This window comes from Actinacidiphila rubida, assembly GCF_900110255.1.
In the GTDB taxonomy this organism is placed as follows: Bacteria; Actinomycetota; Actinomycetes; order Streptomycetales; family Streptomycetaceae; genus Actinacidiphila; species Actinacidiphila rubida.
Window position 1 is genome coordinate 234,643 of the sequence record NZ_FODD01000003.1, and the last position, 114,461, is coordinate 349,103.

Sequence of the window (114,461 nt, forward strand, 5' to 3'; positions counted from 1 at the left end):
CGCCCCCGACCCCACGGACAAAGGGCACGCATATCAGGGGCGCGGGGAACTGCGCGAGCAACCCACCACCGGCCGGTGGACGGCAACGCACCGCACGGGGCAGGACGAGCCCCGAAGGGGCGCGGGGAACGGCGCGAACAGCCACGACGGCGCGGCACACGGCCAGACAAGCCCCGGGGGCACCCCGTCGGCCGAGAACACCCACCGGCCGGTGGACGGCCGACGGACCCCCGGCACAACCCGTCAGCTACGGCGTGGGCCTCACCGTGACGGAGGGCTCGTGGGTGACGGGGAAGTTGACGGACGCGGCGATGAAACAGAGGCGTTGCGCCTCATGATGGAGGGCGCGCGCCTCGTCCGTCATGGACGCCGACGCCACCTCGACCCGCGGCCGCAGCACCGCGCTGGTGAAGTGGCCCGCGCCGCCGCCCGTCTCGTCCATCGTGCCGATCGCGTGGTCGGTGTAGGCCGTCACCACGACGCCGGCCATCGCGCACACGTGGAGGTAGGACAGCATGTGGCACTGGGAGAGCGCCGCGAGGAGCAGCTGCTCGGGGTTCCAGCGGTCCGCGTCGCCGCGGAAGTGCGGGTCCGCGGAGCCGGCGATCGGCGGCGGGCCCGCGGCCGTCACGTCGTGGGTCCTGCGGTAGGAGCGGTAGGAGTCGGTGCCGGTACCGAGGTTGCCGGTCCAGACGACCTCGGTCTCGTACGTGTGCTGCCTCGCCGACGGCATGTCAGTCGCTTCCTTCCCCGAGGGTGTCCAGGACGTGTGCGCGGGCCACGGCCGCGGCGTCCGCCGCCCGGCCCTCGCGGATCGCGGCCAGCAGCTCGCGGTGCTGGCCGTTGACGTGTGCCGGGCGGCCCGGCGGGTCCAGGGACGCGCGGGTGGAGACCACGATCTGGTCCCACAGCCGGTCCAGGGCGGCCGACGCCACCGGGTTGGCGGCGAGTGCGGCCAACCGCGTGTGGAACCGCCGGCTGTGCCCGGCGGCCGCCGCGAACTCCCCGGCCAGCGTGGCCGTCCCGGCCTGCTCCGCGTCGTCGACGAGCGCGGCCAGGTCGGCGGGCGCGATCCGGCCCTGGGCCTGGCGGCGGGCGGCCAGCTCCGCGGTGAGCGCCTCCAGCGCGGCCCGCACCTGGTAGGCGTGGCGCAGCGCCTCGACGTCGAGCGCGACGACCTGGACCCCGCGGCCCGCGGACCGCACCAGCCCGTCGGAGACCAGCGCGCGGAACGCCTCCCGGACCGGGGTACGGCTCATCGCCAGCGACTGGGCGACCTCGGTCTCGGTCAGCCGCTCGCCGGGGGCGTAGGCGCCCGCGACGATCAGGTCCCGCAGCTGTGCGCGGGCGGACTCGGTCTGCTGCACCCGGCCAGCGTACGGCAGCGTATGCATTGCATGCAATGCATACGCTGCCGTGGTCAGGCTCTCAGGGCGTGGCCGCCCGCTCCAGCCGCACCGCGCACACCTTGAACTCCGGCATCCGCGAGACCGGGTCCAGCGCCGGGTTGGTCAGCGTGTTCGCCCGGCCCTCGCCCGGCCAGTGGAACGGCATGAACACCGTGTCCTGCCGGATCGCGGCCGACAGCCGGGCCGGCGCCACCACCCGCCCGCGCCGGCTGGTCACCGCCAGCGGCTCGCCCTCCGCCACGCCCAGCCGGGCCGCCAGCCGCGGGTGGAGCTGCACGAAGGGGCCGGGCTCGGCCGCGTTCAGCTCGCGCACCCGCCGGGTCTGGGCGCCCGACTGGTACTGGGCCAGCACCCGGCCCGTCGTCAGGTAGTAGGGGTACTCCGCCGACGGCTCCTCCGCGGACGGCCGGTGCTGGACGGGCGTGAACCTGGCCCGCCCGTCGGGTGTCGCGTACCGATCGAGGAACAGCCGGGGCGTGCCGGGCGAACCCGGCTCGGGGCACGGCCAGAACACCCCGTCCTCCGCGGCGATCCGCGCGTAGCTGATGCCCGCGTAGTCCGCGGGCCCGCCCGCCGACGCCCGCCGCAGCTCGGCGAAGACCTCCTCGGGGTCGGCGGGGAAGCCCTCGGGCCGCCCGAGCCGCCGGGCGAGACCGGCCAGCACCTCCAGGTCCGAGCGGACGCCGGGCGGCGGGTCGACGGCCCTGCGGCGCAGGATCACCCGGCCCTCCAGGTTGGTGGTCGTGCCCGTCTCCTCCGCCCACTGGGTGACCGGCAGCACGACGTCGGCCAGCGCCGCGGTCTCCGACAGCACCACGTCGCACACCGCCAGGAAGTCCAACGCCTCGATGCGCTCGGCCACATGGGCTGCCCGCGGCGCCGACACCACCGGGTTGGAGCCCATCAGCAGCAGGGCCCGCACGTCCCGGCCGAGGGCGTCCAGCAGCTCGTAGGCGCTGCGGCCGGGGCCCGGCAGGTCGTCGGGGTCGACGCCCCACACCGCGGCGACGTGGGCCCGCGCCGCCGGATCGTCCAGCTTGCGGTAGCCGGGCAACTGGTCGGCCTTCTGGCCGTGTTCGCGGCCGCCCTGGCCGTTGCCCTGCCCGGTCAGGCAGCCGTACCCGGACAGCAGCCGCCCGGAACGCCCCGTCGCCAGGCACAGGTTGATCCACGCGCTGACCGTGTCGGTGCCCTTCGCCTGCTGCTCGGGGCCGCGGGCCGTCAGCACCATCGACTCCGGCGCGTCGCAGAACATCGCGACCGCCTCACGCAGTTGGGGCACGGGGACACCGGTGATCCGCTCCACCAGCTCCGGCCAGTGCGCCATCACGCCGGGCAGCGTCCGCTCCCAGCCGGTGGTGCGCGCGGCGACGAACCCCTCGTCCACCCGGCCCTCGGCCACCACCAGGTGCAGCAGGCCCAGCGCCAGTGCCAGATCCGTGCCGGGGCGCGGCTGGAGGTGCAGGTCCGCCTGCTCCGCGGTCCGTGTCCTGCGCGGGTCCACGACGATCAACCGGCCGCCGTTCTCCCGGAGTTCGGTCAGGTACCGCAAGGCCGGGGGCATGGTGTCCGCGAGGTTGGATCCGACCAGCACCACGCAGCCGGTGCGGGCCACGTCCGCGAGCGGGAACGGCAGACCGCGGTCCAGCCCGAACGCCCGCTGGTGCGCGGCCGCGGCGGACGACATGCAGAACCTGCCGTTGTAGTCGATCTGCGAGGTCCGCAGCACCACGCGGGCGAACTTGCCCAGCGCGTACGCCTTCTCGTTCGTCAGCCCGCCGCCGCCGAACACGCCCACCGCGTCCGCGCCGTGGGCCGCGGCGGTCCGCCGCAGGCCGTCCGCGACGCGGTCCAGCGCCTCCGGCCAGTCCGCCGGACGCAGCGCGCCGTCCGCGCCCCGCACCAGGGGTGTGGTCAACCGGGCGGCGGGCGCGAGCAGTTCGGCCGCCGTGCGGCCCTTGCCGCACAGTGCGCCCTTGTTCACCGGGAACGCCGGCCGCTCCAGCACCTCCGCCGGCACGCCGCCGCCACCGCTCGCCCGCACTCGCATCCCGCACTGCAGGGCGCAGTACGGGCAGTGCGTGTCGACGGGCTCGGCGGTGCGGCCGGTCCCGCCGTCGGCGGCGGGCCGGGAGGTCTCCTCGGCCGGGGCGGGCCCGGCGGGCGGGCCGGCGGCAGCGGGTGCGGTCATGCGCCCAGCCTGCGGGCGGGGTGTTTCGCGCCGCCCACCCACCGGTTACGCGGCAGGCACGCGCCCCTCAGGGACCGCGGCCCGGCACTGTGAGGGCTCAGCGCGGTGCGGCGGGTGCCGCCGCCAGGGCCCGTGCCACTCCGGGCTCGTGGGGCCCGAGGAAGCGCGGGTCGGGCTTCACCGTGAGGTCCAGCGCCGCCTTGCCCGCGGCGAGCACCTCCCGCGCGCCGCCGGCCAGCCACGTCAGGTCGTGCTTCTCGTCCACGCCCACGCCGTACGCGTCGATGCCCGCGGCCCCGCACAGCGCGAGCGCCCTGCGGATGTGGAACCCCTGGCTGACCAGCACCGCGCGGTCCACGCCGAAGATCCGGTGGGCCCGGCTGCACGAGTCCCAGGTGTCGAACCCGGCGTCGTCCACCACGATCCGCTCCCGGGGGACGCCGTGCGCCGTCAGGTAGGTGCGCATGGCGCCGGGCTCGTCGTACGACGTCCGGCTGTTGTCGCCGGTGACCAGCAGGACGCGGACCTTGCCCGCCGCGTACAGCCGGGCCGCCGCGTCCAGGCGGTGCGCCAGGTAGGGCGACGGCACGCCCTGCCACAGTCCCGCGCCGAACACCACGGCCACGGGTTCCGCCGGGACGTCCGCCTCCGTGCGCACCCGGGCGTCACCGGCCAGGCGCACCCAGGTGGCCGGCAGCAGCGCCAGCACCGCGACGGCCACGGCCAGTCGCAGGGCGCGGCGCCGCCCCCGCCGCGTCTTCGGCAGGCGAAGCCAGGCGCGCAGGCGTGCGCGCAACCGGGCCACCGCGGCACGTGGGGGCCACCCGGGACGTCGCACGGCGGTCTGCCTCTCCTGTCGCGTTTCCTGCTGCGGTGGTGCTCCTGCTCCCGTTCCCGCTCCTGCTCCGCGGAACGCGGGGTCACGGTGACCGACGCACACGGACCGGCCGCGGTTGCGCGCGGCGGCACGGGTCCCGCGCCGCCCCCTCCGCGGCGCGGGACCCGCGCGGTGGATCACAGTAGGGGGGACGTCCGACAGACCCGACTTCCTGACGCGGAGGCCCAAGTGACCGAGCGCCGCCTGCCGTTCTTCGTCTACGGCACGCTGCGTGCCGGGCAGCGCAACCACGGCCTGCTACGGGGCAGGACCGGGGCGTGGACGCCCGCCACGCTGCCGGGGGCGCTGCTGTTCCAGGGGCCCGGCTACCCGATCGCGGTCCTGGACCCCGCGGGGACCGGCGCCGTCCACGGCGACCTGGTGGACGTCGCCGCCGGGCCGTACGCCGAGGTCCTGGCGGACCTGGACATGCTGGAGTCCTACCGGCCGGGCGACCCCGCCGGCCTGTACCTGCGGGTGGCCCGCGCGGTGCGCACCGCCCGCGGCACCCGCGAGGCCTGGGTGTACGTCGCGCCGCCGGAACGCGCCGCCGGCCTGCTGGCCCGCGCCCGGCCCCTCCCCACGGGCACGTGGCCCGCCGGCCCGGCCTCCTGACACCTCACGGCCCGCGCGTCGCCGGACACCGGCCGCCGGGGAGCGGTCAGCGGGAGGCGGTGAGGCGGGCGTGCAGGGCCGTCGCCGCCGCGTCCGTCAGCGACGCGATCTGGTCGACGACCGCCCTGCGCCGCTCCGCGTCGTTGCGCGCGGCCTCGAACACGGCCCGGAACTGCGGGTCCAGGCCGTCGGGGGCCCGCTCCACCAGCACCTCCGCCAGCTCGGCGATGACGATCCGCTGCTCGGCCCGCCGCCGCGCCTGCGCGGCCCGCTGCATCACGTACCGGTCGGCGACGGCCTTGAGGACCGCGCACTCCAGCCGCTGCTCGCGCGGCACGACCAGCTCCGCCGCGTACCGGGTGAGCCGCGCGCCGCCGTACCGCTCGCGGGTGGCGCCCTCCGCGGCCAGGCAGAACCGGCCGATGAGCTGCGAGGCGGCGTCCTTGAGCCGCGCCTGGTCCAGCGCCGAGCCGTCGTAGCGGCCCGGCCACCACGGCTGGGCGACCAGCCGGTCCAGCGCCTCGGCCAGCTCGGCGGGGTCGGCGCCGGGCGTGTAGCGCTCCGCGGCGCAGGCGAACACCTCGGCGCGCTCCGGCGCGGAGGTGAGCGCCCGCGGGTCGATGTGCCCGGCCTGCAGGCCGTCCTCGACGTCGTGCACGGAGTACGCGACGTCGTCGGACCAGTCCATGACCTGCGCCTCGAAGCAGCGGCGCCCGGGCGGGGCGCCGCTGCGCATCCAGCGGAAGACCGGCAGGTCGTCCTGGTACACCCCGAACTTCGGGCTCCCCGGGTCGTCCGGGTTCGCGCCGCGCGGCCAGGGGTACTTGGTGGCCGCGTCCAGCGCGGCCCGGGTCAGGTTGAGCCCCACGCTCACCTGCGGGGAGGCGAAGCGCTTGGGCTCGATCCGGGTGAGCAGCCGCAGGCTCTGCGCGTTGCCCTCGAAACCGCCGCAGTCGGCCGCGAACTCCGCGAGCACCATCTCGCCGTTGTGGCCGAACGGCGGGTGCCCGAGGTCGTGCGCGAGGCACGCGGTCTCCACCAGGTCGGCATCGCAGCCGAGGGCGGCGCCCAGCTCCCGCCCCACCTGCGCGCACTCCAGGGAGTGGGTCAGCCGGGTGCGGGGGCTGGTGTCGGTCACGGAGGTGCCCGCCACACCCGGGTCGACGACCTGCGTCTTGCCGGCGAGCCTGCGCAGCGCGGCGGAGTGCAGCACCCGGGCACGGTCCCGCTGGTAGGCGGTGCGGCCGGGGCGCTTGTCCGGCTCGGGGACGTACCGCTCCAGGTCGGCGCCGGTGTAGTCGCCGTATCCGCCGTACGGCGCCGGGTACGGTTCCACCGCCGGATGGGGGTCCACCGGTTCCACGGCCTGGTTCGGGTCCATGACCACGACGGTAACCGGCGGTGCCGACGGCCGGGTGACGCGAACGGGTACGTGTCAGTTCCGCGCGGCGGCCGCGGGCCGGCGCGGCGGGGTCGTGCCGAGGGCGGCGGCCGCCCGGTCGTAGCGGTGCAGCACCAGCCGGGCCACCGCGTCCTGCACGCCCAGCGGCGCCGCGGCGATCCAGGGCGCGGCGGCCGCGGTCTGCGTCGCGAAGCGGCCGGGAGCGGCGAAGCACGCGGCGACGGCGACGCGCCGCAGGCCCCGGGCGGCGAGCGCGGCCAGCGCCTCGGGCACGGTCGGCGCCGCGGCGGACGCGAAGGCCGGGACGACGGGGACGCCGCCGAGGCGGCGGGAGAGCAGGGCGGCCGTGCGGGCGGTGTCGGCGGCGGAGTCGGGGTCGCGGGACCCGGCCGCCGCCAGCACCACGGCGTCGCCCGGCCGCCGCGCGTCCCACCCGGCCTCCTCCAGACGCCGGTGCAGGGCCTCGGCGAGCAGCGGGTGCGGGCCGAGCGGGTCGGCGACGAGGCCGCGCACGTGCGGGGCCGCGGCCAGCGCGGCGGGCAGGTCGTGCTTGACGTGGTGCCCGCGGCTGAGCAGCAGCGGCACGAGGACCGCGGGTCCCGTCAGGCCGGCGAGGGTGCCGGCGAGGAGCGGCTCGTTCAGTTCGACGTGCCCGAGCCGCACGTCCAGCCCGGGCCGGTGGGCCCTGACCCGCTCCAGCAGGGCCTGCGCGGTGCGGAGGGCACGGGGGTCGCGGCTGCCGTGCGCGACGGCGACGAGCGCCGGCGCCGGCCCGGGGGGTTCGCCGGGTGCCGCGGGGCCCGCGGGTGCCGCGAGTCCCCGGGGCGCCGCGGGGCCTCCGGGTCCCGCCGGGGGCGGGGCGGACGCGGCGAGCCGCGTGAGGCCCCGGGTCAGGTGCAGCGAGACGTGGACCATCAGGTCGGTGGGGCTCGCGTATCCCCCCGCGAACGGGAGGGCCGCCGTGGGTTCGGCCATACGGCCATCCTCCGGGGGCGGTGTTGCCGCTCCGTTGCCCTGCGGTAAGCGCGTATTTCCTGCCCTTCACCCCGTGCGGCGCCCCCGGGTGAACCCGCGCCTGCCCGGTGCGGGCCGCCCGGTGCGGCCGTGCGGTGCGGGCCGCCCGGAGCGGCGCGGCGGTGTGGCGGGGCGCGCGGTTGCCGGTGCCGCCGCGGGAGGTGGCGTAGCCTCGCGCCGCAGGGGAGGGCGGCGCGGACAGGCGAAAACGGCGCGGCGCTCTTCCGGTGGCGAGCCCCTTGCGGGACGCTCAAGTACCGAACGACCCGCTGGGGAGGCACACTGTGGTGGACGCGCACCAGACCTTCGTGATCGTCGGAGCAGGGCTGGCCGGGGCGAAAGCCGCGGAAACGCTCCGCTCCGAGGGTTTCACCGGCCGGGTGATACTGATCGGCGACGAGCGCGACCACCCGTACGAACGGCCACCGCTGTCGAAGGGCTTCCTGATCGGGAGCGCCGAGCGCGACTCCGTGTTCGTGCAGCAGAACGGGTGGTACGCCGAGCACGACGTCGAGCTGCACCTGGGCCAGCCGGTCGTGCACCTCGACCGCGTCGCCCGTACGGTCCGCCTGGGCGACGGCACCACGTTGCAGTACGACAAGCTGCTGCTGGCCACCGGCTCCGAGCCGCGCCGGCTGGACATCCCCGGCACCGACCTGGTCGGCGTCCACCACCTGCGCCGGCTGGCGCACTCCGAGCGGCTGAAGAACGTGCTGACCAGCCTCGGCCGGGAGAACGGCCACCTGGTGATCGCCGGGGCCGGCTGGATCGGCCTGGAGGTGGCGGCCGCGGCCCGCGGCTACGGCGCCGAGGTCACCGTGGTCGAGCACGGGCCGACGCCGCTGCACGGTGTCCTCGGCCCGGAGCTGGGCGCGGTCTTCACGGACCTGCACACCGAGCACGGCGTGCGGTTCCGCTTCGGCACGCGGCTGACCGAGATCACCGGCCAGGACGGCATGGTGCTGTCGGTGCTGACCGACGACGGCGAGGAGCACCCCGCGCACGACGTGCTCGCCGCGATCGGCGCGGCCCCGCGCACCGCGCTCGCCGAGACCGCGGGCCTGACGATGGCGGGGCGGGAGCAGGGCGGCGGCATCGCCGTGGACGCCTCGCTGCGCACCTCGGATCCGGACATCTTCGCGGCCGGCGACGTCGCGAACGCCGAGCACCCGCTGCTGGGCACCCGGCTGCGGGTGGAGCACTGGGCGAACGCGCTGAACGGCGGTCCCGCCGCGGCGCGCGCGATGCTGGGCCGCCCGGTGTCGTACGACCGGCTCCCGTACTTCTTCTCCGACCAGTACGACCTGGGCATGGAGTACACCGGCTACGCGGCGCCCGGCATGTACGACCAGGTGGTGGCCCGCGGTGACGTCGGCAAGCGGCAGTTCATCGCGTTCTGGCTGAGCGAGGGCCGGGTGCTGGCCGGGATGAACGTCAACGTGTGGGACGTCACCGACCCGATCCAGCAGCTGATCCGCTCCGGCCGCCAGGTCGACCCCGAGGCGCTGTCCGACCCGAGCGTGCCGCTAGCCTCTTTCCTGGACTGACCAGGAAGGATCCGCCATGCGTACCGCCGTCGTGCCGCTCGAGGACATCTTCGCCCTGCGCTGGGCGGTGCTGCGGACGGGGATGCCGCGGGCGTCCGCCGAGTACCCGGAGGACGCGCGCGACGACGTCTTCCACGTCGCGGCGTACGACGAGGCGGGCGAGGTGCGCGGCTGCGTGACGTTCTTCCCGGACCCGGTGCCGGGCCGGGACGGGCTCGCGTACCGCTTCCGCGGCATGGGCAGCGCGCCGGAGGTCCGCGGCCGCGGCTTCGGGGCCGCGGCGCTGCTGGCCGGGCTGCGCGAGTGCGCGGCCCGCGGCGCGGACCTGGCCTGGTGCAACGGCCGCGTCTCGGCCGCGGGCTTCTACGAGCACTTCGGGTTCGCCCGGGTCGGCGAGGAGTTCCAGCTGTCGCCGAGCGGCCCGCACCACGTGTTCGTCACCGCGGACCTGGACCGCCGGGTCCCCGGTGAGGACCCGGCGGCCGGCCGCGAGGTGGTCGTCGACCGGCCCTAGTGCCGGCCGGCCCGCGCGTCAGCTGGAGAGGAAGAGGGCCAGCAGGCCGGACGCGTCCATGTCCAGCGCGGGTTCCGAGCTCTGCCAGGACCGCACGTCGTCGGCGTAGCGGCTGCCGTGGCCGGTGAACGCGCTGTACGGGTCGCCGCTCGGGGGGCAGGTGCGCATCCCGTCGAGGTAGTCGCCGAGGCCGCCGCTGAACTGGCCTGACCCGTTGGGCCCGTTGACGATCGCGCCGACCTCCAGGGGGGCGGAGCCGTCGAGGCTGCCCGCGAGGTTGCCGAGCTGGCCGGCGGTGCAGCGGGGGAAGCTCGCGCCCTCGCCGACCATGAAGGACGTGCCCCAGGCGTTGGCGCCGAGCAGCCAGTCGAGCTGCTGCACGCCGAAGCGGTTGTCGCCGGTGTCGCCGGTGACGTTGCGGTACAGCCGGACGGTGGCGGCCAGGCCCAGGGTGTGCGAGTCGGCGTCGAAGTCGTCGTAGACGGCGCCGGCGTGGAACGGGTCGGCCTTGGCGCGGGTCTGGCCGGTGGCGATCTGGCCCTTCACGTAGCCGATCAGGTCGTCGTAGGTCACGGCGAGCCCGGCCGGGTCGCCGGCCGCCTGGATCGCGCGGGCCAGGTCGAGGTCGGCGAGCGCGCTGGTGTCGTACATGTTCAGGGTGTCCGCGTCGGACTCGCTCTGGTGGCCCTTGGCCCAGGTGGCGGCCTGGGTGAGCCAGGCCGAGGCACGGGAGTCGCCCAGCTTCTGCGCGGCGAGGGCCAGTTCGGCGCCGCCGAAGGCCAGGTCGTCCTTCCAGGTGGTCTCCGGGTAGTACGCGTACGGCACGGTGGTCACCAGCGTGCCGGGGCTGGTGTTCGCGAGGCCGTAGACCTGGGCGGCGGTGTTCAGGTAGGCGGTCGCCCTGGCGGCGTCGGTGTCCGCGTACCGCTGGGCGGCCAGCGCGAAGTCGGCGGCGAGCCGGCCGGCCTGGTTGGGGCTGATCTTCGCGCCGGGGGCGCCGGCGCGGAACACCGGGCGGTTCTTCAGGAACGGGTCGGCGCTGTCGCCGTCGTCCTTCTCGGGCAGCCGCCACACGTCGTGGTCGCCGACGACGCTGCCGCTGGCGGTGCCCGAGCCGAGACCGACCTGGATGTACAGCGTCCTGGTGTCGCCGTCCCACATCTTGTCCAGCCAGTCCAGGCCGTGCTGGGCCTCGGCGCTGAGGGTCGCGGGGGCGGCCGCGCCCTTCTCGCGGGCGGCGATCTCCAGCGCGGCGACGGCGTAGGACGTGGTCTCGGTGAACTTCAGGTAGTCGCCGGCGTCGAACCAGCCGCCGGAGACGTCGACGGTGCCGCCGATCCTGGTCGGCGCGGCCGTGATGGTGTCGCCGTCACCGGAGGTGAAGGTCGGCCAGTTGTAGACAGTGGCCTTGGCGTCGTTGAGGTGCGCGGGCTTGCGGTTGAGCTGACCGGGGACGGTCTCCGCGCCGTCGCGCTGGGCCTGGAAGAACGCGGTGGCGTCGGCGGCGGGCCCGGCGAACACCCCGGCCGCGGTGCCGATGGTGAAGGTAGCGGAGGTGCCGGTGGCGGCGCCGCTGACCTGGAGGTGGTAGCGGCCGTCGGTCTTCACCGAGGTGAAGTCGATCAGGTAGACCGCGGGGTAGGCGGAGTTCCAGCTGCCCAGGCTGGCGCCGGTGGTGCCGGACGCGGCGGTGGCGCCGGAACTGTCCAGGAGCTTCCAGGAGGCGCCGGTGACGGCCGCCTTGCTGAGCAGGAAGGCCTCCTTGGCGCCGGAGTCGGTGTAGCCGATCTGGTTGACCCGGACGAGGCCGGTGGTGGCGGCCTGCGCGGTGCCCGCACCGCCGGCCAGGGCCACGGCCGCCAGGACCGCGGTCACGGTGATGCCGGTCGCGGCGGCCGCCGCTCGGCGGCGGAGTCCCGAGGGGTGCAGGGTGCTGGAGGGCATGCGGCTGCGTCTCCTCACATCGGGTTAGGAAACGTTCCTAACGAATGGCCGCACGCTAGCCCTGTGATCATGCTCCGGTCAATGTCCCGGACGCGGCCGGACCGCGCCGTAGAATTCCTCCGTGGCCGGCAGGATCAGGGACGAGGACGTGAAGGCGGTACGGGACGCCGTGCCGATCGATGCCGTCGTCTCCGAGTACCTGCAGCTGCGCAACGCCGGCGGCGGCAACCTCAAGGGGCTGTGCCCCTTCCACGACGAGAAGTCGCCGTCCTTCCAGGTCAGCCCGTCCAAGGGCCTGTTCCACTGCTTCGGCTGCGGTGAGGGCGGCGACACGCTGGCGTTCGTGATGAAGCTCGACCACCTGTCCTTCACCGAGGCCGTGGAGCGGCTGGCCGGCCAGGCCGGGATCACCCTGCGGTACGAGGAGGGCAGCCACGTCCCCGGCCGCCAGCAGGGCGAGCGGATCCGGCTGGTCGAGGCGCACAAGGCGGCTGCCCAGTTCTACGTCGAGCAACTCGGCACCGCCGAGGCGGAGATCGGCCGGGTGTTCCTGGCGCAGCGCGGCTTCGACCGGGCCGCCGCCGAGCACTTCGGCGTCGGCTACGCGCCGGCCGGCTGGGACCACCTCGTCCGCCACCTGCGCGGCAAGGGCTTCTCCGACAAGGAGCTGATCGTCTCGGGGCTGGCCTCGGAGAGCCGCCGGGGCGGCGCCATCGACCGCTTCCGCGGCCGGCTGATCTGGCCCATCCGGGACATCACCGGCGAGGTCATCGGGTTCGGCGCGCGCAAGCTGCGCGAGGACGACCAGGGCCCGAAGTACCTCAACACCGCCGAGACCCCGCTGTACCACAAGTCGCAGGTGCTGTACGGGATCGACCTGGCGAAGAAGGAGATCGCCAGGACCGGCCGGGCGGTGGTCGTCGAGGGCTACACCGACGTCATGGCCTGCCACCTGGCCGGCGTCACCACCGCCATCGCCACCTGCGGCACCTCGTTCGGCGGCGACCACATCAAGATCCTGCGCCGGCTGCTGATGGACGACTCCACCGCCGAGGTGGTGTTCACCTTCGACGGCGACGAGGCCGGGCAGAAGGCGGCGCTGCGGGCGTTCGAGGACGACCAGAAGTTCGCCGCCGAGACGTCGATCGCGATCACCCCCGGCGGCATGGACCCGTGCGAACTGCGGCTGGCCGAGGGCGACGCGGCGGTGCAGCGGCTGATCGACGGGCGCACGCCGCTGTTCGCGTTCGCGCTGCGCTCGATCGTCGGCCGCTACAACCTGGACACCGACGAGGGCCGGGTCGCCGCGGTGGACGCCGCGGTGCCGGTGGTCGCGGCCATCAAGAACCAGGCGCTGCGCGACCGTTACGCGATCCGGCTGGTCGGCATGGCCGGCATCGCCTCGCAGGCCGAGGAGCAGTCGATGATCCGCCGGGTGCGGGCGATGGCCCGGGCGCGGGCGGCCGGCTCGCCGGCGCCGTCGGCGTCCGCGGGGCGCGGCCGGGACCGCTCGGCGTACGCCCCGCAGCAGCCCGCGGCCCCGTCGCGGCAGGGCGGCCCGCGGCTGGACCTGCGCAGCCCCGCGCACCGGGTGGAGCGCGAACTGCTCAAGCTGGCCCTGCAGTTCCCGCACCTGGTCGCCCCGGCGTTCGACGCCTACGGCGAGGACGAGTTCACCGGCCCGCCGTACGTCGCGGTACGCCGCGCGATCGCCGAGGCCGGCGGCGTCGAGGCGGCCGGCTCGGACTACCTGGCGCGGGTGCGGGACATCGCGCCCGACGACTCCGTGCGGATGATGGTCACCGAACTCGCCGTCGAGCCGGTCATGCACAAGGTCCCGGAGATCTACGCGGGCGAGGTGCTGGTGCGGGTCCGGATGAACGCGGTGGAGCGCCGGATCTCCCAGGTGCTCGCCGCGCAGTCCCGCCTGGCCGCCCAGGGCGTGCCCCCGGATGCGGCCGAGGCGGCCTCCGTGCAGGGCGAGTTGTGGGCGCTGCAGCAGTACGGCCAGCGGCTGCGGGTGCAGGGCGCGGCCGGGCTCTGAGGTCCGCGGGATGCCGCCGGGTTTCCCGGGGTTGCCGGGATTTCCCGGGGCGCCGCGCGATGCCGTGGCGTGCGCCCCCGGTGCAGTTCAGCACCGGTGCCGCCGGGGTCCGGTGGTAGCGCCGCGAACGCGAAGCGTCACGGAAAGCGAAAAAGCCGCCGCATGACCCTCGTAGCGAAGCTGTGTCGTGGGCCACACTGGGTGACGGCCCCGGAGGCCGTCAGGAGCCCTCTGAGAGCCCAACGTCGCGCTCACCGCGGAGGTCGCTTCCGTGCAGACGCAAACGCAGACCGAGATCCTGCCCGAACGGCCGCTGTTCCCGGGGGTGTCCGCGGTGCCCGACCTGGACGCCGGCGACGGCTCGCCGGACGGCGAGGTGCCGCCCAGAGTGCCGGAGCAGCGCAGGGACGCCCCCGGGGACCCGCCGCCCGGCGCCCCCGGCGAGGCGGGGTCCGCGCACCCGCCGGCCGAGCCCGTGGAGGGGACGGACTCGGCGGCACCCCTGGACCCGGCGGACCTCGCCGATCCCGCCGATCCCGCCGATCCCGCCGACCCGGCGGATCCGTCCGGTCCGCCGGATCCCGCGGACTCCGTTGACGCGGTCCGCTCCATCGAGACCATCGAGACCGTCGTCGAGGAGGAGCCGCGGCCGCTGCGGGAGGAGGCGGCCGGACCGTCCGCCGACCTGTTCCGGCAGTACCTGCGGGAGATCGGCCGCATCCCGCTGCTGACCGCGGTCGAGGAGGTCGACCTGGCCCGCAAGGTCGAGGCCGGGCTGTTCGCCGAGGAGCGGCTGGCCGCGTTCCCGGCCCTGGACTCGCAGCTCGCCTCCGACCTGGACCGGCTGGTCGTCATCGGCCGGATGGCGAAACGGCGGCTGATCGAGGCCAACCTGCGGCTGGTGGTCTCCGTGGCGAAACGATACGTCGGCCGCGGGCTGACCATGCTCGACCTGGTCCAGGAAGGCAACCTCGGCCTGATCCGCGCGGTGGAGAAGTTCGACTACGCGCGCGGCTACAAGTTCTCGACGTACGCGACCTGGTGGATCCGGCAGGCGATGTCGCGGGCGCTGGCCGACCAGGCCCGCACCATCCGCGTGCCGGTGCACGTGGTGGAGCTGATCAACCGGGTCGTGCGGGTGCAGCGGCGCCTGCTCCAGGAGCGCGGCTACGAGCCGAGCACCGAAGAGGTCGCCGTCCAGCTGGACCTGACGGAGGAGCGGGTCTGCGAGGTGCTGCGGCTCGCCCAGGAACCCGTGTCGCTGCACGCCCCGGTCGGCGAGGAGGAGGACGTCGCGCTCGGCGACCTGATCGAGGACGGCGACGCCGCCTCGCCGGTGGAGTCGGCCGCGTTCCTGCTGCTGCGCGAGCACCTCGAAGCGGTGCTGTCCACCCTCGGCGAGCGCGAACGCAAGGTCGTCCAGCTGCGCTACGGGCTGGTCGACGGCCGCCCCCGCACCCTGGAGGAGATCGGCCGGATCTTCGGCGTCACCCGTGAGCGCATCCGCCAGATCGAGTCCAAGACCCTCGGCAAGCTCCGCGACCACGCGTTCGCCGACCAGTTGCGCGGCTACCTCGACTGACGTCCTGACCGCCCCGGTTCACCGCCCGCGCGCCCGGCTCACCGCCCCCGGCACCGTCCCCGGCGCCTGCTGTCGCCTGAACTCCCGCTCCCCGTCCCCGGCTACCGCGCGGTCGACCAGCGGTAGCACAGCTCGGGGCGGCCCACCTGCCCGTACTGGGGGGTGCGTACCGCGCACCCCGTGTCGACCAGGTGCTCCAGGTAGCGGCGGGCGGTGATCCGGGAGACGCCCGCGTCCCGCGCCGCGGCCGTCGCGGTCAGGCCCCGCCCGGCGGCCCCGCGCAGGGCCGCGGTCACCGCCGCGAGCGTCGGCGCGCTCAGGCCTTTGGGCAGCGCCGTGCCCTCCGGGCTGCGCAGCGCCGACAGCGCCCGGTCCACCTCGTCCTGCCCCGAGGCCTGGCCGCCGGACAGCTCGTCGCGGTACCGGGACCAGCGCTCCAGCCGGTCGCGCAGCGAGGGGAAGGTGAAGGGCTTGAGCAGGTACTGCACCACGCCCGTCGACACCGCCTGCCGGACCACCTCCAGGTCGCGCGCCGAGGTCACCGCGATGACGTCCGCGGTCAGCCCCGCCGCCCGCATCCGCCCCACCAGGCGCAGACCGTGGCCGTCCGGCAGGTTCAGGTCCAGCAGCACCAGGTCCACCGGCTGCCGCTCCATCAGCCGCAGCGCCGCCCCGCCGGTGGCGACCACCCCGGCCACCTCGAAGCCCGGCACCCGCTCCACGTACATCCGGTGGGCGTCGGCCGCCACCGGATCGTCCTCCACGACCAGCACCCGGTTCACGCGTGCGCCTCCTGCCCGGCCGGCCGCAGCGGCAGCCGTACCGTGAACTCCGCGCCGCCGCCGTCGTCGGCCCGGCGCAGCTCGACCGTGCCGCCGCCGCGCCGGGCGGCCTGCTCGACCAGGGCCAGGCCCAGACCGCGCCCCTCGGACTTGGTCGTCCAGCCGCGCCGGAACACCTCGCTGATCGTCCCCGGATCGACACCCGGGCCCGAGTCCGCGACGCGCAGCAGCAGTTCACCGTTCTCGGTGCGGGCCGTCACGCGCACCGCGGGGCGCGGCCGGCCCGGGCCGGTGCCCTCGATCGCCGCGTCGACGGCGTTGTCCAGCAGGTTGCCGAGGACGGTGACCAGGTCGCGGGCCGCGAGCCCCGGCGGCAGCACCCCGTCGTCGATCCGGCTGTCCGCGGTGACGGTCAGCTCCACGCCGCGCTCGTGCGCCTCCGCGGCCTTGCCGAGCAGCAGTGCGGCCAGTACGGGTTCGCCCACCGCCGTCACCACCTGGTCGGTCAGTGCCTGGGCCAGCCGCAGTTCGGAGGTGGCGAAGTCCACCGCGTCCTCGGTGCGGCCCAGTTCGATGAGCGAGACCACGGTGTGCAGGCGGTTGGACGCCTCGTGCGCCTGCGAGCGCAGCGCCTCCGCGAAGCCGCGCACCGAGTCCAACTCCCCGGTGAGTGCCTGCAGATCGGTGCGGTCCCGGAGCGTGACCACGGTGCCGCGGTGCTCGCCGCCGCGCACCGGTGAGGTGTTGACGACGAGCACCCGCTCGGCGGTCAGGTGCACCTCGTCGACCCGCGGCTCGGCGGACAGCAGCGCCCCGGTCAGCGACGGTGGCAGCCCCAACTCCGCGCAGGAGCTGCCCACGACGTCCCCGTACAGGCCGAGCAGGTCGCGGGCCGCGTCGTTGCACAGCACCACGCGGCGGGCGGAGTCCAGCAGCACCAGGCCCTCGCGGAGCGCGTGCAGGGTGGCCTGGTGGTAGTCGTACATGCCGCTCAGCCCGGCCGCGGTCATGCCGTGGGTGTGCCGGCGCAGCCGCCGGTTGACCACGTACGTGCACAGGCCGCCCAGCGCCAGCGCCCCCGACGCGACGGCGAGCAGCACGCCGACCTGCCCGCGGACCTGGCGGCTGATCCGGTCGACCTCGATGCCGACGCTGACCAGGCCGACGATCCGCGTGCCGTCCCGGATCGGGGTCACCACCCGCACCGAGGCGCCCAGGGTGCCGGTGTAGGTCTCGGTGAACGTCTCGCCGCGCAGCGCCGGCGCGATGTGGCCGAGGAAGGGCTTGCCGATCAGGGACGGGTCGGGGTGGCTCCAGCGGATGCCGTGCGGGTCCATGATCGTCACGAAGTCCACGCCGGCGTCCGCGACCACGCGCCGGGCGTACGGCTGGAGCGTCGCCGGCGGGTCGGCGGACTGCGCCGCCCGGATCACGGTGGGGGAGTCGGCGACGGCGACCGCCGTCGAGACCACCCGGTGGGCGGCGTCCTCCCGGGCCCGGTCGCGGGCGTCGACGTAGGCGAGCACCGCGCATCCGGTGACCACCGCCGCCACGATCACGACCTGCATCGCGAACAGCTGCCCGGCGAGGCTGCGCGGGCGGCGCGCGGGGCCGGGGGAGGGGTGGTGCGCGGGGCCGGGGGACGGGCGCCGGAAGGGTCCGCGGCGGGCTCGTATCGGGCGGAGCATGCCCACAGTGTGCCCGTCCCCCGCGAACTCAATGAACACAAGCGTGACCTGGGTCACGTCGGGCGCGCATGGTGTCCCTCGGTCGGCCTTCCCGCCCGAACCGCCGCCGTGGACGGCCTCGTTCCCCGGCCCGGCGCGGACGGCCCCGGTCCCGGCCGGCCACCGCGGCGGTTCGGGCGTCAGCCCTCCGCCGGACCCGACCCACCACGTCCGGGCGCCCGGGATGGCGCCCGCGGACCCAGGGAGCCGCATGTCCGCCCAGCCCGCCCAGCCCGCCCAGCCCGCCCCGTCCGTCCCGCCGCCACCCGGCATCGGCGCCGGAGCCGGCCGCCGCCGCGAAGCCACCCACCACCTGTACCTGGCCGTGATCGTCGCCGCCGTCGCCGGCGCCGTCCTGGGGCTCGTCGCGCCCGGCACCGCCACCAGCCTCAAGCCGCTCGGCACCGGGTTCGTCAACCTGATCAAGATGATGATCTCGCCGGTCATCTTCTGCACCCTGGTGCTGGGCATCGGCTCGGTCCGCAAGGCCGCCCGGGTCGGCAAGGTCGGCGGCCTCGCCCTCGGCTACTTCGTGGTGATGTCCTTCGTCGCGCTGGCCATCGGCCTGCTCGTCGGCAACATCCTGCACCCCGGCAGCGGGCTGCACCTGACCAAGGCGCTCGCCGGCGCCGGTCACGCGCAGGCGGCCAACGCCCCCGCGGAGGGGGTGGACTTCGTGCTCAGCATCATCCCGACCAGCTTCGTCTCGGCGTTCACCGAGGGCCAGGTGCTGCAGACGCTACTGGTCGCACTGCTCACCGGTTTCGCGCTCCAGGCCCTGGGACCGGTCGGCGAACCGGTGCTGCGCGGCATCGGGCACCTGCAGAAGCTGGTGTTCAAGGTGCTGTCCATGATCATGTGGGCGGCGCCCGTCGGGGCCTTCGGCGCGCTCGCCGCGGTCGTCGGTTCGGCCGGCGTGGACGCCCTGAAGGCGCTGGCCACGATCATGCTGGGCTTCTACGCGTCCTGCCTGATCTTCGTGGTGGTCGTGCTGGGCCTGGTGCTGCGCCTGGGCGCGGGCGTCAACCTCTTCCTTCTGCTGCGGTACCTGGCGCGGGAGTTCCTGCTGATCGTGTCGACCTCGTCGTCGGAGTCCGCGCTGCCGCTGCTGATGGCCAAGATGGAGCATGCCGGGGTGAGCCGGCCGGTCGTCGGCATCACGGTGCCGACCGGCTACTCGTTCAACCTCGACGGGACCATGATCTACCTGACGATGGCCTCGCTCTTCATCGCCGACGCGATGAACGTCCCGATGAGCTTCGGCCAGCAGGTCTCACTGCTGCTGTTCATGATGGTCGCCTCCAAGGGAGCGGCCGGGGTGTCCGGTTCGGGCCTGGCGTCGCTGGCCAGCGGCCTGGCCTCGCACAAGCCGGTGCTGGTCGACGGCATCGGCCTGATCGTCGGCATCGACCGCTTCATGAGCGAGGCCCGCGCGGTCACCAACTTCGCCGGCAACGCGGTCGCCACCGTCCTGATCGCCCACTGGACCGGGGAGTTCGACCGGGCGCGTGCCACGGAGGTGCTCGCCGGGCGGCTCCCGTTCGACGCGGCCGCCTTCGCCGAGGAACAGGCGGCCGGAACGTCCGAGGGGACGGAAGAGACGGAGGGGCCGGAGGGGACAGCGGGAACGGAGCCGGTGGCCGCCGGCGAGCCGCGGCCGGCCGCCGTCCCCGCCCAGCCCGCGGCCGGCTGACCCCGCCGCCCGCGGCCGGCTGAACCCGGCCGGCCTACGCGCGCCGCGTCACCGCCGGTACCGAACGCCGCACGTCCCTCGTCACGCCCCGCGCCGCAGCCTCGCCAGCGGCCGGGGCGCGACGATGAAGCCCTCGGCCCGCGCGCTGGCCAGGCCGATCCGCGGCAGGTGCGCGCTCTTGGCGAAGAGCAGGAACCGCGGCTCCCAGATCGGCCGGTACTTGGCGTTGGCCCGGTACAGCGACTCCAGCTGCCACCACCGGGAGAAGAACATGAGCGCCGACCGCCACATCCGCAGCACCGGGCCCGCGCCGAGCCGGGCGCCGTCCTCGAACACCGAGCGGAACATCGCGAAGTTCAGCGACAGGCGCTCGACGCCGACCTCGCGGGACCGCTCGATCAGGTCCAGGACCATGAACTCCATCAGGCCGTTGTCGCCGTCGCGGTCCCGGCGCATCAGGTCGAGCGACAGCCCGTCGGCGCCCCACGGCACGAAGCTCAGCAGGGCCCGCAGCGCGCCGTCCGCGTCGTGGCACTCGATCATCACGCACGCGCCGTCGGCCGGGTCGCCGAGGCGCCCCAGCGCCATGGAGAAGCCCCGCTCGGTCTGTCCGTCGCGCCAGCGGTCCGCCGCCTCGACCAGCGCGGCCATCTCGCCCGCGGGGATGTCCCGGTGCCGGCGGATCCGCGTGGTGTAGCCGGCCCGGCGCACCCGGTTGTACGCCTGGCGCACCCCGCGCATCGCGCGGCCCTCCAGGCTGAACTCGTCGGTCTCCACGATCGCCTCGTCGCCGAGCTCCAGCGCGTCCAGGCCGTGCCGGGCGTAGACCGTGCCGCCCTCCTCGCTGGCGCCCATCACCGCGGGGATCCACGCGTGGTCCCGGGCGGTCACCAGCCACGCGTCGATCGCGCCCGGCCACGCCTCGACGTCGCCGATGGGGTCGCCCGCGGCCAGTGCCACGCCGCCCACCACCCGGTAGGCGACCGCGGCCTTGCCGCTGGGCGAGAACACCACGGACTTGTCTCGGCGCAGCGCGAAGTAGCCCAGCGAGTCGCGGCGGCCGTGCCGGTCCAGCAGCGTCCGCAGCCGGTCCTCGTCGTCCCTGCTCTGCGCCTCCTGGCCGCGCGGCGAGCGGAACAGCGCGTACAGCACGGCGAGCAGCAGGATCAGGCCGGCCAGGTTGATGCCCGCGTTGACCAACGGATTGACGTGCAGGTTGGGCGCGATGTCGTCGTCGCGGCTGAGCGTCGCCAGCCGCAGCGCCACGTACCAGACGCGGTCGCCGACACTCGCGCCGTCCGGGCCGACCGCGGTCACCAGCGTGGTGCCGACCACCACCGACAGCAGCGCGCCGACGCCGAGCACGGCCAGCGCCAGCTGCGGGTTGGTGCGGTCGCCCTTGCCGAAGAACTCGCGCCGGCCCAGGGCCGCGAACGCCAGCACGGCCAGGGTGACCGCGGTGGAGATCCAGTTGAACGGGTGCTGCCGCAGGTCGCGGTAGCACAGCGCCCACACCGACAGCGCCGCGTACCCGCCGCACAGCACCATGAACGCCACCCACGCCATGCGCTTGTGGCGGGCCAGCACCATGGCCATGAACGCCGCCGCCGCGGCCGAGCCGAAACCCGCGAACAGCATGAACGGCGTGAAGAGTTCACCGGTGTTGTGGTGCGAGACCTCCTGGCGGAAGGTCAGCGACACCGCCGTCGCCAGGTTCAGCAGGGCGATCACCCGCAGGTACCAGATGGGCACCCTCGCGCTGCGGCGGGACAGGGCGCCCCCGCCGCGTACGCAGCGCCCGCCTGGCGACTGCGGGTGCGGAGCGGGGGTTCCGGTCGGCTGCGCCGCAGCCTGTCCGGCGGCGCGCGGGGGCGCGCTGACGGTACTGCTCATGATCTTCGCCTCCCGGGCGACAGCCCTGAACGCCCCCGGGGCCCTGAACGCCCGAACGGGAACGGAGGGCACAGGCTACCAACGCCCCGCGCCCCCGCAACCCCTCGCGGAAGGCTGTTCACCTGCCGTCCGCGATTCAGTCGACCTCGGCCACCGCCTGCGCGAACTGGGCCGCGTACAGCCGGGCGTACGCGCCCCCGGAGGCCAGCAGTTGCCCGTGCGTGCCCTGTTCGACGATCGACCCGGACTCCATCACCAGGATCACGTCGGCGTCCCTGATCGTGGAGAGCCGGTGCGCGATGACGAAACTGGTGCGGCCGTGGCTGAGCTTGGCCATCGCCCGCTGGATCAGCACCTCGGTGCGGGTGTCGACCGAGCTGGTCGCCTCGTCCAGCACCAGGATCACCGGGTCGGACAGGAACGCCCGCGCGATGGTGATCAGCTGCTTCTCACCGGCGCTGACGCCGGTGCCCTCGTCGTCGATCACCGTGTCGTAGCCGTCGGGCAGCGTGCGGATGAAGCGGTCGGCGTGCGCCGCCCGGGCCGCGGCCTCGATCTGCTCGCGGGTGGCCGTCGTGCTGCCGTAGCCGATGTTGTCGGCGATGGTGCCGCCGAACAGCCAGGTGTCCTGCAGCACCATGCCGATCGCCGAGCGCAGTTCCTCGCGGGTCATCGTCGACACGTCGGTGCCGTCCAGGGTGATCCGGCCGCCGTCCACCTCGTAGAACCGCATCAGCAGGTTCACCAGGGTCGTCTTGCCGGCGCCGGTCGGGCCGACGATCGCCACCGTGTTGCCGGGCTCGACGTCCAGCGACAGGCCGTCGATCAGCGGCTTGTCCGGGACGTAGCGGAAACTGACGTCCTCCAGCGCCACGTGGCCGCGCAGCTTCGACAGCCGGGCCGACGGCACCGCGGCGGCCGGGCGCTCCGGATCGGCCGACTGCTCCTCGGCGTCGAGCAGTTCGAAGACCCGCTCGGCCGAGGCGACGCCCGACTGGATGAGGTTGGCCATGCTCGCGACCTGCGTCAGCGGCTGGCTGAACTGGCGCGAGTACTGGATGAACGCCTGCACGTCGCCGATCGACAGCGCGCCGGACGCCACCCGCAGACCGCCGACCACCGCGACCAGCACGTAGTTGAGGTTGCCGATGAACATCATCAGCGGCTGGATCGTGCCGGAGATGAACTGGGCCCGGAAACCGGACCGGAACAGCTCCTCGTTCTCCTGCGCGAACGTGTCCGCGGACTCCTTCGCACGGCCGAAGACCTTCACCAGGGAGTGGCCGGTGTACATCTCCTCGATGTGCGCGTTGAGCGTGCCGGTGGTCTTCCACTGCTGCACGAACTGCGGCTGCGCCCGCTTGCCGACGCGGGTGGCCACCGTCAGCGTCAGCGGCACCGTCACCAGCGCGACCAGGGCCAGCAGCCAGGAGATCCAGAACATCATCGCCAGCACGCCCACGATGGTCAGCACCGAGTTGATCAGCTGGCCCATCGTCTGCTGCATCGTCTGGCCGACGTTGTCGATGTCGTTGGTGGCGCGGCTGAGCACCTCGCCGCGCGGCTGCTGGTCGAAGTACGACAGCGGCAGCCGGGACAGCTTGTCCTCGACGTCGCTGCGCAGCCGGTACACGGCCCGGTTGATGACCTTCGTCGCGGTGCGCATCTGCAGCACGCTCAGCAGCGCGGCCACCAGGTACACGGCCAGCGCCAGCAGCAGCACCCGGCCGATCGCGCCGAAGTCCATGCCCTGGCCCGGGGTGAAGTCGATGCCCGACAGCATGTCGGCGACGCCGCCCTTGCCGTGCGCCCGCAGGGAGTCCAGCGCCTGCTCCTTGGAGACGCCGCGCAGCTGGCGCCCGATCACACCGGCGAAGATCAGGTCGGTGGCGTGGCCCAGGATCCGCGGGCCGGTCACCGTCAGCGCCACGCTCAGCGTGCCGAGCGCCAGCACCGCGTACAGGAACGCGCGGTCGGGCCGCATCAGGCCGACGAGCCGCTTCAGCGAGCCCTTGAAGTCCATCGAGCGCTCGATCGGCCCGCCGCCCATGAAGCGCGCGGGACCGGCCATCGGCCCGGGACCGCGCCGCGTCGGCGCCTTCTTCGGGTCCCCGTTGCTCATGCGGCGGCCTCCTGCTCGGTCAGCTGCGACAGGACGATCTCCCGGTACGTCTCGTTGCCGGCCATCAGCTCGGCGTGGGTGCCGGTGCCGACGACGCGGCCCTCGTCGAGGACGACGATCCGGTCGGCCTCGCGGATGGTCGACACGCGCTGGGCGACGATCACCACGGTGGAGTCCGCGGTCTCCAGCGCCAGCGCGCGGCGCAGTGCCGCGTCGGTGGCGTAGTCCAGCGCGGAGAAGGAGTCGTCGAACAGATAGATCTCCGGGCGGCGCACCAGCACCCGGGCGATCGCCAGCCGCTGCCGCTGGCCGCCGGAGACGTTGCTGCCGCCCTGCGCGATCGGGGCGTCCAGACCGCCCTCCAGCTGCTCCACGAACTCCTTGGCCTGCGCCACCTCCAGCGCGTGCCACAGGTCCTCGTCGGTGGCGTCCGGCCGGCCGTAGCGGAGGTTCGAGGCGACCGTGCCGGAGAACAGGTACGGCTTCTGCGGGACCAGGCCCACCGTCTCGGCGAGCAGCGCGGGGTCGAGGTGCGCGACGTCCTCGCCGTCCACCAGCACCTGGCCGCCCGTCGCGTCGTAGAGCCGGGGGATCAGCCCGAGCAGCGTGGACTTGCCGCTGCCGGTCGAGCCGATCACCGCGGTCGTCTCGCCGGGCCGGGCCATCAGGTCGATGCCGCGCAGCACCGCCGCCTCGGCGCCCGGGTAGGCGAAGTCCACGTCGAACAGCTCCAGTTCACCGTGCCGCGCCAGCGAGGTGACGGGCGCGGACGGGGGTACGACGCTGGAGTGCGTGGACAGCACCTCGTGGATGCGCTCGGCGCACACCTCGGCGCGCGGCACCATCATGAACATGAAGGTGGCCATCATCACCGACATCAGGATCTGCATCAGGTAGCTGAGGAACGCGGTGAGCGCGCCGACCTGCATGCCACCGCTGTCGATGCGGTGCGCGCCGAACCACAGCACGGCCACGCTGGAGATGTTCACGATCGCCATGACGGTCGGGAACATCAGCGCCATCAGCCGGCCGGTGGCCAGGGAGACGGCGGTCACCTCGTCGTTGGCGACCCCGAAACGCCGCTGCTCGTAGTCGTCCTTGACGAAGGCGCGGATCACCCGGATCCCGGTGATCTGCTCGCGCAGCACCCGGTTGACGGTGTCGACGCGCTTCTGCATCGTCCGGAACAGCGGCCGCATCCTCCGCACGATCAGGCTGACCGCGATGCCGAGCAGCGGCACGACGGCCAGCAGCAGCGACGACAGCGGCACGTCCTGGCCCAGCGCCATGATGATGCCGCCGACGCACATGATCGGCGCGGCCACCATCAGCGTGAACGTCATCAGCACCAGCATCTGGACCTGCTGGACGTCGTTGGTGGTGCGGGTGATCAGCGAGGGCGCGCCGAAGTGACCCACCTCACGCGAGGAGAAGCTCTGCACCCGGTCGAAGACCGAGGCCCGCATGTCGCGGCCGACCGACATGGCGGTCCTGGCGCCGAAGTACACCGCGCCGATCGCGCACACCATCTGTGCGACCGTCACCCCGATCATGGTGGCGCCCATCCCGAGGATGTAGCCGGTGTCGCCCTTGACGACGCCGTTGTCGATGATGTCCGCGTTGAGGGTCGGCAGGAAGAGCGCTGCGATCGTCGACACGAGCTGCAGCAGCACGAGCAGCCCGATGGGTCGCTTGTACGGTCCGAGATGGGACCGCAGGAGTCGGATCAGCACACTGGTTACCTCGGTGTCGGATGGGTCGTCACGGCGTCGCGGCGTCCACGCGCGGTCGCGGGGCGGAACTCGGGCTTGGACGCCTGCATCCCTGAGGGACGCACCGGCCCGATGCGGGGTTGAGCGGAGACGCCGAAGGGTCGGTCCTCCCTCGGGCGGCGGGCAACCTTATCTTCCGGCATCCGGCGCGCGCACGGGATTTTCCGACGGGTGACTTGACGCAAAGGTGACCGAACCCGCGCCCCCCGCGCGGCGGCCGCGCGGCGCCCGCGCCGTCCCCGGGGAGCGCGCGCCTCGGGCGCCCGGGACTCAGGAGTGCAGGTGGTCGAACGCTCCGGGGTGGGTGTTCTCCCGCACCGCGCGGTACTGCTGCCGCACCGCGGAGCCGACGGCCGTCTCCTCGCCCGGGTCGAGCAGCCGGGACGCGGCGGGCTGCCACTGCGGTGGTTCGTTCTGCCCCTGCGAGCCGAGCACCGCGCCCAGCGACCACGCCGCCTGCCGGGCCGCGCCCAGCGCCGCGTACTCGGCGGCGGGCGGTACGACCACCAGTGCGTCGAACAGCGCCGGCGCGATCGCCTGCACCGCGGGCAGTTCGGCCGCGGCGCCGAGCAGGAACACCCGGTGCACCTTGACGCCCTTGCCGCGCAGCACGTCCAGCGCGTCGGCCAGCCCGCACAGCATCCCCTCGAACGCGGCCCTGGCCAGGTGCTCGGGCTTCATCGAGTCGCGCCGCAGCCCGGCCAGCGTGCCCGCGGTGTGCGGCAGGTCGGGGGTCCGCTCGCCCTCCAGGTAGGGCAGCAGCACCAGCCCGTACGCGCCGGGCGTCGACGTCAGGGCGAGTTCCGAGAGTCCGGCCAGGTCGGTGCCCAGCAGGTCGGCGGTGCCGCGCAGCGCCCGTACCGCGTTGCGGACCTGGAGCAGCGGCAGGTGACGGCCGGTCGCGTCGGCGAACCCGGCGACCGTGCCGGTCGGGTCCTTCAGCGCCTCGTGGTGCACGGCGAAGACGGTGCCCGCCGCGCCCAGGGAGACCACCGCGTCGCCGGGACCCAGACCCAGGCCCAGCGCGGCGGCCATGGTGTCACCGGTGCCGGCCGAGATCAGCAGGCCCTCGGGCGTCTGCCCGGCGGGCTCGGCCGGGGCCAGCACGTCCGGCAGCTGCACCTCGTGGCCCAGCGCCAGCTCCACCAGGTCGGTGCGGTAGCCGCCGGAGGCCGCCGACCAGTAGCCGGTGCCGGAGGCGTCGCCGCGGTCGGTGGTGCGGCGCGCGGGCTGGCCGAGCAGCTGCCAGACCAGCCAGTCGTGGGGGAGCAGCACCTGGGCGACGCGCTTGGCCGCGCCCGGCTCGTGCTGGGCCATCCAGCGCAGCTTGGCCACCGGGTGCGCGGCCTGCGGCACCGTGCCGACGGCCTCGGCCCAGCCGGCCGGCCCCCCCAGCTCCTCGGTGAGGTCGGCGGCCTGCACCTGGGCCCGCAGGTCGCCGCGCAGCAGCGCGGGGCGGACCGTGACGCCGCCGGCGTCCAGCGCCAGCAGGCCGTGCTGCTGGCCGGAGACGCCGATGGCCTGCACGCCCTCCAGCACGCCGCCGGCGGCCGCCTCGCCCAACGACAGCAGCCATGCCTGCGGGTCGATCTCGGTCGGCTTCTCGCCGTCCTCCAGCGGGTGCGGTGCGTGGCCCTGTCGGAGCACCGCCCCCGTGTCGCTGTCGCACACCACGATGGTGGTGCCAGTGGTCGAGCTGTCTATCCCGGCGACTTTGCCCATGCCGCCGATGATGCCGTATCTCAGGTGTTGGAAGTGCCCCAGTCGTCCTCGGGGGCGCTTCCGTTGCGCAGGGAGCGCACCTTCTGCGCGAACGCGTCCGGCAGATGGTCGCCGACCCGCGAGGTCACCTTGTCCGCGGTCTTCGACGCGGCCTGCCGGCCCTGGAGCACCGCGGCCTCCGCGGTGTTCCGCACGGCGGGGTTCTGGGCGAGCTTCTGCGCCTGCGCGCGCAGCTGCTCGTACCGCTCGCGACCGGCGCGCGCGCCGAGTACGTAGCCGATCGCGGCTCCGGTGATGAACGTCAGCCGGTACAGCATGGCTCCACCCTTCTTCGTCCCTCGGGGCTGTTCGGCGCCTACCCTGCGCACCCGGGCGACAACCCGGGCGCAAGTGGTTGGCGGAGCACCCCCCCACTTGCGCTAATGTATGTGTCGCACCGAGAGCGCGCCCTCCGGGACCATCCTGGCGGGTGCATTCGGTGCACGCAGAGCGATCCTCCGTAGCTCAATTGGCAGAGCAGCCGGCTGTTAACCGGCAGGTTACTGGTTCGAGTCCAGTCGGGGGAGCGCTGGGAACAAGGACCCTTCGGGGTCCTTTTTCATGCGCCCGCGCGGGCGCGCCCCGGGTGTTCCGGTCTCTCCGGCGGTTCCGGTTTCACCGGATTCCGTGGTTTCGCCGTCCCCCGGGAACCGGCCGCCCGCTCAGGCGAGTCCACCTGGTGACGTGTCTGTGACCCGTGCGGGCGACACATCGTATGAGCAGCTATGCTGCGGCAGACGATGCGCGCGGCGCGCCGTACGGGGCGGTAGCTCAGCCGGTTAGAGCAGCGGACTCATAATCCGCCGGTCGTGGGTTCGAGTCCCACCCGCCCCACTCTGCACTCCTGTCCCGCCGTGACACCGTCACCGGGCCGCGACGACACCGGCCCGTCGACCGGGTGGCGCAGCCGCCGGTCGGGAATCCCGGACGATCCGCTTTCCGCCTCGGCGCGGTCGGTCAGCCGTTCAGCCGTGCACGGTGCTCGCGCCCCGTGCGCACACGACGTACAGCGTCAGGTCGGCCGCGGCGGTCCGGCCCGCCTGCTGCGTCGTGAGGTCCTTGCGGACGGCGATGGTCCATCCCGTGGCGTCCGCGGTGGGACGGTTCTCCAGCACGTCGGCGGGGGTCGTGGACAACCGGCTGCCCGGCGCGGCGGACAGCGTGAAGCCGCCGCCCGTCGCGTTCTCCTGCGGCGGGCACGTCAGGGTCCTCGGCGTGCCGTCGGCGCCGCCGGCGATCACGCTGCCGGGCACGGCCTCCGGCCGGACGGTGTCCTGCGGAGCGGCCGTCGCGCTGCCGGCGGTGACGGCGGTGACGGTGAAGAGCGCGAACGCGCCGACCGCGGCGGTGCGCATGCTGAGACCCACGGGCGGGCTCCTTCCTGATCCGGTGACGGGAAGCGCGGTCATTGGAGCACGACGACCGCGCGTCACCGCGGACAGACACGCTGGGTGACCTCCCTTGGCGGCCTCCGGGGCCCACCTCCGGCGCGTGCCCGGGCCTCCGCGTGCCCGGTCCTGCGCGTGCTTGGTCCTCCCGGCCCCCGCCCGCGATCCGCCCGCTCCCCGCCGGCCGCCCCGGCCGCCGTCGCCGGTGCGCCGTGCCGCCCCCGGACCCGCCGGGGCGCGGGGCGGCACGGCACCGCCGTCAGCCCACCAGGGGCCCGGTGACCGGCAGCACCACCTGGCACGGGATCGGCCGCTGGTGCGCCGGGTCCAGCGCGTTGAGCACGTCGGTCAGCGCGATGGGGTCGTACGCGATCTCCAGATGGTCGCTGGCGTCCAGCGGGCACTGGTCCTGCACCGTGATGTTCGTGACGTTCGGCGCCGCGGGCAGGAACGCGTTGCCGTACGGGGTGACGACCTCGTCGCCGGTGGTCGTGATGACGGTGTAGCCGACCCCGGGCTGCGTCTCGCCGCCGGAGTTGAGGTCGGTGAGGAAACCCGAGCCGATCTCCTGCTCGACGCAGGCCGCGCAGGCCGGGCCGACCAGGAACTGGTTCGCCGGTTCCAGCAGGCCCAGTTGGCGGGCGAACTCGGTGATGCCGTCGAGCGTGGTGCCGTTGTTGCTCGGCGACAGTGCCACCAGGCGGTCCGTCTTCGCCGCGCCACCCAGGTACTTGAGGTAGTAGCGCGGCATCATGCCGCCCTGCGAGTGGCCGACCAGGTCCACCTTCGCGGTCCCGGTGGCGGCGAGTACCTGGTCCACGAACGACGACAGCCGTGCGGCGCCCGACTCGATCGATCCGGTGCCCTGGATCGGCGAACCGGCGGACGGGCCGCCGTAGTCGAAGGCGAAGACGCAGTAGCCGTTGTCGGCCAGCAGCGGCGAGGCGCCGCCCCAGTCGTCGTTCATGTTCTCGAAGGTGCCGTGCACCAGCACGACCGGGTACGGGTGGGCCGCGCTCGGCCGGCACGACCAGTCGTTCGCGCCGGGCGGGGCGACCGTCGGAAACAGGAAGCCGCCGACGAAACCGCTGCTGAAGTGGTAGTTCACCGGCAGCGGCCAGGACGCCGCGGACGCGCCCGCGGTGACCCCGAGGGCGAGCCCGAGCGCGGCAGCGGCCGCCGCGGCCATGCGGAGAAAGGTCCGTTTCATGCTCCGGTACCGTCCCTTGCTCTGGAAAGTGGGGAAGAATTCCGGTCAGTGAGCGGCGCGATGCTAGGAAGCGTGCCGAGGGCGGTCAACGGAGGTTTCCGCCGCGCGGAAAAGCCCGTCGGAAGATGCCTGGAACCGCGGCGCGGGCAATCGGGGAACTGTCACCCGCGGCACAGGAATCCGGCCGCCAGGCCCGCGGCGCACGACCGCCGGGCCGCCCGTCCGGCCCGCGCCCCGGCCCGCGTCCCGCGCCCGCGTACCGTCCGGGACCGGCGGGCAGTGCGGCCGTCACGCTGCCGGAACGGCCGGCAGCCGTCCCTGTCACGTCTATTGACTCACCAGTAACATCGCCGCATACTCGCGGCGTGGAAGGTCCCTGGTCGCGAATGCCGGCGCGTTTCGCCGCGGAAGTGAGAAAGGAGCGCTCCTCTCTCGCGGCCGAGATCATCACCGAGATACGGCGCCACGTCCCGGATTTCTCGCGGCCGCTCGCGGGGCAATTCGGCGCGGGAATCCAGCAGGGCGTGGAGACCGCGCTGGAGCAATTCGCCGACCTGCTGGACGGCAGCGGTGAGGGCGCGCTCGGCGAGGAGCGGCTGCGGGTCCACCGGGCCCTGGGGCGGGGCGAGTTCGCGGAGGGACGCAGCCTCGACGCGCTCCAGGCCGCGTACCGGGTCGGCGCCCGCGTCGCCTGGCGCCGCTACGCCCGGGTCGCCGGCCGCACCGGACTCGGCTCCGACCGCATGGTGCTGCTCGCCGAGGCGATCTTCGCGCACATCGACGAGCTGGCCGCCGCGGCCGTCGCCGGCTACGCCGCCGCGCGGGCCGACGAGGCCGGCACGTTCGGCCGCCGCCGGCACCACCTGCTGGACCTGCTGGCGTCCGGCGCCCCACCGGGCGCGGTCCGCGACGCCGCCCGGCTGGCCGACTGGCCGCTGCCGGTGGGCGTCGCCGGCGTGGCACTGGGCCCCGCGGCCGCGCCGCCGGGCGCGGCCGCAGCCGTGCCGGGCCTGCGCCTGCCCGACCTGGTGCTGGCCGACCTCGACGGGGCGGAGCCGTGCCTGGTGGTGCCCGAGCCGGCGCTGTACCTGCGGGACGGGCAGGTCCAGCGGGCGATGCAGGGCAGGGGAGCGGTGATCGGCCCGACGGTGCCGCCGGACGCCGCCGCCGACTCGCTGCGCTGGGCCCGGGCGATCCGCGCCTGCCTGCCCGGGCCGCACGCCGCCCGCGGTCCGGTGGACGGCGAGCGGTGCCTGCCCGAACTGCTGCTGCTCGGCGACCCGTCGCTGGTGAAGCTGATCGCCGACCGGCGGCTGAGCCCGCTGGCCGCTCTCACCCCGAAGCGCGGCGAGCGGCTGGCCGCGACGCTGCTGGCGTGGCTGCAGACCAACCGCGGCAGCGCGCCCGACGTCGCCGCCCGGCTCGGCATCCACCCGCAGACCGCGCGGCAGCGGCTGCACCAGGTGCAGCGGCTGTTCGGCCCCGCGCTGGCCGACCCCGACGCCCGCTTCGAGCTGGAAGTGGCCCTGCGCAGCCGCCTGATGGCCAGCGCGTTCGGCGCCGCGCCCCGTCTCGGCCTGTGACGCGCGCCGGCCGCCTGCGCCCGTGACCTGCGGTGGTCCGAGACGTGGCCCTCCCTTCACCCGGCGTTCCGGTCACGCAGGGTGGCCGGGCGGCCGCAGGGACGTGACCCGGGAGGGAGTTTCCCGGCAAAGCCGTGAGAAGCGGAAGGCCAGGGTTACGCCTGGGGCGAGCGTTCCTTTAATGTCCATCCCGCCATGGATTACTGCTACGCGTGCCGGCGTCACCTCAACGGCGCGTACTCATGCCCGGGGTGCGGGACGCCCGCGGACAAGCTCGCGCTGCCCGCGGTCACCGACACCGCCACGCTGCCACCCGTTCCGGACGACGACCCCGGCGGGCGGGACGGACGCGCGTCACGACGCGCCGACGGGCGCCGCTCGGCCGCCCGCAGGGCGCGGCGCGGACGGCAGCGGGCCGCGGTCTACGGTGTCGGCGCGATCGCGGTGGTGGGCGCGCTGACGATGTTCTCCATGGCCGCGCTGTCCGGTGGTGGTGGCGGCGGCTCCGACCCCGGCGTCGGCGTCAACCCCGTGGTGACCGGCACCCCTTCGGGCGCCGCGTCCCCCGACGACGCGGGCCTCTTCCCGTCCGGCCGCCCCTCCTCGGGCCACCACGGCGCGTCGCCGTCGGGCTCGGCCTCGCCGTCCGCTTCGGCGACCACCCCCACCGCGACCGCCACCCACACCACGGCCGCGGCCACCACGCCGCCGGCGAGCCCGACCAGGACCCACCACACCCCCAAGCCGACGGCCACCACCACCCAGCCGCCGTCGTCCCCGACGCCGACCAGGACGCCGTGCAAGAAGGTGCTCTGGTGGTGCCAGTGACTCCCCGCGCCTAGGGTCCGCGGACCCTAGGCGGAGGCGGGCGATCCGCCCGCGGGGGCGTCGCCGAGCATGCGCTGGAGCAGGTCGCGCAGGGTGCGGCGGTCCTGCTCCGAGAGGGCGCCGAGCGGTTCGCGGGCGAAGTCGAGGGAGGCGCGGAGGTGGGCGGCGGTGTCGCGGCCCTGCTCGGTGGCGGCGGCGAGCTTGACGCGGCGGTCCGCCGGGTCCGCGCGGCGCTCGGCGAGCCCCTGGGCCTCCAGCCGGTCCACGATGCCCGTGACGTTGGACGGCTCGCACTTCAGGCGCTGGGCGATCTGCCGCATGGGCATCGGGCCGGGGGCGAGCAGGGCCAGGACGCGGGCCTGCGCACCCGTCAGGCGGTGCACGGCGGCCGCCGCGTCGTACTCCTGGTAGTAGCGCGCCACGATCGTGCCGATCAGGTCGACGACCTCGGCGGTCAGCGGGTCCATGCGGCGTGTCATGGGAACCAGGGTAGTGGTTTGCTTGACAAAGTGAAACATCCAGGACCATGGTTAATTAAGAACATGAATCTTTGCCATGATGAAGTTCCATGGCGGAAGGAGCCGGTCCCATGCCCACAAGCCGCGAATGGCACCTGACGGCCCGCCCCCAGGGCTGGCCCGTCCCCGGCGACTTCGCCCTCGCCGAGGCGGAGACCCCGGAGCCCGGCCCGGGCCAGGTCCTCGTCCGCAACCTCTACCTCTCGGTGGACCCGTACATGCGGGGGCGGATGAACGACGCCAAGTCCTACGCGGCCCCGTACGCGCTGGGGGAGCCGATGCTCGGTGCCGCGGTGGGCCGCGTGGTGGCCTCCGCCGCCGACGGGATCGCCGTCGGGGACCACCTGCTGCACGGCCTCGGCTGGCGCGAGTACGCGCTGGTGGACGCCGCGCACACGGTCCCGGTGGACCCGGAGGCCGCGCCGCTGCCCGCCTACCTCGGCGTGCTCGGCATGACCGGCCTGACCGCGTACGCCGGCGTGCTGCGCGTCGCCCGCCTCGCCGAGGGCGAGACGGTGTTCGTCTCCGGCGCCGCGGGCGCGGTCGGCAGCCAGGCCGGCCAGATCGCCCGGCTCAAGGGCGCCTCGCGCGTCATCGGCAGCGCCGGCTCCGACGAGAAGGTCGCCCTGCTGCTGGACGAGTACGGCTTCGACGCCGCCTTCAACTACAAGAAGGCGCCGGTGGCCGAGCAGCTGCGGGCGGCCGCGCCCGACGGCATCGACGTCTACTTCGACAACGTCGGCGGCGACCACCTGGAGGCGGCGATCGGCGCGCTGCGCGTGCACGGCCGCGCCGCGCTGTGCGGGGCCATCGCCCAGTACAACGCGACCGAGCCGCAGCCGGGGCCGCGCAACCTCGCGCTGCTCATCGGCAAGCGGGCCTCGCTCAACGGCTTCCTGGTCGGCGACCACCAGGACCTGCGCCCGGAGTTCGTCCGCGAGGTGGGCGGCTGGCTGCGGGACGGCAGCCTGCGGTACCAGGACACCGTGGTCACGGGAATCGAGCACACGCTGGACGCGTTCCTTGGACTGCTGCGCGGTGACAACACCGGAAAGATGATCGTCGCCCTCCCCGAGTGAGGTGCGGGCGACGGCCGGCGGGGTCGACACCGGCACCGCGATTCACCACCGCGATTCAACAACCGTTGCAGGCGCGACCGCACGCCCTACCAGGAGGACCTGCTCATGACCATCCAGTCCGTGGACGTCCTGTACACCGCCGTCGCCACCGCGGAGAACGGCCGTGACGGCCGCGTCGCCAGTGACGACGGCAAGCTGGACGTCGTCGTCAACCCGCCTAAGGAGCTGGGCGGGAGCGGCGCGGGCACCAACCCCGAGCAGCTCTTCGCCGCCGGGTACAGCGCCTGTTTCCAGAGCGCGCTGGGCGTCGTCGCCCGCCGTGAGGGCGCCGACATCACCGGCTCCCGGGTGACCGCCCGGGTCGGCCTCGGCAAGACGGCAGGCGGCGGCTTCGGCCTGACCGTCGAACTCGCCGTGTCCATACCGGCGGTGGACGCCGCCACCGCCCACGACCTGGTGGAGAAGGCGCACCAGGTGTGCCCCTACTCCAACGCCACGCGGGGCAACATCGCGGTCGAGCTGACCGTCGTCTGACGGATCCGCTCGTCAGGGCCGCGCTCCGGACGGGGCGCGGCCCTCACGCGTTCCCGGCCGCGCCCGGCGCGCACCGCTCCTCGCCGGCCGGGGGAGCGGGCGGCGGCGCCAGCAGGGACAGGAAGTCGCGGAAGGCGGCCGGCATGTCCACCGCCCCGGGGTCGAGCAGCCACTGCACCTGCAGGCCGTCGACGACCGCGGCCAGCAGCGTCGCCGCCTGCTCGGGGGTCAGCCCGCCGGGCAGCCGGTCGCCGTACTCCGCGCGCAGCGCCTCCGCGCCGCCCTCGCGCACCGCCGCGTAACGGTCCCGGAAGTAGTCCTGCGCGGGGTGGCCCTCGGTCACGCTGTCGCCGGCCAGCACCGTGAACGCCTGGACGATGCCGGGCCGGGTCGCGTTGTACTCGACGAGGTTCGCCACCACCTCCAGCGGCCAGGCGCGGCCGTGCAGCGCCGCCGACGCCATGTCCCACTGGTCGCGCGCCTCCAGGACGGCGACCAGCAGCGCCTCCTTGGTGGCGAAGTAGTGCATCAGCCCCTGCTGCGTCAGCCCCACCCGCTCGGCCACCGCGGCCAGCGTCGCCCCGCGGTAGCCGCGTTCGGCGATCACCTCCGTCGCGGCCTGGATTATCTCCGCGCGCCGCCCGCCCCGCTCGGCCCGCCCGCCCCGCTCGGCCCTGGCTCCTGTCATGCCCGTCAGCCCCTTCCGCAGGGGGCCGAGCGTACAAGATAACGAGAAGGTAACCATCCCTACCGGCCGACAGGCGATCCGGGTGCCCGCGGTCCAGGATGGCCGCCATGACACCTGAGACGGCGCGGGGCACGGCGGCGGTGGACCCGGCGGGGGGACCTTCGGCGGCCACCGTGGGAGAAGTCGGCGTGGCGGACGCGGACGCCGACGCGCGCCGCGAGGAGGCGGTCGAGGCGGCGCTCGCGGCGCTCGACCTCGACGCGAAGACCCGGCTGCTCGCCGGGCAGGACATGTGGACGCTGCCCGCGCTCGACGCGATCGGCCTCGGCTCCCTGGTGATGTCCGACGGGCCGATCGGCGTCCGCGGCCGCCGGTGGACCAGCGTGGACCCGTCCGTCGCGCTGCCGAGCCCCACCGCGCTCGCCGCCACCTGGGACCCGGCGCTGGCCCGGCGCGCCGGCCGCCTCCTGGCCCAGGAGGCCCACCGCAAGGGCGTCCACGTGCTGCTGGCCCCCACCGTCAACCTGCACCGCAGCCCGCTGGGCGGGCGGCACTTCGAGGCGTACAGCGAGGACCCGTACCTGACCGGCGCGATCGGCACCGGCTACGTGCGCGGCGTCCAGGACGGCGGGGTCGGCGTCACCGTCAAGCACTTCGTCGGCAACGACGCGGAGACCGAGCGCTTCGGCGTCGACAACCGCATCCCGGAACGCGCCCTGCGCGAGCTGTACCTGGCGCCGTTCGAGGCGATCGTGGCGGACGCCCGGCCGTGGGGTGTGATGGCCGCGTACAACGCGGTCAACGGCACCACGATGACCGAGCACGACGCCCTGGTGAACGGCGTGCTGCGCGGCGAGTGGGGCTTCGACGGCGTCGTGGTCTCCGACTGGTTCGCCGCCCGCGGCACCGCGGGGGCGCTGCGCGGCGGCCTGGACCTGGCCATGCCGGGGCCGCTGACCGTCTACGGGCCGGCGCTCGCCGCGGCCGTGCGGGCCGGGGAGGCCGGGGAGTCAGGGGAGGAACTGGTGGACGCGGCCGTGCGGCGGGTGCTGCGACTGGCCGCGCGCTGCGGGCTGCTGGCCGGCGCCCCGGCCGCCGTCGCGGCCGCGGACCGGCCGGCCGCCGTCGACGGGGACGCGCTGGCCCGCGAGATCGCCGTCACCTCGTGCGTCCTGCTGCGCAACGAGGACCGCGACGGCGCTCCCGTCCTCCCGCTGGACCCCGCGGCTCTCCGGACCGGAGCCGGGGGCACCGGGGAGCCCGGGGGCGTCCTGGGCGGGGACGGGCGGCGCGGCATCGCGCTGATCGGCGCCGCGGCCCGCGAGGCGCGCATCCTGGGCGGCGGCTCGGCCCAGGTCTTCCCCGCCCACGTCGTCTCGCCGCTCGACGGGCTGCGCGCCGCGCTCCCGCGGGACGTCCCGCTGACCTGGGCGGCGGGCGCCGACCCCAGCGAGGAACTGGCCGCTGCGGGGGCCGGGTTCACGCTGCGGGGCGTCGCCCGGGACGCCGAAGGGCGGGAGCTGGGCGCGGAGCCGCTGCCCGGCGGCCAGCTGCTGTGGCTCGGCGACCTGCCCGAGGGCGCCGCCCACGACGACGTGGAGACCGTCGAGGTGTGCGGCCGGTTCGTGCCGCGGGTCTCCGGCGCGCACCGTTTCGGCACCCGCGGCCTCGGCGGCTTCCGGCTGACGGTCGACGGCACCGTGCTCTTCGACGGCACGCAGGCGGACGAGAACCCCGACCCCTTCGAGGCGTTCTTCGGCACCCCCACCGAACGCGGCGCCGTCGAGCTGGAGGCGGGCCGGGCGGTCGACGTGAGCCTCGTGCACACCCCGGTGAAGGATCTGCCGCTGCCCGTCCAGGCCATCGGCTTCTCGCTGGCGCACGGCGAGCCCGAGCGCGACCCCGGCGAGCTGCTGGACGAGGCGGTGGCCGCGGCGCGGGCCGCGCACACCGCGGTGGTGGTGGTCGCCACCACCGAACGGGTGGAGTCCGAGGGCTTCGACCGCACGAGCCTGCGGCTGCCCGGCCGGCAGGACGAGCTGGTCGCCCGCGTCGCCGCCGCCAACCCCCGCACGGTCGTGGTCGTCAACTCCGGCGCGCCGGTGGAGATGCCGTGGCGCGACGACGTGGCCGCGGTCCTGCTCGCCTGGTTCCCCGGCCAGGAGGCGGGCGCGGCCCTCGCCGACGTGCTGCTGGGCGCGCGGGAGCCCGGCGGCCGGCTGCCCACCACCTGGCCCGCCCGGCTGGCCGACGCGCCGGTCTCCCGCGTCACCCCGCGGGACGGCCGGCTCGACTACGAGGAGGGGCTGTTCATCGGCTACCGGGCCTGGGACCGGGCGCCGGCCGCCCCGGCGTACCCGTTCGGCCACGGCCTCGGCTACACCACCTGGGCCTACGAGTCGCTGACCGTCGAGCCGCGCCCGGCCGAGGACGGCACCCTCGCCGTCGCCACGGTCCGGTTGCGCAACACCGGCGCGCGGCACGGCCGCGAGGTGGTGCAGCTGTACCTGCGGCCGGCGGAGGGCGATGCGGGGGACGGCGGCGCGGCGGGCGGCGGCAGTGCCGTGGAGCGGCCGCGGCGCTGGCTGGCGGCGTTCGCGGTGGCCGAGGCGGCACCCGGCGGGTCGGTCGAGGTCCGGCTGCCGCTGCCGGAACGGGCGATCCGCACCTGGGACGGGACGGCCGCCGGCTGGCGTCTGCTGCCCGGCGGCTACGCGCTGGACGCCGGGCACAGCCTGACCGACGTCCGGCTCACCGCGGCGTTCACCGCACCGCCGAGCGCCGGTGCCTGAGCCCGCACCCGGGGCGCGCGACCGTCAGAGGACGGCGCCGGAGGCCACGCCCGCCAGGATCTTCGCCAGTTCGGCCTGGCCGTCCTGGTTGGGGTGGAAGAAGTCCCACTTGCTCAGCTGGCTGCTGCTGAACGGGAAGCGGAAGACCGCGCCGCCGTCGAACCGGCAGCGGTCGTAGTGCTGGCACACCTGCGCCAGCGCCGTGTTGTAGGCGATCACCCGGTTGCGCACCTCGGCGCGCCGGGCGTTGGCCGCCGCGGTCACCACGTCGGGGTCCTTGAGCATGGTCGGGCACAGTCCCAGCCGCCACAACTGCCGTCCCAGCACGCTGGTGCGGCCCACCGACCACAGGTGCTGCAGGTCGGGGATGCTCGCCACCAGGACCTGGGTGCCCGGCAGCACCCGGTGCAGGTAGGCCAGGGTGCCGTTGAACGCGGTACGGAAGTCGGCGACCGGCGTCATCGCGCCGGTGGTGGCCGCGCACGCGTCGTTGGCCCCGATCAGCACGGTGACCATCGCGGGGTGGTGCGCGGCGGCGGCGCGGGCCTGCGCCGGCAGGTCGGCGACCCGGGCCCCGGAACGGGCCAGGTTCCAGCTGCCCGTGCCGGGGGCCAGCCGCGAGGTGAGGCTGTGCACCGCGGTCTTGGTCCCGGTCGCCCAGGACACCGCGGGGCAGTCGGTGAAGGGGTCGCAGGCGTCGAAGCCGCGGGTGATGGAGTCACCGAGCGACGCCACGGACGCGGGGCGGACGTTCCACGGCCGCTCCTGCTGCTCCTGCTGCTCGGGCGCGTCGGGCTTGTCGGGCCGCGCCGCCTGCCCGGGCGCGGCCTCGCCGCCGGTGCCCGCGGAATGCGAGATCTGTGCGGTGGGCGTCCCCCCACCGGGCCTGGTGCGGTCGGCCCGCGCGCCGCCCGCCCCGCATCCGGCCAGCAGAAGCGCGGTGACGGCGAGGGCCAGGCCGCTGCGCGAGAGCGATCGCATCCGGTACTTCCCCTCCGACGAGTGGGTGACATCTGGTACGAGCCCGACCGTACGTCACCCCCTTCAGGACGCCGCACGGTAGCTTTTCCCTGACACCCGAAGGGAACTGACGGGAGATCGGAGTTTATCGGGTGTCAGACGCGATTCTTGTCCTGATTGTGATGAATAGTGCACAATGTCGCAGAACGTCTCATGATGCCCCGGTTCCATCTGGTTCGTGTGTGAGGCCGCTGGGGAAGGCGAACCTCGTCCCACACTGGAGGTACCGGTGACGACACGTGGTGTTCTGTACGTGCACGCCGCACCGCGCGCGCTGTGCCCGCACGTCGAGTGGGCCGTCGCGGGCGTTCTCGGCGTGCGCGTGAGCCTGGACTGGATCCGGCAGCCCGCCGCTCCAGGGACCTGGCGTGCCGAGTTCTCCTGGCAGGGCGAACCCGGCACCGCGTCCAAGCTGGCCTCGGCCCTGCGCGGCTGGCACCTGCTGCGCTTCGAGGTGACGGCGGAGCCGTGCGCCACGGCCGAGGGCGAGCGCTACAGCGCCACGCCCGAGCTGGGCATCTTCCATGCCGTCATCGGCATGCACGGCGACATCCTGATCCCCGAGGACCGGCTGCGCGCCGCCATGCTGCGGGCCGGCCGCGGCGAGGCCGACCTGGAGAGCGAGCTCTCCCGGCTGCTCGGCAAGCCGTGGGACGACGAACTGGAGCCGTTCCGCTATGCGGGTGAGGGTGCGCCGGTGCGCTGGCTCCACCAGGTGGTCTGACCGGGCACCAGGTCCGACACGGCCCGCTGACGCGCGTTCACACGGATGGCCGTGTCCGGGGGTTGTGCCCCGGGCGGCCGCCCGCGGCGGCCGGGCATAGCCTGCCGGTATGTCGACTGACTTCTCCGGCTCCTCCGGTCCCCTCTCCGTCGCGGTCCTCGGCACCGGCCTGATGGGCGCGGGCATGGCCCGCAACCTCGCCGCCGCCGGTCACGAGGTCCGCGCCTGGAACCGCACCGTCGACCGCGCCAGGCCGCTGGCCGAGCACGGCGTGCGCGTCCTCGCCGACCCCGAGGCGGCGGTCCGCGGCGCCGACGCGGTGATCACCATGCTGCTGGACGGCGCCGCCGTCCTGGACGTCATGCACCGTGCCGCGCCGGGCCTGCGCGAGGGCGCGGTGTGGATGCAGAGCAGCACCGTCGGCCCCACCGCGCAGAGCGAGCTGGCCGGGCTGGCCCGCGAGCACGGCCTGCTCTTCCTGGACGCGCCCGTGCTGGGCACGCGGTCGGTCGCCGAGTCCGGCCAGCTGACGGTGCTGGCCGCCGGGCCCGACGCGGCACGCCCGGTCGCCGAGCCGCTGTTCGACGCCGTCGGCCGCAGCACCATCTGGCTCGGCCAGGACGGCACCGAGGGGCCCGCGAGCACCCTGAAGCTGGTGCTCAACAACTGGGTGCTGGCGGTCACCCACGCCACCGCCGAGACGATGGCGCTCGCCCGCGGCCTGGGCGTCGACCCGGACCGCTTCTTCGAGGCCATCGACGGCGGGGCGCTCGACCTGCCCTACCTGCGCACGAAGGCCGCGGCCATCCGCGGGGGCGACTTCACGCCCGCCTTCACCGTCGAGGCCGCCTGGAAGGACGCGCGGCTGATCGTGGCCGCAGGCGAGCGCAACGGGGTGCGGATGGACCTCACGGCGGCCGGTGCGGAGCGGTTCCGGCGGGCCAGCGAGCAGGGGCACGGCGGCGACGACATGGCCGCCTCGTACTTCGCCTCGTTCGACGGCGCGCCGGCGGAGTAGCAGCGGGCACCGGCGGGCCGCACCGCCCGTGAGAAAACGCCTTCGGCCCGCGGAAGCGGGCCGAAGGCGTATCTCACGGGCCGGCGGCAGTGAGGCGCCGGCGGGATGTCAGACGGACGGCGTCCGCAGGGCCAGGACGACGTTGTGGCCGCCGAAGCCGAACGAGTTGTTCAGCGCGGCGATCGTCCCGGCCGGCAGCGGCCTGGGCTCGCCGCGCACGATGTCGGCGTCGACCTCGGGGTCCGGGTTGTCCAGGTTGATCGTCGGCGGGGCCAGCCGGTGGTGGAGCGCCAGCACCGTGGCCACCGTCTCGATACCGCCGGCGCCGCCGAGCAGGTGCCCCGTCATGGACTTGGTGGCGGACACCGCCATGTGGTCCACGTCGTGGCCGAAGACCTTCCGCAGCGCCTTGACCTCGGCCACGTCACCCTGCGGGGTGGACGTCGCATGCGCGTTGACGTGCACGATCTCGGCCGGCTTGAGGTCGGTGGCGTCCAGCAGGTTCTGCAGCGCCGCGGCGATGCCGCGCCCGGTGGGCTCGGGCTGCGTGATGTGGTGCGCGTCCGCCGAGATGCCCTGGCCGACGGCCTCCACGTAGACCCGCGCACCGCGGGCCGCCGCGTGCTCGGCGGACTCCAGCACGATCACGCCGGCGCCCTCGCCCAGCACGAAGCCGTTGCGGTCGCTGTCGTAGGGGCGGGACGCGCCCTGCGGGTCGTCGTTGTTCTTGGACATCGCCATCATGTTGCCGAACGCGACGATGGGCAGCGGGTGGATCGCCGCCTCGGTGCCGCCGGCCACCACCACGTCGGCGCGGCCGGTGCGGATCATCTCGATCGCGTACCCGATGGCCTCGGCGCCCGACGCGCAGGCGCTGACCGGGGTGTGCACACCGGCCCGGGCGTTGACCTCGATGCCGACGTTCGCCGCGGGGCTGTTCGGCATGAGCATCGGCACGGTGTGCGGGGACACCTTGCGGACGCCCTGGTTCTTCAGGATGTCGTACTGGTCGAGCAGCGTCGTCACGCCGCCGATGCCGGACGCGATGACGGCGCCCAGGCGGTCGGGGTCGACGGCCGCGTCCTCGCCGGCCTTGGCGGTGAAGCCGGCGTCGGCCCACGCCTCACGGGCGGCGATCAGCGCGAACTGCGCGCTGCGGTCCAGCTTGCGGGCGAGCGGCCGCGGCAGGATCTCGCCGGGCTCGACGGCGATCTGCGCGGCGATGCGAACCGGCAGGTCGGCCGCCCACTCCTGTGGAAGGGTCGACACGCCGGAACGACCGGCGAGCAGCGCCTCCCAGGTCGACGCGCTGTCGCCACCCAGCGGTGTGGTTGCTCCGATACCGGTGACGACCACGGTGCGATTGGTCGGGCTCACAGGAATTGTCTCTCCACGTCTAGAAGGGCGGGCGACAGGCGCGTCGTCCGGGGGTCGGTCCCCTGTCCCGGGACCGGTGGGTTCGGCTCGGGGCCGTGGTCAGCCCTGGGCCTTCAGGATGTAGTCGACCGCGTCGCCGACCGTCTTGAGGTTCTTGACGTCGTCGTCCGGGATCTTCACGCCGAACTGCTCCTCGGCGGCCACGACCACCTCGACCATGGACAGCGAGTCGACGTCCAGGTCGTCGGTGAAGGACTTGTCCAGCTGGACGTCCTCGGTCGGGATACCGGCGATCTCGTTCACGATGTCGGCGAGACCGGCGACGATCTCTTCCTTGGTGGCCATTGCGGCGCTCCTTGATGTGTAACCGATGGTGCGGCGTGCGGGACTGCGGCGCCGCGGTGGGTGTGCCTAGGGGAGAGTAACGACAGTGGCCGCGTAGACCAGACCCGCCCCGAACCCGATGACCAGGGCGGTGTCCCCGCTCTTGGCCTCGCCGGTGGCGAGCAGCCGCTCCATGGCCAGTGGGATGGAGGCGGCCGAGGTGTTGCCGGTGGTCTCGATGTCGCGGGCCACGGCCACGTGGTCGGGCAGCTTGAGCGCCTTGATCATCGAGTCGATGATCCGCATGTTCGCCTGGTGCGGGATGAACGCGTCGAGCTGGTCGGCGGTGATCCCGGCGGCGTCCAGCGCCTGCTGGGCCACCTTGGCCATCTCGAACACGGCCCAGCGGAAGACGGCCTGGCCCTCCTGGGTGATCGCCGGGAACTTCACGTTGCCGGACGAGTCGAGCGGAAGCCGGGACACGTCGCCGGTGCGGAACTCGTCCCACGCGACGGTCTGCTTGATCGTTTCCGCCTTGTCACCCTCGGAGCCCCACACCGTCGGGCCTATGGCGGGCACCTGCGAGGGGCCGACGATGACCGCGCCGGCGCCGTCACCGAACAGGAAGGCCGTGGCGCGGTCCTCCTTGTCGGTCAGGTCGCTCAGCCGCTCCACGCCGATCACCAGCACGTTCTGCGCGGTGCCGTCGGTGATCATGCTCTTGGCGAGCGTCAGGCCGTAGGTGAAGCCCGCGCAGCCCGCCGAGATGTCGAACGCGGCCGGCTTGCCCGCACCGATCCGGTGGGCGATGTCGGTGGCGACCGCGGGGGTCTGCTTGAAGTGCGAGACGGTCGCGACGATCACGGCGTCGATGTCCGAGGCGGCGATCCCCGCGTCGGCGATCGCCTTGCCACCCGCCGCGAGCGACATCTCCGCGACGGTCTCCTCCGGGCCCGCCCAGTGCCGGGTGGCGATGCCGGAGCGGGACCGGATCCACTCGTCGCTGGACTCGATGTGCTCCAGGATCACCTCGTTGGGCACCACCCGGCTCGGGCGGTAGCCGCCCACGCCGAGGATCCGCGCGTAGGGCGCGCCCTTGCTGGGGCTGATCTTCGCTGTCATCTCTGCGAGGACTCCTTATTCCGCCGCCGGGGCCGCAGCCGAGCCGCCGAGTTCGGCGATCAGCGCGCGAGCCGCGTCCAGGTCGTCAGGCTTCTTCAGCGCGAGGGTGCGTACCCCCGGCAGCGCGCGCTTGGCCAGGCCGACCAGCGTGCCACCCGGCGACACCTCGATGATGCCGGTGACCCCGCGCTCCTTGAACGTCTCCATGCACAGGTCCCAGCGGACCGGGTTGGACACCTGCGCCACCAGGCGGCGCACGATGTCGCGACCGCCGGCCACCTGCTGCCCGTCGGCGTTGGACACGTACGGGACCTTCGGGTCGGCGACCGCCAGCGTCGGGGCCAGTGCTTCCAGTGTGGACACCGCGGGCGCCATGTGGGAGGTGTGGAACGCGCCGGCGACCTTCAGCGGCATCACGCGGGTGCCCTCGGGACGGTTCTCGGAGAGCGCCGCGAGCTGCGGGGCCGTACCGGCGGCCACGATCTGGCCGGCGCCGTTGATGTTCGCTGGGGTCAGGCCCAGGGACGCCAGGTGCGCGACGACCGCGTCCGGGTCGCCGCCGAGCACCGCGGACATGCCGGTCTCGGTCACCGCCGCGGCCTCCGCCATGGCGCGGCCGCGGGCGGCCACGAACGTCATCGCGTCGGTGTCGGACAGCGTGCCGGCCAGGACGGCGGCGGTGATCTCACCGACGCTGTGGCCCGCGACGAGGTCGGGCGTCAGGCCCAGGGCGCCGGCGGACAGCAGGCCCGCGGCCACCAGCAGCGGCTGCGCCACCTTGGTGTCGCGGATCTCGTCCGCGTCCGCCGCGGTGCCGAAATGCGCCAGATCGAGGCCTGCGGCATCGGACCACGCGGCCAACCGGTCGGTGGCGCCGGGCAGTTCGAGCCAGGGGGCGAGGAAGCCGGGCGTCTGGGCGCCCTGGCCGGGAGCTACGAGTACGAGCACACTCACACTCTCTCTCGCGAGCAGGCCCGACCGCCCGTGAGGACAGGGACGAAGAACTGTCGGGTGATTTGTGGGTGTCAAACAAAAACTCAGAGTGAGCGGTCGGAATCGGACAGCCGTCCGAGGATGAGCGCGATGCGGAGGGTGAACGCGGAGCGTACATCGGAAGGTGACCAGCCGGTGACATCAGTCACACGTCGGAGCCGGTAGCGCACGGTGTTGGGGTGCACGAAGAGCATCCTCGCCGCACCTTCGAGGGACGACGCCTGCTCCAGGTAGACACTCAGCGTCTCCAGCAGCGCGGAGCCCGCTTCCTCCAGCGGCCTGTAGATCTCCTCCACCAGCTGGTCGCGGGCGAAGCGGTCCCCGGCCATCGCGCGCTCGGGCAGCAGATCGTCGGACAGGACCGGGCGCGGCGCGTCCGGCCAGGCCGCGCACGCCTTCAGACCGGCCGCGGCGGCCTGCGCGGAGCGCGTCGCCGACAGCAGGTCGCCGACCACCGGGCCGGCCACCACAGGGCCCGGGGCGAACGGGCCGATCAGCGCCTTCGCCACCCGGATCGGGTCGTCGTCGCCGCCGGCGATCACCACCAGGCGCTCGCCGAGCACCCCGGTCAGCACCTGCAGCTTGGCGTGCCGCGAGGCCCGGCGGATCGCCTCGACGGTCAGCTCGCTGTCGCCGTTGGGCGCGGTGCCCAGCACCACGACGATCTTGTCCGGGGAGCTCCAGCCCAGCGCGGCGGCGCGCGACAGCACGCCCTCGTCGGCCTCGCCGGAGAGCACCGCGTTGACGACCAGGGACTCCAGGCGGGCGTCCCACGCGCCGCGGGCCTCCGCGGCCTGCGCGTACACCTGCGCGGTGGCGAACGCGATCTCCCGCGCGTACACCAGCAGGGCCTCGCGCAGCACCGCCTCGTCGCCGGGCGCGGCGACCTCGTCGATGGCCGCCTCCATCACCTCGATGGTGGTGCGGACCATCTCGACGGTCTGGCGCAGCGAGATCGCCCGCGTCAGCTCGCGGGGGGCGGTGCCGAACACGTCCGTGCTGATCGCCTGCGGCGCTTCGGGGTGCCGGAACCACTCGGTGAACGCGGCGATGCCCGCCTGGGCGACGAGGCCGATCCACGAGCGGTTCTCGGGCGGCATCGCCCGGTACCACGGCAGCTGCTCGTCCATCCGGGCGATGGCGTGCGCGGCCAGCCGCCCCGCCGACTTCTCCAGCCGCCGCAACGTGGCGGTGTGGTCCCCGCGGACGGCGGCGTCGAGGGGGGCTGGGCCTGGCGGAGTCTGCGAAGCATCTGGCACGTACCCAAGCCTGCCTCATCGCCTGCGGCGCGCGCCCCCGGGTACCACTTTCGGGCTCACTCCGCATGCTGACGGGGCTCGTCCAGCCCCTTCGGCGCCGTCGCCGTCCCACGGCCGGGACACGGCAACGCACCGCAAGGGGCAGGACGCGCCCCGCAGGCGGTCCCGTCGCGCCGCGGGTGGGTAGGTTGGGGGCGTGATGGAGGTGTGGAGGGGGGACCGGAGGTTCCGTGGGGGGGACGGTGCGGGGGTGGAGACGTCGCACGCGTTCTCGTTCGGGGGGCACTACGACCCGGAGAACGTGGCCTTCGGCCACCTCGTCGCGTGCAACGAGGAGTCGCTGGCGCCCGGCGCCGGCTTCGCGGAGCACCCGCACCGGGACACCGAGATCGTCACGTGGGTGCTCGACGGCACCCTCGAACACCGTGACGACCACGGCCGGACCGCCCTGCTCGCCGCAGGCGACCTGCAGCGGCTCTCCGCCGGCACCGGCGTGCGCCACACCGAGCGCAACGCCGGCCCCCAGCCGCTGCGCTTCCTGCAGATGTGGCTGCGACCGGACCCCTTCGGCGGGCCGCCGGAGTACACCGCGGTGACCGCCCCGGTCCCACCGGGCCCCGGTCTGCGCCTGCTGGCCTCGGGCGACCCGGACGCGTGCCCGCCGGTGCGGCTGCGCCAGCCCCGCGCGGCGCTGTACGCAGGCCGGCCGGACGGGCCCGACGCGTGCGCGCTGCCGGACGCCGTCCACCGCTACGTGCACGTGGCCCGCGGCTCCGTCCGCCTGGCCGACGCGGAGGGCGAGGCACTGCTCGGCCCCGGGGACGCCGCCCGGATCACCGGCACCGCGCCGGTCACCGCGAGCACCGCGGGCCCGGCCGAGTACCTCGTGTGGGCCATGGACCCGCGGCCGTAACGCCCCGCGCGGGGTCAGCCGGCCAGCTCGGCCAGCACCGCGTCCGTCAGCGCCGGCCACAGCGGCAGCGCCCACTCGCCGAAGTCCCGGTCGGTGAGCACCGCGCACGCCGCGCCGGCCGCGGGGTCCACCCACAGGAACGTGCCGGACTGGCCGAAGTGCCCGAAGGCGCGCGGCGAGGAGCGCTCGCCGGTCCAGTGCGGGGACTTGCCGTCGCGGATCTCGAAGCCGAGACCCCAGTCGTTGGGGTTCTGGTGGCCGTAGCCGGGGAGGACGCCCTTCAGGCCGGGGAAGACCACCGACGTGGCCTCGGCCACCGTCGAGGGGTGCAGCAGGCGCGGCGCCTGCAGTTCCGCGGCGAACCGCGCGAGGTCGCCCGCGGTCGAGACGCCGTCCGCGGCCGGCGAGCCCGGCAGCGATGTGCCGGTCATGCCGAGCGGCTCCAGCACCGCCTGCCGCAGGTACTCCGCGAACGGCATGCCCGCCGCCTTGGCCAGGGTGTCGCCGAGCACCTCGAAGCCGGTGTTGGAGTACAGCCGGCGGGTGCCGGGCGCGGCCATCACCCGGTGCTCGTCGAACGCGAGGCCGGACGCGTGCGCCAGCAGGTGCCGGACGGTGGAGCCCTCGGGCCCCGCCGGGTCGTCCAGTTCGAAGACGCCCTCCTCGTACGCGACCAGCACCGCGTACGCGGCCAGCGGCTTCGTCACCGAGGCCAGCCGGAACGGGCGGTCCGCCGGTCCGTAGCCGCCGGCCACCGTGCCGTCCTGCCGCACGACGGCGGCCGCCGCGTGACCGACCGGCCAGCGCGCGATCATCTCCAGGCTCTCCATGCCCGGGAGCCTACGGCGCCGCCCGGGTGGTGCCGTGCGACGGGCCCCCGGAAAGCCCCGGGCGGCGCTTGCCTGGAGTGCACTCCAGCGTCTTAGCGTGGAGGGCATGACGGTCGTGCAGGTGGCGAAGGACACCCGGCAGCGCGGGTCCGCGGATCCGATGAGCTGCGAAGGGGACGAGCAGGGGCATCCGCGGCCCCTCGGGCAGGACAGGTACACGATCAGCGAGGTCGCGGAGTTCACCGGGCTCAGCGCGCACACCCTGCGCTGGTACGAGCGGATCGGCCTGATGCCGCACGTGGACCGCTCCCACACCGGGCAGCGCCGCTTCACCAACCGGGACCTGGACTGGCTGGCCCTGGTGGGCAAGCTGCGGCTGACCGGGATGCCGGTCGCCGACATGGTCCGGTACGCCGAGCTCGTCCGGGCGGGCGACCACACCTACCCGCAGCGGCAGGCGCTGCTGGAGGCGACCCGGACCGACGTCCTGCAGCGCATCGCCGAACTCCAGGACACGCTGTCCGTCCTGGACCACAAGATCAGCACTTACGCGGGTGCGCGCTGCGCCCCGGAGAGGACGGCGTGATGACCTCCCAGAACCGCATCGGAACCGCCCGGCTCGGCGAGAACGGCCCGCTGGTCGGCGTCCAGGGCCTGGGGTGCATGGGCATGAGCGACTTCTACGGCGCCACCGACGAGAGCGCGGCGCGGGAGACGCTGGAGGCCGCCCTGGGCGCCGGGGTGACCCTGTTCGACACCGCCGACATGTACGGCATGGGAGCCAACGAGGAGTTCCTCGCGCCGTTCCTGAAGGCGCACCGCGACGAGGTCGTGCTGGCGACGAAGTTCGCCATCCACCGGACGCCCGACGGCGGCCGGGAGATCCGCAACGACCCCGCCCACATCAAGAGCGCGGTCGAGGCGAGCCTGCGCCGTCTGGGCATCGACGTCATCGACCTGTACTACATGCACCGCCGCGACCCGCGGGTGCCGCTGAGCGAGTCCGTCGGCGCCATGGCCGAGCTGGTCGCCGAGGGCAAGGTGCGGCAGCTGGGCCTGTCCGAGGTGACCGGCGCGGAGCTGCGCGAGGCGTACGCGGTGCACCCGATCGCCGCCGTGCAGTCGGAGTGGTCGCTGTTCAGCCGGGACGTGGAGACGTCCGTGGTGGGCGCGGCGGCGCAGCTCGGCGTGACGTTCGTGCCGTACTCACCGCTCGGCCGCGGGTTCCTGACCGGCGCGTTCCAGGACGCCTCGGCCGAGCTCGCCGAGGGCGACTTCCGGCGCAGCCAGCCGCGGTTCTCCGGGGAGAACGCGAAGCACAACGCCAACCTGCTCGACCCGGTCCGCAAGGCCGCCAAGGCGCACGACGCGACGCTCGGCCAGATCGCCCTGGCGTGGGTGCAGCAGCGCGCCGAGGTGCACGGCCTGCCGGTGGTGCCGATCCCGGGCACCCGCAAGCCGTCCCGGGTGCTGGAGAACACCGCGGCCACCCACATCACGCTCGACGCGATCGAGCTGGAGTGGCTGGAGCCGATCGCGGGCGCGGTCGCCGGCGACCGCTACGCCGACATGACCGGCACGTCGGCGGCGCGCGAGTAGGCCGCGCCGCCGCCCCGGCGCACCCGTCGCCCCAGCACCTGCCTGAGCGCGGGCCCCCACCTGCGGGGGCCCGCGCTCAGGCGCGAGTGGTGCGGTGGGCGCGGATCGCGGCCAGTACGGCCGCGGCGAACGGCAGCGACTCGTGCACCGGGCCGTAGCCCAGGCCGAGCACCACCGCGGCCGGGTCCTGGTCGGCCTCGCCCTGCGGCCGCGCGGTGCCGGGCGCCGCGCCGGGCGCGCCGCCGGTGCCGTCGTCCCGGCGCAGCAGCCGCAGGTGGCCGTGGAGCATCTCGGGGGAGCGCCAGTCCACGCCGCTCAGCTCCTCGATCGGGAAGACCTGGTCGCCGGCCTTCCACTTGGCGGAGGACGCGCCGGTCCAGAACCAGCGGAAGGCCACCGACCGGCCGTCGAAGAAGGCCTTCGCGTCGTACGCCTTGAAGGAGCGCGGCGCGGTCGGCGGATCCACCAGGAAGCGGGCCGGCGGCTCCCCGTCGTCGTCGTGGCCGGCGACGGCGGCCCGCAGCTCGTCGCGGTAGTACTCGGCGAGCGTGCGGTGCTGGTCGGGGACCACCAGCCGGTAGGGGTCCGCGGAGTCCTTCAGCTGGCCGCCCGCGGCCTCGATGAGCGGGTCGGCGCCGTGCCGGGGCACCGCTCGCAGTACCGCCGTGCCGCGCCGTCCGTCGAGCACCTCGACGTCCTTGATCGCGGCGTGCGGGATGCGCCGTTCGACGAGCGACTGGAGCAGTCGCGAGCCGCGCACGCCACGGGTGTACCGGATGACGACAGCGTCGGGCTCGAATTCCCACGCGGCGTTGATCCCGGCCAGCACATCACCCATAAGGCTCAGCCTATGGCCGGGTGCGCCCGTCAGTCCCGGCCCGCGCTACGCGCGTCGCTGCCTTTTCTGCACGTCCCCCACTTGCGCCCCACCCGTCTCTCCCGGTGCCGTGTCATATGCCTTCACCAGGCGTTTGGGTGCCGTTCGCCGCCATGCCTCGGTGAGCAGCTCGCCGAGTTCCCCCGCGTCCGCCGTCGCCAGCGCGACCCGCACCCAGCCGAACCGGCCCACGTACGGCGCGACCGAGAACGTCTCCGGATCGGCGGCCAGCAGCTCGCTCTGGTCCTCCAGGGACGCCTTCAGCGAGACGGACGCGGACTCGGGCGCGCCCATCGCGAAGATCTTCTCGCCGACGCGGAAGGTGTGCTCGCTGCCCCAGGTGATCCGCTCGTGCGCCTGCGGCAGCGCCAGCGCGAGCCCCGCGAACTCCTCGAAGGTCACCATGTCCGCCAGCCTAGGCGCGGGGTCCGACAGCCGTCCTCTGCCGCGCGGCGGTGCGGTGCCGGTGCCCGCCGGTGTCGGGTCCTGTGGCGTCAAAGCCCGTCGGTGCAGGCCGTGCCGGACTTGCAGGCCACGCCCTGGTAGTCGCCGAGCGCGATCTCCGCGAAGTTGGCGAGGCTCGCCGTGCCGGGCGCGAAGTAGCCGGGGTGCCCGCTGGCGCCGGCCGCGCTGACCACGCGGGCGCCGAAGGAGCCGGAGACCGGGTCGGCACCGTGGCCGAGACCCGCGAACTCCACGTGCGGGACGTCGCTGATCCAGTCGCTGGAGTCCCTGGCCGCCCACACGTTGGCCGTGGTGTGCAGGTCGGCGGCGCGCCGCACCCGCATCCCGGGACTGCCGAAGACGGCGATGTCGCCGATCCTGCCGTGCGGCAGGTCGGGCGCGGCCACCCCGCACAGCACCGAGCCGTACGAGTGGCAGAACAGCGACACCTCGGCCTTCCGCGGCAGCGCCTGGACCAGTCCCTCCAGGCGTACCGCGCCCCGCTCGGCGAGCGTGCCGGTGGAGGCGTCCAGACCCACGCCGGACGGGGTGGTGTAGTCGGCCCACGCGATCACCGCGGTGCGCGCGCCGGGCTGGTCGTTCTGCTCCTCGTCGTACAGGGCGCGGGCCATGCCGGTGGGGGAGGAGTACGGCTTGCTGGACTTCTCGAAGGTGAGCATGTCCGTGTCGACGCCGGGCACCACGACCGCGATCCGGCGGGCGGTCGACAGGTCGCCGAAGACCTCGGCGGCCCGGCCCGGCCCGGTCGGGTCGAAGGAGAGGATCTGGCGGTGGCCGGCGAGCAGCGAGGCGTAGCGGCCGGAGAGGCGCTCGGCGACCTTGCGGCCGGCGGGCGTGAGCTTGTCACTGACCGCGCGCGCCGCCTCGCTCGCCCGGAACTGGGACAGCGACAGCCGGTTGGCGCGGTAGCGCAGGGCCAGTGGGGCGCCGTTGAGGTTGCCGACCACCAGCGGGTAGCGGCGGGCCAGGGCGAGGCGCTGGGTGGCGGTCAGCGAGGCGAAGAACCTCGCGATGGTGGCCGGTGCCGCGTTGGGGCTGGGCAGCCGGTGGTGGCCGATCGTTCCGTGCATCCACGACGTCAGGGCCGCGGCCCTGGCGCCGGAGACCGTGTGCGGCCGGACCGCCGTCCACCCCGTCGTGCCCAGCATCACGAAGACGACCGCCAGGGCCAGCAGGGCGCGGACGGAGGTGGGGCTCAGTCGTACGTAGAGCGCGTAGAAAAGGGTCACTCGCTGATGCCTCGCGGATTCGTCCCGCACGGGGCGGGGCGGCGGCTGGGGGGAGATCCCGTGAGGATCCGGGGTCGCGAGCGCCGTCGGCGACAGATGCTCGTCTGCCCACACTAGACACAGCGAGGGGGGCTCTGGTTGCTCATGGTGACCCAGATCACGTTTTACAACGGAATATTCAGGTAAAGCCCCAAGTCCGCGGTGGTACGCCGCGGGGCCCCGGACACGCCGGGGCCCCACGGGAAACGCCGTGCGTCAGGCGTCGCCGCCCGCCGCGCCGGGGTCGGCCGCCGCCACGTCCAGCAGCTGGTACCGGTCCACGGCCTGCTTGAGCGCGGACCGGTCGATCCTGCCCTCGCCGGCCAGCTCCGTCAGCACCGCCAGCACGATCGACTGCGCGTCGATGTGGAAGAAGCGGCGGGCCGCGCCACGCGTGTCGGCGAAGCCGAAGCCGTCCGCGCCGAGCGAGGTGTAGCGGCCGGGCACCCAGCGGGCGATCTGGTCCGGCACCGAGCGCATCCAGTCGGAGACCGCCACGAACGGGCCCTGCGCGCCGGAGAGCTTGCGGGTCACGTACGGGACGGCCTGCTCCTCCTCCGGGTGCAGCAGGTTGTGCTGCTCGACGGACACGGCCTCGCGGCGCAGCTCGTTCCAGGACGTCGCGGACCACACGTCGGCCCGCACGCCCCAGTCCTCGGCGAGGATCCGCTGGGCCTCGACGGCCCACGGCACCGCCACGCCGGACGCCATGATCTGCGCCGGGATGCTGCCCGCCTGGCCCGCGCTGATCCGGTGGATGCCCTTGAGGATGCCCTCGACGTCCACGTCGGCCGGCTCGGCCGGGTGCTGGATCGGCTCGTTGTAGACGGTGAGGTAGTAGAAGACGTCCTCGCCCGCCTGGCCGTCCGCGGTCTCGCCGTACATCCGGCGCAGGCCGTCCTGCACGATGTGGGCGATCTCGTAGCCGTACGCCGGGTCGTAGGCGACGCAGGCCGGGTTGGTGGACGCCAGCAGCTGCGAGTGGCCGTCGGCGTGCTGCAGGCCCTCGCCGGTCAGCGTGGTCCGGCCGGCGGTCGCGCCGAGCACGAAGCCGCGCGCGAGCTGGTCGGCCATCTGCCAGAACTGGTCGCCGGTCCGCTGGAAGCCGAACATCGAGTAGAAGACGTACACCGGGATCAGCGGCTCGCCGTGCGTGGCGTAGGCCGAGCCGGCGGCGATCAGCGAGGCGGTGCAGCCGGCCTCGGAGATGCCGTCGTGCAGCATCTGGCCGGTCGGCGACTCCTTGTACGCCAGCAGCAGCTCGCGGTCCACGGACTCGTACTGCTGACCGAGCGGGTTGTAGATCTTCGCGCTCGGGAAGAACGCGTCCATGCCGAAGGTGCGGTACTCGTCGGGGGCGATCAGCACGAAGCGCTTGCCGATCTCCTTGTCCCGCATGAGGTCCTTCAGGACGCGCACGAACGCCATGGTGGTGGCGATCGACTGGGCGCCCGAGCCCTTCTTGGCCGCCGCGTAGGTCTTGTCCTCCGGCAGCGGCAGGGGCTTGGCGCGGACCACGCGGGTGGGCACGTAACCGCCGCAGGCCTTGCGGTGGTCGTGCATGTACTGGATCTCTTCGGAGTTCCGGCCCGGGTGGTAGTAGGGCGGGTAGCCGGCGTCGAGCTGCGCGTCGGTGATCGGCAGGTGCAGCCGGTCGCGGAAGCGCTTGAGGTCGTCGACGGTCAGCTTCTTCATCTGGTGGGTCGCGTTGCGGCCCTCGAAGTTCGGCCCCAGCGTCCAGCCCTTGATGGTCTGGGCGAGGATGACCGTCGGCTGGCCCTTGTGCTCCATCGCGGCGGTGTACGCGGCGAAGATCTTGCGGTGGTCGTGCCCGCCCCGGCCCAGGTGCAGCACCTGCTCGTCGGTGAGGTTCTCGACCATCTTGCGCAGCCGCTGGTCGTCGCCGAAGAAGTGGTCGCGGATGTACGAACCGGTCTCGGTGGCGTACGTCTGGAACTGGCCGTCGGGCGTGGTGTTCAGCTTGTTCACCAGCACGCCGTCGCGGTCCTGGGCGAGCAGCGGGTCCCAGGAGCGGTCCCAGATGAGCTTGATGACGTTCCAGCCGGCGCCGCGGAACTGCGACTCCAGCTCCTGGATGATCTTGCCGTTGCCGCGCACCGGGCCGTCGAGCCGCTGCAGGTTGCAGTTGACCACGAAGGTCAGGTTGTCCAGGCCCTCGCGGGCGGCGATGGACAGCTGGCCGAGCGACTCGGGCTCGTCCATCTCGCCGTCGCCGAGGAACGCCCACACGTGTGACTTGGAGGTGTCGGCGATGCCGCGGGCCTCCATGTAGCGGTTCATCCGGGCCTGGTAGATCGCGCCCAGGGGGCCGAGGCCCATGGAGACGGTCGGGAACTCCCAGAAGTCCGGCATCGACCGCGGGTGCGGGTAGCTGGAGAGCCCGTTCGGCGCCTTGGAGTGCTCCTGGCGGAAGCCGTCGAGCTGGGCCTCGGAGAGCCGGTCGAGCAGGAAGGCGCGGGCGTAGATGCCGGGGGACGCGTGGCCCTGGAAGAAGACCTGGTCACCGCCCAGGCCGTCGTCCTTGCCGCGGAAGAAGTGGTTGAAGCCCACGTCGTACAGCGAGGCGGAGGAGGCGAACGTCGCGATGTGGCCGCCGACGCCGATCCCGGGGCGCTGCGCGCGCGACACCATGATCGCCGCGTTCCACCGGGTGGCGTTGAGGATCCGGCGCTCGATCTCCTCGTTGCCGGGGAAGAACGGCTCGTCCTTGGTGGCGATCGTGTTGACGTAGTCGCTGCTGCGCATCTCGGGGACGGCGACGCGCTTCTCGCGGGCCCGCTCGATGAGGCGGAGCATCAGGTAACGGGCCCGCTCCCGGCCGCGCTCGTCGATGGCCGCGTCGAGCGAGTCGAGCCATTCCGCCGTCTCCTCGGGATCAAAGTCCGGGACCTGGCTGGGAAGGCCGCCAATGATGATCGGGTTGCGATCGGATCCGGAAGCCACGCTGTTCCTTCACTGCTCGTTGAATATTGGTGCTCTGCAGGGTCGCGCCGCCTCCATCGTGTACCGCGTGGTTGGATACGTCATCTCTACCGAGCGGTAACAGCCGAGCCGGTGGTGGCGTGCTGCTGGAGGGCGTGCGGCACCGACCGGTCCAGCGCCAAACCCGAACTCTACGCCCAGTCGGACGTACGACCGACTCGTGCCGCCATTCCTCCACAACACCGGCAAAGCGGAGTGATGTGCGTCACCATGGAGTGTGCGGGTTGCGGGGAAGACGGTCGAATCATCACCGTTTCGGCGGTCTCGTACGCCGGGTACTTGCGCGATCCGCCGCGCCCGTGTGGACTACCGCCAATAAGCCCGCACCGGAGCGGGCACACACAGCACAGGGAAAGTCCCCATGACAGGAGGCAAAGCGTGAGCGCGACCGCGGACCACGCGGAGGAGCGGACCAACCCGGCGAGCCGGCTTGGTTTCGAGCCCGGACAGGTGGTCCAGGAGCTCGGGTACGACGAGGATTGCGACCAGGAGCTCCGGGAGGCCATCGAGGAGCTCACGGGCGAGGAGCTCGCCGACGAGGACTACGACGACGTGCCCGATGCCGTCCTGCTGTGGTTCCGCGAGGAGGACGGCGACCTCACCGACGCGCTCGTCGACGCCACCTCGACGGTCGACCCCGGCGCCCCGATCTGGCTCATGACCCCGAAGACGGGGCGCGACGGCCATGTCGAGCCCAGCGAGATCGGCGAGGCGGCGCAGACCGCGGGTCTGGCCCAGACCAGCAGCGTGAACGCCGCGAAGGACTGGACCGGCAGCCGTCTGGTCACGCCCAAGGCCGCCAAGGCCGGCAAGCGGTAGCGCTTCGCTCAGGATGTCACCGGGGTGCACGCCGCCCCGGGCCACGGTGTGCGGCCGGCCGCCGCGACGTTTCGCGGTGTGCTGCCGGCTGCCGCCTCCGTGCGCGCCGACGCACGGAGAACAGGGAGAGCCGGATCACCATGCCCCTCACCGAAGGCGACGCCGCACCTGACCTCGAGCTGAAGGACCAGCACGGCCGCACCGTGCGCCTCGGCGACTTCGCGGGCGCCAAGCACGTCGTGCTGATGTTCTTCCCGTTCGCCTTCACCGGTGTCTGCACCGGTGAACTGCGGGCTGTCCAGGCCGAGTTGGCGGCCTTCCAGAACGACGACGTACAGCTGCTCGCGGTCTCCTGCGACTCCATGCACGCGCTGCGCGCGTTCTCCGACGCCGAGGGGCTGGAGTTCCCGCTGCTGTCGGACTTCTGGCCGCACGGAACCGCCTCCCGGGCCTACGGAGTCTTCGCCGAGGACAAGGGATGCGCGGTGCGCGGCACCTTCGTCATCGACAAGCACGGCACGGTCCGCTGGACCGTGGTCAACGGCCTCCCCGACGCCCGTGACCTTCACGACTACGCAAAGGCCCTCCAAGCCCTGTAGCCGGAGGGAACCGGTCACTAGGCTCAGCACGTTGATCCCTGTGGACGGCGTGCCCGCACCCGTCCGCAAGGCCGTACACCGCTGTACTCAGCTCGATCGGACGGAGGACTCGTGGGAGTCAGCCTCAGCAAGGGTGGCAACGTCTCGCTGACCAAGGAGGCGCCGAACCTCACGGCGGTCGTCGTGGGCCTGGGCTGGGACGCCCGGACCACCACGGGATCGGACTTCGACCTGGACGCGAGCGCGCTGCTCACCAACGACCAGGGCAAGGTCCTGTCCGACCAGCACTTCGTGTTCTTCAACAACCTCCGCAGCCCCGACGGCTCGGTGGAGCACACCGGCGACAACCTCACCGGTGAGGGCGAGGGCGACGACGAGGTGATCAACGTCAACCTGGCGGGCGTGCCGGCCAACGTCTCCAAGATCGTCTTCCCGGTCTCCATCTACGACGCCGAGACCCGCCAGCAGAGCTTCGGCCAGGTCCGCAACGCCTACATCCGCGTGGTCAACGCCGCCGACAGCCGCGAACTGGCCCGCTACGACCTGACCGAGGACGCCTCGACGGAGACCGCGATGGTCTTCGGCGAGCTCTACCGCCACGGCGGCGAGTGGAAGTTCCGCGCCATCGGGCAGGGCTACGCGTCGGGTCTGCGCGGCATCGCGCAGGACTTCGGCGTGAATGTCTGACCCGGATCCCGGGCAGCACAGAGAACAGCGATACGGGGAGGAACGAACCACGATGGGCGTCACGCTCGCCAAGGGAGGCAATGTCTCCCTCTCCAAGGCCGCGCCGAACCTCACCCAGGTCCAGATCGGCCTGGGCTGGAGGGCCCGCTCGACCACCGGTGCCGACTTCGACCTGGACGCCAGCGCGCTGCTGTGCTCCGGCGGCCGGGTGCTGGGCGACGAGTACTTCGTCTTCTACAACAACCTCAAGAGCCCGGACGGCTCCGTCGAGCACACCGGTGACGAGCTGGTCGGCGGCTCCGGCGGCGACGACGAGACGATCCTGGTCGACCTGACCAAGGTTCCGGCCAACGTCGACAAGGTCGTCTTCCCGGTCTCGATCTACGACGCCGATGCCCGCGTGCAGACGTTCGGGCAGGTCAGCGACGCGTACATCCGGGTGCTCAACCAGTCCGACGGTGCCGAGCTGGCACGATACGACCTGACCGAGGACGCCTCGACGGAGACCGCGATGATCTTCGGCGAGCTGTACCGCTACGGCGGCGAGTGGAAGTTCCGGGCCGTTGGCCAGGGGTACGCGTCCGGGCTGCGCGGGATCGCCCTAGACTTCGGGGTCAACGTTTCGTAAAGCCGCGTACCGCGCGGGGGACCTCGTGGTCACAGGTCACAAGGAATTGGGTGGGAAGCACGTGCTCCTCAGAACTTTCGGCTGGTCGCTGGGCGTCACCGTCCTCGGCCTGGCCCTGGCCTTCTACGTCTGGGGGGCGAAGGGACTCGCGATCGTCGCGATCCTTTCCGTCCTTGAGATCTCGCTGTCCTTCGACAACGCCGTCATCAACGCGGGCATCCTGCGCAAGCTGAACGCCTTCTGGCAGAAGATGTTCCTGACCGTCGGCGTGCTGATCGCGGTCTTCGGCATGCGGCTGGTCTTCCCGGTGATCATCGTCGCGATCACCGCGAAACTCAGCCCGTGGGAAGCGGTCAAGGTCGCCATCAACGACCACGACCGCTACGAGACCCTGGTCACCAACGCCCACCCGGCGATCGCCGCGTTCGGCGGGATGTTCCTCCTGATGATCTTCCTCGACTTCATCTTCGAGGAGCGGGAGATCACCTGGCTGAGCTGGCTGGAGAAGCCGCTGGCCAAGCTCGGCAAGCTGGACATGCTCTCCGTGGTGATCGCCATGGTCACCCTGGTCGTCTTCGCCACCACGGTGGCCACCGGCGTCCCGCTGCACGGCGGCCACGGCACCGTGGACAAGGGCGAGACGGTGCTGCTCGCCGGCGTCGGCGGCCTGATCACCTACCTGGTGGTCGGCGGCATCTCGGGCTACTTCGAGGAGCGCCTCGAAGAGGACGAGGACGGCGACGAAGACGGGGAAAACGGGGACGGGGACGACGACCGGGACGACGTGAACGGGAACGGGGCCCGCGAGGGCGCCGGGACGTCGAAGGCGGCCGCGGGCAGTGGCGCCAGCGTCATGCGGGTCGCGGGGCTGGCCGGCAAGGCCGCGTTCTTCATGTTCCTCTACCTCGAGGTCATCGACGCGTCGTTCTCCTTCGACGGTGTCGTCGGCGCCTTCGCGATCAGCAACGACATCTTCCAGATCGCGCTCGGCCTCGGCATCGGCGCCATGTACATCCGGTCGCTGACCGTCTTCCTGGTCCGCAAGGGCACGCTGGACGACTACGTGTACCTGGAGCACGGCGCCCACTACGCGATCGGCGCGCTGGCGTTCATCCTGCTGTTCACGATCAAGTACGACGTGAGCGAGATCGTCACCGGCCTGGTCGGCGTTGTCCTGATCGCGGCCTCCTACTGGTCGTCGGTGGTACGCAACCGCCGGCTCGGGGAAGAATCCCAGCAGTCGGACGACGACAAGGCAGAGGTGACGTCCGGGGTCTGACCCCGCCCGCGCACCGGACTGCCCCCGCCACCCGGCGGGGGCAGTGCCATGTCGAGCGAACGTCCGGAGAACCCGAGAGCACGTCGAGCACGTCGAGGGAAGGCGGAGACGGCAGATGCCCTGGTGGAGCTTTCTGCGGCCCAGTGGAGCCCAGCAGTTCGACATCGGCAACGCGCACACCGTGGAACTCACCAGGCGGCGCCCCGAGCTGTCGCTGACCAAGCAGGGCGCCGCCGTCGGCAACCTGCGGGTCAACCTGTCCTGGCAGATGCGCACGTCGGACACCGGCGGCTGGACCACCGAACGCGGCAGCTTCCTGCGCCGCCAGCTGGAGATCTTCAAGCCGCGGGTGGTGCAGGCGGCCGGTCCCGCCATGGTCAACGTCGACCTGGACCTGGCCTGCATGTACGAACTCACCGACGGCAGCAAGGGTGTGGTGCAGCCGCTCGGCAACTTCCTCGGCGACCTGGACAGCCCGCCGTGGATCCAGATGAGCGGCGACGACCGGTTCGGCGGCACCTCGGGTGAGACGCTGTACATCAACTTCGACAAGCGCGACGAGTTCAAGCGGCTGCTGGTGTTCGTCTACATCTACGACGGCACGCCCGCCTTCGACCGTACCCACGCCAAGGTGGAGATCTTCCCCGGCTCCGGGCCGCGGATCGAGATCCCCCTCAACGAGCGGGAGCCGCAGGCGCGTTCGTGCGCGGTGGTGCTGATCGAGAACCGCAAGGGCGAGATGTTCGTGCGCCGCGAGGTGAAGTACGTCTACGGCTTCCAGGCGGAGATCGACCGGCTGTACGGCTGGGGTCTGCAGTGGGGCCGCGGCTACAAGTCGAAGGTCTAGGGCCGGTCGTCCGGATCTCCGGACGACCGGCCCCCGTTCCCCCCGGCGGCCCTCTCGCCGGGCGCCCTCAATTGGTCGAAATCCCTTGCGAGGCAAGGGAATTGCGGCACGCTTGGTACCCACGGGAGTCACTGAGGCGGGCGGGGGAACAGGGTGCCGGACTGGCCTGGGCGGTCCTTGCGGGACCGGGCGATACGCGCCTACGCGGAGCCGTTGCTGGTCCGCACGCCAGGGCCGGTGGGCCGGCTGCCCGCGGTGCTGCTGCTGGGCCCGCGCGGCAGCGGCAAGACCACGCTGCTGCGGCGTCTGGAGGCCTGGGGGCGGGCCGCGCCGCTGGCCCACCTGGACCTGGCGGCGATGGAGCGGGACGGCAAGACCCTTTTCGACGCGCTCGCCGACCTCGCCTTCCAGCTGCAGGCCCGCAAGGACGACGTGCCGCCGCTGGGCTTCCCGTCGTTCACGGTGCTGCTGCTGGCCGCCGCCGCGGCCGTCAGCAGCCGAGACCGGCCCGCGGCGATCGCCGAGATGCAGACCCTGCTGCAGGGCCCCGACCGCCAGGAACTCTCCCTGGAGACCGTCCAGCCGCTGCTGGACGGCGCCGCCGCGGTCAGCGGCGGGCTGCTGCCCGGCTGGGTCACGCAGATCGTGCCGGTCATCCGCAGCACCCAGCGGCTGCAGGCCAAGGTGCGGCTCAGGCGCCGGATCGCCCAGGCCAGCCACGACGTCGGCGGCCCGCGCGCGGGTGCCGACTTCCTCGTCAGCGTCAACCAGCTGTTCCACGGCTACCCCGAGCAGCAGCGCGAGGCCCAGCGGCTGCTGCTCGAAGGGTTCCTGGCCGATCTGCGCGCCGCCTACGAGACCCGCGCGGGGCACGGCAGGCGTACCACGCACTGCCTGGTGCTGCTGGACAACGCCGACGGTGAACTCGGCGAGGAACTGATGCAGTTGCTGCTCGACGCGCGCGGCGGCGTGCCGGGGCGGCCGGGCCGGACCGACCCGCTGCTGGTCCTGGCGACCGCTCGCCGCACGCCGGAGACACTGGTCCGCGAGGAGCGGCGGCTGGCGGCCCCGCCGCGGTACAGCGACGGCTGGTCGGCGGAGGGCGAGCGCTTCGCCCCGGTGCCGGCGGGCCGGCTGCACGTGGGCCGGCTGCGCGACCTGAACCGGGCAGAGGTCGAGGACCACGCCAAGGAGGTCCTGTCCGCGCTCCCCGACGGCGCCGTGCGCCCGGACGCCGAACGCTCCGCCAACGCCTCGTATTGGCTGGGCTGGGTCGTGTACACCGCGACCCGCGGCCAGCCGGCGGCCACCGGCGCCGTGCTGGACGCGCTGTCCCGCTTCCCGGCCGGCACGCCCTGGGACCAGCGCGTGCAGGGCTGGCCCGCGCTGCCGTCCGCGGCCGCGGGAGGCGGTGCCGAGGCCCGCGAGCGGCGCCACCCGACCGTCGCGGACACCGTCCTGGACTGGCTGCTCGCGGACTGCCCGGCGGGCCTGCGCGCGGTGCTGCCGCGGGCCGCGGCCGCGGTCACCCAGGGCCAGGCGGAGGCCGCCACGCAGCTGTGGCGGGGCGTACCGCCCGCCCTGGTGCGGCAGTTCGAGGACGACGGCCGCCTCGTCTACCACCCGGTGGTGCGGTTCCTGCTGCTGCGCCAGTTGGAGGCGGTCACCGGCGACGGGCCGGGCACCTGGAACGGCGCGCACACCGCGCTGGCCGACGCCGCCGGCGACGACGAGCGCACGGTGGCCTACCACGACCTGGCCGCGGACCGGCTGGACGCGGCCGTCGACCACCTGCACGCCCGCTTCCACCTGATGCCCGCCGAGCGGTGGTGCGACGACCTGGCGCTGATCCAGCGGGCCCCGGCCCGCAGGCTCGGCGGACGGCCGGAGACGGCCCGCATCCGGTACATGCGGCTGGTGGGCACGCCGTGGGGCGACGAGGAGCGGCAGGCGATCACCCGGCTGCTGGTGGCCGGATGGATCACCGCGCACCCGCGCTCCGCCCCGTACGCCGATGGCTACGAGGACCCGCTCGGCGACCCGTACGCGGAGCTGTACGCGTACATCGCCGACGAGTTCCGCACCCTGCGCCGCCTGACCCGGGCCGAGACGGACCGGGACGTCTTCAAGGCCAGGGCCGAGCAGTACGAGAGGAAGCCGTGGTGACACAGGAAACCGACGGCCTGGAACCGGCGTTCCGGGTGCCGCGGGCGCGCCGCCGCAGGTGGCCGTGGATCGGGCTGGCGCTGGTGGTCGTGGCCGCCGCGGTGACCACGGGGATCCGGCTGGCGGGCGGCGGCGACGGCTGCGGCCACGGCGTGCCGAAGGCCGGGCCCGCGCACGAGTGCATCGGCGTCACCGACGGCAGCACCGTCTTCGAGCCGTCGCTCGCGCCGGTCATGGCGAAGATCCGCGCCGAGAACGCCCGGGTCGCCGCCGCCGGCCGCCCGTGGGTGAGCGTCGCCTACGTCGAGCCGATCACCACCGACCCGCAGGACGAGGCGACCAAGTACGGCATCCGCGAGGAGCTGGAGGGCGCGTACCTGGCCCAGCGGCAGCTGAACGACGCGCAGCTCGGCGGGCGCGGCGACACCCCGCAGGTCAAGCTGCTGGTCGCCAACATCGGGACGCGCTCGGAGCAGTGGAAACCGCTGACCGACCGGCTGATCGCGATGACGACGGACGGCAGCCGGCTGGTCGCGGTCGCCGGGTTCGGGCAGAGCCGCGGCGGCACGTTGGACGCGGTACGGGCGCTGCGGGCCGCGAAGGTTCCGATGATGGGCGCCACCGTCACCGCCGACAACCTGGCGTCCGCGACCCAGGTCGGGTTCTTCCGGACGTCCGCGCCCAACTCCGCCCAGGCGAGCGCCGCGGTGAACTACCTCCGGCAGAAGCAGCGCGCCACGCCCGGCTACCAGGTCCTGGTGATCAGGGACCGCAACCAGGACGACATCTACAACACCTCGCTCTACGACGACTTCGTCCAGGCGGCCGGGAAGGCGTCGCTGAAGCTGGTGGACGGGGACCTGGAGTACGTCTCCGGTGTCGACGGGATCAGCAACGCCTTCTCGTCGGTCGCCGACCGGGTGTGCGACAAGAAGCCGGCCGCGGTGTACTTCGCGGGGCGCGGCGTCAACCTGCGGGCCTTCATCACCGCGATGTCCGCGCCCGACCGCCGCTGCCCCGTGACCGTGCTGACCGGGGACGACGCGATCGGCGTGTACCCGGACAGCGCGACGAGCCAGAGCGTGCGGGACCGGTTCACCGCGAGCTGGAAGGCCAGCGGCGTCACCGCCCTGTACACCGCGCTGGGCCACCCCGAACTGCCGGCCCGGCTCTACCCGGCGGCCCGCGACCCGTTCCCGGGCTTCGTGCAGCTCTACCACGACGAGTTCGGCGCGGGCCCCGACAACTTCCAGGACGGCCAGGCGATGCTGGCGCACGACGCGCTGTGGACGCTGGGCGTCGCGATCCGGGACGCCGCCGGGGACGGCACGGCCACCGTCAACGCGGGCAGCACCCTGAACGCGCTGGTCAGCGCGGGTTCCGTCGCGGGTCTCAGCGGACCGATCGAGCTGGGCTCGGACGGCAACCCGCGGAACAAGCCGATGGCGCTGGTGCGGCTGGAGCCGAGCGGCACCTACACGTTCATCGGGGTCGTCCGGCCCTGAGAGGGCCGTGCGGCGGGCCGGGCCCGCACCGCTGACCCCGGCGCCGGACCGGCCCCGGGGTCAGCGCCGCGGCTGGAACTGGGGGCCCTGCGGCGGCAGCGAGAACCCGCCGTCGCCGTTCGCCGGCGCGGCGGGGGGCGCCGCGGGCGGCGCGGGGTGCGGCGGGACGACCGGCGCGGCCATGGGCGGGGCCGCGACGGGCTGCGGGTAGCCGTAGGCCGGGTAGCCCTGCTGCGGCTGCTGGTGGACCTGGGGCGGCGCGGCCGGGGGCGCGGCGGGCGGTGCCGCGCTCATCGGCTGCGGGTAGCCGTACGCGGGCTGGGCGGGCACGTGCGCGGGCGAGGGGGCCTGCAGGGGGTAGCCGTAGGCACTGGTGGCCGCGGGCTCGGCGGCGGGCCCGCCGCCACCGGAGGCCGTCTGCTGGGCGCCCAGCGGGGCCGTGGGCACCGAGGCCGGGCGGACCGGGCCCTGTGCCTGCGCGGGCGCCTCCTGCCCGTCGTCCACTGCGACTCCGTGGTCGGTGGCGAGTCCGACCAGGCCCGAGGCGTAGCCCTGGGCGAGCGCGCGGAACTTCCAGCCGGCGCCCTTGCGGTACAGCTCGCCGCAGATCAGCGCGGTCTCCTGGCCGGTGTCGGGCACGACCTCGAAGCTCACCACGGGCGCGGCGTGCTGCGGTCCCGCGGTGTCGTACAGGGTCAGGCTCAGGTCGCGCACGGTGCGGAACGGCCCGCCGTCGCAGGACGCGGCGATCACCACGCGGTCCACACCGGCGTCCAGCGCCGCCAGGTCGACCTCGAGGGTGTCGGTCAGGCCCTCGGGCACGCGCTTCTTCGGGAGGTGGCGGGCCAGGCCCGACGGGTGCCGCGGCTCGTTGTAGAAGACGAAGTCGTCGTCGGTGCGGACCCGGCCGTCGGGGCCCAGCAGCAGCACGGAGGCGTCCACGTCGGGCGCGCCGGGGCCGGGGGTCCAGCGCAGCACCGCCCGCACCCCCGTGACGTCCAGCGGGGTGTTCGAGCCCTTCACCATCACGTGCGTCATACCGGTCATCCTGCCCTTCCGGCGGGGCGCCCCACAACGCCGGGTGCGGCCGGGGGTGGGCGGCGGTCGCGGAGGGCAGGCGTCCGGAGGGACGGTCACCGGGTGGACCTGCCGCGGTTACCTGCTTTTCACATACGGAGGGAACGGGTACCCCATGCTCACACGTACGATAATCGGCCAGATGTTGTCAGGTTCTTCCTCCTGAAAGGGGGCGTATGCGACACTTCGGACACCTCACGGGTGACCTCAGGAGTGAACTCTTCCACCGTGAGCCCCAGGAGTTCACAGCGGACTCTCCTGCCCGCACCCTCGCGGTCGCCCTCGGCGCCACGCTCTACAGCCCCGCGACCCGCCCGCAGCTCGCCGACGACATCGGCAAGCAGGCCGCGCGCGGCGTGGTGTCCATGGTGCTGTGCCTGGAGGACTCCATCGACGACCGGGACGTCGTCGCAGGTGAGGCCAATCTCGTCCGCCAGTTCGCGGCGATGGCCGGCCGGGCGGAGGGCGCGGGGGAGCTGCCGCTGCTGTTCATCCGGGTCCGCACGCCCGCCCAGATCACCGACCTGGTGGACCGGCTCGGCGACAGCGTCGCCCTGCTGTCCGGATTCGTGCTGCCCAAGTTCACCGAGGAGACCGGCGTCCCCTTCCTGGAGGCGCTGTCCCAGGCGGAGGCCGCCTCCGGACGCCGGCTGTTCGCGATGCCCGTCCTGGAGTCCCCGCAGCTGCTCCACCTGGAGAGCCGCGTCGAGACGCTGTACGGGATATCCCGCACCGTCGACAAGTACCGCGACCGGGTGCTCGCCCTGCGTCTGGGCGTCACCGACTTCTGCTCCTCCTACGGGCTGCGCCGCGCCCCCGCGATGACCGCGTACGACGTCCAGATCGTCGCCTCGGTGATCGCCGACGTGGTCAACGTGCTGGGCCGCGCCGACGGCAGCGGCTTCACCGTGACCGGACCGGTCTGGGAGTACTTCCGCCACCACGAGCGCATGTTCAAGCCGCAGCTGCGGCTGAGCCCGTTCCGGCCCGAGGCCGAGGACCTGCGGTCCGCGCTGATCGAGCGCGACATGGACGGCCTGCTGCGCGAGATCGAACTCGACCGCGCCAACGGCCTGCAGGGCAAGACCTGCATCCACCCCACCCACGTCCCCGTCGTGCACGCGCTGAACGTCGTCACGCACGAGGAGTACTGCGACGCCGCCGACATCCTCCACGAGGACCGCAGCGGCGGGGGTGTCCTGCGCAGCGCCTACACCAACAAGATGAACGAGGTGAAGCCGCACCGCGCCTGGGCCGAGCGCACCCTGCGCCGCGCCGAGGTGTTCGGCGTCGCCCGCGAGGACATCGGATTCGTCGAACTGCTCGCGGCCAGCCTGCCCCAGGCCTGACCACCGGCGACCGCACCGGAACCGCCCCGAAGGAACCACCCCGAAGGAACCGCCCCTGATGGCAACGAACACGCCCTGGACCGGCCAGTGGGTCGCCGACCGGCTGGGCGTCTCGCTCCGCGGCGAAGGCGTCACCGACCTGCTCGGACTGGCCCTGCGCCGCAACCCCAAGCGGGCGCACCTGCTGGTCTCCCACGTGCTGGGCAAGCACGTCCCGCAGCGGCCGCACGTCGTCTACGGGCACGCGTTCGCCCTCGGGCGGCGGGTCCGCGGGCTGCTGGGCGACAGCGGTCCCGACGGTGCGGACGGCGCCGTGGTGCTCGGCTACGCCGAGACCGCCACCGGCCTCGGCCACGCGGTGGCCGACGGCGTCGGCGGCGTGCCCTACCTGCACTCCACCCGCAGGACCGTGCCGGGCGTGGTGCCCGGCGGCGGCTTCGTGGAGGAGCACAGCCACGCCACCGGGCACCTGCTGCTGCCCGAGGACCCGGCGCTGCTCGCCGGGCCCGGCCCGCTGGTCCTCGTCGACGACGAGTTCTCCACCGGCCGCACCATCCTCAACACCATCGGCGACCTGCACACCCGCAACCCGCGCGCCCGCTACGTCGTCGTCGCCCTGACCGACATGCGCGGCCCCGCCGACCGCGAGCTGCTCGCCGCCTTCGCCGAGCGCCTGGGCACCCGGATCGACGTCGTGGCCCTCGCCGAGGGCACGGTCGCGCTGCCGCCAGGCGTCCTCGACAAGGGCGCGGCGCTGGTCGCGGAGCACGACGGCCCCGGCGCCGACCAGGATCCCGCGGGCGCCGGACCGGTGCCCGACGGCCGGCTGCGCCGCGTGGACCTGGACTGGCCGGCCGGCGTGCCCGACGGCGGCCGGCACGGCTTCCTGCCCGGGCACCGCGAGCGCCTGGAGGCCGCGCTGCCGGCCATGGCGGACACGCTCGCCGCGGCCCTGCCGCCCGGCGCGCGGCACGGCCGCGTGCTCGTCCTCGGCAACGAGGAGCTGATGTACGCCCCGCTGCGCCTGGCCCAGGCGCTGGACGACGCCCTGGCCGCTGGCGCCCCGGCCGGGGACGCGCTCCCCGGCGCCGGCCCCGAGGTGCGGTACTCCACCACCACCCGCTCCCCGGTGCTGGCCGTCGACGACCCCGGCTACGCCATCCGCAGCCGCATCGTGTTCGCCGCCCACGACGCGCCCGACGACGGCGGCTCCCCGGACCGCTACGCCTACAACGTGGCGGGCGCCGGCTTCGACGCCGTGGTGTGCGTGGTGGACTCCGCCGGCGACACCGCCGCACTCCACCAGGACGGCGGGCTGCTCGCCCGGCTCGCCGCCCACACGCCGGCCGTCCTGCTCGCCGTCGTACCGACCTACCGACCCGGACCAGAGGGGCACCACCCGAGCATGAGCCAGCCGCTGCGCGGACCCGACTTCTCCTCCTACGCGCCCGAGGAGGTGGGCTGGCTGCTCAAGGACCTCTCCGGCGTCGAGCTCGAAGCTCCCACCGAGGAGCGCGAGGAGGCCATCCAGAGCGGCGGCGCGCACTACGCCGAGTCGCTGCCGGTCGAGTACCAGCCCACCGCCGCGTACCAGGAGCTGTTCCGCTCGGCCCTCAACGCCTCCGCGGCCCGTATCGCCCGCGCGGTCGGCGCCGTCACCGAACTCGTCCTCGCCGAGCGCGGCCCGGACGCGGTGCTGGTCTCGCTGGCCCGGGCCGGCACGCCGGTCGGCGTGCTGATGCGCCGCTGGGCCCGGCACGCGCACGGCCTGGACCTGCCGCACTACGCCGTGTCGATCGTCCGCGGCCGCGGCATCGACCGCAACGCGCTGCGCTGGCTGGCCGCCCACCACGACCCGGCCGACGCGGTGTTCGTCGACGGCTGGACCGGCAAGGGCGCCATCACCCGCGAACTGGCCGACGCCGTGGCGGAGTTCGAGGGGTTCAACCCGGAGATCGCGGTCCTCGCCGACCCCGGCGGCTGCGTGTCCACCTACGGCACCCGCGACGACTTCCTCATCCCGTCGGCGTGCCTCAACTCCACCGTCTCCGGCCTGATCTCGCGGACGGTGCTGCGCGAGGGCCTGATCGGCCCCGACGACTTCCACGGCGCGAAGTTCTACCGCGACCTGAAGGACGCGGACGTCTCCGGGCTGTTCCTCGATACCGTCTCCGCCGCGTTCGACGCCGTCGGCGACGAGGTCGCCGCGGACGTCAAGTCGCTTCGCTCCCAGGACCGTTCGCCGACCTGGGCGGGCTGGGCGGCGGTCGAGCGGATCAGCGAGGAGTACGGCATCGGCGACGTCAACCTGGTCAAGCCCGGCGTCGGCGAGACCACCCGGGTGCTGCTGCGCCGCGTCCCCTGGAAGATCCTCGCCCAGCGCGGCGCGGGCGCCGACCTCGAGCACGTGCGGCTGCTCGCCGCGCAGCGCGGCGTGCCCGTCGAGGAGGTCGACGGCCTGCCGTACTCGTGCGTCGGCCTGATCCACCCGCGCTACACCCGCGGCGCCACCGGCACCGACGGCCGGGCGGTGAACGGCAAATGACCCGCGTCCCGTACCCCCCGAACACCCGCACCCTGGTGGCCAGCGACCTGGACCGCACCCTGATCTACTCCACCGCGGCCCTCGCCCTGGCGATGGACGACGAACTCGCCCCCCGGCTGCTGTGCGTGGAGGTCCACGAGAGCCGGCCGCTGTCGTACATGACGGAGTCCGCGAGCCGCCTGCTCGTCGAACTCGCCGACACCGTACGGTTCGTGCCGACCACGACGCGCACCCGCAAGCAGTACCGCCGGATCAGCCTGCCCGGCCGCCGCCCCCGGTACGCGATCTGCGCCAACGGCGGCCACCTGCTGGTCGACGGCCGCACCGACCACGACTGGAACGCCGAGATGCGCCGCCGCCTCGCCGACGGCAGCGCCCCCCTGGAGGAGGTCGTCGCGCACCTGTCGGCGACCGCCGACCCGGAGTGGCTGCGCAAGGAGCGCATCGCCGAGGACCTGTTCACCTACCTCGTGGTGGACCGCGACAGGCTGCCGGCCGGCTGGGTGAAGGACCTCGGGGAGTGGGCGGAGCCGCTGGGCTGGACGGTGTCGCTGCAGGGCCGCAAGATCTATGCCGTGCCCAAGCCGCTCAGCAAGAGCGCCGCGCTGGCCGAGGTGGTGCGCCGCACCGGGGTCGAGCAGGTGCTCGCCGCCGGCGACTCGCTGCTCGACGCCGACCTGCTGATGGCCGCCGACACCGGATGGACCCCCGGCCACGGGGAACTCTCCGACACCGGCTGGAGCGCGCCGCACGTCATCGGACTGGGCTCGGTCGGCGTCGCGGCCGGCGAGGAGATCCTGCGCCGCATGCTGGTCCGCTGCTCCGGCGAGGACGCCGCGGCGTAGGCCGGGTCCGACGGACGGCACCGGCTCGGCCCGGGCGCCTCAGAGCTGGCGCCCGGGCACCACTATCCGGTTCGCCCGGTCCCGGCCGCGCTCCACCCGGCGGGCGTTGGGCCGCTCGCTGGCCGCGATGAACGCCCGCGCCTCGGACTCCGAGCGGCCGCCGCGCACATGGCGGCGCAGCAGCCGCCGCTCCCGCACCTGCCGCGGCGTGTCCACGTACCAGAGCTCGTCGAGCAGCGCGCGGACCTGCTCCCAGCCCGGGCCGTCGTCGGCCAGGTAGTTGCCCTCGGTCACCACCAGCCGCACCTGCGGCAGCACCACCAGGCCGGCGGCCACCGGCTCCTCCAGCCGCCGGTCGAAGTCCGGTACGTACACCGGCCGTTCGGGCGGCGCGTCACGCAGCCGGCGCAACAGGTGCACATACCCGTCGACGTCGAAGGTCTCCGGCGCGCCCTTGCGCCCGCGCAGCCCCAGCCGGTCCAACTGCGCGTTGGACAGGTGGAATCCGTCCATCGGCACATACGCGGCGGTGTCCGCGCCCAGCCGCGCGTCGACCCCCGAGACCAGGCGGCGGGCCAGCGTCGACTTCCCCGCGGCCGGCGCACCGGCCAGCCCCAGCACCGCCCGGCGGCCTGGGATGCTGGGCACGAGGGCGACGGCGTCATCGACGAGCATCTCGTCAGACTAGGCCAGGGCGCCGCCACGAACCACGGGAGCGAACGGTGCACGAAACGAAGAACCCCCAGCTCACGCCCGAGCTGTACCAGTACGTCCTCGACCACAACCCGCCGCTCGACGCCGTGCAGCGCGACCTGGTGGCCAGCACGCAGGAGACGTTCGCCGACGTGGCCGGCCTGCAGACCGCACCGGAGCAGGCGCCGCTGCTGTCCTTCCTGGTCATGCTCACCGGCGCGCGGCAGATCGTGGAGGTCGGCACCTTCACCGGCTTCTCCACCCTCGCGCTGGCCCGGGCCCTGCCCGCCGACGGCCGCCTGATCGCCTGCGACGTCTCCGAGGAGTGGACCGCGCTCGGCCGCACCGCCTGGGCCGCGGCCGGCGTCGCCGACCGCATCGACCTGCGCCTCGCGCCCGCGATCGAGACGCTGCGGGCGCTGCCCGAAGGCCCGTGGATCGACCTCGCCTTCCTCGACGCCGACAAGGGCGGATACCTCGGCTACTGGGAGGAGTTGGTGCCGCGGCTGCGGCCCGGCGGGCTGCTGGTCGTCGACAACACCCTCTTCCACGGCGACGTCGTCGACCCGGCGGCCGTCGGCAGCGCCGCGGCCGTCCGGGCCTTCAACGACCGGGTCGCCGCCGACGACCGCGTCGACCACGTGCTGCTCACCGTCGCGGACGGCCTGACGCTGGCCCGGCGGCGCTGAGGCGGCTGCGGCCCGACACCGGGCGGGCGGGGGCTGAGCCGGGGGTCTGACGCCGGCCGGGTGGGGCCGAGCCCGGCGGCGTCGAGCCGGGTGGCTGACGGTCGCCCGGTGGCGCCGAGTTCCGCCGCGCCCGTCGCACCGGCGCGCACCGCCCCGCCCCTGCCCGGCGTTCCGGCGACCTGGCGGCCCGGCGGGGCGGTGCGGCGGGCGTCCGGTCGACTAATCTGAGCGCATGCCTCGCTACGAGTACCGCTGCCGGTCCTGCGGCGCGACCTTCGAACTGCGCCGCCCGATGTCGCAGGCCAACGCCCCCACACCGTGCCCCAAGGGCCACGACGACACGGTGAAGCTGCTGTCCACGGTCTCCGTCGGCGGCGCTGCCTCCGCGTCGTCCGCCTCGTCCGCGCCGTCCGCCGGAGGCGGCGGGTGCTGCGGAGGCGGCTGCTGCGGCTGACCGCCCGCGCGGGCCGCATGCGCCGCGTGGACGGGCGCCCCGGTCACCGGCTCACCGCTGCCGGGCGCGCTCCTCGCGGATGTTCGCCACCACGCGGTTCGCGGTCTCGCGGACCGCGGCCGTCTCCGTCAGGAACGCCCAGTAGTCCGGGTGCCGGCCCTCCAGTCCCGCCAGCGCCCGGTCCAGCCGCGCCACCGCCTCGTCCAGCGGGCGGGCGTGCCGCGGCTCCGGCGTCGCGCGCCCCTGCATCGCCAGGCGCTGGGCGTCCCGGATCACGAACCGGGTCTTCTCCACCTCACCCTTGGGGTCCTTGCTGACCTCGTTCAGCCGGCGCAGCCGGTCGCCGGCGGCACCGACCGCGCCGTCCACGTCGTCCATCAGCGCACGCACCGTCGCCAGCCGCGCCTGGGCGTCCGCCCACCGCTGGTCCGACCGGGCGGTCCGCGCCTCCGCGAGCGCCGCCTCGGCCTGCCGCACCGCCTGCCCGGCCTGTTCCGGCACGTGCTGCAGGTCCTGCCAGCAGGCCGCAGAGAAGCGGCGCCGCAGCTCGCTGAGCACCGGCGCCACGCCTTCCGCCCGGGTCCCGAGCGCCTGCACCCTCGTGCGCAGCGACACCAGCCGCTTGTCGATCTCCTGCGCCTGCTGCGGCAGCCGCTCGGCCTCGGCCCTGACCGCCTCCGCGGTCCGCCGGATGTCGTCCGCCCGCCGCACGGTCTCCTGCACGCCGTGCTTGCTCGCGCCCTCGTTGAGCTTGGTCAGCTCCGGGGAGAGCGCCGCCAGCCGGGCGGCCAGGTCGTCCGCCGTCAGGCCCGCCGCGCGGGCCGCGTCCAGCGCGTCACTCGCGGCCAGCAGCGACTGCTTGGCCCGCTCCCTGGCCGGGGCCAGCCGGGCCAGCTGCGTCTCGGCCTTGCCCAGCAGCGGGCCCAGGCCGGACTGGAAGCGTTCCAGCTCGCCCCGCACGTTGACCAGCTCGTCCTTGGCGCGGGTCAGCTCCGCCCGCGCGCGGGAGGCGGCCGCGTGGTCCAGCTCGTCCCGTTCCAGGTCGTGCGCGTCGACGGTGTCGATGTACGCGGCGCTGACCTGGTCGATCCGCTCGCCCAGACTGCGGAACGAGGCGAGCGCGCGCCGCGCCTCCGGGGAGTCGTCGACCGCGGAGATCGTCTCGATGGAGATCTCCAGGTCGCGCTGCGCCGTGTCCAGCTCGTAGAACGCCTGCGCGGCGGCGTCCCTGGCCGCCATCGCCTCGGCACGCAGGTTGTCGCCGCGCCGCCACCACGAGCGTGCCGTCGTCACCGTGACTCTCTCTCCCCGCGCTCCGCGCCTATCCCGCCGTTCCGTCCATCCTCCCACCCGGTGGACGGTTGCTGACCAGCCCCCGCGGCAAGGTAACCTGTGTCGTCGCACGGCCTGGGCGTGTAGCTCAGCGGTAGAGCGCCGCCCTTACAAGGCGGATGTCGGCGGTTCGAAACCGTCCACGCCCACACTGATCAGAGCCCCGGAAATCGACCCGATCCGGGGCTCTGAAAGTTCACGTTCCGCAGAGACTCCCCATCCCCCTGGTCGATGGCGGTCTACGGGGCGCACCCGCGGGCCCTGGCCGTGGCCGCGATCGAGGCTCTGCGCTGAGCCGGCAGCCGGCCGGTCAGAGGTCCCCCTGAGCAGATCGGCAGCGACGGGGCTCGTCGACAATGGCTCTGACCGCGGTTCCGTGAAGGATCTTGGAGCGGCGGCATGGCCGGCAACAGGGGCGAGCAGAAAACCCGGTCTCCAGGCGCTGAACTGGCCCAGGCCGCCCGCGAAGGCCGTCGTCCTGTCCCGACGAAGACGCTGCGCCGGATCACCTCCTGGCAGTGGATGGTGCTCGGTTGCAGAGGTGGCTCGTTCTCGACCGAGATCGCCACTGCTGAAGGCCGGGCCCGGCTCCAGGGTCGACTCGAAGCCCGGCGAATCCGCGGACTGCACCAGGCCGGCCACGACCTCGACGACGCGGACGTCCCTCCGGTCCGCCACCGTCACGGCGGGCTCTGGAATGCCTGGTAGACCCAGGCGTGCTAGGCAGGCGGGGCGGTCCGCCAGTCCGGGAGGTTCATCAAGTGCACGTCGAAGCGGTCCTGCACGGGGATCAGCGAGGCGAACTCCAGCTCGCCCCGGCTGATGGCGCCCAATTGTTCGAAGTACGCGAACCGTTCGACGCCCGGGCTGAGGAGAACGACGACGTCGGCCGTGCTGCCCTCGGCCGCTCCGAAGGCGTGGGTCAGGTTCGGCGGGATGATGACGAGACCGCCCTTGCCGACTGAGGTCACGGTGTCGCCGAGGCGGAAGACCATCGTCCCGTCCAGCATGTAGAAGACCTCGTGAGAGAGCTTGTGACGGTGCGGCGGCGCACCGTCGGCACCGGTTGCGAGAGTGAGCCGGCTGGCGCTCACGGCGCCACCATCGGTGAGCAACTCGAACGCGCCGTCCGTGAGCGACGCCGTTCCCGCCTCACCGGGCTGCACGACCAGCGCACGGCTCGTCGCTTCCATCGTGGCTCCTTCGATCGCATGCGTCGATGCAGGTGCCGGAACGGGGCCCGCGCGCAACGCGAGTCACGCCCGCGCTCTCCCTCGCGCCTACGCTACGCGCGGGCACACCCGACGGCATCTGCAGCGTGGGGCCTTGCGGTCCCGGCGGGCCGGACGGTCCCGACGCCCGATGGGCCCCGGCGAGCCGGGTTCTCCACGGCTGCCCCGCGGACCCGCCACGGGCCGGCGCCCAACCGCTGAACCCGCTCGCGTGGTGACCGCCCACGCGGGAATGCCCACCGCCGGCATCGCGGCCACCACGTGCGGGACGTCGCAGCGACGGCCTCCCGGGGCGCCCCGGGAGGGGCTTTCGCGTGCCGAGCCCGCGGCCGCGGTGCGGACGGTGTGAGCGACCCGGTCAGGCGGTGGGCGTCCAGTCGGGCTGGTAGTCGGGGTGGTCCGCGTAGGCCGCGGCGAGGATGCGCAGGGTGCGGCAGGGGAACGGGGAGGGGACGCCGTACTCCCATCCCGGCTCCGGCACCCGGCACTCGGCGCACTGGCGGCCGTGCACGGACACGGCGTCCGGCACATGGACGGTCAGCAGTCGCTGCTTGGCCTCGGCGTCGCGCAGCAGCCGTCCCGCGACCTGTGGCGGCACCGCCGCCGCGGCGCGGTCCTCCTCGAGCCGGGTCCGCAGGAACTCGATCAGGTCAGCCATCGCTGCTCTCCTTCTCCGCTTTCGGTAGCCCTTCGCAATGTCCTGCACCGAGACCCACCGCGCTCCCGCCCGGCGCCGACACTCCGAAGCGATGCACCCGGCCGACCGAGCAGCGCGTGTACGGCGGCCCGCCGCGGCTCGTCGGGACTCCCGTTCCGGGGGGAAGCGCGGTCGGCGCGGCTCGGACGCCCGCGCCGCCCCGGCGTAGGTGCGGCGTACGGTCGTGCCATGCCGCAGCCTCCTGGTCCCGTTCCCGCGCCCCTCGACGGCCCCGGCACCGGCGTCTCCGACCCGCGCCTGCTCCTGCTCGGCTATCTCGACTGGTACCGCGAGGCGCTGATGCGCAAGATCGACGGGCTCGGCGACGAGCGGCTCCGCGCGCCGGTCGACCCGCTGGGCTGGTCGCCGCTCGGCCTGGTCCAGCACCTGGGCTGGGTGGAACGCCGCTGGATGCGCTGGGGGTTCGCGGCCGAGGACGTGGTCGCGTACCCGCCCGGCGGGGACGCGGAGGAGTGGGAAGTCCCCGCCGGACGCGCCACGGAGGAGGTCATGGCCGCCTACCGCGCGGAGGTGGCCGCGACGGATTCCCTGGTGGCCGCGGCCGGGCTGGACGAGCGGGCCCGCGTCGGCGGCCGCTTCCCGACGGCCGACCAGGCGCCCTCCCTCGGCCGCATCCTCTTCCACCTGCTCCAGGAGTACGCCCGCCACGTCGGGCAGCTCGACGTCGCCCGGGAACTGATCGACGGCGTGACGGGCGAGTAGCCAGGGGGGCCGCCGCGGGGCAGGCCCAGGAGGGCGTGAGGGGCGTGCGGGGCGCGAAGAACGCGGTGGTGGTGCGCTCGGCGCGGGCGGCAACGACCTTGCGGCAACCGGTGTTTAGCGTACGAATCCCCCAATAGGGGTAACGGGTCGTCCGGTCCGGGCGCGTCGCTCCGGGGGCTCCGGACCATGATCCGGTGAGCACTTCGTGGGGGAAGCGCGTGCCCTTATGGGCAGCGCTGATCTTCGTCATATTCGCGACGGGAAGTTGGGGGCTCGGGGCTCCGGCCGCGGCCGACTCCGGCGGGGGGCACGGCGACCGTGCCGCCCACGCCGGGTCCGGCCACCGGCACGCCCCGGACCCCGATGCCGACTCCGGCCCCGGCCCCGGGAACGACCAGGGCCGGGGCCACGACCCTGGAAAGGAGCAGGATCCCGCCCCGGCCAGGCCGCCGGGCCGGGGCCGCAGCAGTGGCAAGGACCCGGGCCGGAGCGTCCACGGTTCCGGGCAGCCGTCGGGCCAGGGCGGCGACGGTTCGGTCAAGAACGAGGGCCAGGGCCAGGGGAGTCCCGCGCCGGGCACGTCCCCGGGCCGGACGCACGACCCCGGCAGGAACCCGAGCCCCAAGCCGAGCCCCGAGCCGGGCTCGAACCCGGGCCCCAAGCCGAGCCCCGAGCCGGGCTCGAACCCGGGCCCCAATCCGGGCCCGAACCACGCCCCCGGCCCTCACGATCCGGGGACCGGCCCCGGCTCGGGTCAGGGCGAGAGCCCGGGCGACGGCCAGGGCTCGGGCGACGGCCAGGGCTCGGGGCACGGCCAGAACCCGGGGCATCTTCCCGGGCACGGTCACGGGCAGCCCCCCGGCCACGGCTCCGGGACCCCGCCGGGCCGTGACCCCGGCCATGACCCCGGGCACCCTCCCGGCCACGACCGCGGCCATCACCACGGTCACGACCCCGGGGGCCGGCCCGGCCCGCACTGGCTGTGCGGATGGCCGTGGGGCGAGGACGGGAACGGGGACTGGACCGGCGACGGGAACAGGGGCTGGAGCGGCGACTGGGGCGGCGACTGGAGCGGGGACTGGTGGTGGCCCTGCCACCACCGGCCGCACCACTGCCCGCCGCCTCCGCACGTGCCGGTCCCTCCGCCGCCCTCCGCGAGTCCGCGGCCGACGCCGACCCCGTCGCCCGTGCCCAAGCCGACTCCGGCACCCACCCCGACACCCCGGCCGGCGCCGAAGCCGACCGTCGCTCCGGCGCCCGTCCCCGTGCCGCCCGCCCCGCCGCCGCCTCGGCCCGCGCCGAGCCCGCGCCCGGCGCCGACCGTCACCCCGACACCCGTGCCCGTCCCGGCGGCCGTGAAGTGGCCGGTCCGCCGGCCCACTCCCGCGACCGTTCCGCGGCCGCACCAGCGGCCGCTGATGACCACGATGCTGCTGACCGCCGTGCCGGCGCTGCTCGCCGTGGCCGTCCTGCGGCCGGGCTCCGGGTCGTACCGAAGGAACCGCTGACCCATGAGGGGGAGTTGGCAATGACGCAGTGGCTTGTTCTGCTGATCGCGATGGTGGCGGTGTGCGCCGTCGTGCTCAGCGTCGTCGTCCTGCGGCAGCGCAGGATCGGCGACGACGACGATCCGTCGGAGACACCGGACGTCATCGAGTACATGGTCATGATGATCGGCGTGGTGTACGCCATCGTTCTCGGGCTGGCGATCGCCGGCGTGTGGGAGGGCATGGGGAGCGCGCAGGCGAACGTGCAGGCCGAGGCCCAGGCGCTGCACGAGGTGAAGGCGCGGGTGCAGGTGTACCCGCCGGACGTGCGGGACCGGGTGCGCGCGGACGTCGACGCCTACGCCCGGTTCGTCTCCGCCAAGGAGTGGCCGTACATGCGCGACCACGGCTCGCTGTCGGCGCGGGGCACCGCGCTGCTCGACCAGGTGCGCACCGACGTCACGCGGTTCGATCCCACGTCGGACCTGGCCGCGCAGGCGTACCAGCCGGTGGTCGACGAGGTGGCCGCCGCCGACCAGGCGCGCGTCGCGCGCGGGCAGAGCGCGGGCGCGACCATGCCGGGGATCGTGTGGTTCGGCCTCATCACCGGCGGGCTGGTGACCGTGGGGCTGATCTTCACCCTGCAGATCCGCAGGTCCCCGCGGGAGTTGCTGCTCGCCGGACTGTTCAGCGCCCTCATCGCGTTCCTGCTGTTCCTCATCTGGGACCTGGACGCGCCGTTCGGCAGCGGCCTGGCGGTGTCCGCGGACGCCTTCCGCGACCTGCTGTGAGGCCCGGCCGCGCCGTGGCGCGGCCCTGAGAACGGCGTGAGGCGGCCCCCCTGCCGGGCGAACGGCAGGGGGGCCGCCTCATGCTGTCTGCCCGCGGGCTACCGCCAGTTGGACACGTTCACGTTCTCCAGCACGCCCAGCGCGTCGGGGACCAGGACGGCCGCGGAGAAGTAGGTGCTGACCAGGTAGCTGATGACGGCCTTCTCGTCGATGCCCATGAAGCGCACGTTGAGGCCCGGCTCGTACTCGTCGGGCAGGCCGGTCTGGTTGAGGCCGATCACGCCCTGGTTGTCCTCGCCGGTACGCAGGGCGATGATCGAGCTGGTGCGCTCCGGACTGACCGGGATCTTGTTGCAGCTGAGGATCGGGACGCCCCGCCAGGCCGGGACGAGGGACCCGTGCACCTCGGCCGGGTCGGGGTACAGGCCCGCCCGGCTCCACTCGCGGCCGATGGCCGCGATGGTCTTGGGGTTCGCGAGCAGGTAGCGGGTGCCGCGGCGGCGGCTGATCAGCTCGTCCAGGTCGTCCGGGAGCGGCGGGCCCGCGTGCGGCTGGATCCGCTGCTCGTAGTCCGCGTTGTGGAGCAGCCCGAACTCCAGGTTGTTGATCAGCTCGTGCTCCTGGCGCTCGCGCAACGCCTCGACGGTGAGCTTGAGTTGCTCCTCGGTCTGGTTCATCGGCTCGTTGTAGAGGTCGGCCACCCTGCTGTGCACGCGCAGCACGGTCTGGGCGACGCTCAGTTCGTACTCGCGCGGCCGGACCTCGTAGTCGACGTACGTGGCCGGCAGCGACGCCTCGCCCTTGTGGCCGGAGGCGAGCTCGATGTCCGCCTCGCCCTTCCGGTTGGACCGCTGCCGGGGCAGCGACCGGAACGCCTCCAGGTGCTCCCGCAGCGGGTCCGACACCCCGAGCAGCGACGTGAGCGCGGTGCGCGGCAGTGCCAGCACCGTGGTGGCGGTCGCCGCCTTCGCGGTGAACTGCCAGGTGCTGTCGTCGCCCAGGAGTGCCTGCTCGCCGAAGTGGTCGCCGTCGGCGACGACGCCGAGCCGGGTCTGCTCGCCGTACGATCCCTCGCCGAGCTTCTCGATCTTGCCGTGGGCGACGAGGTAGACCGTGTCGGCCGGTTCGCCGACGGTGGCGATGACCTCGCCCGGGCCGTACTCGCGCTGGACGAAGCGGTCGGCGAGGGCGGTCAGCGCGCCCTCGTCGCCGAACGTGCGCAGCGCGGCGATCTCGCCGAGCTCCTGCGGGATGACCCGCACCTCCGAGCCCGTCTTCACGAAGGTCACCCGGCCGTCGCCGACGGCGTAGCTGAGCCGCCGGTTGACCCGGTAGGTGCCGGCGCTGACCTGTACCCAGGGCAGTACTTTCAGCAGCCAGCGGGACGAGATGCCCTGCATCTGCGGAGCGGACTTGGTGGTCGTCGCCAGGTTCCGCGCGGCCGCCGTGTCCAGGCTGGTCCGCGGCTGGGCGTCGTCCGGAGTGCCGTGTGCGGTGTCCTGGGCCGCATCAACCGACATGGGCTGTCCTTCCCGTAAGGGGGTGATACGGCCCTGATTGTTTCCGTGACGCAGGGTGGTTGCTATTGCCGGATCGAGTGAGAATACTTCCCGCACTTCCGGGTCGACCGGTGCCAGGGGAACGTGCGCGGAGCCGGCGAGCGGCGCGGGAGGACGGCGGGTGCAGGTCAGAGAGCTTCGACGACCGCGCCGCGGTCGGGCTGCGCGCCCTGCGCGGGGAGCGCCAGCTCCACCGCCGCGTAGGCCGCCGCCACGGCGAGTCGGCGCTCGCGGCGGAAGACGTAGGCCGCGAACGCGCCGGCGCCCACGAGTGCGCCGAAGGACATCGCGGTGCCGAACCAGCTCGCCCCGAGCCACTTGCCGCCGATCCAGCCCAGGCCCACGCTGTACGTCGCCCAGCACAGGCCGGCCAGCGCCGACCAGGGCAGGAACTCCTTGGGGCGGCGCCGGGCCGCGCCCGCGCCCAGGCTCACCACGCTGCGCCCGGCCGGCGCGAAGCGGGCCAGCACCACGAGGGCGCCGCCGCCCCCGGTGAGCACCTGGCCCAGCCGCTCGTGCGCCGTCGCGAGCCGTCGCGAGCCGGCCAGCCGCCGGTGGTACCAGTCGCCGCCGCGGAAGGCCAGCCGGTAGGCCAGCAGGTCGCCGAGGCAGGAGGCGGTGGCGGCGCAGGCGAGGAGCGCCAGGATGTCCACGGCGCCGTCGCCGGCGCCGGAGGAGCCGGCGGTCGCCGCGCTGATCACGAGAACGCCGCTGGGCAGTACGGGAAGGAAGACGTCGAGCAGGACCGAGAGGGACACGACCGCGTAGATCCACGGCCAGTCGAAGAGCGAGCCCATGCCTTGCAGCACTTCGCCTCCTCGTCCTCTCCGGTACCGGCCCGGGTCGCGTCCTGGTCGTGGGTGTCCTGGTCCTGCGAGTCTGCGCGGCGGTGGTGGGTGGAGCGGTCGCGTGACGTACCTGCGTGGTGCCGGTGCGTAACGGATCTTCATCCACCGTCAGCCGTACAGCGTACGCCAGTACCGCCCTCCGGTTCCCTCGGGCCCACGTGACGTACTCCACCATCACGGCGTCATCACGGCGGGAATACATCGGCCTCCGGTGCGGTAGGGCGATCGGGGCGGGGTTCCGCCTCGGGCCCAGGACCTAGAGTGACGCCGTGACCACCGCGTCCCCGCCACCCCTTCCGGTCCCCTCGAGGGGAGTGTCGCTCTCCGCGTCGTCGTCGCTGCTGCCGGTCGACCGCACCCTCGCCGTCGTGCTGGTGGTGCTGCTGATCGCGGCGGCCGGGGTGGCGGCGTACGCCAGGCTCGCGGACGAGAACGAGCGGTACTCGCGGAGCATCGTGTACGCCGGCGTGCGCGCCGCGGTGCAGCTGGCCGTCGTCTCGACGCTCATCGGCTGGGTCGTCAAGCACCAGGCCGCGCTGCTGGCCTTCGTCGCCCTCATGTACGGCGTCGCGTCGTGGACCGCGGGCCGCCGCATCACCAAGAACGCCACGTGGCGCTGGGCGGCCGTGCCGGTCGGCGCCGGCGCCCTGCCCGTCGTCGTGCTGCTCCTGCTGACCGGCCTGCTGCCGCTCAACGGCATCGCGCTGATCCCGGTCGCCGGCATCCTCATCGGCGGCGGCCTCACCGCGACGGTGCTCGGCGGGCGCCGGGCCCTGGAGGAGCTGTCGCTGCGGGCGGGCGAGGTGGAGGCGGCGATGGCCCTGGGTTTCACGGACCGGGAGGCCCGCATGGAGATCGCCAGGCCCGCCGCCTCCGGTGCCCTCGTCCCCGGCCTCGACCAGACCAGGACGGTGGGCCTGGTCACGCTGCCGGGGGCGTTCGTCGGCGTGCTGCTGGGCGGCGCGAGCCCCGTCACCGCGGGCGCCGTGCAGCTGTTCGTGCTGATCGCGCTGCTGGCCGTGCAGGCCCTCTCGGTGGCCGTCACCCTCGAGCTCGTCGCCCGCGGGGTGATCACCCGCGCCGTGCCCGGCGCGGCCGTGCCGTAGACTGGGGCCAGCAGAAGGGGAGTAGCTCTTCGCCGGAACGTCGACACACTGCCAGGACCGTCCGCCTCGCGGACGCGCCCGGCCGGCGCCCGGAGGCGGCACAGGACCTGTGCCCGCCAGCGAGACCTTCGGCCGCAGTGTTCACGCTGCCGTGCCGAAGCGACCCCGAAACGCGAGGTTCTCCGGTGCGGCGGCCCGACCGAACGAGGACCCGCCTCCGTGCTCAGTCTTTCCGTCATCGCCGTCGTCTTCGGCGTGATCTTCCTTGCCGAGCTGCCCGACAAGACCGCGCTCGCCTCGCTGATGCTGGGCACGCGCTACCGCGCGTCCTACGTCTTCGTGGGCGTCGCCGCGGCCTTCGCCGTGCACGTCGCCCTGGCGATCGCCGCCGGCAGCCTGCTGACCCTTCTCCCGCACCGCTGGGTGCAGCTCGTGGTGGGCCTGCTCTTCCTGGGCGGCGCGGCGGTGCTGCTGTTCTCCAAGGGAGACGACGAGGAAGAGGTGAAGGCGCCCGCCGACCAGAGCTTCTGGAAGGTCTCCGGGGCGGGCTTCATGCTCATCCTCGTCGCGGAGTTCGGCGACCTCACGCAGATCATGACCGCGAACCTCGCCGCCCGCTACAGCGACCCGGTGTCGGTGGCCATCGGCGCGGTGCTCGCCCTGTGGGCGGTCGGCGCGCTGGGCATCTTCGGCGGGCAGATGCTGATGAAGCGGGTGCCGCTGCGGCTGATCACCAGGATCGCCGCGGGCGTGATGGTGGTGCTGGCCGGTTTCAGCATCTACGAGGCCGTCGCCGGCTGACGCTTCAGCCGACCGTGACGACGAGGCCGCCCTCCGGGGCGGCCTCGACGCGTACCGCCTCCAGCGAGGCGACATGGGCGGTCGGCGTGTGCGCGGCGGCGCGCGGGCCGACGCCGACCACGCGCATCCCGGCGGCCTTCGCGGCCGCGATGCCGACCTCGGCGTCCTCGAACACCAGGCAGTCCTCGGGGGCGAAGCCCAGCTCCGCCGCGCCCTTCAGGAAGCCCTCCGGGTCCGGCTTGCTCGCGCTGACCCGCTCGGCGGTCACCAGCACGGGCGGGAGCGGCAGAGCCGAGGCGGTCATCCGGGTCCGGGCCAGTTCCTCGCTCGCCGACGTCACCAGGGCGTGCGGCCAGTCGGCGAGCGCGGCCAGGAACGCGGGCGCGCCCGCGACGGGCACGACGCCCTCGGTGTCCGCGGTCTCCTCGGCGAGCATCACCGCGTTGTCCGCGAGGTTCACGTCCATCGGGCGGTCCGGGAGGAGCGCCGCCATCGTGGCGTGGCCCTGCCTGCCGTGCACGACCCGCAGCACGGACTCCGGCTCCAGCCCGTTGCGCTCCGCCCACCGGCGCCAGCACCGCTCGACGACGGCGTCGCTGTTGACCAGCGTCCCGTCCATGTCCAGCAGGAGGGCGCGGGCGTGCAGGCGGACGGGCATGGTGCTCCCTTGTCAGGTGGAGTGGCCCCGCCCGCCGGTCAGGGAAGCGGGCGGGACCACTTTGTTTCCCCACGGTACAAAATACGGGCGCCATATGCCAGCCCGACCCCCGTGCAGCGGCCCTTGTTCGCCCGGTCGCCGGGCACGCGACGCCGTACGGCCGGCGGGAGTTTCCCGTCCGCAGAGGCCGTACGGGGCCGCGTGACGGCGGACGGGGCCCGCCGGGAGGCGTCCGGCAGACCCTAGGGCCGGGGGGCGACGAACTGGCAGAGGCCCCACGTGAAGTGGACGGTGAAGGCGTCGCCGCTGCGCGGGTCGGTGACGCCGACCCGGGCCCGGGACGGCGCGTCCGCGACGAGCGGCACGGCCGAGGTGAAGCCGCGCAGCACCTCCTCGACGGTGCATCCCCACGGGGGCAGCTCCGCGACAGAGGGAAGGGCTGCGAGGTCCGGCCCCGGGTTCCCCGGCTCCCGGACGAGCCACTCGTTCCAGACGGCGCCCCCGGGGGCCACGAGGATCTCGAACCGCAGCGTCGGCCACAGCGGCAGCGGCCACAGCACGGCCTTGCACGCGAGGTCGCCGACCTGCCGCCGCGCCTGGGACTCGGGGCGCCCGAGAGTGGTCAGATAGCGCATCTCCCCGCCGGGGAAGCTCCTCGAGTGCAGCCGCGCCTGCCACCGCTTGTGCGCCTCGCGCAGTTCCGTGTGCGTGGCGCCCAGCGCGCGCAGCGCGTCGTCGACCAGCTCCGGCCGGTGATCGGCCATCCGCCGGAGCAGGACGAGCTGGAAGTCGTCGACGCCGAACCGTTTCGTGGTGCTCAGAGCCCCGAGGTCTGCCGTTCCAGCGCGGCCCGGGTGTTGGGGCCGTAGACGCCGTCGTGGCTGCCGTCCGGCGCGTCGCTCACCCAGTACCAGACCTGGAAGGTCTCGACGGCGTGCTGGACCTGCTTGTCGAAGACGCCGTCGATGGCGCCGTGGTACACCCACACCTCGGCGAGCCGCCGCTGCAGGTCCTCGACGGCCGGGCCGGAGTCGCCCAGTCGCAGGGTCTGCGGGGTGGCCGCCTGGCCGGCGGGCTGCCCGGTCGGCGTGGGCGTGCCGGAGGCGGGCGCGGACGGGGTGCCGGACGGCGTGCCCGCGCTGCTCGGAATGCCGGCCGTGGGCGTCGCCGTGGTGGCGGTCGGGGTGGGGGAGGCCGGGGCCGGCGAGGAGGCCGCGGGCTGGACGGGGGTCCTGGCCCGGGCCGTCTCCTGGGTGACGGGCGCGGCGCCCTTCGCGGTGGCCGGCGCGGCGTCCGTCGGCAGCGTGACGTCGGGGACGGACGAGGACGTGAGGTCGGGCAGCGCCTGGCCGCCCGCGCCCTGCTCGTCGCTCATGACCTGGCCGGTGACGGCGACCGCGCCGGCCGCGAGTGCCGAGGCGGCGACGGCCGCGGCGGCGACGACGATGCCGCGCCTGCGCCTGCGGTGCCGTCCGCGGCGGGCGGCGGCCGCGGCGGCCGCCTCGGACCGCTCCGCGTCCAGCGCCTCCAGCGCCAGCTCGTCCTCGTCCGGGTACTCGTAGCCGTCGTACGTCTCGGCGAACAGCCCGAGGTCGGCGGAGTCGGGGGCACCGGCTTCCTGCGCGTCGTGGATCCGCCGCACGGTGCTCTCGCCGGTCTCGCTGCCCGGCTGCGGCACGTAGGGCCGCAGTCGCAGGGGGTGGAAGCCCTCGGTCGCGGCCAGCGCCGCCGCACGCTGCGCGGAGCGCTCCACGGCGCGGTGCTCGCCGTCCTCGAGGTCCTTCGGTACCACCGTGCCGAGGAGGACGGTGCCCTCGAAGGCGGTGTCAGGGCCCTGTTCGGGCTCGTGGGACGGCGCGTTCGCCTCGTCCGGGTGCTGCGGCGCCACTGGTCCCCTCCCGGCGTCGACCACGTGTTCGTCGGATCAGGGTGATTATGCCGATTCCGCATGCGGCGCGCAGCAGCACCCCCACACCGCGGGGGTGCCATCGCAGGCCAAAACGTGACAAACGGTGGAACATGGAGAGTCGATTGTCGACACCGGACCGAGCTGACCGTCGGGGGAAGGCGGGAGGAGCCGTTCCATGGCCCAGGACACCAGTGCCGCGGCCGCCCCTGCGGCGGCCGCACCCGGAGGGCACCAGGACAAGCGGTCGGTGCGCATCGCGATCAGCGCGCTCGCGATGGGCCTGCTCCTCGCCGCGCTCGACCAGACGATCGTGTCCACCGCGCTGCCCACGATCGTCGGCGACCTCGGCGGCATCGACCACCTGTCGTGGGTGGTCACCGCCTACCTGCTGGCCTCCACCGCGGCCACCCCGCTGTGGGGCAAGCTCGGCGACATGTACGGCCGGAAACGGCTCTACCAGACGGTCATCGTCATCTTCCTGATCGGCTCCGCCCTGTGCGGAGTGGCGCAGAACATGAGCGAGTTGATCGCCTTCCGCGCCCTGCAGGGCCTGGGCGGCGGCGGGTTGATCGTGCTGTCCATGGCGATCGTCGGCGACATCGTGCCGCCCCGCGACCGCGGCCGCTACCAGGGCGTGTTCGGTGCGGTGTTCGGCGCCAGCAGCGTGCTCGGGCCGCTGCTCGGCGGGGTGTTCACCGAGCAGCTGTCGTGGCGCTGGGTCTTCTACATCAACCTGCCGATCGGCGTCGTCGCGCTCGCGGTGATCGCCGCGGTGCTGCACATCCCGGCGCGGCGCACCGAGCACCGCATCGACTACCTCGGCATGATCGTCGTCGCCGCCGCGGCGACCTGCCTGGTGCTGGTCACCTCGCTCGGCGGCACCACCTTGGCGTGGGGCTCGCCCGGCATCATCGCGCTGGCCGCGGCGGGGGTGCTGCTCGTCGGCCTGTTCGTCGTGATCGAACGGCGGGCGCAGGAACCGGTGCTGCCGCCGTCGCTGTTCCGCAACCGGACGTTCGTGCTCTGCTCGGTGATCTCGTTCGTCGTCGGCTTCGCGATGTTCGGGGCGCTGACCTACCTGCCGACGTTCCTGCAGGTGGTCCACGGCTACTCGCCGACACTGTCCGGGGTGCACATGATCCCGCTGGTGATCGGCATGCTGGTGTCGTCCACCGGGTCCGGCCAGATCGTCAGCCGCACCGGCCACTACAAGATCTTCCCGATCCTCGGCACGGGCATCACCGCCGTCGGGCTGCTGCTGCTGCACCAGCTCGACGAGCACACCGCGACGTGGGTGATGAGCCTGTACTTCCTGGTGTTCGGCCTCGGCCTCGGCCTGGTCATGCAGGTGCTGGTGCTGGCCGTGCAGAACTCCGTCGGCTACCAGGACCTGGGCGCCGCCACGTCCGGCGCGACGTTCTTCCGTTCCATCGGCGCCTCCTTCGGGGTGTCGGTGTTCGGCACGGTCTTCGCCAACCAGCTGCAGCACAAGCTCACGTCGGCGCTGCGCGGGGTGCCGCTGCCACCGGGGTTCGCGCCGTCGCAGCTGCAGGGCGATCCCACGGCCGTCGCGCACCTGCCCGCGGTGATCAAGGGGCCTGTGGTGCACGCCTACTCGGAGTCGATCACCACGGTGTTCCTGTGGGCGGTGCCGATCGCGCTCGTCGCCTTCGTCGTCGCCTGGTTCCTGCGCGAGCAGCCGCTGCGGGGCACGGTCACCGTGCCCGACGCGTCCGAGACCGTCGGCACCAACCCGGTCGAGCGCTCCTCGCTGGACGAGATCGCCCGCTGCCTGTCGCTGCTGGGCAGCCGGGAGGCGCGCCGCGACCTCTACGTCCGGATCACCAAGCTGTCCGGCGAGGACATCCATCCGGCCACCGGCTGGCTGGTGCTCAAGCTCGCCCGGGACGGCGAGGACGATCCGGTGGAGCTGGCCCGCCGCACCACCGTGCCCTCCGCGGTGATCGAGAAGGCCGCGGTCGAGGCGGAGGTCCGGGGCTTCGCGAGACGGTCCGGCAACCCGCTCGCGCTCACCGAGTCCGGCCAGGCGCTCGCGCTGCGGCTGACGCAGGCCCGCCGCACGGTCCTCGCCGAACTGCTCGGCGACTACGAGCCGGCCCAGCACGCCGAACTGGCCGCGCTGCTCAACAGCCTGAGCACCGAGCTGTGCGGGGACGACTCCGACCAGCCGGAGCACCGGAAACGCAAGAGGCGCGACGGCAGCGAGGCCGAGGACCACGCCGCGGCCTGAACGGGCGCACGGCCGTGGCGGGTAGGGCTGAGCGGCCGTGACGGTCGGGCTGAGCGGGCTGAACGGTCCGAACGGACTCGAGGGGCCGAACGGACCGAGCGGGCCCGCACCTGGAGCACCTGGACGGGACACCCGTGCCGGGGGCCGGCGCCGAGGGCGCGCCCGGTCCCGGTGCCCCGCCCCGCACAGGGGTCCGGCCTCAGGACGTGCCGGTGCCGCCGCCCGGCGGGGAGAACGCGACGGGCGCGTCGAACGCGGCCCGGCGGGTCGCGCGGCGCAGGGCGCGCAGGATCGGCGGGCCCAGGGCGAACGACAGGACGGCGGTGAGCGCGGCCCGCGGCAGGTCCCAGCCCATCGAGGTGGTCAGGCAGTACGCCGCGAAGCGCGCCAGGTTGGTGGGGAGCGCGGCGTGCGGGTCGTACGCGATGGACGACGACAGGCCGCCGATGTACGGCCAGCCCTGGAGGTTCATCACCGTGCCGTAGGCCACGGCGGACACCGCCCCGTACCCTGCGAGCAGGGCGAGTTCGGCCCGCCCGCGCAGCCGGTGCGGGCCCGGCAGCAGGCCCGCGCCCATCGTCACCCAGCCCATCGCCAGCATCTGGAACGGCATCCACGGGCCGACGCCCCCGGTGAGGAGCGCGGACGCGAACATCGTCAGGGAGCCCAGCGTGAAGCCGAAGCCGGGCCCCAGCACGCGGCCGGACAGGACCATCAGGAAGAACATCGGCTCGATCCCGGCGGTCCCGGCGCCCAGGGGCCGCAGCGCCGCTCCGGCCGCCGCGAGCATCCCGAGCATCGCGACGGCCTTGGCGTCCATGCCGGTGTCGGCGATCGTCGCGATGACGACGGCCACCAGCAGGGGCAGCAGCAGCGCGAAGAGCCAGGGCGCGTCCCCGCTGTGGGCCGCCACGGCCGAGCCGTGCGCCGCCAGCAGCGGCCAGCAGAAGGCGGCCGCGCCGATCACCGAGACGAGCGCGAGCGCCGCTCCCGACCGCGCTCCGAGCCGCACCGGCCGCCCGGACCGCCCGGGCCGTTCGCCGCCGGACGCGGCCGTGGACGTGCCGGACGGGGCGGCGGCGGGCGGTTCAGCCGCGCCGCGCGGGCGCTGCCCGGACGGCGGCGCGGTGTCGCCGGTACGCGGCTCCCCTGGCGCGCAGTCCTCGGTGCGCGGCTGCTCGGGGGTCACGACGCCGGCTCCAGGGCCTGGGCGACCTGGGCGACGGTGAGCCAGGGGGCGGGGGCGAGGATCTTGGCGACCTGGGGGGCGAACGCGGGGGAGGACAGCACCACGTCCGTCGCGGGCCCGTCCGCCACCACCTCGCCGTCGGCGAGGATCACCACGCGGTGGGCGAGGTCGGCGGCCAGTTCCACGTCGTGGGTGGCCAGCACGATGGCGTGACCGGCCGCGGCCAGCTCCCGGAGGTGCGCCACCAGGCGGGACTTGGCGGCGTAGTCCAGGCCGCGGGTCGGCTCGTCGAGCAGCAGCACCGGCGGCCGCGCGGTCAGCACCACGGCGAGCGCGAGCGCGAGCCGCTGGCCCTCGGACAGGTCGCGCGGATGCGCCCCGTCCGGGACGCCGGGCAGCACCGCCGCCACGAGCGCGCGGCAGGTGCCGGGTTCGGCGCCCGCGTCCCGGTCCGCGGCCGCGCACTCCGCGGCGACGGTGTCGGCGTACAGCAGGTCGCGCGGCTCCTGCGGGACCAGGCCCACCCGCCGCACCAGGTCGGCCGGCCGCGTGCGGTGCGGGACGGCGCCGCCGGCCTCGACCGTGCCGGCGGACGGGGCGTGCAGCCCGACGAGCGTGGACAGCAGGGTGGACTTCCCGGCGCCGTTGCGGCCCATCAGGGCGACCGTCTCGCCGGCCCGCACGGTCAGGTCCACGCCGCGCAGCACCTCCGCGCGGCCCCGCCGCACCGCCAGCCGCTCGGTGCGGACCAGGGGTTCGGGCCCGGGCGCGGCGGCCGGGGCCGCCGGCGGCGCGCAGGCCGCCAGCCGGTCGCGCAGGGCGCCCGCGCGGCGTCGCGCGTCGCGCACCGAGAGCGGCAGCGGCGACCAGCCGGCGAGGCGTCCAAGGCCGACGACGGGCGGGTGCACCGGCGAGACCGCCATCATCTCGGCGGGCGTGCCGACGACCGGGGGCACACCCGGTGCGGGCAGCAGCACGACCTGGTCGGCGTACTGCACCACCCGCTCCAGGCGGTGTTCGGCCATCAGGACGGTGGTGCCGAGGTCGTGCACCAGGCGCTGCAGCACCGCCAGCACCTCCTCGGCGGCGCCGGGGTCCAGCGCGGACGTCGGCTCGTCGAGCACCAGCACCCGCGGGTGGACGGTGAGCACCGAGCCGATCGCGACCCGCTGCTGCTGCCCGCCGGACAGCGAGGCGATGGGCCGGTCGCGCAGCTCGGCCAGGCCCAGCAGATCCAGGGTCTCCTCCACCCGGCGCCGCATGGTGTCCGGGGCGACGCCCAACGACTCCATGCCGTAGGCGAGTTCGTCCTCGACGGTGTCCGTGACGAAGTGGGACAGCGGGTCCTGGCCCACCGTCCCGACGACGTCGGCGAGTTCACGCGGGCGGTGGGTGCGGGTGTCGCGGCCCGCGACGGTGACCCGGCCGTGCAGCAGTCCGCCGGTGAAGTGCGGGACGAGCCCGGACACCGCGCCGAGCAGCGTGGACTTGCCGACCCCGGACGGGCCGACGACCAGGCACAACTCGCCCTCGGGGATGTCGAGCCCGACGCCGCTGAGCGCGGGCTCCGCGGCGCCCTCGTAGGTCACCGTGACGTCGTCGAAGCGGATCACCGTGCGGCCTCCTTCGCGGGTCCGGCGGCCGCGGCCGGGGCGGGCGCCGGTGCCGGGGCGACGAACGCCGGGAGCAGGCCGAGGAGCAGGCCGGCGGCCGGCAGCAGCGGAAGGGCGGGGGCGGTCAGCGGGTAGGCCGGCGGGTCGAGCGCGGCCGGGTCGTAACCGGTGGCGGCGATCATCAGCGCGGCGACGGCCGCGCCCGATCCGGCGACCAGCCAGGCGCGGACGCCCCAGCGGTCCGGGCGGTAGCGGGTGCGCACCGAGCGGCGCCCGCCGAGCCGCAGCCCCGCGACCGCGGCGCCGAGACCGATCAGCAGCACGGGCAGGCCGTAGCGGCCGCCACTCGCGGACAGCAGCGCGTAGGTGCCGGCGCACACGCCGAGCAGGCCGCCGAGGGTGAGGGCGGCGGTGGCGCGCCGGACACCGGCGGGCACCTGTGCGGTGCGGCCGTAGCCGCGGGAGTCCATCGCCGCCGCCAGCGCCACCGAGCGCTCCAATGCGCCTTCCAGCACCGGCAGTCCGACCTGCAGCAGGGCCCGCACGCCGCGGTCCTCGCGGCCCCTGAGCCGGCGGGCGGCGCGCAACCGGGCCACGTCCGCGACGAGATGAGGTGCGAACGTCATCGCGACGACGACGGCGACGCCCGCCTCGTACAGCGCGCCGGGCAGCGACTTGAGCAGGCGCGCGGGGTTGGCAAGGGCGTTGGCCGCACCGACGCAGACCAGCAGCGTCGCCAGCTTCATCCCGTCGCGCAGCGCGAACACCACGCCCTCCGCGGTGACCCGGCCGCCGACGCGGACGCCCTGCGCCCAGTGCGGCAGCGGCACTTCGGGCAGCGTCACCAGCACGTGCGTGCCGGGGATCGGCGAGCCGAGCAGCACCGCGAACACGAGGCGGATGACCAGCACGACCAGTCCGAGCCGCAGGAACGCGCCGTACGAGCGGGCCCACGGCGCGTCGGTGCGGCGCGCCGCCACCACGTAGCCGGCGACGGCCACGACGAGGGCGAGCAGCAGGACGTTCGTGGTCCGCGAGGCCGCGGTGGCCATCCCGAGCGCCCACACCCACCACGCCCCGGCGTGCAGCGCGTTCGCCCGCCCGGCCCGCGGCGCCCGCAGCCTCCCGCGAAGCGGCTGCCGCCGCGGCGCCTCCTCTTGTGCGGCGGAATCCCGGGCGGCGCCCTGCGGGCGGGCCCGGACGACGTTCGGGTCGTGCGCGCCCCGGTCCACGGAGCCGCGCGGCCCCGCGACGGCGTCCCGCGGACGGGGCCGCGAGAGCGCGGAGTCGGGGGTGCCCGTGCCCTCGGCCTCGACGGCGTGCCCCGGGAGGGGATCCGGCGCGGCAGGATCCGGCGTCGCGCCGGAGGTCACGGCGCGGGAGTCGGCGTCCTCGTCCGTCCGGGGGTGGGTGCCGGGGGCGGCGGGGTCCGGGGTCATGGCTGCGGGGAGCGGGGGTGGCGGCGCCGGCGGGTCTGCCAGACGGCGGCGCCGGCGAGGGCGGCGACCGCGGCGGCGCCCGCGTACAGGCCGACGGAGGGGCCGCCGTCGTGGTGCGGGGCGGCGGAGGACGCGGCGGGGGCCGGGCCCGAGGCCACGGCCTCGCCGCAACCGGCGCGCGGATAGCCGGAGATGGCGCAGAGGATGCCGGCGGAGTCGTACCGCAGGGGCCGGGCCACGGCGGCGAGCGCGTCGGCGGACGACGCGTCGGAAGGGACGCGGGCGCAGGCCGTGCGGGGAGCCGGCGGGGTCTCGCCGCCGGACGCGTCGGCGGGGGTGCCCGGGTCCATGACCAGGGCCACCCGCTTGCTGCCCTTCACGGCCGGCGTGCCCGCGCAGATCGTCGCGAAGTCGGCCGCGCCACGCGGCTGCACGGCCTTGGCGGCCGCGTCGCGGCTGACCGCGAAGCGCCAGCCCTCGACGGTGCCGTCGGCAGGCACGTGCATGGCGGGACCGGTCTGCGCGTACGTCCACGCGCCGCCGGAGCGCAGCCAGTACGACCAGTAGCGGTACCCGGTGGCCTGCGCGGGCGCCGCCGCGGCGAGCAGCACGGCCACCGCGGCGGCCAGCGCCGCCGCGGTCGCCGCGACCGTGCCCGGCCGCCGCATCAGACCTGCCGCCGCTTGCGGGTGCTGAGCAGGATGCCGAAGCCGACGCTGGCCACGAAGATCACGGCGACGATGAGCCAGGTGCCCACGCTTCCGCTGCCGCCGTCCTTCTTCTTGTGCTCGGGCGACGCCGACGGCGAGGGGGTGGCCGACGCCGAGGCGGCGGCGGGCGCGGGACCGAGGTTGGTCAGCTGCGTGACCAGGTCGGCGCCGCCCGCGTGGCGCGGGTCGCCGCCGGTGGCGTGCGCGGCGAGGACCAGCTGCGCGAGGGCGGCCGGGTTGCCGTGCGCCCAGGCGCCGGCGTTGGCCGCCAGCCACGCGTACGCCGCCTTCGCCGCGGTCTGCTGGCCGCCGGCCGCGAGGGCCACGACCGCGTCGGCGGTGGTGCCGTAGTCGGGGGTGGGCTTGTCGGCGCCGGGGGTGACCGCGGTCAAGTGCTGACCACCCGCGCTGAGTTGACCGGCCAGCCAGGCCGCGCCGGCCAGGCCGGACGCCTTCGGGGCCAGCGAGGCGTACGGGTCCGCCGAGCCCGTGCAGCCGGGCGCGGTGGAGGCGGAGTCCGCGGCCTGCGGCGCCACGACGAAGCCCGCGCCCTGCGACGCGCGCACCGCGTCGGTCGTCGCCTTGGCGTTGACGGCCTTCTTGCCGTTCATCGGATACGTGAACGCGCCCCGGTCCGCGGGCTTCCCGGCGCAGCCGGACTGGAAGCCGCGCAGCGCGTCGTACGGGGTCCGGCCGCTGCCCGCGCGCACGCTCTCCGGCGCGGTGCCGGTCGCGGCGAACGCGCCGAGGACGACGGCCGTGGAGTCCGGGTCGGACGCGGCGCCGGGGTTGTACGACCAGCCGCCGTCGGCGTTCTGCACGGTCTTCAGCCACGCGGTGGCCTTGCCGACCTCGGCCTGGTGCCCGCCGAGCGCGGCCAGCGCCTGGACGGCGATGCCGGTCGCGTTGGTGTCCTCCGCCTTGGGGGCGCACGGGGTCGTGGTGCTCGCCCGGAACGACGGGAAGCCGCCGTCCGCGCACTGCTGGCCCGTCAGCCAGGAGACCGCGGCCGCGCCCGGGGTGACGCCCTCCGTGTGCAGCGCGAGCAGCGCGTAGGACTGCCGCCACACGCCGTCGTACGTCGGGTCGCCCGAGCCGTACAGGCCGGCCGGGGGCGCGGCAGCGAGCGCCGCGGGCGCCGTCAGTGCGGTGAGGGCGGTGGCGGCGGCCAGGACGGTCGCGGCGCGGCGGCGCAGGGGCATGAGGGTGGGGGCCTTTCCGGGGATGGGGAAGGCCTCACCTTAACGTGCGGGCCGCCGCGCCCATCAGGGGCGGGGCGCCCTGGGACCGCCCGAGCCGACCTTGATGACCTGCAGGAAGCGGGCCAGGTCCTTGCGGGTTGTCGTCAATATCACGGTCGGGTCGTCACTTTCCCGCAGCAGGACCGCGCCCCCGCTTGTGGTCAGCTCGACGCACTCGCCCTGCTCCTGCGAGTACGTGGACTTCTGCCAAATCAGGGGCGCGGTCATGGCCAGTGCCTTTCAGAGGTCTCGGGAGATGCTGTGGATGAAGTCGCGCGAGCGTGGGCGGTCCAGGGCCACCGCGTCGAGGGTGTCGTAGAGCACGCGGTAGTTGGCCAGGTGCGGGGCCGCGTGCAGGAAGCTGATCCCGTGCGCGGAGTCGATCTGCACCGTGTCGAGTGCCAGGACGGCGCCGCTGGCGTAGAGCATCGCGTGCCCGGACCCTATGTGGCCGTCGGCGGCGAACGGGATGACGCGCACGCTGATGTGGGGCAGGTGGCTCAGTTCCTGGATGTGCTCCAGCTGGGCCCGGGCGACCTTGCCGCCGCCGAACCGCATGCGCAGCGCCGCCTCGTGGACGAGCGCCTCGTACGGCGGCGCGGCGTCGCGGTAGAGCACGCCCGAGCGTTCCAGGCGGTGCGCGACCCGGGCCTCCAGTTCGTTCTCCGGCAGCGGCGGGATGGCGTAGCCGAAGACGGTCCTGGTGTAGTCCTCGGTCTGGAAGACGCCCGGGATGTGGGTGATCTGTATCGTCCGCAGGTGGACGGCCTGGTGCTCCAGCTCGGCGACGTCCAGCAGGGCGGCCGGCACCACACCCCGGTACGTCTCCCACCAGCCCTTGCGGCCCTGCCCGTTGGCCATCGCGACGAGCGCGTCGATGAGCGCGGTGTCCCCGCACTCGTAGAACGAGGCGAGGCGCCGTAACCGCTCCTCGCTGACGCCCAGCCGGCCCGCCTCGATGTGGCTCACCTTCGCCGGGTCGGTGCCGAGCAGCCGCGCGGTGTCACGGGCGGTGATACCGGCGGCCTCCCGCATTTTCCGCAGCTCCGCACCGAGGCGCTCCTGGCGGGCGGTTGCGGTGCTTCTGAGCGGCATGGTGTCCCTTCTTGATGCTGTTCCGAGTGTGCCGTTCCGCATCCACGGGGTCCAGATCGTTTCTGGAAATTTCGGAGACAAGGTTGCAGTGGTGCACTATTGCCCCATAACGGATTCCCGCTCGTGCGTTATGACACAGTCAACTCCCTTGCACAGTAAGGGTGTTGGCCGGGTCCACCTGGTTCCGGCGCACGGCGTGCGAGGTGGGGCGCACGGAGGCGCATGAGCGCTGCCGTGAAGGATGGTGCGGCCGAATGTGATCACTTGGCGCGCGGGGCCGGCGCTCCGGGCGGGGGTGTGCCGCGCTCCGGACGGCGCTCGAGCGGCCCTCCAGGCACTCCGGAGCGGGGCTCCGGACGCGCCTCGCCGGCCCGGGGCGGCCTCGACCGGTTGCACGCTCGGTGTCGGTCGGTGTCGGTCGGTGCGCCGGCCGGGCGTCAGGCGGGCGTCGGCTGGTCGAGCAGCCGGCACGCCGTGCGGATGTCCTCGGTGACCTGGTCGACGGTCGCCCGTCCCGACAGCCAGGTGACCAGCGCCGCGTGCCAGGTGTGCTCGATGACCCGGACCGCCGACGTGCGCCCGGCGCCTGCGGTCCCGCCGGCCGCGTCGGGCCCCATCGCGTCGAGGATGATCGTGGTCGTCAGCCGCGAGACCGCGTCGACCTGGCCGCTCACCGAGCGGTCGGCGAAGATCATCGCGCGGACCATGGCGTCGGCCAGCAGGGGTTCGCGCTGCAGTGCCCGGTAGGCCCGCAGGAGCGTCTCCGCCACCCGCTCCGAGGGCGCGGTCGCGGCGGGCGGGCGCTTGCGCAGCGCCGCGTGCAACTGCTGGAGCTGGTCGTCCATGGTGGCCACCAGCAGGTGGATCTTGGACGGGAAGTAGCGGTACAGGGTGCCCAGCGCCACCCCCGAGGACTCGGCGACCTCGCGCATCTGCACGGCGTCGAAGCCGCCGCCGCAGGCCAGCCGGGTGCTGGCGTCCAGGATGCCCCGCCGCCTGGCCTCCTGCCGCTCGGTCAGCGGAAGAGGGGACGGCCGGGGGTCGGTGCTCATGTGTCCCATCGCGTGCCGTCCGTCCACCGTTCCTCGCCGTCCACCGGGTGTGCGTGCCGCGGCCGGCCGCCGCGCGCCCCCGGGCCCGTCCTGCGTGCATGATGGCAGGCGGGTGCCGTGGTGCGAATCACCCGGGACGCGAGGTCCGGGAGGGGTGCGTGCGGGTAGATTCGCGTTCTGTACCCTCAAGTCTGAAACTTGTTCTAGATTAGCGCGACCGGTTACGCTCCGGCTCAATCGCAGGGAGAAGGGGGCCGGAGTGACGCCTCAGGCCAGGCCGCTACGGATCGCGCTGCTCAGTTACAAGGGCAACCCCTTCTGCGGCGGCCAGGGCGTCTACGTCCGGCACCTGTCCCGTGAACTGGCCGCGCTCGGCCACAGCGTCGAGGTGATCGGCGCGCAGCCGTACCCCGTGCTGGACTCCCTCGGCGAGGGCGTCACCCTCACCGAACTGCCGAGCCTGGACCTGTACCGGCAGCCCGACCCCTTCCGCACGCCGCGCCGCGAGGAGTTCCGCGACTGGGTCGACGCGCTGGAGGTCGGCACGATGTGGACCGGCGGGTTCCCCGAGCCGCTCACGTTCAGCCTGCGGGCCCGGCGCCATCTGGCGGCCCGCCGCAGTGACTTCGACGTCGTCCACGACAACCAGACCCTCGGCTACGGCCTGCTGGGCCTGGGCCTGCCGCTGGTCACCACCATCCACCATCCGATCACCGTGGACCGCCGGCTGGAGCTCGCGGCCGCGCAGGACTGGCGCCGGCGGCTGTCCGTCCGCCGCTGGTACGCGTTCACCCGCATGCAGAAGCGGGTCGCGCGGCGGCTGCCGTCCGTCCTCACCGTCTCCGGCTCCTCCAAGGCCGAGATCGCCGAGGACCTCGGAGTGCGGCCCGGGCGCATCCACACCGTGCCCATCGGCGCCGACACCCGGCTGTTCTCGCCCGACGCCTCGGTGCCCGAGGTGCCCGGACGCATCGTCACCACCTCCAGCGCCGACGTCCCGCTCAAGGGCCTGGTGTTCCTCGTCGAGGCGCTGGCCAAGGTCCGGACCCAGCACCCGGCCGCGCACCTGGTGGTCGTCGGCAAGCGGCCGGAGAGCGGGCCGGTGGCCGAGGCGATCGAGGACTTCGGACTCGCGGACGCCGTCGACTTCGTCAAGGGCATCAGCGACGCGGAACTCGTCGACCTGATCCGCAGCGCCGAAGTGGCCTGCGTGCCCTCGCTGTACGAGGGCTTCTCGCTGCCCGCCGCCGAGGCGATGGCCACCGGCACGGCGCTGGTGGCCACCACCGGCGGGGCCGTCCCCGAGGTCGCCGGCCCCGACGGCGAGACCTGCCTGGCCGTGCCGCCCGGCGACGCGGGCGCGCTCGCCGCCGCCCTGGACCGCGCCCTCGCCGACCCCGGCCTGCGCCGCCGGCTCGGCGCCGCGGGCCGCACCCGCGTCCTGGACCGCTTCACCTGGACCCGCGCCGCCGTCGCGACCGCCGACCTGTACCGCGAGGCGATCGCCGCGCAGGGCGCCGTGACGGGCGGCCTCGGCACCGGCACCAGCGCCGGGCCCGGGGAGCCGCGGGTCCGCCCGGCCCCCCGGCCGCTCGCCGCCGCCGCGGCGGCCGCCGCCTTCGACACCACCCGCACGTCCCGCCCCGACGCGACCGCGCACGGGGCCGCCCAGATCGTCAACGCACCCGGCACGGAGAGCCGTTCATGCTGACCGTGGATTTCACCCGCTTCCCGATCGCCGCCGGCGACCGTGTCCTCGACCTCGGGTGCGGCGGAGGACGGCACGCCTTCGAGTGCTACCGCCGCGGCGCCCGCGTCGTCGCCCTGGACCGCAACGGCGACGAGATCCGCGAGGTCGCCAAGTGGTTCGCGGCGATGAAGGAGGCCGGCGAGGCGCCCGCGGGCGCCAGCGCCGTCGCCATGGAGGGCGACGCCCTCCACCTGCCGTTCCCCGACGCGAGTTTCGACGTCGTCATCATCTCCGAGGTGATGGAGCACATCCCCGACGACAAGGGCGTGCTCGCCGAGATGGTCCGGGTGCTGCGGCCCGGCGGCCGGATCGCGGTGACCGTGCCGCGCTACGGCCCGGAGAAGGTGTGCTGGGCGCTGTCCGACGCGTACCACGAGGTCGAGGGTGGCCACATCCGCATCTACAAGGCCGAGGAACTCCTCGGCCGGATGCGCGAGGCGGGCCTCAAGCCGTACGGCACGCACCACGCGCACGGCCTGCACGCGCCCTACTGGTGGATCAAGTGCGCGGTCGGCGTGGACAACGACGGCGCGCTGCCGGTGAAGCTCTACCACAAGCTGCTGGTCTGGGACATCGTCAAGAAGCCGCTGGCCACCCGCCTCGCCGAGCAGGCGCTCAACCCGCTGATCGGCAAGAGCTTCGTGGCCTACGCCACCAAGCCGCACCTGCCGCACCTGCCGGACGACCTGACCGACGGCACCGGGCCGACCGCGGACGCCGCCGCGTGACCTCACCCGGCCGCGAGCAGGGCAGCACCGAGCGCCTCGCGCTGCCCGGCGTGCTCACCGCCGAGCAGGCCGCCGCCACGGCGGCGGGCATCGCCGCGATCCAGCGTGCCGACGGAGCCATCCCCTGGTTCCGCGGCCACCACCTCGACCCGTGGGACCACGTCGAGTCCGCGATGGCCCTGGACGTCGCGGGCGAACACGAGCGCGCGGACGCCGCGTACACCTGGCTGGCCCGCCACCAGAACGCCGACGGATCCTGGTATGCCGCCTACCAGGACGGCGACGCGCAGCGCCCCACCGACCTGGCCCGCGAGTCCAACTTCTGCGCGTACGTGGCGGTCGGCGTCTGGCACCACTACCTGTCCACCGGTGACGACGCGTTCATCGAGCGCATGTGGAACTGCGTCCACGCGGCCGTGGAGTTCGTCCTCGCGCTGCAGCAGCCCGGCGGCCAGATCGGCTGGAAGCGGGAGGCGGACGGCCGGCCGGTCGCCGACGCGCTGCTGACCGGCAGTTCCTCGGTGCACCAGGCGCTGCGCTGCGCGCTGGCCATCGCCGAGCACCGCGAGGAGCCGCAGCCGGACTGGGAGCTGGCGACCGGCGCGCTGGGCCACGCGATCCGCCGGCACCCCGAGCGGTTCCTCGACAAGAGCCGCTACTCGATGGACTGGTACTACCCGGTGCTGTCCGGGACGCTCCGCGGACCGCGGGCCGACGCGCGCATCGCGGAGGGCTGGGACCGCTTCGTGGTCCCGAACCTGGGCGTGCGCTGCGTGGTGCCCAACCCGTGGGTCACCGGCGGCGAGAGCGCGGAACTCGCGCTGGCGCTGTGGGCGGTGGGCCAGTCCGACCGGGCGGTGCGCATCCTGGCCGACATCCAGCACCTGCGGGCCGACGACGGCCTGTACTGGACCGGGTACGTCTTCGAGGACGACGCGTTCTGGCCGGTGGAGCGCACCGCGTGGACGGCGGGAGCACTGCTGTTGGCGGTGGCCGCGCTCGGGGGGGACGAGGCGACCACCGCCGTCTTCGGGGCCGAGCGGCTGCCGGCCGGACTGGCGCCGGGCTGCTGCGGCAAGCGGCCCGCGGGCTGAACCGGGAACCTGCCCGCGCCGCCGACCGCCGGGATCAGGCGTTGATCCGGCGGGCAATCAGGTGGGCGAGCCCGGCGTAGACCAGCGCGGGCAGGCCGTAGTTGAGGACGGTCCGCCACTTGGCGTTGTCCGGTGTGAACAGGTCCCTCGACCACGTCGCCAGCCAGTTGGCCGCATGGTGCACCCAGTTGACGAGGTCGTTCGCCCGATTGGCATCCAGCAGGAAGAACAGGATCCACAGGATCAGGATGAATGCAGCGATGTCTGCGGCGATGAGGATGATCGCCGCGGCGGGGTTGCCGCCATACCGTCTGGCCATGACAACCGCATTGCCCCGTTAGGGTGGTTGAAACTTCCTTGACCGCGGAGAGCGGCCGGCGCCGGCCACTGCGCGCCGAACGCACGGGAGAACGACCGCATATGGCACCACTGGACCACGAACGGTACTGCGCCGCCGTCATCGCCGAGACCACCGCGCTGCGGGAGGCGCTGCACGGCGCCGACCTCGCCCGGCAGGTTCCGACCTGCCCGGACTGGACGCTGCACGAGCTCGCCGCGCACGTCGGCCAGGCGCACCGGTGGGCCGACGCCATGGTGCGCGCCCGCGCGTCCGACGAGCTGCCCGACGACGCCGCACACGTCCCCGGCTACGAGCCGGGTCCCGGCGCCGCCGCGCTGGACACCTGGCTCGCCGACGGTGCCGCGGCTCTCGCGGCGGCCCTGCGCGCCGCCGGGCCGGAGGCGCCGGTGTGGACCTGGGCCGGCCCGCACCGCGCCGGGTTCTGGGCGCGGCGGATGGCCGTCGAGACGCTGGTGCACCGCGCGGACGCGGCCCTCACGGCCGGCCGCCCCTACGTGACCGACGGGGACCTGGCGGCCGACGGGATCGACGAGTGGCTGGGCCTGCTCAGCGACCCCGAGCAGGCCGCGAAGGACCCGGACCTGGCCGGACTGCTCGGCGTCGGCCGGACGCTGCACCTGCACGCCACCGACGTGCCGGGTGCCGAATGGCTCGTCACCGGCGGACCCGGGCACGTCGAGGTGCGCCGCGAGCACACCAAGGCCGACGTCGCGGTGCGCGGCACGCTCACCGACCTGCTGCTGGTCATGCAGCGCCGCCTGCCCGCGGACAGCGACCGCCTGGCGCTGTTCGGCGACCGGACGCTCTTCGACCACTGGCTCGATCGCACGCGCTGGGGCTGACCGGCCGCGACGGATCCGGCCGGGACCGGACCCCGCCACCGGCCGGCGCTCCCACCTGCGGTGATCCCTCCGAATGGCGGGACTGGGCCGCCCGGGTGATTCTTGTGGATGCGTGCGGGGGGCATGCGTGCCTCGTGCACGCATCCCGCCCCGCGCGACGTCGCGCAGCCGTGCACGCGTGACAGCCGCACGCACGACGGCCACACGCGTGGCGGCCAGGCGTTCCTCATGCGAACCGGAGGTGCGATGTGACCACCGGAATCCCGATCCGCAGGGCCTTCGTCGTCCTGCTGCTCTCGGTCGCGCTGCTGCTGGTGCCCGTGGGCGCCGGGCACGCCGCGGCCGCACCGGGCGCGAGCTCGCCGAGCCCCAGCCCGACCAGCACGGCCGAGAAGCAGAAACTCGCCAAGACCCGGTTCGTCGCCAACGCGGGCCTGGCGGCGGGTGCCACCTACCAGTGGATCGTCAAACCCGCCAAGGCCGGGAAGTTCAAGAAGGGCGCCGGCGGGCGCAAGCTGACCTTCGTCAAGGCCGGCCTCGCGGGCGCGTTCGCCTACAACCGGCTCAAGGCGGCCTCGGTGAACGCCAAGGGCGACCCCACGCTGAGCAGGTTCATGGCGCCGCTCACCGCCGGCATCGCCTCGCTCAAGGCCCTGCCGGGCAAGCTGCGCAACGGCGACAACGTCGACGCGACGGTGAACAGTTACGACGACGTGATCAACAAGGTCAAGGAGGCCGGCAAGAACGCCGGCGCCGACGTCACCGACAAGGTGCCGTCGCTGTCCGACCTGAAGTCCGGTGCGAACGGCACCGGTTGACCGTCGGCCTGATCGTTTGGCCTGATCGTCGGCCGAACGGCGGTGCGTCGGGCGCGCGAACGGCGAACGGCCGGTGTCCCCTCGAACAGGCAAGGGGACACCGGCCGTTCGGCCGTCAGGAAGGCGACGGTGTCAGCCGCGCTGGATGCCGCTGCTGTCCTGGAGGACGCCGCGGCGGCCGTCCTGGGTCTGCGCGACGAGCGCCTGACCGCGCTGGTCGACGGCCAGGTACCAGGTGCCCGGGGTCAGTTCGGCGATCTGGCCGCCGGCACCGTCCTCGGAGTACAGCGGACGGGGCACCGGCACCGCGAACCAGAACGCGGTGAAGTCCGCGGACGGGGCCGGGGCGGTGGCCGCCGGCTGCGGGGCGCCACCGTACGGCGCGGCCTGGTGACCACCCTGCGCGAACGCCGGGTCGACGGACTGCGCGCCGCCGGGGTAGCCGTAACCGGCCTGCTGCGGGGCGACGCCGTACGGCTGCCCGCCGGCCGGACCGCCGTAGGGCTGGGCCGGCTTGGGGGCGCCGAGCAGCGGCGCCTGCAGCGCCGGAACGCGGTCGGACAGCACGGCCGCGGCCGCGAGCGCCAGGCCGAAGATCAGTGTCAGCCAAGCCCCCGCGCCCTTGCTCACACCGTCGTTCGCACCGCCCTGGCCGACGTCCGGGATGGCGGTGGCGAACATCGACCACAGCGCCGCCCAGCCGACGACGACCGCCAGCGCGGTGCTCCACTGCTGCAGCGTCAGGCCGATGAGCTTCTTCTCGGCCGGCTGGTTGCGGCCCACGAGCACGGCGGCGGCGGACGCGAGGGCGCCGAGCGTGACGACCGGCAGCAGCGGGAACAGGGCCGGGCTCCACGAGCTGACCGACTTGTTGACCTGGTCGATGGAGAAGAACGGCAGGAACGAGGCGATCAGCAGCAGCACCGCTGCTCCGATCACCGCGCCGTCTCCTCGGGTCAGGGAGCGGATGTTCACGTCAGGTCCTGTCCTTTGTCGTTTCGGTTCGTTCGTATCGGACGTCGTGCAGGCATCGGGCGGTTCCGAACGGTGCCCCATGCTACGGGTCAGCCCCGGCCTCCGCCGGTGTCCTCGACGAAGGCGGTGAGGCCGTCCGCGATGCCCTGGGCGGCGTGCTGCCGCCACGCGGAGTCCGTCAACGACGCGGCGTCGTGGGAGTTGCGCATGTTTCCGCACTCGATGAACACCTTGGGCACCTTTGACAGGTTGAGCCCGCCCAGGTCGCTGCGGACCGTCAACCCCGTACCGCCGGCGAGGTAGTCGGCGTAGTGCTCCCCGGTGGCCGCGGCGAACTTCCCGCGCAGCGTGGTCGCCAGCCGGTACGAGGGCCCCGCGATGGAGCGGGTGTCCGCGATGCCGGCGTGCAGCGACTGCGGCGCGATCACGTGGAAGCCGGAGCCGGTGGCGGGGCCGCCGTCGGCGTGGATGGACAGCGCCGCGTCGGCGTGCGCCGCATTGCCGATCCGGGCCCGTTCGTCCACGCACGGCCCGTAGGCGCGGTCGCCGTCGTAGGTGAGGACCACCTTGGCGCCGCGGGCCTCCAGGATCGCCCGCACGCGGTGGGCGACGTCCAGGGTGTAGCGCGCCTCCGGGTAGCCGGCGTCGGTCTCCGTGCCCGTGGTGTCGCATTCCTTGCGGGCGTTCCCGATGTCCACGAGCCGGTTGATCTCGGCGGAGTGCGACGCGTTGCCCAGGTTGTGGCCCGGGTCCAGCACGATCACCCGCCCCGCGAGCGGAAGCGTTCCGGCGGACTGCCCCGCGTGCGCGCCCGCCCCGTTGCCCGCCCCGCCCGCGCCGGGCTTCCCGGAGGCGGACGACGAAGCGGAAGGGGCGGAGGAAGCAGAAGGAGCAGAGGGGGAGGACGGCGACGAGGACCCGGAGTCCTTCGCGCCGGAGGTGTCCGAGGACAGTGGCGCGTCCGCGCCACCGCCCGAGTCGTGTATCCAGCGGAAGCCGGCGACGCCCGCCACGCACAGCACCACCGCCACGGCGACCGCTATGAGCAGCGGTCCGCCCCGGCCGCCCCCGCGTGACTCGTTGCTGAACACGCCCGCGACTCTAGCGGCCCCGCGTACCGGCTCGCACCGCCGCCGTCCGGTTCGTCCCGGAGCGCGACCCGCCCGCTACAGTGCGAGGCTGCCGGGGCCGCGGCGCAGCACCCGCAGCGAGCCGGTCGCCGACTCCTCGGCGAAGGCCCCCGAGTCCAGTGCCCGGCGGTAGATCCGGTACGGCGCCTGCCCGCCGTCGGCGGGGTCGGGGAAGACGTCGTGGACCACGAGCAGCCCGCCCTCGGCGATCAGCGGCGCCCAGCCCTCGTAGTCGGCGTTCGCGTGCTCGTCGGTGTGGCCGCCGTCGACGAACACCATCGCCAGGGGCTGCCGCCACAGCCGTGCGACCTGCGGCGACCGGCCGACGACCGCCACGACGTGCTCCTCCAGGCCGGCCGCGTGCAGCGTCCTGCGGAACTCCGGCAGGGTGTCCATCACGCCGGTGGCCGGGTCGACCAGCGAGGTGTCGTGGTACTCCCAGCCGGGCTGCTGCTCCTCGCTGCCGCGGTGGTGGTCGACGGTGACGACGACGGTGCCGGCGCTGCGGGCGGCGTCCGCGAGCAGGATCGTGGAGCGGCCGCAGTACGTGCCGACCTCCAGCAGGGGCAGGCCCGGGGTGGCGGGGCCCGCCGTCGCCTCCTTGGCGGCGGCGTGCAGCGCCAGGCCCTCGTCGAGCGGCATGAACCCCTTGGCGGCCTCGAACGCCGCGAGCACGTCGGTCATGGCACCACCCTAGGTCCACCCCCGAGCCGGTCCGCGGGCCCCTGGTCGTAGGTCGAAATCCCGATGCCGAGGCGCCGCCGGGCGGGCAGCATGGGCCCCATGACTGGACTTGTCGGGCAGCGTGAACGAACCACCGTGGGCGGCAGGACGCGGCCGCCCGCCTGGGCGGTGCTCCTGGTGGTGTGCGCGGGGCAGTTCCTCGTCGTGCTGGACGTGTCCGTGGTGAACGTCGCGCTGCCGTCGATGCGCAGCGCCCTGGGCCTCGGGCAGACCGGCCAGCAGTGGGTGGTCAACGCCTACGCGCTGACCTTCGCCGGGTTCCTGCTGCTCGGCGGCCGCGCCGCCGACCTGTTCGGCCGCAAGCGGGTCTTCCTCACCGGCCTCGGCCTGTTCACCGCGGCCAGCCTGGCCGGCGGCCTGGCCCGCGACCCGGGGATGCTGATCACCGCGCGGGCCGTGCAGGGCCTGGGCTCGGCGGTGCTGGCGCCCACCACCCTGTCGATCCTCACCACGTCCTTCCCCGAGGGCTCCGAGCGGACCCGGGCGATCAGCACCTGGACGGCGGTCGGCGCGGGCGGCGGCGCCGCGGGCGCGCTCGTCGGCGGCGTGCTCACCGACTACCTCTCGTGGCGCTGGGTGCTGCTGGTGAACGTGCCGGTCGGCGCGCTGGTGCTGCTCGGCGCCGCCCTGTGGATCACCGAGAGCCGCGGTTCCGCGGGCCGGCGGCTGGACGTGCCCGGCGCGGTGCTGGTCACCGGCGGCGTCGCGGCCCTGGCCTACGGGATCGCGGAGAGCCAGTCCCACGGCTGGTCCTCGGTGGACTCCGCGCTGCCGCTCGCCGCGGGCGCCCTGCTGCTCGTGGCGTTCGTGCTCGTGGAGGGCCGTACCGCCCAACCGCTCATGCCGCTGCGGCTGTTCCGGATCCGCTCGGTGTCCGCGGCCAACACCGTGCTGCTCGCCACCGGCGCCGCGATGTTCTCCACCTGGTACTTCCTGTCCCTCTACATGCAGAACGTGCTGGGCTACTCGCCCGTGCAGGCCGGTCTGGCGTTCCTGCCGCACACCCTGTGCATCGTGGTCGGCTCGAAGCTGGCGCCGCGGCTGATGGGCCTGGTCGACGCCCGGCTGGTCAGCGCGGCGGGCGGCGCGATGGCCGCGGCCGGCCTGGCCTGGCAGAGCCACCTCGGCGTGCACAGCGGCTACGTGGCCGCGATCGCCCTGCCCGGCATGCTGACCATGCTCGGCGCGGGCATGCTGATGACGCCGATCGCCGCGGCCGCGACGTCCGGTGTGACGATGGGGGAGCAGGGCGTGGTGTCCGGACTGCTCAACACCTCACGGCAGTTGGGCGGCGCGCTGGGCCTGACGATCCTGGCGACCGCCGCGGTCGACCGCACCGCCTCGCGCGCGGCCGGCGGCGCGTCCGTGCCGCAGGCGCTGACGTCCGGCTACTCGCTGGCGTTCCTGCTGGGGGCGGCGTTCATCGCGGCCGGCTCCCTGCTGATCGCGCTGCTGCCCCACCCCGCGCCGAAGCCGGCCGCGTAGCGGGCGGGCCGGACGGGACGAGCGGACGGGACGAGCGGACGGACGGGACGGTGCGCGCGGTCACAGCCAGCCGTTCTGGCGGGCCGCCCGTACCGCCTCCATCCGGTTGCGGGTCCCGGTCTTGCCGATCGCCGAGGACAGGTAGTTGCGGACCGTGGACTCCGACAGGAACAGCCGGCCCGCGATGTCGGCGACGGTGGCGCCGTCCGCCGCCGCGTTCAGCACGTCCTCCTCGCGGGCGGTCAGCGGGCTCGGGCCGGCGCTCAGCGCGGCCGCGGCCAGCGCGGGATCGATCACCCGCTCCCCGCGCAGCACCCGGCGGATCGCGACGGCCAGTTCCTCCACCGGCCCGTCCTTGACCAGGAACCCGGCCGCGCCCGCCTCCATCGCGCGGCGCAGGTAGCCGGGCCGGCCGAACGTCGTCAGGATCAGCACCTGGCACGACGGCAGTTGCGCCCGCAGCTCCGCGGCCGCGTCCAGCCCGCTGCGGCCCGGCAGTTCGATGTCGAGCAGCGCGACGTCGGGCCGTATCGCGAGCGCTTCGGGGACGATCCGGTCGCCCGCGGCCACCTGCGCGACGACCTCGATGTCGTCCTCCAGGCCCAGCAGCAGCGCCAGCGCGCCCCGCATCATCCCCTGGTCCTCGGCCAGCAGCACCCGGATCCGCGCGCCGCCCGCCGCGCCGTCCGGCGCGTCCGAGGTCCGCGCCGCCGCCGTCGGCGGCGCGGACGGTGCTGACTGCTCGGCGTGCGCGTCGGTCATGAGCACAGGGTAGTCACCGCACGGCGGACACCACGGTCCCCATCCGCCCCGGGGCCCCCTCCGGCCCGAACGGCCCGCCGGGGCGGCCGCGTTCGGTCCGGGCCGGCGCCGGCCCGCGGCCCGGGCCGGCCCGGGCGGTCAGTCGCCCGCCGGCGGCCAGGTCTCCCAGACCCGGTCGAGCCGCTGGTACGCGTCGTCGAACCAGGCGTCGGGAAGCGGGACGGTGACCGTCACCGCGGTCAGCGACCGGGAAGGGTCCTTGACGGTGACGTGGCAGCGGTCGGCGGCGTCGTCGAGTTCGACGAGCAGCCACGGGGCGCGCTGCCCCTCGCGCCAGGCGATGTTCTGCCCGGTGTCGAGCCCGTCCAGCGCCTGCTGCCAGCGGCTCAGGTCCTCGGGGAGGAGCGATGTCGCCAGCGAGCCGCGGACGAACGGGGTGTCGACGACGAACTCCCCGGACAGGGCACCGGTCCCGCCGTGCCCCGGCTGCCCGCCCCTGCCGCTGATCCGCAGGACGACGCTGTTCCCGTCGCCCTCCAGGCGTATCAGGTCGATCGGTTCCTCTGCCATGACGGCCCCTCCCCATGCGCGCACGATGCCGCGCAAACCCTACTCACGCGGCGGGCTCCTCGACGGGCAGGACCGCGGTGACGCGGAAGCCGCCGCCCGCCGCGGGGCCGTGCTCCAGGCTGCCGCCGGCCGCCGCCAGCCGCTCGGTCAGGCCGCGCAGGCCGGTGCCGACCCGGGCCTGCACCGCGGTGCCGCCGGCGGTGCGGGCACCGGGCGCGGCGGCCCGCGCCGCGCCGCCGTTGTCGGAGACGACCAGGCGGGCGCGGCCCGCGTCGGTCCGCAACTCGATGACGGTGCGCGTCGCGCCGCTGTGCCGCACGACGTTGGTGACGCCCTCGCGCACCACCCAGCCGAGCAGCGCCTCGGTGTGCGGGGGCAGCGGCGGCCCCGACTCCTTCACCACCACCTCGATGTCCGCCGCGGCCAGCACGGACCTGGCCCGGTCCAGCTCCGTCGACAGGCTGCCCTCGCGGTAGCCGGTGACCGCCTCGCGGATCTCGGTGAGCGCCTGCCGGCCCACGCCCTCGATGTCGGCGACCTGCGTGAGCGCCGCGTCCAGGTCGCGCGGCGCCAGCCGCCGGGCCGCCTCGGCCTTCACCACGATCACCGACATGGTGTGCCCCAGCAGGTCGTGCAGGTCGCGGGAGAACCGCAGCCGCTCCTGCGCGACGGCCGACCTCGCCAACTCCTGCCGTGTCTCCTTGAGTTGGGCCACCGCATGGAACAACGTGATGATCACCGACACGACCAGACCGGACAGGAACGTGCCGTACGCCAGGCTCGCGGTGCCCCAGAACCCCTCGTGGTGCAGCGACGCGATGACCCCGGCGGCCGCGCTCAGCGGCATCAGCATCAGGCCCAGGCGGCGGCGCGTGTGCGCGACGCTGCCGACGCACAGCGAGACCAGGATGAACAGCAGCACGAAGTTGCCGCCGTAGCCGACGGCCAGCGCCAGCGTGACCGCCGCCAGCGCGCCCAGCAGCCGGATCGGCACCGGCCCGGTGCGCCACCGGTCGTGGAACGCCGCGCGGGCGGTGGCGACGTACAGCACACAGAACACGGCGAGTCCGCAGCCGGCCGCCCACGGGTGCCCGACCCTGCCCTCGAGGATGTCGACGGCCGGCCCGACGGCCATCAGCAGCCAGGGGATCAGCGCCCCGCCGTCCGGGCCCTTGAGGTGCTCGATCTCCTCGTCGAACGACCGGTTCCTCCACCACCAGCCCTTGCGGCGGCAGTCGTCGTCCTTCAGCAGCATCGCGGTCGTCCCCGTCCCCGTCGGCGGCTCCGCCGTCGGGCACGGCGCAGCGGTCGGTGCCGGCGGAGTGCCGTGGGCAGGCGTCACTGACGTCATGCGGTGCGTGCCCCCCGCCGGTACGCGACGACAGCGTAACCGCCGAACAGCAGCAGCCAACCCCCCAGGACGGCGACCGTTCCCAGCGAGGGCCCGCGGTGGTCGAGCACGCTCCATCCCAGGTCACCGAAGCGCCGGGTGGGCGTCCAGCGGGAGACGGCGGCGAGCCAGCGGGGAAAGAGCGCGACCGGGATCCACAGCCCGCCGATCACGGACAGCCCCATCATCGACGCCATGCTCGCCACCCCCGTCGCCTGCGCGCTCAGGCCGTACCCGTTGCCCAGGCCGAGCAGCGTGAACGGGAACGTGCCCAGCCACAGCAGGCCCGCGACCGCCGCCCACTGCCACGCCGCCAGCCGCACCCCGTTGACGGCGGCGCCCGCGCCCAGCACGGTCACCAGCGCGGGCAGCACCGTCACCGACGCGGTCAGCGCCCGCCCCGCGACGACCTGCGCGGGCGTCAGCGGCGTGACGCGCAACTGCCGGAGCCAGCCGCGGCCCTTGTCGTCCGCGACGCCGGTGCCGATGCCCAGCGCCGCGCCCAGCGCGCCGTAGGCGGCCATGCCGACCATCGCGTACCGGGCGTAGTCCGCGCGGTCCGCGGCACTCTCGCTCGCCCCGAGATTCGTGAACAGCAGGTACATCGTCAGCGGCATCGCCACCGAGGTGATGACGTAGCCGGCGTCGCGCAGCGTGCGGCGCACCTCGAGCCGCGCGTAGCGGAGCACGGGACCCAGGCGGCGGCTCATCGCACCGGCTCCTTCCGGCCGCGCCCGGCCCGGCCCCTGGCGGTGCCCTTCGCGCGGACCGCTCCCGGCGGACCTGCCGCCCGGTCGCCCGTCCGCTCGCCGTCCGGCCCGCCCGCCGGGTCGTCAGGGGCGTCGGCCATCGGGTCGGTGAGCGACAGGAACGCGTCCTCCAGGCGGGCCGGCGCCACTTCGAGCCGTCGCACCCGGCCGGCCGCGGCGAGGGCCAGCACCGTGGCGTCGGAGTCACCGGAGCGCAGGAGCGCGCGGTCGCCCCGCACCTCCACGGCGGTCACACCCGGCAGGGCGCGCAGCCCCTCGGTGCCGCCGCCGGCCAGGTCGAAGGAGACCAGCGTGCCGCCGACGGCCTGCTTGATCCGCTCGCCGGAGCCGTCGGCGACGATCCTGCCCCGGTCCATGACCACGATCCGGTCGGCGTTCTCGTCGGCCTCCTCCAGGTAGTGCGTGGAGAACAGCACGGTGTTGCCGCGGGCCGCGTAGCCGCGCATCGCGCGCCAGAACGCCCGCCGTGCCTCCACGTCCAGTGCCGCCGTGGGCTCGTCGAGGACGATCAGCCACGGGTTGCCCGCCACGGCCAGGGCGAAGCGCAGCCGCTGGGCCTGCCCGCCGGACAGCCGGTCCACCCGCCGCCCGCCCAACGCGCCGATCCCGGCCAGTTCCAGGGCCTCCGCCGCGGGCATCGGGCACGGGTACGCGGCGGCCACGAACGCCACCAGCTCGGCGACCGTCACGCGCGGGATGGGGTGCCCGTCCTGCAGCATCGCGCCGACCCGGCCCGCCCTGACCGCCCGCGCCGGAGGCCCGCCGAACAACTCGACGCCGCCGCCGTCCGGTTGGTCCAGGCCCAGCAGCAGGCCGATGGTCGTCGACTTGCCCGCGCCGTTGCGCCCGAGCAGCGCGAGGGTCTCGCCGCGCCCGATCTCCAGATCCACCCCGGCGACGGCCCGTACCGCGCCGAACCTCTTGTGCACCGCCGTGAGCCGCACGGCGGGTGACGTGTTCACCATGCTCCGACGCTAGGGCCGGCGCCGCGGCCCGCGGCAGAAGCGAATGTCCCCGGCCGTGCGGGACAGATGTCACCGCCGGCGCCCCGCGGGCCCGCCCACCCCGTCGGGGCCTAACCTCGTGGTCATCCTCCGCCTCATGGCCATCACCCGTCCCATCCGACCGTCTGGTCACGGCCAAGGGTCATCTGCTGCTAGCCATCCGGTCATCCGCTCGTCGCCGAACAGGGGTCGCGCACAGCGGATGCTTGCGGCCGAACACGCACACCTGACACAGAAGGAACACAAGGAACCGCAATGAGACACAGCGGGATAAGAGTCGCGGGGGCCGGCTCGCGCCGCACCGCGATGGTCGCCGCGCTCGCGCTGGCGCTGACGGGAGTGGTCACCGGAGCGGCCGTCGCGTCGGGCCCGGCGCAGGACGCGTCCGCCGCCACCGCGGACACCGCGGGCCGGCCGGCGGCGGACAGCTGGCTGCCGAAGACGCCGCAGAACTGGCCGCTGGTCGTGGACTACGACCGCACGCCCGAGCAGACCGTCACGCGCGGCCTGCAGCACTACAGCGAGACCTACGACACCGTCGGCGGGCGCCAGCACATCCAGGTGCTCACCGCTGACCTCGGCGACCCGAACCTGCGGGTCGGCACGGTCGAGGCGGGGGACACCCTCACCAACCCGGCCGACGAGACCCCGTCCTCGATGGCGCACCGCACCCACGCGGTGGCCGGCGTCAACGGCGACTACTTCGAGATCCACGCCAGCGGCCGCCCGCTCGGCGGCATCATGAGCGACGGCCACCTGCTCAAGAGCCCGCAGAAGGACTTCGACTCGGTGCTCGCCGTCAAGCCCGACGGCACCATGGTGATGGGCCCGCAGACGTTCTCCGGCACGATCACCGACGGCTCCGCGACCCACCCCCTGACGTCGCTGAACACCGTCAACGACGCGGCCGCGGGCGGCATCACGGAGGTCACCCCCGACCTGGGCGAGACCCCGGGCCTGGCCAAGCCGTCCACGCTGGTGCTCGGCCACACCGCCGCCGGCGGCTTCGTGGTCGACGGTGTACAGGCCGGCGTGACCACCGTGCCCAAGCTCGGCGCGGACCAGCTCGGCCTGCTCGGCGCGGGCGACGGCGGCCAGTGGCTGACCGGCTCGCTGCACGCGGGCGACACCGTGGGGATCGCCTCCCAGCTCTCCCCCGATAACGATGTCACCCAGCTGATCAGCGGCGTCGACACCCTGGTGAAGGACGGTCAGGTCTACACCGACCCGACCGGCACCCCGCCCAGCGGCACCAACCCCGAGACCGCGGTCGGCATCACCAAGGACGGCAAGCACGCCATCGTCGTCGCCATCGACGGCCACGGCGGCTCCGAGACCGCGTTCGGCGTCACCGCGCAGCAGGCCGCCGGCTACATGGTCGCCCACGGCGCGTGGACCGCGATGCTCTTCGACGGCGGCGGCTCCACCGGCATGGTCAGCCGGGCCCCCGGCGCCGACCAGGCGGAGGTCGTCAACACCCCGTCCGACCTGCCCGGCAACACCGAGCGCCCGGTCGCGAACGGCATCTTCTTCTACTCCACCGCCAAGGACGCGGGTCCGGCCGTGGCGACCGTCGTCAACGACGGCAAGCCCGTCACCACGGTCGCGGGCGGCTCCATCCCGCTGCCGGTGCACTCCGTCGACCGGTTCGCCAACCCGGCGGCCGGCACGCCGCGCGTGCGCGTCGAGCCCGCGTCGCTCGCCACCTACGCCGACGGCAGGCTGACGCCGCTGCGCGCCGGCACCGGCCGCATCATCGCGTCCAACGGCCTGGCGATCACCTCGCAGAAGCTGACCGTCGTCGACACGCTGGCTTCGCTGAGTGTCAGCCCCGACCAGGTCGACCTCGGCAGCGGCGCCACCCAGCAGCTGACGCTGTCCGGCACCGTCAAGGGCGGGGGCCAGGTGCAGATCCCCGCCGAGGCCGCCACCTGGAAGGTCACGCCCTCGGACCTCGGCACCGTCGACGCGCACGGCCTGTTCAGCGCCGACCCGTCCAACGGCGGCCTCGCCGACGTCACCGCGACGGTGGCCGGCGCCACCGCCTCGTCGTCGATCGCCGTCGGCAGCGTCACCAAGACCATCGACCCGATGAGCAGCCTCGACAACTGGCGGCTCAGCACCAACTCCACGGGCAAGCCCGCGACGCTCAGCGCCGACCCCGGCGTCGTCGCACCCGGCTCCACCGCGTCCGGGTCGCTGAAGCTCGACTACTCGATGCCGGCCGGTTCCGGCGTCAAGCAGCTCGTGCTCGTCCCCAAGGTCACCCTCGCCACCGACACCGACAACGGCCAGGTGCCCACCGGCATCGGCGTGTGGATCAAGGGCGACGGCAACGGCATCGAGCTGGCCGAGCGCTACATCGGCGTCAACGGCACGTCCACGACGCTGTACCCGACGTTCGTGACGTGGAACGGCTGGCACCTGGCCGTCGCGCAGCTGCCGGCGGGCATGCAGTTCCCGCTGACCATCAGCTTCGTGGACTTCCTCGCGATCAGCCCCAGCACCTCCTACAGCGGATCGCTCAACGTCGGCGGCCTCCAGGCGCTGTACTCGCCGCGCCCGGTCACCACGCCCGCGTACCACGCCGTCCCGCAGAACCCGGACTGGCTGTCGTACGAGGAGGACTCCGCGGACTTCGCGAAGAAGGGCACCACCCTGCTCGCCGGCGACGACGCGCACATGCTCGCCAGTGACCCCGGGTCGGTCAGCAGCAACGTGATGGACTCCATCGCCGAGCGGCTGCCCACCCTGGCCCCGCAGGCCCGGCCGGACGCCGCGCAGTTCCTCGGCGACATGGCCGACGACGGCAAGCTGCCCGACCTGCAGTTCGCCAAGTCGAAGATGGACGCCCTCGGCGTCCCCGAGCGCGACATCGTCGGCAACCACGAGATCACCCAGGGCGCCGACGCCGAGAACGGCAACTACAGCGCCACGTTCGGCGACACCCACTACGCGTACGGCCTCGGCCGCGCGCAGGTGATCGTCACCGACAACTCGCACGGCAGCCTGCAGTCCTCGGACCCGTTCCAGGACCCGACCGGCGAGCAGTACCCGTGGCTGGTCCAGCAGTTGACCGCGGCGGCCACGGCCAAGGACGTGCTCGTCGTCACGCACATGCCGGCGTACGACCCGCACCCGGCGGCCAACAGCCAGTTCACCGACCGGTGGGAGGCGCGGATGTACCTGCGCCTGGTGCAGCGGTTCCAGCAGACGCACCCGTCCCAGCACGTCGTCATGATGTACGGCCACGCGCGCGGCTTCGCCGAGCAGATCCTCGACCCCGAGGGCCACAGCGTGACCGCCGCGGAGGGCGGCATCCCGCAGTTCACCTTCGCGGACCTGGGCATGCCCGCCTACGCGCCCGCCGACCAGGGCGGCTTCTACCACTTCGGGCTGATGCGCGTCGGCAACGACGGCGCCCTGCAGTTCTCGGTGGAGCCGGCTCTGTCGGGCATCACCGTGGCGGCGCCGTCCGGCCCGCTCACAGCGGGCTCGCAGACGGTCCTGACGGCCACCGGCACCCAGGTGGCCGGCGACAACATCGCCCCGCTGACGATCCCGATCGCCGACCCGGCGTCCCACGTCTGGTCGTCGTCGGACGCGCGGATCGCCTCGGTGGACCGGGTCACGGGCCGCGTGACCGCGCACCACGCGGGCACGGCGACGGTGTCGGTGACGTCCGGCGGTGTGACGGCGTCGACGCAGGTCACCGTGCAGTGACGCGTCGTTGACGTGTGACCGGCCGCCGGGCCGGCACGCCGGCGGGGTGCTCCTCCTCCAGGGGAGCACCCCGCCGGTCGCGTTGTGGATTGCCGCGGCGGCCCGGTGCGCACACGGAACGCCGTTCGCACCGGGTGCCGGGCCTCATGCGCCGGGCCTCATCCGCCGGATGTCATGTGCTGTGCGTCATGCGCCAGACCTCATGTGCCCTGCGGTGGCCGTCAGTTGTCCTGGACGCGGCGGTGGCGGCCGTGCGGCGCGTGGGCGTCGATGTGCCCCTGCCCCGAGTCCTCGCGGGATGCCGCACCGCGGTGGCGGCCCCCGGCCGGCTCGGACGCGTGCTCGGTCGGCGTTGCTTCGGACATGTGTGATCTCCCCGTGGTCCCCGTCGAACTGCGCACCCCCGTGCGCCTGAAGCGCGCGAAAAGGGTCAACCCGCTCGGTGGAGAGGCCACTTGGCGGCCGTCACGAGGAGTACCCGGGCGCGCGGCTGTGGGTGATTCTACTGACGGGGCCGGCGTGTCGATCACCGGGGGCTCCCGGCGTGTCGCGGGCAGACCGAGCGGCCGCCGGGCCGGGCGCTCCTGCGGCATCGGCGTGATGACCCGCATCACCAGCCCCGACGGCGTCGTCCGCGGGTCCGACGGCGAGACCGGCGGCGGAATCGAGTGCGGGAGGCTCATGCCGGGCCCCCCGACACCGTCGCGGCCAGCGGCGCCTGCTGCAGCGGCAGCACCGCCGCGGGCCGGCGGACCGGCTTGGGCCGGCCCGGCTCGCGCACCACCCGCGGCTCGGCGACGGCGGGCACGCCGCCGGACGCGAGGTCCGGCGCGGCTGCCGGGGACGCGGGGTCCGCGGTGTGGACGGGGTGGGCCGGGGGCGCGCCGGATGGACCCGTGGCGGTCGTTCGGGTCGCGTCGTGCGCGTCGTGCGCGTCGTCGCCCTCGGCCTCGTCCTCGGCTTCGTCGGTGAGGCCCGCTCGCGCCCGTGCCGCGCGTTCCACCCGCTCCTCGGGTTCCGTCGGCGGGAGGTCGTACCGCATCAGGCCCGGCTCGGGGGTCGCGAACGGCAGGTGCAGGTCCGACCTCGGCAGCCACAGGCCCGCACCGGACAGCCAGCCGGCCGGTACCGCCCGCCAGTGCACGCGCCGTTCGCCCGGCCGCCACAGCGCCAGCGCCTCCGCCCCCCCGGGCGCCTCCGCGCGCAGCGCCACCACCACCGACTCCGGGCTGAGGCTCTGCCCTGGCTGCGCGGCCACCGGGCTCAACTGGATCCCCGGCACCCGCAGGACGTCCGGGAAGCGCACGGGCCGGGTGCTGCCCAGCACCCCCCAGCCCAGCCGCGTCCCGCCCGCCGCGTCGCTGCGCAGCAGCAGCAGGCCGCTGTCCGGCTCCGCCAGCACCAGCCGGTCGTCGCTGTCCTCGGTCAGCTGGAGCAGCGGGCTGACCGCACCCGTGTGCAGGTCGGCCGCGACCGCCTTCGCGCGCCCGTCCACCTCGCGGTCCAGCGCCAGCAGCCGCCCAGTGCGGTCCAGCCACACGCCGCCGGTGCAGCGGCCGCGCACCGTCATCACCGGCGCGGGCGAACCGTCCCCCGTGCCCAGCACCTGCCACACCGTACTGACGCCTTCGCCCCAGGCCAGCACGAACGCCGTCCCCGGCACCGGCGAAGGCGGCAGCAGCCGCACCTCCTCACCGCTCACCGATCCGGCCCGCAGCTCGCCCGTCCCCGGTCCCGCCGGGTACAGCAGCACGGCGTCGTACCGGTCGCCGACGCGTCGCAGCACCAGCACCCGGCCGTCCGGCAGCGGCGCCACCTCGGTCCCCGTGTCCTCAGGCTGCGCCCCGGGCAGCGGCACCGCGTACGGCTCGGCGTCCCCCATCGTCCACCGCTCCACGAACCACCCTCCTTCGGCCTCCGCCATGCACGCGGCGTACGAGCCGTCCCCCGCGAGCGTGAACCCGCGCCGCCGCGTCACCTCCCGCGTCGCGGGCGCCCCTTGGGCGACCGCCGCCGTGCCCTCGTCCGGGCGGGGTTCCGCGTCGCCGCGGATCACGAAGGTGATGACGTCGGAGCGGGTGCCGGGGTCGTGGGCCGAG

General features: G+C 74.1%; 101 protein-coding genes and 3 tRNA genes (1 of these 104 running past the window's edge). 46 read left to right on the plus strand and 58 right to left on the minus strand.

Going from position 1 to position 114,461, the window contains the following annotated elements; all coding sequences use genetic code 11:
• Positions 1–247: 247 nt before the first annotated feature.
• From BMW99_RS04080 to BMW99_RS04095, 4 genes are all read right to left on the minus strand, one after another.
• Positions 248–733 carry an OsmC family protein gene (locus BMW99_RS04080; RefSeq protein ID WP_069463634.1) on the minus strand — a complete coding sequence of 162 codons (486 nt, stop codon included), beginning with the start codon at positions 731–733 and terminating at the stop codon, positions 248–250.
• Position 734: 1 nt separating this feature from the next.
• Positions 735–1,367, minus strand: coding sequence for a GntR family transcriptional regulator (locus BMW99_RS04085; RefSeq protein ID WP_218108415.1), 633 nt, complete (start codon positions 1,365–1,367; stop codon positions 735–737).
• Between the two features lie 61 nt (positions 1,368–1,428).
• Complete coding sequence (locus tag BMW99_RS04090) at positions 1,429–3,600, minus strand: molybdopterin oxidoreductase family protein (protein WP_075016236.1); 2,172 nt, start codon at positions 3,598–3,600, stop codon at positions 1,429–1,431.
• 97 nt (positions 3,601–3,697) lie between these two features.
• Positions 3,698–4,396, minus strand: a complete 699-nt coding sequence (locus BMW99_RS04095) for a SanA/YdcF family protein (protein ID WP_079175926.1) — start codon at positions 4,394–4,396, stop codon at positions 3,698–3,700.
• A gap of 270 nt (positions 4,397–4,666) precedes the next feature.
• On the opposite strand from BMW99_RS04095, the gene BMW99_RS04100 reads away from it, so the two are divergent.
• Positions 4,667–5,092: a gamma-glutamylcyclotransferase family protein gene (locus BMW99_RS04100; RefSeq protein ID WP_069466777.1), complete on the plus strand. Its 426-nt coding sequence runs from the start codon at positions 4,667–4,669 to the stop codon at positions 5,090–5,092.
• Between the two features lie 46 nt (positions 5,093–5,138).
• On the opposite strand, the gene BMW99_RS04105 is transcribed toward BMW99_RS04100, so the two are convergent.
• A complete protein-coding gene (locus BMW99_RS04105) occupies positions 5,139–6,473 on the minus strand; it encodes a deoxyguanosinetriphosphate triphosphohydrolase (RefSeq protein WP_079138970.1) in 1,335 nt (444 codons plus the stop codon).
• A gap of 54 nt (positions 6,474–6,527) precedes the next feature.
• Complete coding sequence (locus tag BMW99_RS04110; protein WP_245791177.1) at positions 6,528–7,469, minus strand: sirohydrochlorin chelatase; 942 nt, start codon at positions 7,467–7,469, stop codon at positions 6,528–6,530.
• 323 nt (positions 7,470–7,792) lie between these two features.
• Between BMW99_RS04110 and BMW99_RS04115 the strand changes: the two genes are divergently transcribed.
• Together BMW99_RS04115 and BMW99_RS04120 are read left to right on the plus strand one after the other, a co-directional pair.
• Positions 7,793–9,055, plus strand: coding sequence for an NAD(P)/FAD-dependent oxidoreductase (locus tag BMW99_RS04115; protein WP_069466573.1), 1,263 nt, complete (start codon positions 7,793–7,795; stop codon positions 9,053–9,055).
• Positions 9,056–9,071: 16 nt separating this feature from the next.
• Positions 9,072–9,569 carry a GNAT family N-acetyltransferase gene (locus BMW99_RS04120; protein ID WP_069466572.1) on the plus strand — a complete coding sequence of 166 codons (498 nt, stop codon included), beginning with the start codon at positions 9,072–9,074 and terminating at the stop codon, positions 9,567–9,569.
• Between the two features lie 18 nt (positions 9,570–9,587).
• On the opposite strand, the gene BMW99_RS04125 is transcribed toward BMW99_RS04120, so the two are convergent.
• Positions 9,588–11,513 (minus strand): glycoside hydrolase family 9 protein, encoded by a 1,926-nt coding sequence (locus BMW99_RS04125; protein ID WP_069466571.1) that lies wholly within the window; start codon positions 11,511–11,513, stop codon positions 9,588–9,590.
• Between the two features lie 121 nt (positions 11,514–11,634).
• Here BMW99_RS04125 and dnaG point away from each other — a divergent pair, with 121 nt between their 5' ends.
• Both dnaG and BMW99_RS04135 read left to right on the plus strand, forming a co-directional pair.
• Positions 11,635–13,557 (plus strand): DNA primase, encoded by a 1,923-nt coding sequence (dnaG, locus tag BMW99_RS04130; RefSeq protein WP_075016238.1) that lies wholly within the window; start codon positions 11,635–11,637, stop codon positions 13,555–13,557.
• Positions 13,558–13,828: 271 nt separating this feature from the next.
• Positions 13,829–15,139 carry an RNA polymerase sigma factor gene (locus BMW99_RS04135; RefSeq protein ID WP_245791179.1) on the plus strand — a complete coding sequence of 437 codons (1,311 nt, stop codon included), beginning with the start codon at positions 13,829–13,831 and terminating at the stop codon, positions 15,137–15,139.
• 101 nt (positions 15,140–15,240) lie between these two features.
• Here the strand turns inward: BMW99_RS04135 and BMW99_RS04140 are convergent, their stop codons facing one another.
• Positions 15,241–15,921 (minus strand): response regulator, encoded by a 681-nt coding sequence (locus BMW99_RS04140; protein ID WP_069466749.1) that lies wholly within the window; start codon positions 15,919–15,921, stop codon positions 15,241–15,243.
• Positions 15,918–17,489, minus strand: coding sequence for a sensor histidine kinase (locus tag BMW99_RS04145; protein ID WP_075016275.1), 1,572 nt, complete (start codon positions 17,487–17,489; stop codon positions 15,918–15,920). The genes BMW99_RS04140 and BMW99_RS04145 overlap by 4 nt, the downstream gene beginning before the upstream one ends.
• Before the next feature lie 370 nt (positions 17,490–17,859).
• Here BMW99_RS04145 and BMW99_RS04150 point away from each other — a divergent pair, with 370 nt between their 5' ends.
• Positions 17,860–19,341, plus strand: a complete 1,482-nt coding sequence (locus tag BMW99_RS04150) for a cation:dicarboxylate symporter family transporter (protein WP_079175918.1) — start codon at positions 17,860–17,862, stop codon at positions 19,339–19,341.
• 81 nt (positions 19,342–19,422) lie between these two features.
• On the opposite strand, the gene BMW99_RS04155 is transcribed toward BMW99_RS04150, so the two are convergent.
• From BMW99_RS04155 to BMW99_RS04175, 5 genes are all read right to left on the minus strand, one after another.
• Positions 19,423–21,234, minus strand: coding sequence for a phosphatidylglycerol lysyltransferase domain-containing protein (locus tag BMW99_RS04155; protein WP_079138177.1), 1,812 nt, complete (start codon positions 21,232–21,234; stop codon positions 19,423–19,425).
• Between the two features lie 136 nt (positions 21,235–21,370).
• Positions 21,371–23,305, minus strand: a complete 1,935-nt coding sequence (locus BMW99_RS04160; protein WP_069462000.1) for an ABC transporter ATP-binding protein — start codon at positions 23,303–23,305, stop codon at positions 21,371–21,373.
• Positions 23,306–23,352: 47 nt separating this feature from the next.
• Entirely contained in the window at positions 23,353–25,089 is a 1,737-nt protein-coding gene (locus tag BMW99_RS04165) for an ABC transporter ATP-binding protein (protein WP_069461999.1), read from the minus strand.
• Between the two features lie 309 nt (positions 25,090–25,398).
• Positions 25,399–26,850 carry an FGGY family carbohydrate kinase gene (locus BMW99_RS04170; RefSeq protein ID WP_075016239.1) on the minus strand — a complete coding sequence of 484 codons (1,452 nt, stop codon included), beginning with the start codon at positions 26,848–26,850 and terminating at the stop codon, positions 25,399–25,401.
• 20 nt (positions 26,851–26,870) lie between these two features.
• Positions 26,871–27,167: a hypothetical protein gene (locus BMW99_RS04175; protein WP_069465054.1), complete on the minus strand. Its 297-nt coding sequence runs from the start codon at positions 27,165–27,167 to the stop codon at positions 26,871–26,873.
• A 176-nt stretch (positions 27,168–27,343) separates the two neighbouring features.
• Here BMW99_RS04175 and BMW99_RS04180 point away from each other — a divergent pair.
• A tRNA-Asn gene (locus BMW99_RS04180) sits at positions 27,344–27,416 on the plus strand.
• 233 nt (positions 27,417–27,649) lie between these two features.
• Positions 27,650–27,723: transfer RNA gene (locus tag BMW99_RS04185), tRNA-Ile, on the plus strand.
• A 131-nt stretch (positions 27,724–27,854) separates the two neighbouring features.
• Here the strand turns inward: BMW99_RS04185 and BMW99_RS04190 are convergent.
• A complete protein-coding gene (locus tag BMW99_RS04190) occupies positions 27,855–28,256 on the minus strand; it encodes a hypothetical protein (RefSeq protein WP_069465053.1) in 402 nt (133 codons plus the stop codon).
• 280 nt (positions 28,257–28,536) lie between these two features.
• On the minus strand, positions 28,537–29,487 hold the full coding sequence (locus BMW99_RS04195; protein WP_069465052.1) for an esterase/lipase family protein: 951 nt from the start codon (positions 29,485–29,487) through the stop codon (positions 28,537–28,539).
• Positions 29,488–29,897: 410 nt separating this feature from the next.
• Between BMW99_RS04195 and BMW99_RS04200 the strand changes: the two genes are divergently transcribed.
• The gene (locus tag BMW99_RS04200) at positions 29,898–31,070 is read left to right on the plus strand and encodes a helix-turn-helix domain-containing protein (RefSeq protein WP_245791181.1); all 1,173 of its coding nucleotides are present in this window, start codon (positions 29,898–29,900) and stop codon (positions 31,068–31,070) included.
• 195 nt (positions 31,071–31,265) lie between these two features.
• Entirely contained in the window at positions 31,266–31,898 is a 633-nt protein-coding gene (locus tag BMW99_RS04205) for an SCO2400 family protein (protein WP_069464731.1), read from the plus strand.
• A gap of 26 nt (positions 31,899–31,924) precedes the next feature.
• Here the strand turns inward: BMW99_RS04205 and BMW99_RS04210 are convergent, their stop codons facing one another.
• The gene (locus BMW99_RS04210; protein ID WP_069464730.1) at positions 31,925–32,377 is read right to left on the minus strand and encodes a MarR family winged helix-turn-helix transcriptional regulator; all 453 of its coding nucleotides are present in this window, start codon (positions 32,375–32,377) and stop codon (positions 31,925–31,927) included.
• Positions 32,378–32,487: 110 nt separating this feature from the next.
• Between BMW99_RS04210 and BMW99_RS04215 the strand changes: the two genes are divergently transcribed.
• Positions 32,488–33,495, plus strand: a complete 1,008-nt coding sequence (locus tag BMW99_RS04215) for an NADP-dependent oxidoreductase (protein WP_107451625.1) — start codon at positions 32,488–32,490, stop codon at positions 33,493–33,495.
• Between the two features lie 105 nt (positions 33,496–33,600).
• The gene (locus BMW99_RS04220) at positions 33,601–34,029 is read left to right on the plus strand and encodes an organic hydroperoxide resistance protein (protein WP_069464728.1); all 429 of its coding nucleotides are present in this window, start codon (positions 33,601–33,603) and stop codon (positions 34,027–34,029) included.
• Between the two features lie 43 nt (positions 34,030–34,072).
• Here the strand turns inward: BMW99_RS04220 and BMW99_RS04225 are convergent, their stop codons facing one another.
• The gene (locus BMW99_RS04225; protein WP_075016241.1) at positions 34,073–34,717 is read right to left on the minus strand and encodes a TetR/AcrR family transcriptional regulator; all 645 of its coding nucleotides are present in this window, start codon (positions 34,715–34,717) and stop codon (positions 34,073–34,075) included.
• A 107-nt stretch (positions 34,718–34,824) separates the two neighbouring features.
• On the opposite strand from BMW99_RS04225, the gene BMW99_RS04230 reads away from it, so the two are divergent.
• Positions 34,825–37,509, plus strand: coding sequence for a glycoside hydrolase family 3 protein (locus tag BMW99_RS04230; protein ID WP_079175919.1), 2,685 nt, complete (start codon positions 34,825–34,827; stop codon positions 37,507–37,509).
• 24 nt (positions 37,510–37,533) lie between these two features.
• Here BMW99_RS04230 and BMW99_RS04235 read toward each other — a convergent pair whose 3' ends face one another.
• Positions 37,534–38,490, minus strand: a complete 957-nt coding sequence (locus tag BMW99_RS04235) for an SGNH/GDSL hydrolase family protein (RefSeq protein WP_069464009.1) — start codon at positions 38,488–38,490, stop codon at positions 37,534–37,536.
• Between the two features lie 268 nt (positions 38,491–38,758).
• Here BMW99_RS04235 and BMW99_RS04240 point away from each other — a divergent pair, with 268 nt between their 5' ends.
• On the plus strand, positions 38,759–39,253 hold the full coding sequence (locus tag BMW99_RS04240) for a DUF3145 domain-containing protein (RefSeq protein WP_069464010.1): 495 nt from the start codon (positions 38,759–38,761) through the stop codon (positions 39,251–39,253).
• A 109-nt stretch (positions 39,254–39,362) separates the two neighbouring features.
• A complete protein-coding gene (locus BMW99_RS04245) occupies positions 39,363–40,271 on the plus strand; it encodes an NAD(P)-dependent oxidoreductase (RefSeq protein WP_069464011.1) in 909 nt (302 codons plus the stop codon).
• Between the two features lie 108 nt (positions 40,272–40,379).
• Here the strand turns inward: BMW99_RS04245 and fabF are convergent, their stop codons facing one another.
• From fabF to BMW99_RS04270, 5 genes are all read right to left on the minus strand, one after another.
• Positions 40,380–41,648, minus strand: a complete 1,269-nt coding sequence (gene fabF / locus BMW99_RS04250) for a beta-ketoacyl-ACP synthase II (RefSeq protein WP_069464012.1) — start codon at positions 41,646–41,648, stop codon at positions 40,380–40,382.
• Positions 41,649–41,747: 99 nt separating this feature from the next.
• On the minus strand, positions 41,748–41,993 hold the full coding sequence (locus BMW99_RS04255; RefSeq protein WP_069464013.1) for an acyl carrier protein: 246 nt from the start codon (positions 41,991–41,993) through the stop codon (positions 41,748–41,750).
• Positions 41,994–42,059: 66 nt separating this feature from the next.
• The gene (locus BMW99_RS04260; protein ID WP_069464014.1) at positions 42,060–43,094 is read right to left on the minus strand and encodes a ketoacyl-ACP synthase III; all 1,035 of its coding nucleotides are present in this window, start codon (positions 43,092–43,094) and stop codon (positions 42,060–42,062) included.
• 15 nt (positions 43,095–43,109) lie between these two features.
• A complete protein-coding gene (locus BMW99_RS04265) occupies positions 43,110–44,042 on the minus strand; it encodes an ACP S-malonyltransferase (RefSeq protein ID WP_069464016.1) in 933 nt (310 codons plus the stop codon).
• Positions 44,043–44,131: 89 nt separating this feature from the next.
• The gene (locus tag BMW99_RS04270; protein ID WP_069464015.1) at positions 44,132–45,271 is read right to left on the minus strand and encodes a PucR family transcriptional regulator; all 1,140 of its coding nucleotides are present in this window, start codon (positions 45,269–45,271) and stop codon (positions 44,132–44,134) included.
• 271 nt (positions 45,272–45,542) lie between these two features.
• Between BMW99_RS04270 and BMW99_RS04275 the strand changes: the two genes are divergently transcribed.
• Positions 45,543–46,259 (plus strand): pirin family protein, encoded by a 717-nt coding sequence (locus tag BMW99_RS04275; RefSeq protein WP_075016243.1) that lies wholly within the window; start codon positions 45,543–45,545, stop codon positions 46,257–46,259.
• A gap of 14 nt (positions 46,260–46,273) precedes the next feature.
• Here the strand turns inward: BMW99_RS04275 and BMW99_RS04280 are convergent, their stop codons facing one another.
• A complete protein-coding gene (locus BMW99_RS04280; protein ID WP_069463157.1) occupies positions 46,274–47,089 on the minus strand; it encodes a serine hydrolase domain-containing protein in 816 nt (271 codons plus the stop codon).
• Positions 47,090–47,249: 160 nt separating this feature from the next.
• Between BMW99_RS04280 and BMW99_RS04285 the strand changes: the two genes are divergently transcribed.
• Both BMW99_RS04285 and BMW99_RS04290 read left to right on the plus strand, forming a co-directional pair.
• A complete protein-coding gene (locus tag BMW99_RS04285) occupies positions 47,250–47,675 on the plus strand; it encodes a MerR family transcriptional regulator (protein WP_245791198.1) in 426 nt (141 codons plus the stop codon).
• A complete protein-coding gene (locus BMW99_RS04290; RefSeq protein WP_075016245.1) occupies positions 47,675–48,688 on the plus strand; it encodes an aldo/keto reductase in 1,014 nt (337 codons plus the stop codon). The genes BMW99_RS04285 and BMW99_RS04290 overlap by 1 nt, the downstream gene beginning before the upstream one ends.
• 76 nt (positions 48,689–48,764) lie before the next feature.
• On the opposite strand, the gene BMW99_RS04295 is transcribed toward BMW99_RS04290, so the two are convergent.
• The 4 genes from BMW99_RS04295 to aceE form a co-directional block, all read right to left on the minus strand.
• On the minus strand, positions 48,765–49,526 hold the full coding sequence (locus BMW99_RS04295) for a DUF4429 domain-containing protein (protein WP_075016246.1): 762 nt from the start codon (positions 49,524–49,526) through the stop codon (positions 48,765–48,767).
• A gap of 45 nt (positions 49,527–49,571) precedes the next feature.
• Positions 49,572–49,970, minus strand: coding sequence for an MmcQ/YjbR family DNA-binding protein (locus tag BMW99_RS04300; protein ID WP_069465740.1), 399 nt, complete (start codon positions 49,968–49,970; stop codon positions 49,572–49,574).
• A gap of 89 nt (positions 49,971–50,059) precedes the next feature.
• A complete protein-coding gene (locus tag BMW99_RS04305) occupies positions 50,060–51,259 on the minus strand; it encodes an alpha/beta hydrolase (protein WP_245791182.1) in 1,200 nt (399 codons plus the stop codon).
• Between the two features lie 255 nt (positions 51,260–51,514).
• A complete protein-coding gene (gene aceE / locus BMW99_RS04310) occupies positions 51,515–54,262 on the minus strand; it encodes a pyruvate dehydrogenase (acetyl-transferring), homodimeric type (protein WP_069465739.1) in 2,748 nt (915 codons plus the stop codon).
• A gap of 417 nt (positions 54,263–54,679) precedes the next feature.
• Here aceE and BMW99_RS04315 point away from each other — a divergent pair, with 417 nt between their 5' ends.
• From BMW99_RS04315 to BMW99_RS04350, 8 genes are all read left to right on the plus strand, one after another.
• Positions 54,680–55,120, plus strand: coding sequence for a DUF3052 domain-containing protein (locus BMW99_RS04315; protein WP_069465738.1), 441 nt, complete (start codon positions 54,680–54,682; stop codon positions 55,118–55,120).
• Between the two features lie 140 nt (positions 55,121–55,260).
• Entirely contained in the window at positions 55,261–55,719 is a 459-nt protein-coding gene (locus BMW99_RS04320; RefSeq protein WP_069465737.1) for a peroxiredoxin, read from the plus strand.
• Between the two features lie 111 nt (positions 55,720–55,830).
• Positions 55,831–56,406, plus strand: a complete 576-nt coding sequence (locus tag BMW99_RS04325; protein WP_069465736.1) for a TerD family protein — start codon at positions 55,831–55,833, stop codon at positions 56,404–56,406.
• 52 nt (positions 56,407–56,458) lie between these two features.
• Positions 56,459–57,034 carry a TerD family protein gene (locus tag BMW99_RS04330; protein ID WP_069465735.1) on the plus strand — a complete coding sequence of 192 codons (576 nt, stop codon included), beginning with the start codon at positions 56,459–56,461 and terminating at the stop codon, positions 57,032–57,034.
• Between the two features lie 61 nt (positions 57,035–57,095).
• On the plus strand, positions 57,096–58,313 hold the full coding sequence (locus BMW99_RS04335) for a DUF475 domain-containing protein (RefSeq protein WP_069465734.1): 1,218 nt from the start codon (positions 57,096–57,098) through the stop codon (positions 58,311–58,313).
• A 115-nt stretch (positions 58,314–58,428) separates the two neighbouring features.
• The gene (locus BMW99_RS04340) at positions 58,429–59,160 is read left to right on the plus strand and encodes a TerD family protein (RefSeq protein WP_075016247.1); all 732 of its coding nucleotides are present in this window, start codon (positions 58,429–58,431) and stop codon (positions 59,158–59,160) included.
• Positions 59,161–59,313: 153 nt separating this feature from the next.
• Positions 59,314–61,326, plus strand: coding sequence for a hypothetical protein (locus tag BMW99_RS04345; protein WP_143080513.1), 2,013 nt, complete (start codon positions 59,314–59,316; stop codon positions 61,324–61,326).
• Entirely contained in the window at positions 61,323–62,831 is a 1,509-nt protein-coding gene (locus BMW99_RS04350; protein ID WP_075016249.1) for an ABC transporter substrate-binding protein, read from the plus strand. The genes BMW99_RS04345 and BMW99_RS04350 overlap by 4 nt, the downstream gene beginning before the upstream one ends.
• A gap of 60 nt (positions 62,832–62,891) precedes the next feature.
• On the opposite strand, the gene BMW99_RS04355 is transcribed toward BMW99_RS04350, so the two are convergent.
• Positions 62,892–63,869: a TerD family protein gene (locus BMW99_RS04355; RefSeq protein ID WP_075016250.1), complete on the minus strand. Its 978-nt coding sequence runs from the start codon at positions 63,867–63,869 to the stop codon at positions 62,892–62,894.
• Between the two features lie 215 nt (positions 63,870–64,084).
• Between BMW99_RS04355 and BMW99_RS04360 the strand changes: the two genes are divergently transcribed.
• From BMW99_RS04360 to BMW99_RS04370, 3 genes are read left to right on the plus strand one after another with little or no spacing between them, the layout of a single operon-like run.
• The gene (locus BMW99_RS04360; RefSeq protein WP_069462105.1) at positions 64,085–65,257 is read left to right on the plus strand and encodes an HpcH/HpaI aldolase/citrate lyase family protein; all 1,173 of its coding nucleotides are present in this window, start codon (positions 64,085–64,087) and stop codon (positions 65,255–65,257) included.
• A gap of 58 nt (positions 65,258–65,315) precedes the next feature.
• Entirely contained in the window at positions 65,316–67,802 is a 2,487-nt protein-coding gene (locus tag BMW99_RS04365) for a phosphoribosyltransferase (protein ID WP_069462106.1), read from the plus strand.
• Complete coding sequence (locus tag BMW99_RS04370) at positions 67,799–68,647, plus strand: HAD family hydrolase (RefSeq protein WP_069462107.1); 849 nt, start codon at positions 67,799–67,801, stop codon at positions 68,645–68,647. The genes BMW99_RS04365 and BMW99_RS04370 overlap by 4 nt, the downstream gene beginning before the upstream one ends.
• A 39-nt stretch (positions 68,648–68,686) precedes the next feature.
• Here BMW99_RS04370 and BMW99_RS04375 read toward each other — a convergent pair whose 3' ends face one another.
• Positions 68,687–69,322, minus strand: a complete 636-nt coding sequence (locus BMW99_RS04375) for a nucleoside/nucleotide kinase family protein (RefSeq protein ID WP_069462108.1) — start codon at positions 69,320–69,322, stop codon at positions 68,687–68,689.
• A 47-nt stretch (positions 69,323–69,369) separates the two neighbouring features.
• Here BMW99_RS04375 and BMW99_RS04380 point away from each other — a divergent pair, with 47 nt between their 5' ends.
• Positions 69,370–70,029, plus strand: a complete 660-nt coding sequence (locus BMW99_RS04380; protein ID WP_075016251.1) for an O-methyltransferase — start codon at positions 69,370–69,372, stop codon at positions 70,027–70,029.
• 232 nt (positions 70,030–70,261) lie between these two features.
• Positions 70,262–70,483, plus strand: coding sequence for an FmdB family zinc ribbon protein (locus BMW99_RS04385; RefSeq protein ID WP_075016252.1), 222 nt, complete (start codon positions 70,262–70,264; stop codon positions 70,481–70,483).
• Positions 70,484–70,534: 51 nt separating this feature from the next.
• On the opposite strand, the gene BMW99_RS04390 is transcribed toward BMW99_RS04385, so the two are convergent.
• On the minus strand, positions 70,535–71,722 hold the full coding sequence (locus BMW99_RS04390; RefSeq protein WP_245791199.1) for a hypothetical protein: 1,188 nt from the start codon (positions 71,720–71,722) through the stop codon (positions 70,535–70,537).
• A 170-nt stretch (positions 71,723–71,892) separates the two neighbouring features.
• On the opposite strand from BMW99_RS04390, the gene BMW99_RS04395 reads away from it, so the two are divergent.
• Positions 71,893–71,964, plus strand: a tRNA-Val gene (locus BMW99_RS04395).
• A gap of 250 nt (positions 71,965–72,214) precedes the next feature.
• Entirely contained in the window at positions 72,215–72,523 is a 309-nt protein-coding gene (locus tag BMW99_RS40635; RefSeq protein ID WP_141726308.1) for a hypothetical protein, read from the plus strand.
• A gap of 11 nt (positions 72,524–72,534) precedes the next feature.
• On the opposite strand, the gene BMW99_RS04400 is transcribed toward BMW99_RS40635, so the two are convergent.
• Positions 72,535–73,008 (minus strand): cupin domain-containing protein, encoded by a 474-nt coding sequence (locus tag BMW99_RS04400; RefSeq protein ID WP_069465524.1) that lies wholly within the window; start codon positions 73,006–73,008, stop codon positions 72,535–72,537.
• 397 nt (positions 73,009–73,405) lie between these two features.
• Positions 73,406–73,705, minus strand: coding sequence for a DUF6221 family protein (locus tag BMW99_RS04410; protein ID WP_069465468.1), 300 nt, complete (start codon positions 73,703–73,705; stop codon positions 73,406–73,408).
• A gap of 228 nt (positions 73,706–73,933) precedes the next feature.
• Between BMW99_RS04410 and BMW99_RS04415 the strand changes: the two genes are divergently transcribed.
• The 3 genes from BMW99_RS04415 (at position 73,934) to BMW99_RS04425 (ending at position 76,745) form a co-directional block, all read left to right on the plus strand.
• Positions 73,934–74,467, plus strand: coding sequence for a DinB family protein (locus tag BMW99_RS04415; RefSeq protein WP_069465467.1), 534 nt, complete (start codon positions 73,934–73,936; stop codon positions 74,465–74,467).
• Between the two features lie 1,337 nt (positions 74,468–75,804).
• Complete coding sequence (locus tag BMW99_RS41165; protein ID WP_177226052.1) at positions 75,805–75,975, plus strand: hypothetical protein; 171 nt, start codon at positions 75,805–75,807, stop codon at positions 75,973–75,975.
• A 20-nt stretch (positions 75,976–75,995) separates the two neighbouring features.
• Positions 75,996–76,745, plus strand: coding sequence for a bestrophin-like domain (locus tag BMW99_RS04425; protein ID WP_075016255.1), 750 nt, complete (start codon positions 75,996–75,998; stop codon positions 76,743–76,745).
• Between the two features lie 98 nt (positions 76,746–76,843).
• Here BMW99_RS04425 and BMW99_RS04430 read toward each other — a convergent pair whose 3' ends face one another.
• Positions 76,844–78,265 (minus strand): family 2B encapsulin nanocompartment shell protein, encoded by a 1,422-nt coding sequence (locus BMW99_RS04430; protein WP_069463823.1) that lies wholly within the window; start codon positions 78,263–78,265, stop codon positions 76,844–76,846.
• 167 nt (positions 78,266–78,432) lie between these two features.
• Entirely contained in the window at positions 78,433–79,113 is a 681-nt protein-coding gene (locus BMW99_RS04435) for a DedA family protein (RefSeq protein ID WP_069463822.1), read from the minus strand.
• A gap of 353 nt (positions 79,114–79,466) precedes the next feature.
• On the opposite strand from BMW99_RS04435, the gene BMW99_RS04440 reads away from it, so the two are divergent.
• Together BMW99_RS04440 and BMW99_RS04445 are read left to right on the plus strand one after the other, a co-directional pair.
• Positions 79,467–80,258, plus strand: a complete 792-nt coding sequence (locus tag BMW99_RS04440) for an ABC transporter permease (RefSeq protein WP_069463821.1) — start codon at positions 79,467–79,469, stop codon at positions 80,256–80,258.
• 219 nt (positions 80,259–80,477) lie between these two features.
• The gene (locus BMW99_RS04445) at positions 80,478–81,059 is read left to right on the plus strand and encodes a TMEM165/GDT1 family protein (RefSeq protein WP_069463820.1); all 582 of its coding nucleotides are present in this window, start codon (positions 80,478–80,480) and stop codon (positions 81,057–81,059) included.
• A gap of 4 nt (positions 81,060–81,063) precedes the next feature.
• Here the strand turns inward: BMW99_RS04445 and BMW99_RS04450 are convergent, their stop codons facing one another.
• The 3 genes from BMW99_RS04450 to BMW99_RS04460 all read right to left on the minus strand — a co-directional run bounded on the left by BMW99_RS04450 (position 81,064) and on the right by BMW99_RS04460 (position 83,605).
• Positions 81,064–81,717: an HAD-IA family hydrolase gene (locus tag BMW99_RS04450; RefSeq protein ID WP_069463819.1), complete on the minus strand. Its 654-nt coding sequence runs from the start codon at positions 81,715–81,717 to the stop codon at positions 81,064–81,066.
• Between the two features lie 242 nt (positions 81,718–81,959).
• Positions 81,960–82,481 carry a hypothetical protein gene (locus BMW99_RS04455; RefSeq protein ID WP_069463818.1) on the minus strand — a complete coding sequence of 174 codons (522 nt, stop codon included), beginning with the start codon at positions 82,479–82,481 and terminating at the stop codon, positions 81,960–81,962.
• Between the two features lie 53 nt (positions 82,482–82,534).
• Positions 82,535–83,605, minus strand: coding sequence for a peptidoglycan-binding domain-containing protein (locus BMW99_RS04460; RefSeq protein WP_075016256.1), 1,071 nt, complete (start codon positions 83,603–83,605; stop codon positions 82,535–82,537).
• Between the two features lie 196 nt (positions 83,606–83,801).
• Between BMW99_RS04460 and BMW99_RS04465 the strand changes: the two genes are divergently transcribed.
• A complete protein-coding gene (locus tag BMW99_RS04465; RefSeq protein ID WP_069466892.1) occupies positions 83,802–85,877 on the plus strand; it encodes an MDR family MFS transporter in 2,076 nt (691 codons plus the stop codon).
• A 199-nt stretch (positions 85,878–86,076) separates the two neighbouring features.
• On the opposite strand, the gene BMW99_RS04470 is transcribed toward BMW99_RS04465, so the two are convergent.
• The 8 genes from BMW99_RS04470 to BMW99_RS04505 form a co-directional block, all read right to left on the minus strand.
• Positions 86,077–86,889, minus strand: a complete 813-nt coding sequence (locus BMW99_RS04470) for an ECF transporter S component (protein WP_075016278.1) — start codon at positions 86,887–86,889, stop codon at positions 86,077–86,079.
• Between the two features lie 173 nt (positions 86,890–87,062).
• Positions 87,063–88,679: an ABC transporter ATP-binding protein gene (locus BMW99_RS04475; protein WP_075016257.1), complete on the minus strand. Its 1,617-nt coding sequence runs from the start codon at positions 88,677–88,679 to the stop codon at positions 87,063–87,065.
• On the minus strand, positions 88,676–89,800 hold the full coding sequence (locus BMW99_RS04480; RefSeq protein ID WP_075016279.1) for a CbiQ family ECF transporter T component: 1,125 nt from the start codon (positions 89,798–89,800) through the stop codon (positions 88,676–88,678). Before BMW99_RS04480 ends, BMW99_RS04475 begins: the two co-directional genes overlap by 4 nt.
• Positions 89,801–90,114: 314 nt before the next feature.
• A complete protein-coding gene (locus tag BMW99_RS04485) occupies positions 90,115–90,786 on the minus strand; it encodes an SCO2322 family protein (protein ID WP_075016258.1) in 672 nt (223 codons plus the stop codon).
• Positions 90,786–92,030, minus strand: coding sequence for a prenyltransferase/squalene oxidase repeat-containing protein (locus tag BMW99_RS04490; protein ID WP_075016259.1), 1,245 nt, complete (start codon positions 92,028–92,030; stop codon positions 90,786–90,788). The genes BMW99_RS04485 and BMW99_RS04490 overlap by 1 nt, the downstream gene beginning before the upstream one ends.
• Positions 92,031–92,093: 63 nt before the next feature.
• Positions 92,094–92,297 (minus strand): DUF397 domain-containing protein, encoded by a 204-nt coding sequence (locus BMW99_RS04495; protein WP_069464296.1) that lies wholly within the window; start codon positions 92,295–92,297, stop codon positions 92,094–92,096.
• Between the two features lie 12 nt (positions 92,298–92,309).
• The gene (locus BMW99_RS04500; RefSeq protein WP_069464297.1) at positions 92,310–93,164 is read right to left on the minus strand and encodes a helix-turn-helix domain-containing protein; all 855 of its coding nucleotides are present in this window, start codon (positions 93,162–93,164) and stop codon (positions 92,310–92,312) included.
• A gap of 437 nt (positions 93,165–93,601) precedes the next feature.
• On the minus strand, positions 93,602–94,216 hold the full coding sequence (locus BMW99_RS04505; RefSeq protein ID WP_107451600.1) for a TetR family transcriptional regulator: 615 nt from the start codon (positions 94,214–94,216) through the stop codon (positions 93,602–93,604).
• A gap of 259 nt (positions 94,217–94,475) precedes the next feature.
• On the opposite strand from BMW99_RS04505, the gene BMW99_RS04510 reads away from it, so the two are divergent.
• The 3 genes from BMW99_RS04510 to BMW99_RS04520 are packed head-to-tail and all read left to right on the plus strand — an operon-like array spanning position 94,476 to position 97,788.
• Positions 94,476–95,927 carry a glycosyltransferase family 4 protein gene (locus BMW99_RS04510; protein ID WP_079138530.1) on the plus strand — a complete coding sequence of 484 codons (1,452 nt, stop codon included), beginning with the start codon at positions 94,476–94,478 and terminating at the stop codon, positions 95,925–95,927.
• Positions 95,921–96,694 carry a class I SAM-dependent methyltransferase gene (locus BMW99_RS04515; protein WP_069464298.1) on the plus strand — a complete coding sequence of 258 codons (774 nt, stop codon included), beginning with the start codon at positions 95,921–95,923 and terminating at the stop codon, positions 96,692–96,694. The genes BMW99_RS04510 and BMW99_RS04515 overlap by 7 nt, the downstream gene beginning before the upstream one ends.
• The gene (locus tag BMW99_RS04520) at positions 96,691–97,788 is read left to right on the plus strand and encodes a prenyltransferase (RefSeq protein WP_069464299.1); all 1,098 of its coding nucleotides are present in this window, start codon (positions 96,691–96,693) and stop codon (positions 97,786–97,788) included. The genes BMW99_RS04515 and BMW99_RS04520 overlap by 4 nt, the downstream gene beginning before the upstream one ends.
• Positions 97,789–97,822: 34 nt before the next feature.
• On the opposite strand, the gene BMW99_RS04525 is transcribed toward BMW99_RS04520, so the two are convergent.
• Positions 97,823–98,107 carry a hypothetical protein gene (locus BMW99_RS04525; RefSeq protein ID WP_069464300.1) on the minus strand — a complete coding sequence of 95 codons (285 nt, stop codon included), beginning with the start codon at positions 98,105–98,107 and terminating at the stop codon, positions 97,823–97,825.
• 101 nt (positions 98,108–98,208) lie between these two features.
• Between BMW99_RS04525 and BMW99_RS04530 the strand changes: the two genes are divergently transcribed.
• Both BMW99_RS04530 and BMW99_RS04535 read left to right on the plus strand, forming a co-directional pair.
• The gene (locus BMW99_RS04530) at positions 98,209–98,991 is read left to right on the plus strand and encodes a maleylpyruvate isomerase family mycothiol-dependent enzyme (protein WP_069464301.1); all 783 of its coding nucleotides are present in this window, start codon (positions 98,209–98,211) and stop codon (positions 98,989–98,991) included.
• A 248-nt stretch (positions 98,992–99,239) separates the two neighbouring features.
• Positions 99,240–99,809, plus strand: coding sequence for a hypothetical protein (locus BMW99_RS04535; RefSeq protein ID WP_069464302.1), 570 nt, complete (start codon positions 99,240–99,242; stop codon positions 99,807–99,809).
• 132 nt (positions 99,810–99,941) lie between these two features.
• Here BMW99_RS04535 and BMW99_RS04540 read toward each other — a convergent pair whose 3' ends face one another.
• The 3 genes from BMW99_RS04540 to BMW99_RS04550 all read right to left on the minus strand — a co-directional run bounded on the left by BMW99_RS04540 (position 99,942) and on the right by BMW99_RS04550 (position 102,598).
• On the minus strand, positions 99,942–100,784 hold the full coding sequence (locus tag BMW99_RS04540) for a DUF5336 domain-containing protein (RefSeq protein ID WP_069464303.1): 843 nt from the start codon (positions 100,782–100,784) through the stop codon (positions 99,942–99,944).
• 89 nt (positions 100,785–100,873) lie between these two features.
• On the minus strand, positions 100,874–101,875 hold the full coding sequence (locus tag BMW99_RS04545; RefSeq protein ID WP_075016260.1) for an N-acetylmuramoyl-L-alanine amidase: 1,002 nt from the start codon (positions 101,873–101,875) through the stop codon (positions 100,874–100,876).
• A 75-nt stretch (positions 101,876–101,950) separates the two neighbouring features.
• Positions 101,951–102,598, minus strand: coding sequence for a class I SAM-dependent methyltransferase (locus BMW99_RS04550; RefSeq protein ID WP_069466043.1), 648 nt, complete (start codon positions 102,596–102,598; stop codon positions 101,951–101,953).
• A 99-nt stretch (positions 102,599–102,697) separates the two neighbouring features.
• Between BMW99_RS04550 and BMW99_RS04555 the strand changes: the two genes are divergently transcribed.
• Entirely contained in the window at positions 102,698–104,143 is a 1,446-nt protein-coding gene (locus BMW99_RS04555) for an MFS transporter (RefSeq protein ID WP_069466044.1), read from the plus strand.
• Between the two features lie 60 nt (positions 104,144–104,203).
• Here BMW99_RS04555 and BMW99_RS04560 read toward each other — a convergent pair whose 3' ends face one another.
• The 5 genes from BMW99_RS04560 to BMW99_RS04580 form a co-directional block, all read right to left on the minus strand.
• Positions 104,204–104,905: a response regulator transcription factor gene (locus BMW99_RS04560; RefSeq protein ID WP_079138836.1), complete on the minus strand. Its 702-nt coding sequence runs from the start codon at positions 104,903–104,905 to the stop codon at positions 104,204–104,206.
• A gap of 138 nt (positions 104,906–105,043) precedes the next feature.
• Positions 105,044–105,475, minus strand: coding sequence for a DUF5959 family protein (locus BMW99_RS04565; protein ID WP_075016261.1), 432 nt, complete (start codon positions 105,473–105,475; stop codon positions 105,044–105,046).
• A 43-nt stretch (positions 105,476–105,518) separates the two neighbouring features.
• Positions 105,519–106,730 (minus strand): sensor histidine kinase, encoded by a 1,212-nt coding sequence (locus BMW99_RS04570; protein WP_079175920.1) that lies wholly within the window; start codon positions 106,728–106,730, stop codon positions 105,519–105,521.
• A gap of 92 nt (positions 106,731–106,822) precedes the next feature.
• Positions 106,823–107,575 carry an ABC transporter permease gene (locus tag BMW99_RS04575; RefSeq protein WP_245791184.1) on the minus strand — a complete coding sequence of 251 codons (753 nt, stop codon included), beginning with the start codon at positions 107,573–107,575 and terminating at the stop codon, positions 106,823–106,825.
• Complete coding sequence (locus BMW99_RS04580; protein WP_079175921.1) at positions 107,572–108,600, minus strand: ABC transporter ATP-binding protein; 1,029 nt, start codon at positions 108,598–108,600, stop codon at positions 107,572–107,574. The genes BMW99_RS04575 and BMW99_RS04580 overlap by 4 nt, the downstream gene beginning before the upstream one ends.
• 294 nt (positions 108,601–108,894) lie before the next feature.
• Here BMW99_RS04580 and BMW99_RS04585 point away from each other — a divergent pair, with 294 nt between their 5' ends.
• The gene (locus BMW99_RS04585; protein ID WP_075016262.1) at positions 108,895–112,362 is read left to right on the plus strand and encodes a phosphodiester glycosidase family protein; all 3,468 of its coding nucleotides are present in this window, start codon (positions 108,895–108,897) and stop codon (positions 112,360–112,362) included.
• 221 nt (positions 112,363–112,583) lie between these two features.
• On the opposite strand, the gene BMW99_RS41170 is transcribed toward BMW99_RS04585, so the two are convergent.
• Together BMW99_RS41170 and BMW99_RS42630 are read right to left on the minus strand one after the other, a co-directional pair.
• Positions 112,584–112,727, minus strand: coding sequence for a hypothetical protein (locus BMW99_RS41170; RefSeq protein WP_177226053.1), 144 nt, complete (start codon positions 112,725–112,727; stop codon positions 112,584–112,586).
• A 314-nt stretch (positions 112,728–113,041) separates the two neighbouring features.
• On the minus strand, positions 113,042–114,461 hold the 3' portion of the coding sequence (locus BMW99_RS42630; protein WP_107485329.1) for a hypothetical protein. It continues 767 nt past the right edge of the window; only the last 1,420 of its 2,187 coding nucleotides appear in the window; its start codon lies beyond the right edge, outside the window; the stop codon is at positions 113,042–113,044.

Coding starts and splice junctions, on each gene's coding strand:
- BMW99_RS04515 (WP_069464298.1), top strand. CDS start 95,921: ATGCTGACCGTGGATTTCACCCGCTTCCCGATCGCCGCCGGCGACCGT.
- BMW99_RS04205 (WP_069464731.1), top strand. CDS start 31,266: ATGGATTACTGCTACGCGTGCCGGCGTCACCTCAACGGCGCGTACTCA.
- BMW99_RS04530 (WP_069464301.1), top strand. CDS start 98,209: ATGGCACCACTGGACCACGAACGGTACTGCGCCGCCGTCATCGCCGAG.
- BMW99_RS04575 (WP_245791184.1), bottom strand. CDS start 107,575: ATGAGCCGCCGCCTGGGTCCCGTGCTCCGCTACGCGCGGCTCGAGGTG.
- BMW99_RS04385 (WP_075016252.1), top strand. CDS start 70,262: ATGCCTCGCTACGAGTACCGCTGCCGGTCCTGCGGCGCGACCTTCGAA.
- BMW99_RS04160 (WP_069462000.1), bottom strand. CDS start 23,305: ATGGCCGGTCCCGCGCGCTTCATGGGCGGCGGGCCGATCGAGCGCTCG.
- BMW99_RS04235 (WP_069464009.1), bottom strand. CDS start 38,490: ATGCGATCGCTCTCGCGCAGCGGCCTGGCCCTCGCCGTCACCGCGCTT.
- BMW99_RS04225 (WP_075016241.1), bottom strand. CDS start 34,717: ATGACAGGAGCCAGGGCCGAGCGGGGCGGGCGGGCCGAGCGGGGCGGG.
- BMW99_RS04465 (WP_069466892.1), top strand. CDS start 83,802: ATGGCCCAGGACACCAGTGCCGCGGCCGCCCCTGCGGCGGCCGCACCC.
- BMW99_RS04280 (WP_069463157.1), bottom strand. CDS start 47,089: ATGGAGAGCCTGGAGATGATCGCGCGCTGGCCGGTCGGTCACGCGGCG.
- BMW99_RS04290 (WP_075016245.1), top strand. CDS start 47,675: ATGACCTCCCAGAACCGCATCGGAACCGCCCGGCTCGGCGAGAACGGC.
- BMW99_RS04330 (WP_069465735.1), top strand. CDS start 56,459: ATGGGCGTCACGCTCGCCAAGGGAGGCAATGTCTCCCTCTCCAAGGCC.
- BMW99_RS04295 (WP_075016246.1), bottom strand. CDS start 49,526: ATGGGTGATGTGCTGGCCGGGATCAACGCCGCGTGGGAATTCGAGCCC.
- BMW99_RS04260 (WP_069464014.1), bottom strand. CDS start 43,094: ATGACAGCGAAGATCAGCCCCAGCAAGGGCGCGCCCTACGCGCGGATC.
- BMW99_RS04195 (WP_069465052.1), bottom strand. CDS start 29,487: ATGAAACGGACCTTTCTCCGCATGGCCGCGGCGGCCGCTGCCGCGCTC.
- BMW99_RS04080 (WP_069463634.1), bottom strand. CDS start 733: ATGCCGTCGGCGAGGCAGCACACGTACGAGACCGAGGTCGTCTGGACC.
- BMW99_RS04145 (WP_075016275.1), bottom strand. CDS start 17,489: ATGCAGGTCGTGATCGTGGCGGCGGTGGTCACCGGATGCGCGGTGCTC.
- BMW99_RS04125 (WP_069466571.1), bottom strand. CDS start 11,513: ATGCCCTCCAGCACCCTGCACCCCTCGGGACTCCGCCGCCGAGCGGCG.
- BMW99_RS04120 (WP_069466572.1), top strand. CDS start 9,072: ATGCGTACCGCCGTCGTGCCGCTCGAGGACATCTTCGCCCTGCGCTGG.
- BMW99_RS04415 (WP_069465467.1), top strand. CDS start 73,934: ATGCCGCAGCCTCCTGGTCCCGTTCCCGCGCCCCTCGACGGCCCCGGC.
- BMW99_RS04375 (WP_069462108.1), bottom strand. CDS start 69,322: ATGCTCGTCGATGACGCCGTCGCCCTCGTGCCCAGCATCCCAGGCCGC.
- BMW99_RS04220 (WP_069464728.1), top strand. CDS start 33,601: ATGACCATCCAGTCCGTGGACGTCCTGTACACCGCCGTCGCCACCGCG.
- BMW99_RS04585 (WP_075016262.1), top strand. CDS start 108,895: ATGAGACACAGCGGGATAAGAGTCGCGGGGGCCGGCTCGCGCCGCACC.
- BMW99_RS04525 (WP_069464300.1), bottom strand. CDS start 98,107: ATGGCCAGACGGTATGGCGGCAACCCCGCCGCGGCGATCATCCTCATC.
- BMW99_RS04365 (WP_069462106.1), top strand. CDS start 65,316: ATGGCAACGAACACGCCCTGGACCGGCCAGTGGGTCGCCGACCGGCTG.
- BMW99_RS04555 (WP_069466044.1), top strand. CDS start 102,698: ATGACTGGACTTGTCGGGCAGCGTGAACGAACCACCGTGGGCGGCAGG.
- BMW99_RS04285 (WP_245791198.1), top strand. CDS start 47,250: ATGAGCTGCGAAGGGGACGAGCAGGGGCATCCGCGGCCCCTCGGGCAG.
- BMW99_RS04355 (WP_075016250.1), bottom strand. CDS start 63,869: ATGACGCACGTGATGGTGAAGGGCTCGAACACCCCGCTGGACGTCACG.
- BMW99_RS04170 (WP_075016239.1), bottom strand. CDS start 26,850: ATGGGCAAAGTCGCCGGGATAGACAGCTCGACCACTGGCACCACCATC.
- BMW99_RS04430 (WP_069463823.1), bottom strand. CDS start 78,265: ATGTCGGTTGATGCGGCCCAGGACACCGCACACGGCACTCCGGACGAC.
- BMW99_RS04105 (WP_079138970.1), bottom strand. CDS start 6,473: ATGGACCCGAACCAGGCCGTGGAACCGGTGGACCCCCATCCGGCGGTG.
- BMW99_RS04340 (WP_075016247.1), top strand. CDS start 58,429: ATGCCCTGGTGGAGCTTTCTGCGGCCCAGTGGAGCCCAGCAGTTCGAC.
- BMW99_RS04495 (WP_069464296.1), bottom strand. CDS start 92,297: ATGACCGCGCCCCTGATTTGGCAGAAGTCCACGTACTCGCAGGAGCAG.
- BMW99_RS04360 (WP_069462105.1), top strand. CDS start 64,085: ATGCGACACTTCGGACACCTCACGGGTGACCTCAGGAGTGAACTCTTC.
- BMW99_RS04215 (WP_107451625.1), top strand. CDS start 32,488: ATGCCCACAAGCCGCGAATGGCACCTGACGGCCCGCCCCCAGGGCTGG.
- BMW99_RS04400 (WP_069465524.1), bottom strand. CDS start 73,008: ATGGAAGCGACGAGCCGTGCGCTGGTCGTGCAGCCCGGTGAGGCGGGA.
- BMW99_RS04505 (WP_107451600.1), bottom strand. CDS start 94,216: ATGAGCACCGACCCCCGGCCGTCCCCTCTTCCGCTGACCGAGCGGCAG.
- BMW99_RS04230 (WP_079175919.1), top strand. CDS start 34,825: ATGACACCTGAGACGGCGCGGGGCACGGCGGCGGTGGACCCGGCGGGG.
- BMW99_RS04245 (WP_069464011.1), top strand. CDS start 39,363: ATGTCGACTGACTTCTCCGGCTCCTCCGGTCCCCTCTCCGTCGCGGTC.
- BMW99_RS04110 (WP_245791177.1), bottom strand. CDS start 7,469: ATGGCCGAACCCACGGCGGCCCTCCCGTTCGCGGGGGGATACGCGAGC.
- BMW99_RS04490 (WP_075016259.1), bottom strand. CDS start 92,030: ATGCCCCTGCGCCGCCGCGCCGCGACCGTCCTGGCCGCCGCCACCGCC.
- BMW99_RS04550 (WP_069466043.1), bottom strand. CDS start 102,598: ATGACCGACGTGCTCGCGGCGTTCGAGGCCGCCAAGGGGTTCATGCCG.
- BMW99_RS04485 (WP_075016258.1), bottom strand. CDS start 90,786: ATGCGGCGGCCGGGCACGGTCGCGGCGACCGCGGCGGCGCTGGCCGCC.
- BMW99_RS04150 (WP_079175918.1), top strand. CDS start 17,860: ATGTCCGCCCAGCCCGCCCAGCCCGCCCAGCCCGCCCCGTCCGTCCCG.
- BMW99_RS04450 (WP_069463819.1), bottom strand. CDS start 81,717: ATGCCCGTCCGCCTGCACGCCCGCGCCCTCCTGCTGGACATGGACGGG.
- BMW99_RS04570 (WP_079175920.1), bottom strand. CDS start 106,730: ATGCTGCTGAAGGACGACGACTGCCGCCGCAAGGGCTGGTGGTGGAGG.
- BMW99_RS04425 (WP_075016255.1), top strand. CDS start 75,996: ATGACGCAGTGGCTTGTTCTGCTGATCGCGATGGTGGCGGTGTGCGCC.
- BMW99_RS04210 (WP_069464730.1), bottom strand. CDS start 32,377: ATGACACGCCGCATGGACCCGCTGACCGCCGAGGTCGTCGACCTGATC.
- BMW99_RS04090 (WP_075016236.1), bottom strand. CDS start 3,600: ATGACCGCACCCGCTGCCGCCGGCCCGCCCGCCGGGCCCGCCCCGGCC.
- BMW99_RS04565 (WP_075016261.1), bottom strand. CDS start 105,475: ATGGCAGAGGAACCGATCGACCTGATACGCCTGGAGGGCGACGGGAAC.
- BMW99_RS04300 (WP_069465740.1), bottom strand. CDS start 49,970: ATGGTGACCTTCGAGGAGTTCGCGGGGCTCGCGCTGGCGCTGCCGCAG.
- BMW99_RS04155 (WP_079138177.1), bottom strand. CDS start 21,234: ATGAGCAGTACCGTCAGCGCGCCCCCGCGCGCCGCCGGACAGGCTGCG.
- BMW99_RS04580 (WP_079175921.1), bottom strand. CDS start 108,600: ATGGTGAACACGTCACCCGCCGTGCGGCTCACGGCGGTGCACAAGAGG.
- BMW99_RS04255 (WP_069464013.1), bottom strand. CDS start 41,993: ATGGCCACCAAGGAAGAGATCGTCGCCGGTCTCGCCGACATCGTGAAC.
- BMW99_RS04560 (WP_079138836.1), bottom strand. CDS start 104,905: ATGACCGACGCGCACGCCGAGCAGTCAGCACCGTCCGCGCCGCCGACG.
- BMW99_RS04500 (WP_069464297.1), bottom strand. CDS start 93,164: ATGCCGCTCAGAAGCACCGCAACCGCCCGCCAGGAGCGCCTCGGTGCG.
- BMW99_RS04390 (WP_245791199.1), bottom strand. CDS start 71,722: ATGGCGGCCAGGGACGCCGCCGCGCAGGCGTTCTACGAGCTGGACACG.
- BMW99_RS04410 (WP_069465468.1), bottom strand. CDS start 73,705: ATGGCTGACCTGATCGAGTTCCTGCGGACCCGGCTCGAGGAGGACCGC.
- BMW99_RS04455 (WP_069463818.1), bottom strand. CDS start 82,481: ATGGCCGATCACCGGCCGGAGCTGGTCGACGACGCGCTGCGCGCGCTG.
- BMW99_RS04370 (WP_069462107.1), top strand. CDS start 67,799: ATGACCCGCGTCCCGTACCCCCCGAACACCCGCACCCTGGTGGCCAGC.
- BMW99_RS40635 (WP_141726308.1), top strand. CDS start 72,215: ATGGCCGGCAACAGGGGCGAGCAGAAAACCCGGTCTCCAGGCGCTGAA.
- BMW99_RS04320 (WP_069465737.1), top strand. CDS start 55,261: ATGCCCCTCACCGAAGGCGACGCCGCACCTGACCTCGAGCTGAAGGAC.
- BMW99_RS04175 (WP_069465054.1), bottom strand. CDS start 27,167: ATGCTGTACCGGCTGACGTTCATCACCGGAGCCGCGATCGGCTACGTA.
- BMW99_RS41170 (WP_177226053.1), bottom strand. CDS start 112,727: ATGTCCGAAGCAACGCCGACCGAGCACGCGTCCGAGCCGGCCGGGGGC.